Annotated in this window: 76 protein-coding genes and 1 pseudogene; 31 read left to right on the forward strand and 46 right to left on the reverse strand. The window is 36.0% G+C overall.

All coding sequences use genetic code 11. The features are described 5' to 3' along the window. Positions 1-167: 167 nt before the first annotated feature. Both C245_RS23740 and C245_RS0114760 read right to left on the reverse strand, forming a co-directional pair. The gene (locus C245_RS23740) at positions 168-3,515 is read right to left on the reverse strand and encodes a T9SS sorting signal type C domain-containing protein (RefSeq protein ID WP_017497380.1); all 3,348 of its coding nucleotides are present in this window, start codon (positions 3,513-3,515) and stop codon (positions 168-170) included. A 365-nt stretch (positions 3,516-3,880) separates the two neighbouring features. Beyond that, a complete protein-coding gene (locus C245_RS0114760) occupies positions 3,881-4,354 on the reverse strand; it encodes a regulatory protein RecX (protein ID WP_017497381.1) in 474 nt (157 codons plus the stop codon). A gap of 238 nt (positions 4,355-4,592) precedes the next feature. On the opposite strand from C245_RS0114760, the gene C245_RS23745 reads away from it, so the two are divergent. From C245_RS23745 to C245_RS23750, 3 genes are all read left to right on the forward strand, one after another. Further along, a complete protein-coding gene (locus tag C245_RS23745; RefSeq protein ID WP_017497382.1) occupies positions 4,593-8,939 on the forward strand; it encodes a T9SS sorting signal type C domain-containing protein in 4,347 nt (1,448 codons plus the stop codon). A 173-nt stretch (positions 8,940-9,112) separates the two neighbouring features. Next, positions 9,113-12,973, forward strand: coding sequence for a T9SS sorting signal type C domain-containing protein (locus C245_RS0114775; protein WP_232424368.1), 3,861 nt, complete (start codon positions 9,113-9,115; stop codon positions 12,971-12,973). A gap of 472 nt (positions 12,974-13,445) precedes the next feature. Then, positions 13,446-16,943: a T9SS sorting signal type C domain-containing protein gene (locus C245_RS23750; RefSeq protein WP_017497385.1), complete on the forward strand. Its 3,498-nt coding sequence runs from the start codon at positions 13,446-13,448 to the stop codon at positions 16,941-16,943. Positions 16,944-16,960: 17 nt separating this feature from the next. Here the strand turns inward: C245_RS23750 and C245_RS23130 are convergent. The 4 genes and pseudogenes from C245_RS23130 to C245_RS0114800 form a co-directional block, all read right to left on the reverse strand. After that, positions 16,961-17,828, reverse strand: a pseudogene (locus C245_RS23130) (cupin-like domain-containing protein). Positions 17,829-17,909: 81 nt separating this feature from the next. After that, on the reverse strand, positions 17,910-18,998 hold the full coding sequence (gene bioB / locus C245_RS0114790; protein ID WP_017497387.1) for a biotin synthase BioB: 1,089 nt from the start codon (positions 18,996-18,998) through the stop codon (positions 17,910-17,912). A 171-nt stretch (positions 18,999-19,169) separates the two neighbouring features. Further along, the gene (locus tag C245_RS0114795; protein ID WP_017497388.1) at positions 19,170-19,607 is read right to left on the reverse strand and encodes a hypothetical protein; all 438 of its coding nucleotides are present in this window, start codon (positions 19,605-19,607) and stop codon (positions 19,170-19,172) included. 307 nt (positions 19,608-19,914) lie between these two features. Then, complete coding sequence (locus tag C245_RS0114800; RefSeq protein ID WP_017497389.1) at positions 19,915-20,844, reverse strand: bifunctional riboflavin kinase/FAD synthetase; 930 nt, start codon at positions 20,842-20,844, stop codon at positions 19,915-19,917. Positions 20,845-21,112: 268 nt separating this feature from the next. On the opposite strand from C245_RS0114800, the gene C245_RS0114805 reads away from it, so the two are divergent. Further along, the gene (locus C245_RS0114805; protein ID WP_232424369.1) at positions 21,113-23,737 is read left to right on the forward strand and encodes a reprolysin-like metallopeptidase; all 2,625 of its coding nucleotides are present in this window, start codon (positions 21,113-21,115) and stop codon (positions 23,735-23,737) included. A gap of 84 nt (positions 23,738-23,821) precedes the next feature. Here C245_RS0114805 and C245_RS0114810 read toward each other — a convergent pair whose 3' ends face one another. Next, positions 23,822-24,505: a ComF family protein gene (locus tag C245_RS0114810; RefSeq protein ID WP_026110079.1), complete on the reverse strand. Its 684-nt coding sequence runs from the start codon at positions 24,503-24,505 to the stop codon at positions 23,822-23,824. Positions 24,506-24,603: 98 nt separating this feature from the next. On the opposite strand from C245_RS0114810, the gene C245_RS0114815 reads away from it, so the two are divergent. The 5 genes from C245_RS0114815 to C245_RS0114840 all read left to right on the forward strand — a co-directional run bounded on the left by C245_RS0114815 (position 24,604) and on the right by C245_RS0114840 (position 30,477). Further along, positions 24,604-26,145, forward strand: a complete 1,542-nt coding sequence (locus tag C245_RS0114815) for a glycine--tRNA ligase (protein ID WP_017497392.1) — start codon at positions 24,604-24,606, stop codon at positions 26,143-26,145. A gap of 260 nt (positions 26,146-26,405) precedes the next feature. Then, the gene (locus tag C245_RS0114820; RefSeq protein ID WP_017497393.1) at positions 26,406-27,215 is read left to right on the forward strand and encodes a LytTR family DNA-binding domain-containing protein; all 810 of its coding nucleotides are present in this window, start codon (positions 26,406-26,408) and stop codon (positions 27,213-27,215) included. Between the two features lie 175 nt (positions 27,216-27,390). Then, positions 27,391-27,636, forward strand: a complete 246-nt coding sequence (locus C245_RS0114825) for a hypothetical protein (protein ID WP_017497394.1) — start codon at positions 27,391-27,393, stop codon at positions 27,634-27,636. 94 nt (positions 27,637-27,730) lie between these two features. Beyond that, a complete protein-coding gene (locus C245_RS0114835) occupies positions 27,731-29,782 on the forward strand; it encodes an ATP-binding protein (protein WP_017497395.1) in 2,052 nt (683 codons plus the stop codon). Then, positions 29,779-30,477, forward strand: a complete 699-nt coding sequence (locus C245_RS0114840) for a response regulator transcription factor (RefSeq protein WP_017497396.1) — start codon at positions 29,779-29,781, stop codon at positions 30,475-30,477. The genes C245_RS0114835 and C245_RS0114840 overlap by 4 nt, the downstream gene beginning before the upstream one ends. Before the next feature lie 61 nt (positions 30,478-30,538). Here C245_RS0114840 and thiL read toward each other — a convergent pair whose 3' ends face one another. Continuing rightward, positions 30,539-31,585 carry a thiamine-phosphate kinase gene (gene thiL, locus C245_RS0114845; RefSeq protein WP_017497397.1) on the reverse strand — a complete coding sequence of 349 codons (1,047 nt, stop codon included), beginning with the start codon at positions 31,583-31,585 and terminating at the stop codon, positions 30,539-30,541. Between the two features lie 394 nt (positions 31,586-31,979). Between thiL and C245_RS0114860 the strand changes: the two genes are divergently transcribed. Together C245_RS0114860 and C245_RS0114865 are read left to right on the forward strand one after the other, a co-directional pair. Continuing rightward, positions 31,980-32,459, forward strand: a complete 480-nt coding sequence (locus C245_RS0114860; protein ID WP_017497400.1) for a DinB family protein — start codon at positions 31,980-31,982, stop codon at positions 32,457-32,459. 50 nt (positions 32,460-32,509) lie between these two features. Continuing rightward, positions 32,510-33,010, forward strand: a complete 501-nt coding sequence (locus tag C245_RS0114865) for a DinB family protein (RefSeq protein ID WP_017497401.1) — start codon at positions 32,510-32,512, stop codon at positions 33,008-33,010. 44 nt (positions 33,011-33,054) lie between these two features. On the opposite strand, the gene C245_RS0114870 is transcribed toward C245_RS0114865, so the two are convergent. From C245_RS0114870 to C245_RS0114915, 8 genes are all read right to left on the reverse strand, one after another. Next, positions 33,055-34,011, reverse strand: a complete 957-nt coding sequence (locus C245_RS0114870; RefSeq protein WP_017497402.1) for a YafY family protein — start codon at positions 34,009-34,011, stop codon at positions 33,055-33,057. Positions 34,012-34,689: 678 nt separating this feature from the next. Continuing rightward, positions 34,690-35,205 carry a hypothetical protein gene (locus C245_RS0114885; RefSeq protein ID WP_157495877.1) on the reverse strand — a complete coding sequence of 172 codons (516 nt, stop codon included), beginning with the start codon at positions 35,203-35,205 and terminating at the stop codon, positions 34,690-34,692. Between the two features lie 365 nt (positions 35,206-35,570). After that, positions 35,571-36,137, reverse strand: a complete 567-nt coding sequence (locus C245_RS0114890) for a hypothetical protein (RefSeq protein WP_017497406.1) — start codon at positions 36,135-36,137, stop codon at positions 35,571-35,573. 106 nt (positions 36,138-36,243) lie between these two features. Further along, a complete protein-coding gene (lepA, locus tag C245_RS0114895; RefSeq protein WP_017497407.1) occupies positions 36,244-38,040 on the reverse strand; it encodes a translation elongation factor 4 in 1,797 nt (598 codons plus the stop codon). Between the two features lie 262 nt (positions 38,041-38,302). Next, positions 38,303-38,977: a hypothetical protein gene (locus tag C245_RS0114900; RefSeq protein ID WP_198288054.1), complete on the reverse strand. Its 675-nt coding sequence runs from the start codon at positions 38,975-38,977 to the stop codon at positions 38,303-38,305. Positions 38,978-38,981: 4 nt separating this feature from the next. Further along, entirely contained in the window at positions 38,982-39,974 is a 993-nt protein-coding gene (locus C245_RS0114905) for an alpha/beta fold hydrolase (RefSeq protein ID WP_017497409.1), read from the reverse strand. Between the two features lie 133 nt (positions 39,975-40,107). After that, positions 40,108-41,208 carry a helix-turn-helix domain-containing protein gene (locus tag C245_RS0114910; RefSeq protein ID WP_017497410.1) on the reverse strand — a complete coding sequence of 367 codons (1,101 nt, stop codon included), beginning with the start codon at positions 41,206-41,208 and terminating at the stop codon, positions 40,108-40,110. 134 nt (positions 41,209-41,342) lie between these two features. Beyond that, positions 41,343-41,870, reverse strand: a complete 528-nt coding sequence (locus C245_RS0114915) for a CvpA family protein (protein WP_017497411.1) — start codon at positions 41,868-41,870, stop codon at positions 41,343-41,345. A 241-nt stretch (positions 41,871-42,111) separates the two neighbouring features. Here C245_RS0114915 and C245_RS0114920 point away from each other — a divergent pair, with 241 nt between their 5' ends. The 4 genes from C245_RS0114920 to C245_RS0114935 all read left to right on the forward strand — a co-directional run bounded on the left by C245_RS0114920 (position 42,112) and on the right by C245_RS0114935 (position 44,660). After that, positions 42,112-42,468: a hypothetical protein gene (locus tag C245_RS0114920; protein ID WP_017497412.1), complete on the forward strand. Its 357-nt coding sequence runs from the start codon at positions 42,112-42,114 to the stop codon at positions 42,466-42,468. Positions 42,469-42,614: 146 nt separating this feature from the next. Further along, positions 42,615-42,998, forward strand: coding sequence for a hypothetical protein (locus tag C245_RS0114925; protein ID WP_017497413.1), 384 nt, complete (start codon positions 42,615-42,617; stop codon positions 42,996-42,998). Between the two features lie 154 nt (positions 42,999-43,152). Beyond that, positions 43,153-44,172 (forward strand): phenylalanine--tRNA ligase subunit alpha, encoded by a 1,020-nt coding sequence (locus C245_RS0114930; RefSeq protein WP_026110081.1) that lies wholly within the window; start codon positions 43,153-43,155, stop codon positions 44,170-44,172. 80 nt (positions 44,173-44,252) lie between these two features. After that, a complete protein-coding gene (locus C245_RS0114935; protein ID WP_017497415.1) occupies positions 44,253-44,660 on the forward strand; it encodes a hypothetical protein in 408 nt (135 codons plus the stop codon). A 303-nt stretch (positions 44,661-44,963) separates the two neighbouring features. Here the strand turns inward: C245_RS0114935 and C245_RS0114940 are convergent, their stop codons facing one another. From C245_RS0114940 to C245_RS0114950, 3 genes are all read right to left on the reverse strand, one after another. Next, on the reverse strand, positions 44,964-45,959 hold the full coding sequence (locus tag C245_RS0114940) for an NAD(P)H-dependent glycerol-3-phosphate dehydrogenase (protein ID WP_017497416.1): 996 nt from the start codon (positions 45,957-45,959) through the stop codon (positions 44,964-44,966). Positions 45,960-46,286: 327 nt separating this feature from the next. Next, entirely contained in the window at positions 46,287-47,444 is a 1,158-nt protein-coding gene (locus C245_RS0114945; protein ID WP_017497417.1) for an iron-containing alcohol dehydrogenase, read from the reverse strand. 170 nt (positions 47,445-47,614) lie between these two features. Then, complete coding sequence (locus tag C245_RS0114950) at positions 47,615-48,379, reverse strand: type 1 glutamine amidotransferase domain-containing protein (RefSeq protein WP_017497418.1); 765 nt, start codon at positions 48,377-48,379, stop codon at positions 47,615-47,617. A gap of 85 nt (positions 48,380-48,464) precedes the next feature. Here C245_RS0114950 and C245_RS0114955 point away from each other — a divergent pair, with 85 nt between their 5' ends. From C245_RS0114955 to C245_RS0114995, 9 genes are all read left to right on the forward strand, one after another. Continuing rightward, a complete protein-coding gene (locus C245_RS0114955) occupies positions 48,465-49,370 on the forward strand; it encodes a LysR family transcriptional regulator (RefSeq protein WP_017497419.1) in 906 nt (301 codons plus the stop codon). Positions 49,371-49,437: 67 nt separating this feature from the next. Beyond that, entirely contained in the window at positions 49,438-49,794 is a 357-nt protein-coding gene (locus C245_RS0114960; protein WP_026110082.1) for a PKD domain-containing protein, read from the forward strand. A gap of 115 nt (positions 49,795-49,909) precedes the next feature. Next, positions 49,910-50,602 carry an NUDIX domain-containing protein gene (locus C245_RS0114965; RefSeq protein WP_017497421.1) on the forward strand — a complete coding sequence of 231 codons (693 nt, stop codon included), beginning with the start codon at positions 49,910-49,912 and terminating at the stop codon, positions 50,600-50,602. A gap of 75 nt (positions 50,603-50,677) precedes the next feature. After that, complete coding sequence (gene prs / locus C245_RS0114970; protein ID WP_017497422.1) at positions 50,678-51,511, forward strand: ribose-phosphate diphosphokinase; 834 nt, start codon at positions 50,678-50,680, stop codon at positions 51,509-51,511. 102 nt (positions 51,512-51,613) lie between these two features. Then, a complete protein-coding gene (locus C245_RS0114975; RefSeq protein ID WP_017497423.1) occupies positions 51,614-52,141 on the forward strand; it encodes an NADAR family protein in 528 nt (175 codons plus the stop codon). A gap of 7 nt (positions 52,142-52,148) precedes the next feature. Continuing rightward, positions 52,149-52,697: an RNA 2'-phosphotransferase gene (locus C245_RS0114980; protein WP_017497424.1), complete on the forward strand. Its 549-nt coding sequence runs from the start codon at positions 52,149-52,151 to the stop codon at positions 52,695-52,697. Between the two features lie 43 nt (positions 52,698-52,740). After that, positions 52,741-53,580, forward strand: coding sequence for an ADP-ribosylglycohydrolase family protein (locus C245_RS0114985; protein WP_017497425.1), 840 nt, complete (start codon positions 52,741-52,743; stop codon positions 53,578-53,580). Positions 53,581-53,583: 3 nt separating this feature from the next. Continuing rightward, entirely contained in the window at positions 53,584-54,315 is a 732-nt protein-coding gene (locus C245_RS0114990; RefSeq protein ID WP_017497426.1) for a metallophosphoesterase family protein, read from the forward strand. A 24-nt stretch (positions 54,316-54,339) separates the two neighbouring features. Beyond that, a complete protein-coding gene (locus C245_RS0114995) occupies positions 54,340-55,809 on the forward strand; it encodes a nicotinate phosphoribosyltransferase (RefSeq protein WP_017497427.1) in 1,470 nt (489 codons plus the stop codon). 56 nt (positions 55,810-55,865) lie between these two features. Here the strand turns inward: C245_RS0114995 and C245_RS0115000 are convergent, their stop codons facing one another. The 5 genes from C245_RS0115000 to C245_RS0115020 all read right to left on the reverse strand — a co-directional run bounded on the left by C245_RS0115000 (position 55,866) and on the right by C245_RS0115020 (position 59,344). Further along, on the reverse strand, positions 55,866-56,570 hold the full coding sequence (locus C245_RS0115000) for a hypothetical protein (RefSeq protein WP_017497428.1): 705 nt from the start codon (positions 56,568-56,570) through the stop codon (positions 55,866-55,868). After that, positions 56,571-57,152, reverse strand: a complete 582-nt coding sequence (gene nadD, locus C245_RS0115005) for a nicotinate (nicotinamide) nucleotide adenylyltransferase (RefSeq protein ID WP_017497429.1) — start codon at positions 57,150-57,152, stop codon at positions 56,571-56,573. It abuts the gene before it with no gap. A gap of 109 nt (positions 57,153-57,261) precedes the next feature. Then, the gene (gene gmk, locus C245_RS0115010; protein ID WP_017497430.1) at positions 57,262-57,834 is read right to left on the reverse strand and encodes a guanylate kinase; all 573 of its coding nucleotides are present in this window, start codon (positions 57,832-57,834) and stop codon (positions 57,262-57,264) included. A gap of 90 nt (positions 57,835-57,924) precedes the next feature. Further along, positions 57,925-58,785, reverse strand: a complete 861-nt coding sequence (locus C245_RS0115015) for a YicC/YloC family endoribonuclease (protein WP_035746767.1) — start codon at positions 58,783-58,785, stop codon at positions 57,925-57,927. Positions 58,786-58,990: 205 nt separating this feature from the next. Beyond that, a complete protein-coding gene (locus C245_RS0115020; RefSeq protein ID WP_017497432.1) occupies positions 58,991-59,344 on the reverse strand; it encodes an arsenate reductase family protein in 354 nt (117 codons plus the stop codon). A 77-nt stretch (positions 59,345-59,421) separates the two neighbouring features. Here C245_RS0115020 and C245_RS0115025 point away from each other — a divergent pair, with 77 nt between their 5' ends. After that, complete coding sequence (locus tag C245_RS0115025; RefSeq protein WP_017497433.1) at positions 59,422-59,877, forward strand: DinB family protein; 456 nt, start codon at positions 59,422-59,424, stop codon at positions 59,875-59,877. Positions 59,878-59,956: 79 nt separating this feature from the next. On the opposite strand, the gene C245_RS0115030 is transcribed toward C245_RS0115025, so the two are convergent. The 13 genes from C245_RS0115030 to uvrC form a co-directional block, all read right to left on the reverse strand. After that, positions 59,957-60,448: a septal ring lytic transglycosylase RlpA family protein gene (locus C245_RS0115030; RefSeq protein ID WP_017497434.1), complete on the reverse strand. Its 492-nt coding sequence runs from the start codon at positions 60,446-60,448 to the stop codon at positions 59,957-59,959. Positions 60,449-60,538: 90 nt separating this feature from the next. Continuing rightward, entirely contained in the window at positions 60,539-60,961 is a 423-nt protein-coding gene (locus tag C245_RS0115035; protein ID WP_017497435.1) for a hypothetical protein, read from the reverse strand. Positions 60,962-61,066: 105 nt separating this feature from the next. Next, entirely contained in the window at positions 61,067-63,895 is a 2,829-nt protein-coding gene (locus tag C245_RS0115040) for a TonB-dependent receptor domain-containing protein (protein WP_026110083.1), read from the reverse strand. Between the two features lie 321 nt (positions 63,896-64,216). Beyond that, positions 64,217-65,860, reverse strand: a complete 1,644-nt coding sequence (gene pgi / locus C245_RS0115045) for a glucose-6-phosphate isomerase (RefSeq protein ID WP_017497437.1) — start codon at positions 65,858-65,860, stop codon at positions 64,217-64,219. A gap of 112 nt (positions 65,861-65,972) precedes the next feature. Further along, entirely contained in the window at positions 65,973-66,308 is a 336-nt protein-coding gene (locus C245_RS0115050) for a hypothetical protein (RefSeq protein ID WP_017497438.1), read from the reverse strand. 45 nt (positions 66,309-66,353) lie between these two features. After that, the gene (locus C245_RS0115055; protein WP_017497439.1) at positions 66,354-66,974 is read right to left on the reverse strand and encodes a hypothetical protein; all 621 of its coding nucleotides are present in this window, start codon (positions 66,972-66,974) and stop codon (positions 66,354-66,356) included. Between the two features lie 33 nt (positions 66,975-67,007). After that, entirely contained in the window at positions 67,008-68,228 is a 1,221-nt protein-coding gene (locus C245_RS0115060) for a peptidoglycan DD-metalloendopeptidase family protein (protein ID WP_026110084.1), read from the reverse strand. Positions 68,229-68,250: 22 nt separating this feature from the next. Then, on the reverse strand, positions 68,251-69,192 hold the full coding sequence (locus C245_RS0115065; protein WP_017497441.1) for a tryptophan 2,3-dioxygenase family protein: 942 nt from the start codon (positions 69,190-69,192) through the stop codon (positions 68,251-68,253). Then, positions 69,192-69,962, reverse strand: a complete 771-nt coding sequence (locus C245_RS0115070; protein ID WP_017497442.1) for a DUF3108 domain-containing protein — start codon at positions 69,960-69,962, stop codon at positions 69,192-69,194. Before C245_RS0115070 ends, C245_RS0115065 begins: the two co-directional genes overlap by 1 nt. Positions 69,963-70,263: 301 nt before the next feature. Further along, positions 70,264-71,424, reverse strand: a complete 1,161-nt coding sequence (gene hppD, locus C245_RS0115080) for a 4-hydroxyphenylpyruvate dioxygenase (RefSeq protein WP_017497444.1) — start codon at positions 71,422-71,424, stop codon at positions 70,264-70,266. A 172-nt stretch (positions 71,425-71,596) separates the two neighbouring features. Next, positions 71,597-72,754, reverse strand: coding sequence for a homogentisate 1,2-dioxygenase (locus tag C245_RS0115085; RefSeq protein ID WP_017497445.1), 1,158 nt, complete (start codon positions 72,752-72,754; stop codon positions 71,597-71,599). Between the two features lie 317 nt (positions 72,755-73,071). After that, positions 73,072-75,429, reverse strand: a complete 2,358-nt coding sequence (locus C245_RS0115090) for a patatin-like phospholipase family protein (protein WP_017497446.1) — start codon at positions 75,427-75,429, stop codon at positions 73,072-73,074. A gap of 8 nt (positions 75,430-75,437) precedes the next feature. Next, a complete protein-coding gene (gene uvrC, locus C245_RS0115095) occupies positions 75,438-77,234 on the reverse strand; it encodes an excinuclease ABC subunit UvrC (protein ID WP_017497447.1) in 1,797 nt (598 codons plus the stop codon). Between the two features lie 133 nt (positions 77,235-77,367). Here uvrC and C245_RS0115100 point away from each other — a divergent pair, with 133 nt between their 5' ends. After that, positions 77,368-78,348 carry a succinylglutamate desuccinylase/aspartoacylase family protein gene (locus tag C245_RS0115100; RefSeq protein ID WP_017497448.1) on the forward strand — a complete coding sequence of 327 codons (981 nt, stop codon included), beginning with the start codon at positions 77,368-77,370 and terminating at the stop codon, positions 78,346-78,348. Then, a complete protein-coding gene (locus tag C245_RS0115105; protein WP_017497449.1) occupies positions 78,335-78,904 on the forward strand; it encodes a 5-formyltetrahydrofolate cyclo-ligase in 570 nt (189 codons plus the stop codon). Before C245_RS0115100 ends, C245_RS0115105 begins: the two co-directional genes overlap by 14 nt. A 168-nt stretch (positions 78,905-79,072) precedes the next feature. Here the strand turns inward: C245_RS0115105 and C245_RS0115110 are convergent, their stop codons facing one another. The 8 genes from C245_RS0115110 to C245_RS0115145 all read right to left on the reverse strand — a co-directional run bounded on the left by C245_RS0115110 (position 79,073) and on the right by C245_RS0115145 (position 88,442). Then, on the reverse strand, positions 79,073-79,819 hold the full coding sequence (locus C245_RS0115110; RefSeq protein ID WP_017497450.1) for a tetratricopeptide repeat protein: 747 nt from the start codon (positions 79,817-79,819) through the stop codon (positions 79,073-79,075). A 57-nt stretch (positions 79,820-79,876) separates the two neighbouring features. Then, positions 79,877-81,631, reverse strand: coding sequence for a BatD family protein (locus C245_RS0115115; RefSeq protein WP_026110086.1), 1,755 nt, complete (start codon positions 81,629-81,631; stop codon positions 79,877-79,879). Positions 81,632-81,752: 121 nt separating this feature from the next. Beyond that, the gene (locus C245_RS0115120; protein WP_026110087.1) at positions 81,753-82,526 is read right to left on the reverse strand and encodes a tetratricopeptide repeat protein; all 774 of its coding nucleotides are present in this window, start codon (positions 82,524-82,526) and stop codon (positions 81,753-81,755) included. 42 nt (positions 82,527-82,568) lie between these two features. After that, positions 82,569-83,603 carry a VWA domain-containing protein gene (locus C245_RS0115125; protein ID WP_017497453.1) on the reverse strand — a complete coding sequence of 345 codons (1,035 nt, stop codon included), beginning with the start codon at positions 83,601-83,603 and terminating at the stop codon, positions 82,569-82,571. Between the two features lie 89 nt (positions 83,604-83,692). Further along, positions 83,693-84,694 carry a VWA domain-containing protein gene (locus C245_RS0115130; RefSeq protein ID WP_017497454.1) on the reverse strand — a complete coding sequence of 334 codons (1,002 nt, stop codon included), beginning with the start codon at positions 84,692-84,694 and terminating at the stop codon, positions 83,693-83,695. Then, the gene (locus C245_RS0115135) at positions 84,694-86,328 is read right to left on the reverse strand and encodes a cold shock and DUF1294 domain-containing protein (protein WP_017497455.1); all 1,635 of its coding nucleotides are present in this window, start codon (positions 86,326-86,328) and stop codon (positions 84,694-84,696) included. The genes C245_RS0115130 and C245_RS0115135 overlap by 1 nt, the downstream gene beginning before the upstream one ends. A gap of 165 nt (positions 86,329-86,493) precedes the next feature. Continuing rightward, complete coding sequence (locus C245_RS0115140; RefSeq protein WP_017497456.1) at positions 86,494-87,357, reverse strand: DUF58 domain-containing protein; 864 nt, start codon at positions 87,355-87,357, stop codon at positions 86,494-86,496. A gap of 80 nt (positions 87,358-87,437) precedes the next feature. After that, positions 87,438-88,442 (reverse strand): MoxR family ATPase, encoded by a 1,005-nt coding sequence (locus C245_RS0115145; RefSeq protein ID WP_017497457.1) that lies wholly within the window; start codon positions 88,440-88,442, stop codon positions 87,438-87,440. A gap of 212 nt (positions 88,443-88,654) precedes the next feature. Here C245_RS0115145 and C245_RS0115155 point away from each other — a divergent pair, with 212 nt between their 5' ends. The 3 genes from C245_RS0115155 to C245_RS0115165 all read left to right on the forward strand — a co-directional run bounded on the left by C245_RS0115155 (position 88,655) and on the right by C245_RS0115165 (position 91,799). Then, positions 88,655-89,527: an aldo/keto reductase family oxidoreductase gene (locus C245_RS0115155; RefSeq protein WP_017497459.1), complete on the forward strand. Its 873-nt coding sequence runs from the start codon at positions 88,655-88,657 to the stop codon at positions 89,525-89,527. Positions 89,528-89,664: 137 nt separating this feature from the next. Beyond that, positions 89,665-90,420, forward strand: a complete 756-nt coding sequence (locus C245_RS0115160) for an SDR family NAD(P)-dependent oxidoreductase (protein WP_017497460.1) — start codon at positions 89,665-89,667, stop codon at positions 90,418-90,420. Positions 90,421-90,647: 227 nt separating this feature from the next. Continuing rightward, complete coding sequence (locus C245_RS0115165) at positions 90,648-91,799, forward strand: ATP-binding protein (RefSeq protein ID WP_017497461.1); 1,152 nt, start codon at positions 90,648-90,650, stop codon at positions 91,797-91,799. Between the two features lie 66 nt (positions 91,800-91,865). Here C245_RS0115165 and C245_RS0115170 read toward each other — a convergent pair whose 3' ends face one another. Continuing rightward, complete coding sequence (locus tag C245_RS0115170) at positions 91,866-92,609, reverse strand: DUF3298 and DUF4163 domain-containing protein (protein ID WP_017497462.1); 744 nt, start codon at positions 92,607-92,609, stop codon at positions 91,866-91,868. A gap of 105 nt (positions 92,610-92,714) precedes the next feature. Between C245_RS0115170 and C245_RS0115175 the strand changes: the two genes are divergently transcribed. After that, positions 92,715-93,857, forward strand: coding sequence for a cystathionine gamma-synthase (locus tag C245_RS0115175; RefSeq protein WP_017497463.1), 1,143 nt, complete (start codon positions 92,715-92,717; stop codon positions 93,855-93,857). The last annotated feature ends 27 nt before the right edge of the window (positions 93,858-93,884 follow it).

Consider the following 93,884-nt stretch of genomic DNA (forward strand, 5'->3'; position numbering starts at 1 on the left):
AGAACGAATTAACGAATTAACGAATTAACGAATTAACGAATTAACGAATTAACGAATTAACGAATTAACGAATTAACGAATTAACGAATTAACGAATTAACGAATTAACGAATTAACGAATTAACGAATTAACGAATTAACGAATTAACGAATTAACGAATTAACGATTACTGAAGCAATACTTTTCGGGTAACAGTAAAATCATTTGCTAAAGTTACCTTCACCAGTAAAACCTGATTGGCAGACGGTAAATTTTCAATTTGAAAGGCTGCACTGTTTAATTTATTTTTACTGTATAATTGTTTACCGGTAATATCAAAAACAACAACTTGTTCAATGTTTTCTTTTGATGAAGACACTTGAATGGTTTTATTTCTGGTCGAAATAAGAATGCCGTTTTCGATGTTTTCAAAATCGCCTGTACCTAAAGTTTTGCCTGGTTTATAGCGCAGAGTCAAACGTTCGGTAAAGGTACCGGCTTCGGTTTTAAAAGTATAATTGCTTTGCGTTAAATCATGAACAGTTCCTGTAGTTTTGTCTTCAATGTAAATGGTCTGATGGCTCATGTTTCCGTCTACTTCGTCAATTGCAACAGTAAAATCACCTGCAACTGTTGTGCGGTATCCTAATGGAACAAGATCAGCATCTGTAAATGGCAGAGCACGTCCCTGAATTACATATTTGTTTTTTTGATCCGTAGTGTAAAAATCCAAATATTGATTGCCATCAAAAGTTAGCCCATCGTAATTACTTTCAAAGTCATTGGTTGCCCCTTCAATGTAGCTTACTAGCAATTGTTTAAAAGCTCCCGTCGCATTGGTCATGTTTAGCCAAATGCGGTGTTTTTCTAAAGCTGCTACTTTTGACGTGTTTCCGGGTCTGAAAAACTGACCGTTATTCGATCCGCCCAATCGCATTGAATTATTAAACTTAACTTTTCCTGCAGCATTCGTTGTTACAAAGAAGGCTTGTCCGGCTGCTATGTTGCCCGTCGGTTTAGTGCCTTTGTCTTTTGCAGGATCATTATTGTGCTGTTTATCTGATTTTGCAGAAACTCCTCCACTAAGGTTGTATGAAGCATAATCATCAGCACTGTACTGATTACTTGCTACAGGTTTTGCCGGAGTGTTGTGCGTCCAGAAATAGAGCGTTCCGTTTAACATTGGATTCTCTTTTAAAAGCATATCAGCACTTAAAGCAGACGGATACGGATTTCCAATCAGGTGAGCTTTCGTAGCGGTTAGTGATTCTCCTTCCAGATCTCCATTGTTTGGAATTCCTTTGAAAGTTGCGGTAAATTCTTGTTTATTGGTATTGGTGTAATTCGATGGTCCTCGAATAATGTAGCCTTTTCCAACAATCATATTGCTTTCTCTATTGGTTCGTACCCATTGTGTGCCATCATTGCCATAATAAAAATTGGCAGGCGTAGAAGGCGAAACATCTACTAATTTTTGTGGAGTTACCGGAGTAGACCAATACAAGTAATCTTTTTGGAATATAGGTGGACTTGTACGGATGTAGGAAATACTTCCCGTATTCTTAGCATTGCTTTTTTGTATCAAATTGGAACTGTTTTCAAAAACTAAAGATCCGGAGTTTACGTCTATACTATTGGCAATAGTTAAGGTGACTCCTGATTTTATAGTTACCGTTGCTCCATTATCGATTGTACAGGAACATCCGTTAAGATCGGTTTCTGCAGTATAATTTCCTGTAAATTGAATTGGATCGTTTAGTGATGGTGTGCCGCCTGACCATTTAGTGCCATTCCAGACATTTCCGGGTAGGATTACAATGTCTGACGAATATACTCTTGTGCAATTATCATCGATGGCAAATTTATAAGTTCCGGGAGCTAATCCTGAAATTTCGTATGTGGTTCCGGAAGTTGTATAATTGTATACAGTTCCTCGTGACTCCAGTAATCTTCCTGATGCAGGTACATTTTCTAAAACAACACTTCCGCTTGGTGTAGTACAGGTAGGTTGTTTGATAGTCCCTACTGTTGGGGCAATATTTGCCTGTTTGGTGATCATAGCTTCTGAAATTGCAGTGGTTGCTGTTCCGCAGCTTGATGTTACTACCGCATAGTAATATAAGGTTCCTGATGTTGTGGATTGTGGAGTGTAACTACTGGTTCTGGCTCCATTTGAAGCTCCTAATGCTGTTCCGTTTGTGGTACTTGCAGCAGTATTGCTGAACCATTGATAGGTTACAGTTCCTGATGCTGTAGCGGTCACCGTTAAAGGTGTAAAGGCGTCGTTGAGGCATTTGGTTTGAGTAGCGGTCGACTGTGAGGTGATTTTTAATGATGGGTTAACCGTTAGTTTAGCAGTATTTGAGTTTGTGTTAGTATTGGCAGGACATGTGGTGGAGCTTCTTGCGACACAACGAACATAGTAGTCACTATAGGACAAAGGAAGGTTGGTCAAATTTAAGGTTGCCGTATTATGACCTGATACACCCTGAACCCCATTGGTATTAGTCCAGTTCGTTGACCCATTGGCAGAATATTGCCATTGGTAGGTTGCATTTGAGGCTGATGCGGTTACGCTAAAGGTTCCAGACTGACCTTCGCAGGCAACTAAATCCTGTGGTTGATTGCTAAACGTTAATCCTGATTGTACATTTACGGCTATACTGTTTGAGGCATTGCTTGGGCAATTATATCCATCTTTTGTTGTTGTTACCGTGTAGGTACCAGAAGTGGTTACGTTTATGCTTTGACCTGTTTCGCCATTAGACCACAGATACTTATCTTGCTTAGTTGAAGTAAGTGTAACACTGCCTCCCTGACAAAAAGTTGTTGTCCCGCTAGCTGTAATAGTGGGTCTGGGTGTTTTTTGATCGGTAATGTTGACATATTTGTATGCTGCATTATTGGTTTTACAATCATTAGATACGACAACTGTTATATTATCAGCACCGCTGCCTACAGTTACAGTAATGGAATTTGTGTTAGCACCTGATGTAATCGTCCATCCGGATGGTACATTCCAAACGTATTTAGTTGCATTTGCTACTGGTGGAATGGAATAAACTTGTCCAGTGTTTCCGGTACATTGAGGGTTAGCGCCTGAAATTATTCCAGTAGCGCCTAAAGCTTCATAAACAGTAACTTGTTTTTGAGCAGTTTTGATGACGCTGCAATTTGATTGTGTTACAGTATTGATTACGTTGGCAACTCCGGGAGCTTTCGCAGTGACTATTGCACGGCCGTCACTATCAGTTGAAACTTCTAAGATTGCGGAATTTGATGAGGACCAGGTTCCTTTCCATCCTGTAGACCAGAAAGTAGCTGAAACACCGACACATAATTTATCCGTATTACTTTCAATAGGTCCAGCTGTTGCACCAGAGTTACATTGTGCATTTAAATTATTAATGCTGATCAGGAAAATGAAAGTGAAAAATGCTTTAAAGTAAAGTTTTGAAGATCCGAAGACGTTTTTTATTTCTAATAGAAAATTAAAGGGAAAAAATAGGATTTTGGAAAGTAGAGTTCTCTTCATATTGAAATGTTTCTATACAATTTAGTGGTGCTGGTACAGGATAAATTTTGCCCGAGCAAAGATAGATACACATACGTGATTGGAAATATGAAGGTTTTTGGAACGGTCATTTAATCGACAAAATGTCAAAATAGTCGACAAAATGCATCTTTAGAAATGAGATTTTATGTTATTTCTTATAAATAACATTTTCAAAGTATAAGAAAAATCGCAAAACAACGCTCAAAACGATCCGATTTTTAGAACTATAAGTACAAAAAACGTCTTTTAAGTGAAAAATTTGCAAGAAAATTGAATGTGCGAGTGTGGTGATTTTGACGAAAAAAATCAAAAAGTAGTGAGGTTAAACCCGTGTTTTTTTTGGACTAGAATTCTTTTTCAAGTAAAGTAACTTTATCGTAAACAAGAAAACTCTCGTAGCCACGACGAAGCATATAATCGCAGAATTTTTTTCGCTTTTTTAGGGTGTTTTTTTCGTGGATGCTGTTCCAGCATCGTTCAGAAAGCTGCTCAAAAGTGGTCTCATATTCTTCTGCCGTAATTTCTTTTAAAGCCAGCGTAATATTGGTTGAGGAAATTTGTTTTGTCTTCAGTTCATTGCTAATTCGAATTCTGCCCCAGTGTTTCATGCGATGTTTTCCTCTGGCGAAGCTACAGGCAAATCGGGTTTCGTTTAAGAAATTGGTTTCAATCAATTGAACCACAATACTATCGATTTCATCGGCAGTCATTTTTAGGCTGTACAGTTTGGATACCACTTCGGCGTGACAGCGCTCCTGATAAGCACAGTAGTGTTCTAACTTCAGTAAAGCCTCTTTTGGAGTGCAGATTGAATTCATGGCTTTTTTCTTTCTTTTTAACGATTACGGCTAAAAATAGTCATTTAAATGTTAAAAACACAACTATTTTTTTTGTTTTTCTCAGAAAAGTCTTTTGTTAAAATGTTGTATATGTGGGGAATTATAATATTTTTGTACACAAAATTAACAGTTTGTTATAGTTCTGTCAAACAGGATTTTAACTTTAGCTTTTAATTTTATTGCCCAAAACAAATTTAAATAAATACCACATAGCCCCATGAATAGAAAACTACTCTTAAGTTTTGTATTGTTTTTTACGTATCTTATAAATTATGGACAGTGTAATTTTGGAGGGACACAATTCGGAAGTACAACATCTATTTGCTACAACAGAGAAGTATCTACACCAAATGTTGGAGGGGTTACCTTTTCGGCAGTGCCTGTGGGGCGATATGTATCTGTAAATGTTATACAGGGTTTAACTTATACAATTTCTGCTACAACAAATTCAACAGGTTTTATAAAAAGAATAACTTTGTTTAATGGCAGTAATACATCTTCTTATATTGGTTCGGCAGTTGCAGGGGGTAATAATAGTGCAGCAACACTAACCAATTGGCAGGCAACATTCACAGGAATACTTCATGTGCGATATACTAATGATTCCAACTGTTCAACTACTTCAGGTACGGCTTCTGATGTTTCTGTTATATTTACAGGAGGAAGTAATAGTGTAGATTCTCAAACCGCTCAAGGAACAAATTCGTGGATTGGCCACGTTTATGACTTTTCTAATGGGTCGGAAGTACCTGTACCGCCTTCTAATGCTGATGCTTTTGCTAATTATTTGGGTTCTTTTACTCAAGCAAATACTATTACAGGCAGTACAACTGCTTTCTCTCAGGGGTTTGGAGGAAATGATGTATGCTTTGCCTTTACTGCAGGAGGGACTTCGCAGAGTGTAAGAACCGATACATTTGCGATACGTTACCGAATGCGTTCGACATTAGCAGCAGGTTGTTATTTTGTTGGAATTACGGGTGATGACGGAGTAAGGCTTTATATAGATGGAGTACTGGTTTTAAACGAATGGAGCCAACAAAGTTCAGCGGCTTTCCAAAATGTATTGGTACGTTTGACCGGAAACAGTGATTTAGTATTAGAGTATTATGAAAAAAATGGTGGTAACGTATCTAATTTTACCATTACTCCTGCTGATGGTAGTGCAAATACAGTAACTCCTGCCACTTCAGCAGTTTGTGGAGGATCGACTACAACTCTTGATGGTTCGAATTATGCATATAATGGAGGAACAACCAATCCATCTATTAGATTTCAATGGCAATTTTCATCATCTGCTTCAGGACCATGGACAGATGCAACTACAGGAACTGGTTTTAATGCAGAAGATTATACTCCAGCTGCTATAACACCTTCTGTAGCAACAACGGTATACTATAGACGTAAAGTATCCGCAGCTTCAAATGCAGCGTGTAGTTACGACAGTAGTCCTGTTTCTATTACAACAAATCCTAGAGCAACCATTACAAATATGTCAGCTAATGCTTGTTCAGGATCCCCTTTTAGTGTTATTCCGGTTGATGGAACAAACGGGCTTGTACCGGCAGGAACTACATATACGTGGTCAGCCCCAACAGGACCAGCTACTGTAAGTGGTCGTGCAGCCAGTTCAGGTAATCCAACAAGTATAACCGGTACATTGACTACTACAGCAGCAACAACACAAAATGTGATCTACAATATTACGGCAACAACAGGAAGCTGTACAAGCACATTCCAATTAACAGTGACGGTATATCCTACTATAGGAGGTACAGTTACAGGTGATAGTACCGTGTGTGCAGGAACTAACAGTACAATCTTTAACTTAACCGGAAATACCGGAAGCGTTGTGAGATGGGAGTCATCAACGGATAATTTTACTTCTGTTATTACCCCAATAGCAAATACAACAACAAGTTTAACAGCAACAAATGTTAATGTTACAACATCTTATAGAGCTGTAGTACAAAACATGAGCTGTCCGTTGGTAGCTTCTTCAGCAGGAACGGTGACAATTAAAAATCCTGTAGCGACCGGAGTTACCATTTGTCAGGGAGGCACTGGCTCTCTAATGTCTTCAGCGACTTGTGCAGCTGTTGCTCAAACACCTATGACTGCCAGCAATGGAGGAGGAACATCAAATACTACTTCTTACACAGGTAGCGGAAATGTTGGTTTTACTATAAATTTTCCTGCTTTACCGGCCGGAGCAGTAGTCACAGCAACAAACCTTTCAATAAATTTTACCGCAAATAGTCCTTCTTATAGAAATGAGTTGTTGGTTAGAGTAACGCCACCTGTGGCTGTTGGAGCAGCACAAACGGATCTTCAGCCTTCTACTGCTGGTACTGCGGGTTCTGTTACTAATGCTTCATTAGGCACATGGGGAACAGGAAATCCGTCAGGTAACTGGACTTTTGCCTTTAAAGAATCTCTTGATGACAATAGCATTAATCCCGATGCAAATATTACAAACATTACTATTACGGTTAATTATACCTTACCGGCAACAATAGATTGGTATACAGTTGCTTCCGGTGGTACAAAAATTGGCTCTGGAGCTTCGTTCAATCCGGTTGGTATCGATTCTCGTCTCATGAACACCAATACAGTAGGTACAACCCCTTATTATGTGGCTTGTTCAGGTGATCCCGCTTGTAGAACGATGGTTAATTTTGTTATAAATGAGATTCCGGCAGCACCGGTAACAGTTACCGTTACACAGCCAACATGTACTGTTCCTTCTGGTAGTATTGCTTTAAGTGGATTACCTTCAGGTGGAACTTTAACAAGATCACCAGGAGCGGTCGTAGTTCCGTATTCCGGTACAACCGCAACAGATACGAATCTTGCAGAAGGAAATTATACTTATACAGTAGCAAATGCGACCTGTACATCAACGGCAACGACGGGTACTACAATTAATATGCCTCCCGTAGTAGCTACCTACAGCTCAGGAGGCTGGAGCAGCCCGCCAGCCATAGATAAAATACTTGTTTTTGCAAGTGACTATACTTCGGGAGGAGATATAAATGGATGTTCCTGTACAGTAAATTCAGGTGTTAATGTGGTGATATCATCTGGTAATACTTTAAAGGTTACCAATTCTGTAACAACTAATGGTCAGTTGACTTTCAAGAATACAGCGGCTTTAGTACAAACCAATAATGTAACCAATACAGGCGATATTACTTATGAGCGAACCACTCCTCCTATATTGTTAAAAGATTATGTGTATTGGTCAACTCCGGTAAGCCCACAAAGATTGGTCGATCTTTCGTCTTTAACGCCTAGCACTATGTATTATGGTTTCGATGGTACACAATGGGTTCGAACGCCTAGGACTGATAATATGGTGGTAGGTAAAGGGTATATTATTCGTGCTCCGTCCAATTATTCGAATAGCTCTAAGACAGCCTATCCGGCAAGTTTTAAAGGAGTTCCGAATAATGGAAATATAGAAACAGAAATGTTGGCTTCAGGAAAAAGTTATTTGATAGGGAATCCTTACCCGTCTGCTTTAAGCGGAGAGAGATTTGTTTCAGAGGGCATAGAAGGGTTTATAAAAACAAATGAAAATGTAATAAATGGTACCCTTTATTTCTGGACGCACAACACACCTGCAAAACCTGTAGCAAGTAATCAGTACAGTGCAGATGATTATGCTTCATTCAATTTGACAGGAGGAACAGCAGCGAGATCGGATGTAGATTATGGCTCTGGAGGCGGTGTTAAACCAACTGGAGAAATTGCGGCTGGACAGTCATTTTTTCTAACAACTAAGGCTGCAGGAAAAATATTGTTCACCAACGCAATGCGTTTAGGGGCGGTTGATAACGGTCAGTTTTTCAGACCTGCAAATACTTCAAGAAAAACTACTATCGAAAAGAATCGTATTTGGTTAAACATGACCAGTACAACCGGGGCCTTCAAACAATTATTGTTAGGGTATATTGAAGGTGCAACCAACAATTATGAAACCCTGTATGACGGGTTAACTCTTGATGGTAACCAGTATTTGGATTTTTACAGTGTAAGTGATGCAAATAAATTTGTAATTCAGGCACGTGCCTTACCTTTTACAGATGCTGATATTGTTCCGCTAGGTTACCGAACTGCTGTTGCAGGCGATTTTACAATTGCAATAGACGAGGTTGATGGTAAAATGGCCAATCAGAAGATTTATGTTGAAGATAAAGCAACCGGAGTTATTCACGATTTAACACAAAGCAATTATACTTTTAAAACTGAGATTGGTAACTTTACTGAACGTTTGGTATTGCGTTACACCGATAAAACTTTAGGTGTCGGAGATTTTGAAAACCTTAAAGACGGGATCTTAGTTTCTATAAAAGACAAAGTAATTGCGGTACAATCTTCGCAGGAAAATATTAAGGAAGTTACAATATATGATGTGTCAGGTAAAATGCTTTACAATAAAAAGAAAGTAGGTAATACAGAATTGCAGATTCAAAACCTACCATCTTCAAATCAGGTTTTATTGGTTAAGGTTACTTTGGCAAATGATTTTACAACGACAAGAAAAGTTATTTTTCAGTAAATCATAAATAAGAGTTCATTTCAAAAAATCCATTCCGTTTTTCGGAGTGGATTTTTTTTGTATTGGAACTAAGGTTTCCCAAATATCACTAAAAGTAGGTATTGCAGATTTCATATAGAGTGTTTATTTTTGAGTTAATTCTTACAAATAAATAAACACCTGGATTTCTTATTTTGATAAAAAATGTAATTCTTTCCCTGTTTTTGGTGGTCTATCTCTATGGTCCGGCACTTTGCGCTCAACAAGGCAAGGTGGATATTTCTTTTAATACAGATGATGATGGAAAAAAGGGAGATGGTTTTGACAATGTAGTACGAACGGTATCTTTACAGTCCGATCAAAAACTTTTGGTCGGAGGTGATTATTTAAACTTCAATGGAGCTCAATGTCAATATTTAACCCGTTTAAATCTAGATGGTAGTATCGATGAAACCTGGGACACAGGGACAGGTTTCAATGGGAAAATTTATACAACCTGTATTCAACTGGATGGAAAAATAATTGTAGGCGGTAGTTTCACTTCTTTTAATGGAATCAGTTGTGGAAGACTGATCAGATTGAATATTGACGGTTCTTATGATGCAACATTCGATACTACGATCGCTGTTAATACGGGTATTATTTATAACATTTGTTTGTATGATGACGGAAGAATAATTATAACCGGAAGTTTCACTAAATATAATAATATTGTCGTAAACAGAGTTGCCTGTGTCTTACTCGATGGCAGTTTGGATTCTTCTTTTAATACAGGTTTGGGGTCTTCAGCAAATATTACAAATGCAAATATTATGTCCGATGGTAGAGTTTTACTAACGGGTAATTTTTCAGTTTTTAATACGATCGCGGCCAATAGAATGGTTTGTTTAATGCCAAATGGTAAAGTTGATACTGGTTTTAATACAGGTTCCGGTTTTAATGAAGATGTGAATGCAGTTGTTGTCCAACCTGATGGGAAAATTATTGTGGGAGGGAAATTTACAAGTTATAACGGTTTGCTTGCAAATAGAATAGTAAGATTGAATCAGGACGGTACTATAGATAATGGCTTTGTAACCGGAACCGGTTTTAGTGGGGATGCAGTCCAAATTATTAAAAACGATTTGTCCGGTAATATTATGGTCGGAGGTTCATTTACGGGCCTTTATAATGGAGCGGCAGTTAACCGAATTTGTTTGTTGAATTCAAGTGGAAGTCTTCAAACAAATTTTGATGTTGATTCAGGTCCGGGATCGGGATCAATTTTGACATTAGCGAATGATAGTGAAAATTTCTGGTATGTTGGTGGCTCATTTTCAGTTTTTGATAATCAGAATCAGGGAAGATTAGTTAAAATTAGCAATAACGGAGAGCGCGAAGAAGCATATTTATCAACAGGAGTCGGTTTTGATAATTCCGTTTTAAAAGTACTGCCCTTGTCAGATAAAAGTACGGTCGTAATGGGAAATTTCCAAAAGTTTAATGGAAACTTTAGTTCAAGAATAGCTCGGGTTTTAGCAGATGGATCCTATGATACAACTTTTAATTCCGGACAATTAGGGGCTAATAATATAATAAAATCCGGTGTCTTACAATTGGATGGAAGGATTATTCTTGGTGGAAATTTTACAAAGTATAATGGAACTGCTTTCAATAGAATCATTCGAGTCTTGCCGGATGGAGCAATAGATAATACATTTAATGTAGGCTCGGGATTTAATGGTCAGGTTTACAGTATTGCAATTCAACCCGATGAGAAAATAATTGTTGCAGGAAATTTTACAAGTTATAACGGGACACCCGTTGGAAGAATAATTAGGTTGTTACAAAGCGGTTTACGAGATCTTAGTTTTGATACTTACGTTGGTGCTGATGGAATTATCGAAGTAATAATAGTTCAATCTGATGGAAAAATCTTGGTAGGAGGGCGATTTGATAGTTTTAATGGAAATTCATCCCATAGATTAATTCGTCTTAATTCTACAGGAAGTATTGATTCTGATTTTAGTGCAGGGACAGGTTTTGATAAAAATGTTTATGCAATTGGACTCCAGTCTGATCAGAAGATAATAGTGGGAGGCTCATTTTTAAGTTACAATGGAATTCCGCAAAAAAGGATTGCTCGTTTGAACGCAGATGGGAGTCTGGATTCTTTTTTTGATAGTGGAGCAGGCTTTGATAAAGGAGAAGTTCGCAATATTTTAATTCAGCCGGACGATTGTATTTTGGTGGGAGGAACTTTTTCCGGGACTTATAAATCCAATACTGCTCTACGGTTAATACGTTTGCAAAAATCGGGAGAATATGATATTTCATTTAAAAGTGAGCTTAACAACAGTCTCTTTACAATGGGTTTTACTGTAGATCATAAGTTGATTATTGGAGGAAACTTCAACTCCATATCGGGGATTTCAAAACACAGGATTGCCAGAATCAAACTTTGTTTAGACGGGACAGTTTGGGATGGTAAAAGTTGGTCAAATGGTTTTCCGTCAGTGGCAAAAGCAGTAGAGTTTAGAGGAAATTATGAGAATCTAACCTCTTTAAATATATGCAGTTGTTTTATTGATGAAGGAAAACAGGTTACACTTTTGACCGGAAACACTTTAGGAGTAGAATTTTCGTATACGGGTAAAGGGATATTAGTACTGGAAGATTCGGCTAGTTTCTATCAGTCTGATGATGATGTAGTGAATACGGGTATCGTTTATTTAAAAAGAAATTCAACGCCTATACGAAAATCGGATTATACGTATTGGTCTTCGCCGGTAAACCTGCAAAAATTAATAGATGTATCTCCTAAATCACATTTGGAAAAATTCTATTCATACAATTATGATGACAGAAATTGGAAAAAAGAAAACCCTGTAAATTATATGTCTGCCGGAAAAGGATATATCATTCAGGGGCCACAAGATTATTCTGAAACCGAGCCTTTAAAATTCGAAGCAACTTTTAAAGGAATTCCTAACAATGGTAGAATTGAGATTAAGTCAGGTGTAGCCGATACTTTTAATTTAATTGGTAATCCGTATCCCTCTGCCCTTGATGGAGATGCTTTTTTATTGGCAAACAAATCAAAAATCAAAGGCACACTTTATTTTTGGACGCATAATACACCAATTACTAAGTATAAATATACTTCGGATGATTATGCCGTTTATAATTTACTCGGCGGTGTAGGAACAAGAAAATCCGAAACATCCGGAATTAATGAAACAGTTCCCGACGGGACGATCGCCACGGGACAGGCATTCTTTACCAATAGTAAAGGTTCAGAGACAGTAGAGTTTATAAATAGTATGCGGGTTGTAGGTAGAAACGAAAGATTCTTCAAACAACCAGATAGAAATACAATGACAGTATTTAAGAACACAATTGAAAGATATCGTATTTGGCTAAATTTTGATAATAGTGAAGGAAGTTTTAAACAAATCCTGATTGGTTATATTGATGGAGCTACAAATCAATACGATACAGATTATGATGCAGAATCACTGAATGGTAACCCGTTTGTTAATTTTTATAGTAGGATTGAAAGTAAAAAATTGGTAATTCAGGGAAGAGCATTGCCTTTTATTAAAAACGATTCGATAACACTTGGTTATGAAACTGCTATTGCAGGAAAATTTAATCTTAGTATCGATCATGAGGATGAGTATTTTAAAAAAGAGAATGTTTTTTTAGTAGATAAAAAAATAAAAAAGATACACAATTTGAAGCAGGGTGCTTATTTGTTTTCGAGTGATGCAGGAACTTTTAATGAGCGATTTGTACTGCTTTTTACAAATGAAACTTTAACGATCAAAGATTTCTCGGAGAATAATCCGGAGATATTCATTTCTGTTCAGGATAGAGTTGTTAAGTTAATTTCGACTCAGGAACTGATTAATGAAATAACCGTTTTTGATATTTTGGGCAAACAATTGTATCGAAAAGAAAATATTGAAAATCTGGAGTTTCAACTGCCAAAATTCAATTCTTATCATCAGGTTTTAATTGTAAAAATTAAATTTGGAGACAAAAAAATAGTGACAAGGAAAATTTTACTTTAAATGTCTGTTTTAAAGGAGTAATCGTTTTGGATCATTTTAATGTAATATTCAGAGCGTAAACCGCCATGTTTACTGGTAAAATGCTGTTTTTGATTGTGTTAAAAAAAGTTATAAGTGTTAAATTCTCACAATTAAATCGAAAATATTTAGTTTGAATGTAAATAAAATCGTACCTTGTTGCTGCTTTACGATTCAAATACTTAAAAGCCTGTTAAGTTAATTTTTATCATTTCTTATTGAAGCTTATAAAATAGAGTGTCTATACTCTTTACCTGCCTAAAATACTGATTGCTAATTTAAATGCCCCGATTAAATGAAACAAAAAGTACTCTTCACTTCAACATTTCACTTGTACTATCAGGATTAGTCTATCCTGTTTCGGCGTTTTATTTTTTGAGGTATTTAGAAATTACTTCAATCCGATTTTTGTCTGATTGAGAAGTTATGTTTTTAAATATTAAAAAATACCACGATGAGAAAATATTTACTTACACTTCAGTTATTTGCATTGCCTTTATTTTTTTATGCACAGACTAAAACAGTCTCTTTTTCAAGTGTTGGAACAAGTAGTTTTTATGTTCCTGCAGGTGTATCATCAGTAACTATGAGTGCCTGGGGAGGTGGTGGAGCCGGAGGTGGCTCGACGGTTCCAGGTCTAAGTTTACAAAGAGCTGCCAGCGGAGGTGGAGGTGGTGCTTTTGCAGGCGGTACTTATTCTATGAACATCGCTATTCAAACTACCTTATCGATTACTGTTGGTAAAGGTGGTGCAGGAGCTTTGTCAGGTAATGGAGGTGCTGGTGATAATTCATCGATTACAGGTTATTTAATTGCATTGGCAGGAAATGGAGGGATTGTCAATAATGGTACAGTCACCAATCCGGCAGGAGGTGCCGGAGGATTGGCTTCCGGATCTACAGGAGCCACTAAAGTCGACGGAGTAAGCGGTGGAGCCGGTGAGACACTTTTACCTGCTGTAACCGGAGCTGGTGGAGCCGGAGGTACTAGCGGAGCTGATGTTGGAGGTGCCGGAGGTGCGAGTATTACAGGCTTACTAGCCAATAGTAATGGTAATCCCGGAACTCAGCCCGGAGGTGGCGGGAGTGGTGGAAAATCGGCACTTTTAGGTTCCGCTTCAGCAGGGGGAGCCGGAGGCACCGGAAAAGTTGTGATTGTTTATACCTGTCCAACTTATAGCCTGACAAGTATATCAGCCTCGACCGTAAATATTTGTACCGGAACATCATCAACAATAACCCTAAATGGTAGTTTACCAGTAGGAGTATATAGCGTTGCTTATCAGGTAGACGGAGTAACTCAGACACCGGTAAGTATGACTGTAAGTACAAGTGGAACCGGTACTTTTACAGCTCCCGGATTTTCAGCTTTAGGAAGTAAAAGTTTAACAGTTACATCTTTAACTTCCGGAACAAGTGGCAATGCTGCCGATAATTGTGCTTCAACCATCAGTGCAAATAATACTGCTTCAGTAAATGTAACATCATCCGGGACAGCCCCTGTTGCTTTAGCAGGAACCGGAGCAACCTGTACCCAGATTACAGCAAATTGGCAATCTGTTTCGGGATCAACTTATTACACATTGGATCTTTCGACAGATATTAATTTCGGAAGTTTTGTTGGAACCTATAATGGTTTGAATGTTGGAAATGTTTTAACGGTAAATATTACAGGTTTAAGCAATGCGACTACGTATTATTACAGAGTTCGAGCATTTAGCGGTACCTGTTTGAGTGCTTATTCGAATACCATAACTTACAAACCTGCTGTTTCTCCTGGTAATGTTGTATTGCAGGCAGCCACTAATACTTTGTGTACTTCATTTACGGCAAATTGGAGTGCGGAGGTTAATGCCGTGAGTTACTTATTAGATGTGTCACTTGTCAGTAATTTTGCAAGTACTGTCTCAGGTTATAATGCTCTTGATATAGGAAATGTAACGACCTATTCAGTGACCGGACTGACTACAGGTACAACCTATTATTACAGACTCAGATCAAAGAATGGTTGTGGAACCAGTGCTACTGGTACCGCAACAGTACAAAATATAACGACGACTACTCAGCCAGGCACACCACTTAATGATCCGGTGGTTCAGCCCACCTGTGATGTTCTGACCGGAACGGTGGTTTTAAAGAATTTGCCAAACAGAAACGATTATACAATTACTCAAACCGGTACGTTCTCCAATACTTATTCGGGAGGAGTAGGTGCCGATTGGACTAAATATACCATTACAGGTCTGGCTCCCGGTACTTATAATTTTACGGTACAATATCCAGGCACCTGTGCTTCTTTGTCATTGTCGGGTATTGTTGTAAATGCTTTAGCAACGAATACCTATACCATTGCAGGAGGATGGTCGCTTGGAACGCCAACAACAAGCCAGAATGTTGTTTTTGCAGATGATTTTTCTTCGTCCGGAGATGTGAATAGCTGTGGCTGTACGATAAATGCCGGAAAAAAAGTAACCATAAATAGTTCAAATACGTTAACAGTTAGGAATGCACTAATTGTGGATTCGGCAGCGGGAACGGCTTTGACTTTTAAAACCAGTTCAAGTCTGGTTCAGGTGAATAGCGCAGTTAATTCTGGAAATATTTCGTACGAGAGAACAAGTCCGGGAATTCTAAAAAAGGATTATTTATATTGGTCCACTCCGGTAAATCCACAAAGATTAATCGATCTTTCGTCCGGAACAGCAGTGACAAAGTATTTTGGTTTTGATGGGACACAATGGGTCGTTACCGATAGAACAACTAATATGGTAGTGGGCAAAGGTTATATTATTCGTGGCCCGGAGTCCTATTCCAATACGGTTAAAGTAGCTTTTACCGGAATTTTTTCAGGGGTTCCCAACAATGGAAATCTGGAAGGAGAATCGTTGAGTTCAGGAAAAAGTTATTTAGTAGGTAATCCTTATCCATCTGCTTTAAATGCCGATGCCCTTTTAAGTGCTAATAGTCTACTGGGCGGAACAATCTATTTTTGGACGCATAATACACCTGTACAACTAACCTATACAAATCAGTACACCACTGATGATTATGCTTCTTATAATTTAAGTGGAGGGGTTTCAGCAAAATCCGATCCGTTGCACAGTGGCATTCCGGCAAATGATAATGGAATTAAGCCAACAGGTAAAATAGCAGCCGGACAATCCTTTTTTGTGACTACTGTAGCAGCAGGAAAAGTACAGTTTAACAATTCAATGCGATTAGGTGGTACCAATAACAATCAGTTTTTTAAAGCTGAAAGCGCATCAAAGGAAACTACTTTGGTAAAAAAACGTATCTGGTTAAACATGACCAATACGTCAGGAGCTTTTAAACAATTGCTGGTAGGATATATAGAGGGGGCGACTAATGAGTATGATAGTAATTATGACGGAATCAGTTTTAATGCGAATCCTTATCTTGATTTTTACAGTGTAGCAAACGGAAACAATTATGTCATTCAGGGTAGAGCTTTACCTTTTGTTGATACTGATATTGTTTCCTTAGGATATCGTACGACAATCGCAGGTGATTTTACTATTTCAATTGATGAGGTAGATGATAGTATGAGTGAACAGGCTATTTATATCGAAGATAAAACAACTGGAGAAGTTCATAATTTAAAACAGAGCAATTATACTTTTACAACCGCAGTCGGAACCTTCTCAGACCGATTAGTGTTGCGTTATACCGGAAAAACATTAGGGATCGACGATTTTGAAAACACAAATAACGCTGTTGTTGTTTCTGTTAAAAATAGAATAATAAATGTGTCATCAAAAGAACAGCTTAAAGATATTTTTGTTTATGATGTGTCGGGGAAACTGCTTTTCAGCAAAAGTAAAATTGGGAATAAAGAGTTTCAAATACAAAATTTAGTATCAGGTAATCAGATGGTACTGGTAAAAGTGATTTTGGAAAATGATGCTACAGGAACTAAAAAAGTAGTGTTTTAGGAATAAAAAGAATGTTATTAAGAGCTTTTTTGCAGATTTTCATTGGTATTCCGGATTGCTTTTTCATTCTTATAATCGATCCATTTTTGACCTTTGAATTTACGCATCATGATATCAAAATAGCGCATAATAAAAACATTGTAAAAGGCTTTTGAAAGGTTTGTAATGTTTTTAGGAAAAGCTCTCAGGCTCATCGAGAACCCTGGGGTTAAATATTTCATGTAATGCCAGTATCCTTCGGGCATGTACAGCATTTCGCCATGTTTTAAATTGGTGATAAATCCCTGTGTATTTTTTAGTGCAGGAAATTTTTCATAGTCAGGGTTATCAAAATCAATGTCTTCTCTTGAAATTAAGGCATGTGGTACCTTGTACATGTATTTGGATTGATCGGGAGCAAAAAGCATGCACTGTTTTTCTCCGTGAAAATGAAAATGTAAAATATTGGAGTAGTCAATGTCGTAATGCATGAACACCCGCGCATTTTCTCCGCCAAAAAACAGCATTGGCATTTGTTTGACCAAATTTAAGCCAATATCCGGCCATAAAAAGTCCTCTTTTAATAGCGGAACTTCTTTCATCAGATTATAAAGAAAAATGCGGTAGTTAGTTGGTTTTGATTCCAGAAGATGAATGTAATCACTCATTTTCATAGTCGTATGAGCTTCGTTAAAACCATCTTCATGATTTACAGGTCTGTCATCGTATAGAGGAACGATAATGTTTCCGGCAATTTCGTTGATATAGGATAATTTCCATTTGTGATAAGCTGGCCAGTCTTCGGTCAATTCTTCAACAACTACAGGAATTTGATTTTTCACATACTGGGAAATAAAATCAGCCTTTGAGATTTTTTTTTACCCTTTCGATTTGTTTTAACTTCATCTCTATTAAATAAAAAAATTGCTTATAACACATGTTATAAGCAATTTAAAAATATTTATCGAGATTTATGAACTCTTTTTCTTAAATTTTTGATTTGGCCGTAGCTTCAAGATTTCTTTCAATAGTGTGTCCCGGTCTTGACCATTTTGGTTTTTCTCCCAGAGGAACAAACTGAGAATCAGCTGCCTCAACTGTTTTAGGTTGTGAAACTTTTGTAAATGGTTTTTGCGGATTCAATCCTAACATTTCAAACATCTTCATGTCTTCATGAACATCAGGGTTTGGTGTCGTAAGCAGTTTATCACCTGCAAAAATAGAATTGGCACCTGCAAAAAAGCACATTGCCTGTCCTTCACGGCTCATGTTAGTTCTTCCTGCTGATAAACGAACCTGTGTATCGGGCATTACAATTCTTGTTGTAGCAACCATACGGATCATTTCCCAGATCTCAACCGGCTTTTCTTCTTCCATCGGGGTTCCTTCAACAGCTACCAGCGCATTAATTGGCACAGATTCCGGTTGAGGGTTTAAAGTAGAAAGCGCTACAAGCATTCCGGCTCTGTCTTCGATACTTTCTCCCATTCCAATGATTCCTCCACTGCAAACCGTAACATTCGTTTTACGAACATTTTCGATAGTTTGTAAACGGTCTTCGAAACCACGGGTTGAAATAACATCTTTATAATATTCTTCAGAAGTATCTAAATTGTGGTTGTAAGCATATAAACCTGCTTCAGCCAAACGCTGCGCCTGATTTTCGGTAATCATACCTAGGGTACAGCAAACCTCCATGTCAAGTTTGTTAATGGTACGAACCATCTCTAAAACCTGGTCGAATTCTTCACCATCTTTTACATTTCTCCAGGCAGCTCCCATACATACACGTGATGATCCACTGGATTTTGCGCGTAAAGCCTGTGCTTTAACCTGGCTAACACTCATTAAGTCGTTTCCTTCAACACCCGTGTTATAACGTGCAGCTTGTGGGCAATATCCACAGTCTTCCGGACAGCCTCCGGTTTTGATCGAAAGTAAAGTAGATACCTGAACTACGTTAGGATCATGTTTTTGCCTGTGAATTGTTGCTGCTTCATACAGCAAGTCCATCATAGGTTTATTATATATGGCAATTATTTCGTCTTTTGTCCAATTGTGTTTTGTAATGCTCATTGATGCAGTTTTTTGATGCTCCAAAAGTAGTTAAATAGTTCCAATCAACCAATGCCCAATCCTGTAAATGAATATTTGACAGCTATTTTCAAAAAAGAAACACTCTAAAATCATATAATTTTAAATTTTTATGATTTTAGAGTGCTATTTAGTTTGATTTATTTTGAAAAATTAATCGGCTGCATATTTGTTATTCCAGTACAGCATCATCATCAAGGTGACGATTACTGACGAGGCAATTCCTTCAAAGAGTAAGCAGATGCAATAAGTTGGTACCGAAGGATTTCCGCCAAACATAAAAGTTTCCGAAAGTGTTTTTACATAAGCATCTCCGCCTCGCGCATAACTGTAAACTAACAGTCCAAATACACTTAGCGCCACACCTACTACAGAGGTTGCCATTGCCGAGACTGCATTGGATACAAAATTAGTTTCACCTTCATGAAGATTCATTCGCATGGTTTTATTCACACCGTAAAATATAAAAAAGACATTTAGGGTTCGCAGATAGAATAAATGAGCCAAACCTAATACGTTCATCAATAAAAAGTAAATTCCAATTCCAAGGAAAATCAGAAAACCGTTGGTAATTTCTTTAGGTAATTTCATAATGGTTATTTTTAAAGAAGTTAATAGCAAATATTTGATAAACAGAGTTCTATGTCAAATTTACTAAAAAAATAACTACGATGATTTAAAAAGGGTAAAAAGTACGTCCGATCATATCATCGCAAAAAGAAACGATGAATTTTTATGGTAGCACATAGAAACATTAGGTATTAATGCTCAGAAATGGTAGGATGAGAAGAAAAGACTTTCTTTTACATTTAACCAGCGAAACACCTTTTTAAGTTTATAAAAGGCTGTTTTCTATGTCTTAGAATGATTTCAACTCACAGGTTGAGGTAATGCTATCCTAAATTTTGTTTAAAAATGTGAGAGCATTTTTTCTGTCCAGATGCAATTGTTCTTTTAACAAATCGACGGAGCCAAATTTTTGTTCGTCCCTCAGGTATTGTAATAACGAAACCTGAATCTTTTTACCATAAATATCTGCATCAAAATCAAAAAGATTCACTTCGATGGTTTGTTTTTGCCCGTTAACAGTTGGATTAAAACCAATGTTCATCATTCCGGAAACTTCCTTTTGGTCGATCAAAACTTTTACAACATATACGCCGGCTTTTGGAATCAGTTTATATTCATCATTAATTTCGATGTTAGCCGTTGGAAAACCAATAGTTCTTCCCAGCTGTTTTCCCTGAACAACTTCACCGGATAAAAAGTAGTTATAGCCCAGATAATCATTTGCCAAAGACATATTTCCTTCGTTGAGTGCTTTTCTGATTTTGGTTGAGCTTACAGAAACGTCCTGAATTTCCTGAGCGGAGATTTGCTCAACTTCAAAACCGTATTCATGACCGAAAGCGATTAAATCATCAATATTAGCCGTTCTGTTTCTGCCAAAGCGATGATCATGACCAATAATTATTTTCTGAATATGAAACTGATCTACCAGAATGGAATGTACAAACTCTTCTGCAGTTAGTCTGGAGAAACTTTCGTTAAAAGGATGAATGACCAGATTTTCGATTCCGGTTGCCTCCAGGAGTTTTGACTTTTCAGTGATAGTATTTAAAAGTTTTATTTCCGATTTTTCCTGTAGTATCATTCTTGGATGAGGAAAAAAGGTAAGCACTAAACTTTCATACTTTCCATTTTCAGTGTTTTGGGTAATGCGTTCCAGAATTTTTTTATGGCCAATATGTACACCGTCAAAAGTTCCAAGAGTTAAAATTGTTTTCTTGGTTGACTGAAAATCGTTTATAGAATGAAAGAGCTTCAAAACAAATAATTTAAGATGGTGCAAATTTATACTATTCTATTTTAAATTTAATGCTTAGCGTAATTGATTTTTTACCCTTAAACCGTTAGTTTTTGTGAAAATGGAGTAGTCTATAAATTTAAAACTATATAATTGTCTCTAATAAGTGTAAGATTTTGATTTAATTCGCGTAATTTTGATATACTTTTATATTTAGAATATGAGAAAAAACCTATTTTTTTTATTTTTCATTTTTTGTAGCGCAAGTATGTATGCCCAAAATGATGGCTTGTGGCAGAAAGTTGATGCTGTTTCGCTAAGCAAGAGAGGGATTACTTCTGAGCCGGGGCGATTGTATTATAAGCTGAATTCGGATTTTCTGAAAGCAAAACTAATTGCTACTACCGCTAAAACAGCGAAAAATAGTTCGACAGAAATTACATTCCCCAATTCGGGAGGTGTATTGGAACGTTTTTCTGTTTGGGAATCTTCCAATTTTGAGCCTGAGTTACAGGCAAAATATCCGGAAATCAGAGCCTATGAAGGACGCGGTTTAGACGACAAGACAGCGAAGATTTATTTTAGTGTAGCACCAATTGGGGTTCAGACTATGGTACTTCGTACAGATAAACCATCAGAATACATCGAGCAAAATCAGGAAGACAAATCGTCCTATGTTTTGTTTACCAAAAATGATGCAGCTTCAAAATCGCGTTTGACTTGTAAGACAACAGATGTACCAGAAAATAAAAGTACTTCTTCTACGGCAAAATCGGCAGCAAACAATAAAGTTTTCAAAACCTTTAGACTGGCATTGTCTTGTACAGGTGAGTACACCGCTTATTTTGGAGGTACAAAAGCAGGTGCATTGGCAGGGATGAATGCTACTTTAGCACGAGTAAATGCTGTTTTTAATAAAGACCTTGCTGTAAGAGTGGTTTTAATTGCCAATAATGATGCTGTAATTTATACAAATGGATTAACAGATCCTTATTCTAACCCAGACAGAGGAACTTCTAAAGATCCTTCAGATGGTAATGATTATTGGAGTAAAGAAGTTCAAAGCACTTTAACAAGTGTAATTGGAGAAGCTAATTATGATATAGGACATTTGTTTGGGGCGTCCGGAGGAGGAGGAAATGCGGGCTGTATTGGCTGCGTTTGCGATAGTCCGACACCGTCTGATGCAATGGGGAAGGGAAGTGCCTATACATCACCGGCAGACCAGAAACCGGAGGGAGACAACTTTGATATTGATTTTGTTGCTCATGAAATGGGACATCAGTTTGGAGGATATCATACTTTTTCTTTTGATGCATCAGAAAGAACAGGCCTAAATGTTGAACCGGGAAGCGGATCAACTATAATGGGCTATGCAGGAGTGTCTAAGGGGTATGATGTTCAAAATCATTCAGACGATTATTTTGCTTACGCCAGTATTCTTCAAATCCAGAATAGGTTGTCCGGAAAGAATTGTCCTGTTAGTGCATCCATAGCAAATAATCCTCCAGTAGTTGATGCTGGTGCGGATTACACAATTCCTGTTAGTACACCGTTTGTATTAACTGGTATTGGTTCAGCCGTTGCTGGTGTGACCTATACCTGGGAGCAATTTGATAGTGCGTCAGATTCATCAACTGCAAACAGTAATAGTACCGCTTATCCTGAAAAACCCAATGGGCCCCTATTTAGGTCTGTACGTCCGGGGAGTTCACTTGTTCGTTATATGCCCGAGTTGAATACAGTACTTTTGAACAAGTTAACCACAACTTGGGAGTCGGTTTCTTCTGTTGCAAGAACATTGCATTTTACCCTGACTGCAAGAGACAATGGAGCATCGGCAGTTGCACAGACGAACACTGATACAATGATTGCAACGGTCGTAACTAATGCCGGACCATTTACTGTTACTTCGCAAAATACAGATGACGTTAGCTGGCCAATAGGATCGAACCAAACTGTAACATGGGCAGTGAATAATACCAATACATTACAGGGATCTTCGGCAGTTAATATCAAGCTATCAACAGATGGAGGTCTGACATTTCCAGTGATTTTAGCCTCAAACACACCGAATGACGGTTCGCAAACCGTTCAGATTCCGACCAGTGTAACTGCTTCAACAAATTGCAGACTTAAGATTGAGCCAACAGCAAATATTTATTATGCTTTAAATAGTAAGCCGTTTGCAGTGGGGTATACTTCAACGACAACTTGTGACTCTTATAGTTTCGGGAATGCTTTTGCTATTCCTCCCGGAAATTCTTTCACTTCTAAAACGGTAAATGTTCCGGCATCAACCGGAACGATTTCCGATGTAAATGTTTTGGTTAATGTAACGCATGATAAACTTTCAGATTTCGAATTGCAAATAGTAAATCCGCAGGGTACAGTGGTTAATTTATATGATCGTAACAGTTGTGGCGGAATAAATTCTACTTTGGCTCTTCAGTTTGACGATGCCGGAGTTGCTTTAGATTGTTCTAAAACTACAAGTCAGATTGTTGTTCCGATTGATTTATTGAGTGTGTTTAACGGTCAGGATCCTAAAGGAACCTGGAGTTTTAGAGTTCGCGATGCAGTTACGGGTAATTTTGGAACTATAAACTCAGCTTCATTGAATATTTGCAATAAAACGTTTGTTTTAGGAGAGATTGATATTGAAAATGTAGCGTTTACTTTATACCCGAATCCGAACAGAGGAAATTTTACCATTCAGTTTAGTAGTGATTCCATCAATAGAGTTCAGGTTTATGTGCATGATATTCTTGGCAGGCAAGTATATTTTAACTCTTTTGATAAAACGCCTTATTTTAATCAAAATATTCAATTAGCAGGAGCTACAGCAGGGATGTATCTGGTGACTGTAATAGAGGGGGAGCGCAGAACGGTTAAGAAAATAATCCTATACTAGAGAAAAGATAAATTTTAAAATAAAATCCAAATTTCAATAACTGCTGTTGTTGGAATTTGGATTTTTTTTGATTGGAATTTTATCTTATGAATTTGCCATTGCCATACAGACAATGCTGATTTTGGCACCTGGAATTTTTTGTAAAGCTCTGGAGCAAGCCTCAAGTGTAGCGCCCGTAGTCAATACATCGTCAACGATTAAAAAATGTTTGTTGTGATTTTCATTCGAAAATTTGGCGTCAAAGATGTTTTCGATGTTTTCAGACCTTCCTAAAAGATTTTTTTTAGATTGGGTTTTTGAATATTTTTTTCGGTACAATAAGCCCGGATCAAAAGGAATTTCCAGGTTTTTAGATAAAGTGGTGCCAAAAGTAGTAACCTGATTGTAGCCTCGTTTTTTTAGTTTTTTAGGATGCAATGGTACCGGAATGATTACATCAAAAGGAATTTTTAAACTTAATTCTTTTAAATCTTCGGCATACCAATTACCCAGAAAAGTCCCGATTTCTTCATGACCTTTGTATTTGAGATTATGGATCAGTTCCTGAACAATTCCTTTTTTGTTGAAATGTAAAAATGCCGATGCATGCTGGATGTCGATTCTTCCATAAAATTTCTTCACAGCCTCGTTTTTTGGGTTCAAATGATATTGAGTAAGAGGTAATTCGTGGCGACAACGAGTGCACAAAATAGTTTCACCACTAAGTAAAAGGGTGTGACATCCGACACAAACTTTAGGGAAAAAGAGGTTGATGAGATAATTAAACACAAATAGAAAGAATTTAGTTACAAAAATAACCAAATCATTGTTTCAAACTTTATTATTTTTCTTTTTTTTAAAAGTACTTTTTATATTTTTGCATCACTATGGCAAAACAAGAAGATTTATTTAAGAATGTGGTTTCGCACGCAAAAGAGTACGGATTTATTTTTCCGTCAAGCGAAGTATACGATGGATTAAGTGCAGTGTATGATTATGCACAAAATGGCGTCGAGTTAAAAAAGAATATTCGTGAATATTGGTGGAAATCAATGGTTCAGATGAATGAGAATATTGTCGGCTTAGATGCTGCAATATTAATGCACCCGACAACCTGGAAAGCTTCAGGCCACGTTGATGCATTTAATGACCCATTAATTGACAATAAAGATTCAAAGAAAAGATACAGAGCCGATGTTTTGGTAGAAGATTATGCAGAAAAACTTAATCTGAAAGCTAAAAAAGAAATTGAAAAAGCGAGTGCTCGTTTTGGAGATGCTTTTAATGAGCAGGAATTTGTTACGACAAATGCCCGTGTAATTGAATATCTGGCTAAAGAAAAAGAAATTAGAGAGCGTTTAGGACGTTCTTTAGGAAATGGAGATTTAGAAGACGTAAAAGCACTAATCGAAGAATTAGAAATTGCTGATCCTGAAACAGGTTCCAGAAATTGGACGGATGTGAAACAGTTCAATTTAATGTTCGGAACGAAGTTAGGAGCTTCTGCAGAGTCTGCAATGGATTTATATTTGCGTCCCGAAACGGCTCAGGGTATTTTTGTAAATTTCCTTAACGTACAAAAATCGGGTCGTATGAAAGTTCCTTTTGGAATTGCTCAAACGGGTAAAGCGTTTAGAAATGAAATTGTAGCAAGACAGTTTATTTTCCGTATGCGTGAATTTGAACAAATGGAAATGCAGTTTTTTGTACGTCCGGGTGAAGAAATGAAATGGTACGAACACTGGAAAACTACTCGTTTAAATTGGCATCTGTCTTTAGGCTTAGGAGAGCAAAACTATCGTTTTCATGATCATGAAAAGTTAGCACACTATGCTAATGCTGCTGCAGATATCGAGTTTAATTTCCCATTCGGATTTAAAGAATTAGAGGGAATTCACTCTCGTACAGATTTTGATTTAAAAGCGCACGAAGAATATTCAGGTAGAAAATTGCAATATTTTGATCCTGAGTTGAATGAAAACTATGTGCCATATGTAGTTGAAACTTCTGTAGGTTTAGATCGTATGTTCCTGGCTGTTTTTGCAACTTCATTGCAAGAAGAAGTTTTAGAAGACGGATCAACAAGAACCGTATTGAAATTACCGGCTGTTTTAGCTCCAACAAAAGCTGCGGTATTGCCATTAATTAAAAGAGATGGTTTACCAGAGATTTCTAAAAAAATCATCGAAGATTTAAAATGGGATTTCAATGTAGCATATGATGAAAAAGATGCAGTAGGTCGTCGATACAGAAGGCAGGATGCACTTGGAACACCATTTTGTATTACTGTAGATCATCAAACGATCGAAGACGAAACCGTAACTATTCGTCACAGAGATACAATGAAACAAGATCGCGTTAAAATCTCTGAATTAAAAGACATAATCGAGAACGAGGTTTCAATGAAAAACTGGTTGATGAAAATGTAATATTTATGACATTTATATATAAAAGCCCAAATTCCTTTAAGGAGTTTGGGTTTTTTTAATACCAAAAAGTGTATTTTGGCGATTATTTTTGCATTTCATCCTTTTGTGTTAACATTTGTTTGTAATATATCAACAATGAAATAGCAGAATAATTGAAATTTGTATTTTTAATTGCGAATAAATGGCGAAACAGGAGCCTTTCAAAAGGATCGATGAAATAAAGTTTGTCGGGGGTTCATGAAAAATCAATAAAAATAAGATTGAAAAAGTATTCGTATATTATTATTGACGATGATGTGGAAAGTATTTTGAAAACCAGAACAATTGCAGAAGGTTTTTCAGAACTTACTTTTGCGGGTTCGGCTGCGAATTATCAATCGGGATTGAATTTGGTTTTAGAGCATCGACCAAACCTTGTTTTGTTAGAAATAGATCCGAAAGACGGATCGAGTAATTTGTCACTTGCTTTTATAAATGAACTTCATCGGTTCTTGTCGCTTATTCCTAAGATCATCATCACAACAACAAAAAAAGAGCTTGCTTTTGAGGCGATTCAGCACGGTGTTTTTGATTATATCTTAAAACCTGTTCTACGGATCGACTTGATGAAGACTATTCTGAAACTCGAAAAAGCATTTCCTACAGCTGATTCTGATGCTGTTGAGGAAGACAGTACACCATTGAGTGAATTGTTTGCTGAACCGGCAAAAAGTGCTGAGCAGCCCCTTGTATTATGTGTGAAATCCTATGGAGATTATCGCTACATCAATTCCAATGATATTAGTTACTTTCAGGCAGATAATAATTCGACCGATATTTATTTGAATTCAGGTGAGATGATAACTGCTTTTAAAACCTTAAAGCATTTTGAAGGCGTACTGTCGCATCCTTTCATTAGGATTCATAACAGTTACATCATCAATCAAAATTATATTGCAAGAATCCATAACGGGAACTCGACTTGTTATATCAGGAATTCCTCTAAAAAGATTCCCTTTTCAAAAACATATAAATCAAATGTTGACTTAATTATTGCTGATTTCGCTATAGGAAATTATTTAGAAGTGTAAAAATTATACAACTACATTGATTTGCCCCTCATTGACTATCAATTGGGTACGATCTACCATAAACCTTTTTTTTCCTGTTATTTTTTTTAAATGTGTTCTTAGTTTTACACCATGATTCGCGCATAGCGATGATTTTTAAAACTAAAAAAAACAAACATTTAATACCCCTCAGATCATGAAAAAGACAGCTTTAAAAATCGTATTATTTTCTACAGTAATGATAGCAACTTCGTTTGCAACTCCACAAAGAATTTCTCCATCAGATTCAATCGCTAAATTCTCTACGAATACTATTGATGACCAGTTTACAGGTCGTGGAAAAAGAAAACAGGATAACGTAAATACACTACATAATTTAAACCAATCTGAAGGATTTCGTCAGGACAGACAATCTGTAAGTGTTGTTAAGAAAATAGATTAAGTTAGTGCTTAATAAAATTGAAAGGCTGTCAAATTCTGACAGCCTTTTTTTATGTCTTTAGTTTTAGTATTTTTGGTAAAATTCAAAAAAGACATTGAAAAAAACTTTCTCTATATTACTTTTTTTATCTCTTATTCTATTGGGATGCACCGGCAAAACTCATTTAGATGAAGAAGAATCTACTCGAATTGATAGTCTCCCTACGTTTTTATCTCTGGCGAATGATGTTGATTTAGCGTATGATCTGAAACAAAAGTATAATAAGAAAGCATTTGCAATAATCATAAAGCAAAAAGACGATTCTGTCAATAAAGTCAATTTGTTTAAAATAGCCAATCGTTATTATAATATGAGCGATTGGAAATCCTACCTTCAAACGACCGAACTAATTCTGAAGAGATCAAAAGAGACTAAGGATTCTGCCAATATTGCCAAAGCTTATACTTACTTAGGCGACTATTATGTTTCAAAATCGGTTTCTGACAGTGCCTTTATGAATTTTTATCATGCCGAAAAATTATATTTAGCGATTAATGATCACTATAATCTGGCTAAAACTTATTTAAGTAAAGCTAGTCTGCAATACAACGAAGGAGATTTTTTTGAAAGCGAAATTGCCGTTTTTAAAGCATTACGCAGTTTAAAAGGTCAGAAGAATGCTAACGATCAGTTTTATGAATGTTATAACTTATTAGGGATTTTATACAATGATAAAGAAGAATATGGTAAGGCATTAAGTTTTCATAATAAGGCATTACTAAATCTTAATGATAAATCTATTCCCCTGGAGCTTCAGTTAAAAGCTGCATCATTAAATAATATTGGTTTTGTTTACATCAATATGCGTAATTATGAGGATGCCAAAAGATTTTTTGAAAAAGGTCTGAAAGAGGAAAATTTATTTAAAGAAAATACCATTTTATACGCAATGCTACTGGATAATCTGGCATACTCTAAATTTAAATTAGAAGAGTTAGATGGTCTTTCGGATGATTTCTTCAGATCACTGAAAATAAGGGATAGTCTAGGATTAAAATCAGCGATTGTGTCCAGCAAGATTCATTTGTCTGAATATTATGCCTTTAAAAAGGATACTTTTAAAGCAATTCAGTTCTCCAGGCAGGCTTTGCTTTTATCCCGATCTACCAATAAACTCAATAATACGCTCCAGGTATTGAAACAAATTGCAATTGTTGATCCGAAAAATGCCTCAGCTTACTCTAAGGAATATATTAAGTTGAATGATAAAATGTTGAGAGCTGAACGTAATATGGGGGAAAAATTCTCCAGAATCGAATATGAAACCAATGAAATAAAAGATCAGAACTCCAGTTTGCAGGAGAAAAACAAAACCTTAATATACATCTTTAGTATCTGTACGCTGATAGGCTTGTTTTTCTATGTGTATAAAACACAACAGGCAAGAAACAGAGAGCTGCTTTTTAAACAACAGCAGCAGGTTGCTAATGAAGATATCTATAATTTGATGATATCGCAGCAAAATGATATTGAGCAGACTCGTATTAAAGAAAAGAAAAAAGTTGCGCAGGATTTGCATGACGGGGTGTTGGGCAGAATGTTTGGTGTGAGGATCAGTCTTGATAGTTTAGATAAAGTAGATGAGGCTGAAGCAGCTCCCAAAAGAAAAAAATACCTGACAGAACTTAAGCATATTGAAGAAGATATTCGTGAGATTTCGCATGATTTAAACCGCGAGAAATCAGAATTAATTAATAATTTTATTGCGATTTTAAACAAATTGTTCGAGGATCAGAGAAACACCTATGATTCCGCGTTAATCACTTCTTTTGATTCTAATATTAAATGGGAACTGGTTACAAATGCAGTAAAAATTAATTTATACAGAATTGTTCAGGAAGCCCTTCAGAATTGTAATAAGTATGCGAAGGCAAATATAATTTCGATAGATTTTAAAAGTGAGATAAACCATTTGATTTTGTCAATTTCTGATGACGGAATCGGGTTTAATACCAAAACAACAAGAAAAGGTATCGGTTTGCATAATATTCAATACAGAGCGACAGAATGTAAAGGTTTTGTTTTCTTAAAATCGGCCAAAGGAGAAGGAACTCTTCTGATAGTCAAAATCCCAATAGATCAAAAAATAAACCTACAGCATACATGACAATTGACCCCAACCCCCAGGCTTCTCAATTAATTAGAAAAAACATTTTAATTGTTGACGATCATCCCTTTATTATTGAAGGATATAAGAATGCGATAACACGTTATAATCCTAATAAGTATGAGTTTTTTATTTTGCAGGCCCACGACTGTAAATCAGGGTATGATTTAATCGAAGATGCTCAGACTCCTGAATTTGATGTTGCTTTTTTAGATATCAGCATGCCTCCATACGAAGAAAAGAATATTTTTTCGGGTGAAGATCTGGCGAAATTACTTCTGAAGAAAATGCCAAAATGCAAAATAATTCTGTTAACAATGTATACTGAATTACTGAAAATTAAAACAATCATCAGAACCATTAGCCCCAATGGTTTAATTATCAAAAATGATCTCACTTTTGATGAATTGCTTTTTGCATTTGATAAAGTAATGAAAAGTGATAAATATTACAGTCAGTCCGTTCAAAAGATACTCAATCAATCTGCTCATAATTCTATTGAAATTGATGAGTTTGACAAGCAAATTTTATTTCATTTGTCCAAAGGAACTTCTTTAGCCGATATGCCACAATACATTCCAATTTCTGTTAATGAAATCGAAAAACGCAAAGCGGGTCTTAAAGAACTGCTTAAAGTGAGAAGCGGTTTTGATGAGGACCTGGTTAAAGAAGCGAAATGTAAAGGGCTTTTTTGAGTTTTCAGTCGCAGTTTTCAGTTCTTAGTCAGTATTTTACTGAAAACTGCGACTGAAAAAACTACTCCGTCAGAGCATCCCAGCCACGGGCCTTTAAAGCAATTTTTGTATTGGCACGTGTTACCAGATGAACTCCTTCGCTTTCATCAGCCATGTGGCCAATAATCGAGAAGTTAGGGTTGCCTTTTATCTTATCAAAATCATTAATGTCGATGGTAAACAGCAATTCATAATCTTCACCACCATTTATAGCCACTGTTGTACTATCGATATTGAATTCTTCACAGGTCGAGATAAACTGAGGGTCCAGAGGAAGCTTGTCCTCATATAAATTACAACCCACCTTCGATTGTTTGCAGAGGTGCATGATTTCAGAAGATAATCCGTCTGAAATATCAATCATCGCTGTTGGTTTAATTTCAAGTGCATGCAATAAGGTACGAACATCTTTTCGGGCCTCTGGTTTTAACTGGCGCTCGATCAAATAACTGTACATATCCAGATCCGGCTGGCTGTTAGGATTCACCTGAAAAACCTGTTTTTCACGCTCCAATACCTGCAATCCCATATAAGCAGCTCCAATATCTCCGGTAACAACAAGTAAGTCGGTTTTTTGAGCACCATTTCGATAAACAATTTCTTCTTCGTTAGCTTCACCAATTGCGGTGATGCTAATAATTAGTCCTTTTTGCGATGAGGTAGTATCGCCGCCAATAACATCTACTTTGTACTCTTTTGCAGCATGCGTAATACCTTCAAATAATTCTTCTAGGGCTTCTAGTGGGAAACGGTTAGAAACTGCCACAGAAACCGTTATTTGTGTTGGTTTTGCATTCATCGCACAAATGTCGGACAGGTTAACAACAACCGATTTGTAACCTAAATGTTTTAAAGGCATATACGCCAGATCAAAATGCACTCCCTCAATTAATAAATCGGTAGAGACCACTACTTTTTTGTCCTTAAAATCAAGAACAGCAGCATCATCGCCTATACTTTTCAGGGTAGATTCCTGAGTGACATCAAAATTTTTGGTTAAATGGTCAATTAGGCCAAACTCGCCTAATTGTGCTATACTGGTACGTTGCGGATTTTTATCTTCGATCATTTTCTTTTAAGTTCCAAAGTTTGTAAGGGGCAAAGGTACAAAGGTTTTGTTTAATTTTTTGGATTGTCGTCTGCATTACTTTTTCATTATGAAGAGCTTTACCGGAAAAATCGATTCCGTTTATTTTCGATAGGATTCTTTCCTTCTTAAAATTAGATAAATTCAAAAGGGAAGAAACTACTTTATCTGTGTTTTTACTGAGCAAATTTGTTGTTTTGTTATTTAGTATTTGTTTATCAGTGTTTTACGGTGTGAAATCTGGACGAAATGTAATAAATTTGTGTGTTTTGCTATTGGAAAAGAAAAAAATTTAAAATTTTATTTTCCTGCTGACAAACTGTTGTCACCGACCCTCAATACTTTTGAAGTATCAAATAATTAAAACTTTAAAACTATGAAAACATTAGCAGCCCAAGTAATTACCCCTGAAGATTTATTGATTCACTGGCAAGGACACCGTAAACTTACACGTAACCTTATTGAAAAATTTCCGGAGAAAGATTTTTTCGAATTTTCAATCGGAGGAATGCGAACTTTCGCTCAGTTGACTGACGAACTTTTGGCTATCGCGGCTCCTGCATTAAAAGGAATCGTAAATAAAGAAATCAAACCTTACACCGAAGCATCTGAAAAATTGATCTTTAAAGCGCAGTATCTGGAAAAATGGGATGAAGCTACAGCAGAAATTAACGAATATTGGAAACAATTGTCGATCGAAGATTTTAGTGAGACCTTTAATCTGTTTGGGCAATACGAATTTCCTATAATTCAGAATGTATTGTATTTTATTGATAACGAAGTGCATCACCGCGGACAAGGTTATGTGTATTTAAGAGCTTTAAATATCGAGCCTCCTTTTTTCTGGGAAAGATAATTGTAACCGGAAGTATTTAATAAATTTTATTCAAATTTAAATCGAACAGTATGAGTTTTAAAAAAATTATGACCAATTATGCCGCTTATAATTTGTGGGTAAATCAGCAATTTGTGAATTGGCTTTCGGCAAAAACCGATGAATTGCTGCATAAAGAAGTTCTTTCAAGCTATCCAAGCATTATTAAAACGCTAAATCATATTTGGGAAACCGAAGAATATTGGTTTTCAATAATAGCCGAAATTCCACAGCCGGAAAGAAGGGAAGCTGTTGATTTAAATAAGGATGAAATATTTGAAGGTTTATTGGATACCTCCACAAAATTAGCGGCATTTATCACATCATTATCAGACGAACAGTTATTGAAAACAATCAAAATTGAAAATCCATGGTTTCAGTGCGAACAGCCTGTAAGCGATTACTTGCTGCAGGTGGTGAATCACGGAACGTACCACCGAGGACAGATTGTAACCATTGGAAGAAATGTTGGTATTACTGATGCTTCTAATACCGATTATAATTTTTACAATGTGGTAAAAGAGAAACACTAGATTTGAAAAACGCCTAAAGATGAACTTCATCTTTAGGCGTTTTTTTATAATAGTCTTTTACGGTTGACTTCCAGTAATTCCAGTGTTTTGGCCTTGAGTATTTCAGGTTCCAGAATCGTAGCGTAATCTCCATACATCAGAAACCATCGCGGAAATGAGTTTTCGATATCTCGTGACATAAAAGTCATTTCTATTTTTCCGTCTACTTCTTTTTCTGAAATGAATCCGTGGTACTTTTTTTCGGTACCCAGATAACGGGCGATTTTCTTGTCAATTAAAATTCGGACTTTTGTTGTTGGACAAGTTTCTGTTTTCTTGATATAAGTTTCTAAAGCATCGTGTTCGATCGTAAAATCAGCATCTGTTTTTCGAATACCCTGAATTCTGTCTGCTCTAAACTGACGATAATCTTGTCGTAAATGGCAGTATCCTAAAAAATACCAATTGTTATTATCGTGAAAAACCCCCACAGGTTCTATATTTCTTTGCGTAGCCGTATCGGTTTCGTAGGTTTTGTACGAAAGTAAAAGCTGTTTTTTCTCTGCAATACCTTCAAACAGAAGTGCCAAAGTATTTGGTGAGTTATCATTAAACATCGGTTCGGCAGTGTTCATTATAACCCGCGATTCGATATTGGAGAGCCAGTCTTTATCGGTACTTTTTAAAACAGATTTTAGTTTATACATGGCCGATGCATAATGTGCTCCGAGAGAGGGATCGGTAAATTTTTGCATGAGTTTTTCGGCAGCAATAAAACTGCTTACTTCTTCGCGTGTAAACATAACGGGAGGCAATCTGTAACCATCCATCAAAGCATAACCAACTCCGGCCTCACTGTAAATGGGAACCCCGGAAGCTTCCAGCGTTCGAATGTCTCGATAGATTGTTCGTAGACTACAATCAAAACGATCGGCCAATTCCTGAGCTTTTACAATTTTTTTGGATTGTAATTGGATGAGGATGGCAATAATTCGGTCAAATCGTTTTGGAGTTTCGTCCATTTTTTCTAGGTTCAAAGGTTCAGAGGTTCAAAGTTACAAAGGTTTGATGTTTAAAGAAATAAAAAGCTGTTCCAAATTGAGACAGATTGCTTTTGTTTTGGCGTCTGCAATATAATGTTCTCATAAGGTTATAGTTGAAATATAAAATAATAGTTTGGTGGTCTTAAAAAGGTATTTTGCTGCGCTGGAGCAGTTTGAGATAGAAACAGTAATAGTTTTTTTGAGAAAGATTTTAATTGATATAAAACAAAGGGGCTGACTCATTTTTGAGTCAGCCCCTTTGTCTATTCAGATAATTGACATCCGTTTGCTCTGTTGGAGCAAAATATTTATAGATAATAAAAATCAGCAGGGGGAAAAGCTCCAGAGGAGCGGTATATTTTTCCACCTTCTACAGCATAATATCTATTTTTAAAGAGTAATTCAAAAATTATAGATTTTTAGCAACATCATCCCAGTCTAAAAGTCTTTCTGGATTTGCTTTGGCTTTTGTTATTCTGTCTAAAACTATTTTCTGATGCTCAACCGGAATTTCCATACTATCATTTCAAATAGCATCATTGATTTTCAGCCTGTCTTTTGGAGATAGTTGTTTTACTGCCTCAATCAATTGGTTAACACTTAGGTTGATATTTAATTTTATAGTTTCCATAATAGCAAAGTTTGTGAAAAAATGATTTAAGCTTTAAATTTTCTAAAGGATTGAATCATTTCATAGATTCCAAAAGCAATGAAGATTTTTCCAAAGATAAAAATTAACCAACTCCAGCCATTATCTAAATATGTTCTATCATTTTCTAATGGGTTGAAAAAGTCTGTAACAAGAAAAAATCTAAAAGCTCCAACAAAATACTCATTTGTCTTCTCAAAGTTAAACGTTCCTGAATTTTCAATTCGATATAAAATTGAAAACCAAAATAAACCAGATAATAAGGTAAAACCTAACGACCAAAACCAATTTCCAAAATTTGAAGACCATTTTGTCGCCCAAAGAATTGATGTGTCTTTGAAGTTTTTTGAAAATTTTAATTCTTTGTAATGGGCAGCAAGTTCATAATTTCTGTAAGTATTAAAGTCAATTTTATTTTCTGTTTTTTGCAATTCTTGTTTTATTGCTCGTAAGGTTCTTTTCCATTCTAAAATTTTAGATTTATCTTTTAAGTATGATTTGTCAAGAACTTTGTTTATTATCATTTCGTCGAAATATGCACCTCCACCGAATTTCACCTCAAATAATTTTAAAGTATTAAATTCGGCATCTGTAAATGAAGATGATTTTGTAAAGGTACATCTGTCAATTTCTAGTAAATCTATCTCAGAGTTGTTAAACAATGAAAAACCTTTAAACTCACAGGCATTAAATTTTATGTGTGAGTTAGATATATTTTTACAATTTTCAAACCAAATAGTGCTTAAAAAATCACATTGTTTAAAATCACATCTGCCATTAAAAATTGAATTTGAAAAACTTACCTTATGAAAGGTATTATTAGAAAAGCAATTATTTTTATAAGCTGGATGTGATTTTAAGTTAAATTTGAAATTATTGTTTTTAAAAGTTATTGGTTCATTAAAACAATTTGAACCAAAATAAATATTTGAAAGTGTAGAATGCTCAAAAACAAAATACCCATTTTTTTTATTTTGTCTCCAAATATATTTTTGACAAACTTAAATATTCCTTCCACGTGATTAATGTTTTCAAATGAGATGGCTTCCTTAATTTCTGTGTTAGTTATTTGAAAGTCAGTATTTAATTCTGATTTGTTGTTGATGTCATTTGAAAATTCAAAATGATTAAATTGAGATATGCCGTTGTCTAATAATCCTTTTTTTATTTTTAGAGATTTTAGAGTTTTAGTATTGTTAAATAGTAATTGATTAAAACTACAGTTTGAGAAAGTTAGATTACAATTGAAATTACAATTTTTGAACTCTAAAATTAATTGGCTATCCTTTATGTTGTTAAAATTTAATTGGTCACAATTAATAGTGCAATTTTCAAATGTGACCCACCCAGATTTAATTTGCTGAATATTGAGCGATTGTCCTGATAAATCAAATAATTGTCCTTCAAAAATGTCCTCTCTTGCTAATTTGCTATAAAAATCTAAAGTGTTAATCATATTGGAATATTTTCTCTTTCAAATCTAAACAAAAAAACCTGACAATTTTCATCATCAGGTTTTCTCTATATTCTTTGTTCTTTATTCTATTTTCTAAAATAAAAATCTAGTCGTTCAATTTCAAAACAGCCATAAACGCCTCTTGTGGAATCTCAACGTTTCCTACCTGACGCATACGTTTCTTACCTTTTTTCTGTTTTTCAAGAAGTTTACGCTTACGAGAGATATCCCCACCATAACATTTTGCGGTAACGTCTTTACGAAGTGCTTTGATGGTTTCACGAGCGATAATTTTAGCACCAATCGCTGCCTGAATCGGAATGTCGAATTGTTGTCTTGGGATCAATTCACGCAATTTCTCGGTCATTTTTTTACCGATGTTGTAAGCGTTGTCTTCGTGAATCAAAGCAGAAAGTGCGTCAACCGTTTGAGCGTTCAAAAGAACATCCAGTTTTACCAGTTTTGAAGTTCTCATTCCAATAGGAGAGTAGTCAAAAGAAGCATACCCTTTAGAAACTGTTTTTAAACGATCGTAAAAATCGAATACAATTTCGGCCAATGGCATGTCAAAATTCAGCTCAACACGTTCTGTTGTCAAATACGTTTGATTGGTAATCTGACCACGTTTTTCGATACACAAACTCATTACGTTTCCAACGAAATCGGCTTTTGTAATGATGGTTGCTTTTATAAAAGGTTCTTCAACTCTGTCTAGTTTTGAAGGTTCAGGTAAATCTGACGGATTGTTTACAACTAATGGTGTTTCAGGATGTTTTTTGGTATACGCCAAATACGAAACGTTAGGTACAGTAGTGATAACCGTCATATCGAACTCACGCTCTAAACGCTCCTGTATAATTTCCATGTGAAGCATTCCTAAGAATCCGCAACGGAAACCAAAGCCTAAAGCAGCAGAACTTTCGGGAGCAAAAACTAATGAAGCATCGTTCAATTGTAACTTCTCCATAGAAGAACGTAAATCTTCATAATCTTCTGTGTCTACAGGGTAAATTCCGGCGAAAACCATTGGTTTTACATCCTCGAAACCTGTAATCATATTCGTAGTTGGCACTTTTGCGTCGGTAATGGTGTCACCCACTTTTACTTCGCGTGCTTCTTTAATTCCTGAAATCAAATAACCAACATCTCCTGCAGAAACCACAGTTTTAGGAACCTGATTTAATTTTAAAGTTCCAATTTCATCAGCAAAATATTCATTGTCCGTAGCCATGAATTTAATTTTTTGCCCTTTTTTGATTTCTCCGTTTACTACTCTAAAGATAACTTCAATTCCACGGAACGGGTTGTAAACCGAGTCAAAAATCAATGCCTGTAATGGTTCGTCAGGATTTCCTTTTGGAGCTGGAATTTTTTCGATAATGGCTGCTAAAATATTCTCAACACCAAAACCGGTTTTTCCCGAAGCATGAATAATATCTTCTAATTTACATCCTAATAAATCAATAATATCGTCGCTAACCTCTTCAGGATTGGCACTAGGTAAATCTACCTTGTTCAAAACCGGAATAATCTCAAGATCATTCTCTAAAGCCAAATATAAGTTAGAAATAGTTTGTGCCTGGATACTTTGAGCTGCATCAACAATCAAAAGAGCACCTTCGCAGGCTGCAATAGATCGTGAAACTTCATATGAAAAGTCGACGTGACCGGGAGTGTCAATTAAGTTTAAGATATATTCTTCTCCTTTGTAAGTGTATTCCATTTGAATGGCATGACTCTTAATGGTAATTCCACGCTCACGTTCCAGATCCATGTTGTCAAGCAATTGTGCTTTTTCTTCACGAGCTGTAACGGTTTGTGTAGCGCCCAATAAGCGGTCTGCCAGTGTACTTTTACCGTGGTCAATGTGTGCAATAATGCAAAAGTTACGTATCTTCTTCATTTTAATATGTCAATTCTCTAAACGAGTTTAAGTAATTTCCGGGTCTAAATCTGCACTGTAGCGATTGCCTTAGAGCATGTTAATAAACCGCAAAGATAGCGCAAAGTTTTGGATTCTGGAATGTTGATCTTCGATAGTTGAATACGGAATTTTAAAATAGTTTTTAAAACGTTAAAATACGCTGTGATTTTCTTTAAAAAGAGAGGAGAAATAAAACCCGACAGGTTTCAAAAATCTGTCGGGTTTAGTGTAATTAACTAAATCATTCTAACTTTAAATTATAACCCAGTTGAAAGTATAGTGGAATCAGTGGTTCTGTTTTAAAATCTTGCGTAATTACTTTTCCCAGTCGTAAAGTAAGGTCACTTCGGCGAAAGGAATATCCGGCTTGTATGCCATAGTTGAAGTTGCCTCCGGTTGACGGTTCATACCAACCATTTTTTACATCGGGGTAGATTTCTTTATAAATTGCCGAATTTTTAAAATGAGTAGCAATCGCTTTGTCAAAACCAAATTCTCCAGCGGCAAACCATTTTGGTTTGTAATAGCCAATAATCGCAGTTGCATCGGCGCCAAAGTTTTGTAAGGTGACTAACGGATTTTCGTATCGGCGATAAATTCCGTGAATGGCGGCATTAAAACGGAAATGATTTATTTGGTGAAGATTAATTTGTCCGCCAATTTTACTTTTAAAATCATCCAATACTGTTTCGCCTGATGGTAAGGAAAAAGATGCTTCGACTACAATTGGCAGTTTGGTTTTGAGATGGTAACCGTAAGCAAGTCCGTAGACAAAACTATGTTCCCAGCCGGCATTTATATTTAGAATGTGTTTTTGATTCTCTTTAAGATTTTCCCAGTTTAAGGTTTGAGAGTAGGTTTTGCCTATGAAAATAGAGAAGATAAAGATGCTGATTAATAATATTGTTTTCATCATGGGATTATTTTAGATCGTTTAAATAGTTTAGTACAAAAGGATGCACATCTTCCCATTTGAAGTAGATCATCTCGTGTCCGGTACCTTTTACTTTGGCTATGCTGGTATTAGGAAAAAAGGCAGCTTCTTTTTGGGCGAAGGATAAACCATAGGACTGATTTAATTCGCCATACAAAAACAGGACTTTCGTTTTGTACTGACTTAGATTTGTAGTAAAATCAAAACCTTCATTTTCGGCAATGTCGGCTAAACTTTCTAAAACGGTTGTTCCGATTCGCCAAAATGGGGATGGTCCTGAAATACCTTCCTTGTTGCCTTTCGCATAAGAGAAACCCGAAGAAACTCCCAGTTTATAGTCAAGAATTTCGTGCTGGTTTTCTTTTCCTGTTAAAAATTGATCGATATACAATAAATTGCTGGTGGCCTCAGAGAATAATTTTATTTTACGGCTCATTTCTCCGTAATCGTCTAATAATTTTTTGTTTAAACCTCCCGGTTCTGCCAAAATAACCCCATTGATGGCCATTGGGTATTGGTTGACATAAGCCGCGGCGAGCATAGCGCCCCAGGAATGTCCGAAAAGAAATATCTTTTGAGTGGGTGTTTTACGGTAATATTTTATGACTTCAGAGAGATCGTCGATCATCAATTGAATGGAGTACATATTTTTGTCATGTCTTTTGGATAATCCGGAGCCTCTTTGATCGTAGAAGATCACATAATAGCCTTCGTCGGCGAGTTGTTTTACATTCAGACCATTTCTGTAATCGGATCCGGGACCACCATGCAGGAAAACGAGCATTGGGTTGTTGGGATTTCCGAAAGCCTCGGAGTGCAGCTGCGTTCCGTTTACAAAAATAGAAGCGATAGAGGCATCCTGATCGACAGTTTTGGGAACTAAATTTCCAAGCCCCTGAATGTCATTTTCATTTTCGCATCCAATAAAAAAGAAAATTGAAACAGCGATTACGGCTGAGTAAAGTACTTTGGTTTTCATTGCATAAATTGGTTTAAATTTCTGCAAAGATGCGCTGTGGTGCTATGCTGGTCGCCCCAACTTGTAAGGTGGTTCCAGTTTATAATTCAAAAACCCGACAGGTTTTTAAAATCTGTCGGGTTTAAGATGAAAGTTATTTTAAATATTCAGAAGGAGAAAAGCCGGTTGCTTTTTTGAAGTTTCGGTTGAAAGCTGTTTTCGAATTAAAGCCACATTCTAATGCGACAGACAGGAAGGTGAATTTTTGATTTTCAGGTAAAAGAATGGTTCTTTTAAATTCTTCAACACGTTGAAAATTGATGTAATCGTAAAAGTTTTTCTGTTCTGCCGAGTTGATGACCTGCGAAAGTGTATTGGGATGAACGCTTATCCTTTGGGCCAGCTCGGTTAAAGTTAAATCGGCATTTTTGTAGAGTTTTTCATCTTTCATGAGTTGCGTCAGTCTTTGATGGATAACCATAAGTTCTGAAGAAGTAAGTCCTGATTTCTCATATTTAATTTTTTCAGATGTATTTTCGGTGTCAACGCTTTCAAATGTTAAAGTCTTAGAATGATTATTTTCGGAAAGCGGCTGGTTGGTGAAAATTCCAACTTGTTTGACGCCAAAATATCCAATAAAGATCAAATAGAAAACGACAACCGAAAAAATATACTGATCGTCAGAAAAAATGATCACGAGCCAGATGATACCGGATCCAATAATTAGATATCGCAGCCAGGTCAGGTTGATTCGTTCGGTATGCGAAAATTGATTGTTGATGTTCTTGCGATGTTTTATGAGTTTTTGCAAGGAAAGTAAAGGATAAATAATTCCCGAAAATACGATTGCAGCATACAAAATAGATATTAGGGTTTCGTAGCCTTTGCCTTTGTTTTTAAAAACGGCTGCTTTTTCTTCGAAAGACAAATTATAAAACGGAATCAGTACCAGAATGGCAGCTAGAAAAGGAATAAAATGTAAAAGATTAAACTTTTTATAGCGATTTTGGTTCGTTAAAGCTGAAGTGTATAAAAATAAAAAGGGTCCCTGAACTAAAGGCATTGGGAGTTCTAAACCCAGTAAAAAGGGGAAGTCGCTATAGTCATTTTTGTAATGAAGATAGAACAGGAATAAATGAAAGCCGGTAAAAAACAGCCAGAGTGCCAAAATCTTGTCGGCCTCGGTTTTGTTCCTTTTGCTTGCCAGTACAACAACCAGAAAGAAGGTGATTATAATGCCGGTTAAATACAACATACAGGTCTGGGGTATAAATTAAATCGGTTGTTAAAATATCGACCAAGATAATTTATTTTACTCAATTGTCTGCCGTTGAGGTGTTTTGCAAAGATTAATTTTTTTATAACCTGTTAGGCTTAGTAGTGAGGTTGTTATTCCTCTTTAGAAGTTTCAGTATGATGGTCTTTAAATTCCCCGTACCATTTTTCGACAGAAGGATAAACAAAAGCGGCTACCTTTTTAATCGGATTGTAAAAAATAGAATGATCTAAGGTTTCTTTTTTAGCAAAAGTATTATTGAAATTGATTTTCTCAAAAAGAGCGATAAAAATACTGATGATCAAAATGGTTTTTAAGATTCTGAAAAAGCCTCCGCCCAGTTTATTGGGTAATCCCAAAAAGGCAAAATCGGCAATTCCGGTAAGGATTTTAGCTAAGAAGTAAATACCAATTACCACTAAAATAAAAGTGAGAATAAAAGCAGTGATTTGTATTGTATTAGGATTCCAGGAAACATGCTTCATGATCAATTCTTTCATAAAAGAAGAGAATTTAATCGCAATATAAATTCCCAACAATAAAGAAATGAAAGAAGCAACTTCTACAAAAAGTCCGTTTTTAATTCCTTTATATAAACTAAAAGCTAAAAGAGCGGCTACAATTATATCAAAAAAAATCATATTTTGGTGTGTTTAAAAAAGCGCAAAGATATACTTTTTTAGGTTCGGAGGTTCAGAGTGGCAAAGCTTCAGCCGTTTTTTGGAGCTCTCTTTTTCTGTGTGTTTAATTTTTTTAGGTGCAATGTATTGAACTGTGTATCTTTGCAACTCAAAATTTAGAGTTAAGATTGTAATTCTGTCCCCTTCAGAATTGAATTTTTCAACAATCTAAGATCTAAAATCAACAATCTAAAATCATACAATGTCCAGAGATACACAACTAAAAGAGCGATGGGAAAAACTCGTCGATATACTGTCTAATCAATTTTCGCAAGGCGAAGACTTAGATTTAGATGCCATAATTTATTTAATCGGAGTTCAGGAACTCGGGAAAGTACATCGTGAATTCAAAAAAGATGAAAAATTAAACCTGATGCATATCGCCATTTGTCGATTATTGGAACCTTACGGGTTTTATGAATTTGACTTTTTTGATGCCGACGGATGGCCACATTATAAAGTAAAAGAAGAATTACCGCCACTGAAAGCGGGCGAACAATCGGTTTTGATGAAAGAAGCCATTGTGAATTATTTTTTAGAAAGAGAACTTATTAAATAGGTTTTAGTTTTCAGTCGCAGTTTTCAGTTTTAATTAAACTGCGACGTAGTCTCTAAACTGCGAAAGAAATGTGTAGATATGCAATGACAACCTATAAACCTCATTATGCCTGCTTTAATTGTCGAAAGACATTTAAAAGAAGATTGATGAGCGATATAAAAGAAGGAGAAAAATCCGATTTTGAAGCCAAATGTCCTCAATGCGGCGAGCTGATGGCAGACATGGGACTGGATTTTGAATCGCCCAAAAAGGATGATTTAAAGAAATGGGAACATATTAAGAGTTTGTATTCTGTTGGCATTACCTTTCATTCCTGTGGTTGCGGCGGGCCTGGTTATATTCCTAATTCAAAAGAAAAATTAATAGAGTATTTTGAAAAGATGAAAAAAACGTATCTGAAAGAGATGGACTTTTGGCGCAGCAAAATTGGACCTGAAGGCCAAAAGGAAATTGCTATCAATCAGGAACGGTTAGATTATTGGCATGAAAGTGTTAAAGAAGTAGATGAAAAACTAAGCCAGATAAAATAATTTAAAACTCCTTCGAAACAGACAATTTTACAGATTTAACGAGTTGTATTATTGCTTTAAGATTCTGTTTTGTAGTTGTAAAGGAAACTTTGGATATTAAACTTTAAACTTAAAACAAAATACTTAAATTTGTATTCTCAAGAACTGAATGAAAATGATAGACAAGATAAAAGAACATATAGAGGAAGCAAAAGCCTTTAATGATAAAAATAAAGAATCTTTAGAGCAATTCCGTATTAAGTATTTAGGGAGCAAAGGTTTGTTGAAAGAGCTTTTTACAGAGTTCAAAAACATTCCAAACGACCAGAAAAAAGATTTTGGACAGGTAATAAATACTTTAAAATCGGTTGCCGAAGAAAAAGTAAGAGTTATTCAGGAAGAGCTGGAAAGCAAACAAGAAGTAAAAGGAGTTTTTGGCGATTTAACTCGTGCGGCCGAACCGGTAATTATTGGTTCACGTCACCCGATTTCAATTGTTAAAAATCAGATTATTGATATTTTTGCGAACATTGGTTTCAATGTTTCTGAAGGTCCGGAAATCGAAGACGACTGGCATAATTTCACCGCTTTGAACTTACCGGAATACCATCCGGCGCGTGATATGCAGGATACTTTTTTCATTCAGACTAATCCTGATGTGTTGTTGCGTACGCATACATCATCTGTTCAGGTACGTTATATGGAAAATCATAAACCGCCAATTCGTACTATTTCTCCGGGACGTGTGTTTCGTAACGAAGCGATTTCGTCTCGTTCACACTGTATTTTCCATCAGGTAGAAGGTTTGTATATTGACAAAGAGGTATCGTTTGCCGACTTAAAACAGACTTTGCTTTATTTCACTAAAGAAATGTTCGGAAAATCGAAGATTCGTTTGCGTCCGTCGTATTTCCCATTTACAGAACCAAGTGCCGAAATTGATATTTATTGGGGGCTAAAAACCGAAACTGATTATCGTATTACCAAAGGTACTGGGTGGCTGGAAATTGGTGGTTGCGGAATGGTAGATCCAAATGTTTTGAAAAATTGTGACATCAATCCTGATGAATACAACGGTTTTGCTTTCGGAATGGGAGTAGAGCGTATTGCTATGTTACTGTATCAAATTGGTGATATTCGTATGTTTTACGAAAATGATGTTCGTTTCTTAGAACAGTTCAAGGCCAATATTTAAAAATAAAGTTATTAGTAAATAGTGATTAGTGAGAAGCCTTCTTTCTAATCACTATTTACATTTTATAAATTACTAAGATTATGAAAAAAGATATAACAATTCCCGAAGTAGAAAACGTATTTGTTGCAGCAGTACAGGAATGGAGCGACGACTTTATGGAAAAAGTATGGTACGCTTACCTGGTAAACGACAGTGATTTTAACCTGGACAGCGTGATGGTAGTTTCAAAAGCATTTGGAACGATCGATGGCGAGATGAAAAAAACGTCTGTTTTACGTCATGCCTTTGTAGAAGTTCCTGCAGTTTCGGTTGTGAAAATCGAAATGGTTGAAAAGAGCTTACTGGTACTGAACAACGAGTTTATGGTAACGTTCTTCATTGGAAATACATTGTACGACAAGAAATTTACTTTTAAAGCAAACCTGATAAACGAAAACGATACGGAGGAAGTGCCTATTTTATTTGTTGAAGGAGTTATGGTGAAGTAGGTAGAGCGGAGTGCAGATTTGTAGAAGCAAGAAGCTAGAGCAAAGAGGCAAGAAGCTAGAGTCAAGATTATAGAATATAGATTATAGATTATAGAATATAGATTATAGAGTAAAGACTATAGAAGCTAGAAGCGAGAGTTTAGATTTCTTTATATTAAAATAAAAAAGAGTCAAGATGAATTTTAATTTTGTCCTGACTCTTTTTTTATCTGTCAAAAACAAGCTCACAATCTTATAATCTTGCTTCTTTGCTCTTGTCTCTATATTCTATTCTCTATAATCTCACTTCTCTAGAAAAAAAAACTAATCCAAAGATTCCGTTAATTTTTTGAAAACCGATTTTGCATCTTTTCCTTCGTATAAAACAGCGTAAACGGCATCGATAATTGGCGTTTTTGCACCATAGCCCTGATTTAGCTTATAAGCACTTTTAGTGGCATAATAACCTTCGGCGACCATACTCATCTCCATCATCGCACTTTTTACCGTATAGCCTTTACCAATCATGTTTCCGAACATTCTGTTTCTCGAGAACACAGAGTAACCTGTAACCAATAAATCGCCTAAATAAGCGGAGTCATTGATGTTGCGTTTCATCTTATGAACTTTTCGGATGAATTTCTTCATCTCGCGAATTCCGTTACTCATCATAACCGATTGAAAGTTATCTCCATAACCTAATCCGTGAGCAATTCCGGCTGCAATAGCATAAATGTTTTTAAGCATTGCTGCATATTCAGTACCAATAATATCATCTGAGATTTTGGCTTTGATATAATTTCCGGACAAATGTTTTGCTACGATTGAAGCTTTTTCCGGATCCCCGCAGGCAATTGTTAAATAGGAAAGTCTTTCTAATGCTACTTCTTCAGCATGACAAGGACCAGTAATTACACCGATATTGTAGTAGGGAATGTCGTATTGAATGTGAAAATGTTCTCCAACAATCAAACTTGTTTCAGGAACGATTCCTTTAATAGCAGAAAAGATTATTTTATCAGACAATGAAACCGTTAAGTTTTTCAATTCACCGTCTAAAAAAGCAGAAGGAATTGCAAAAATCACATAATCTGCATAGGCAACTGCTTCATTAATATTATTAGTCAGTTTAAGTTTTGCCGTATCAAATTCAACCGAACTTAAGTAATTCGGATTGTGTTTGTATTTCTGAATGTGTTCGATAGCAGCGTCATTACGCATGTACCAGGCAATTTCTGAAAGATTTACACATAACATCTTTGCAATTGCCGTTGCCCAGCTTCCTCCTCCAATTACTGCAAATTTTAAATTTTCACTCATTATTTTAATAATTTAAAGCAAAAGTACTTAATAATGTAGTAATAATACAAAATCTCATTTAAGAAATTTGGAAAGCCTCTTTAAATACAATGGTTTCCAGAGGATTTAAATTGGAATAGAAAATATTTTAACGATTATACAATAAAATGGCAATCCGTACGTTGTAACTATTTATAAATTAGAATTTAATGAGTTTAGCAAGAATTGAGTTAGTTAATTTTGTTTTAGTATTGTAAAAAGGCGTTCCCATAAAATGAGAACGCCTTTTTTGTAAAATTCCAAATGAGCTTAAAACTGGAATTTGTTTTTTTATTTGGAATTTAGCTATTAGTAGCTCATTTCAACAATCGATTTTACTTTGTCTAAAGTAATTAGTTGTTTTTCACCCAAACCTTTCCAGCCTCTTTCATTAAATCGGTTTACAATAAAATCAGCCGTTTTGCTATAATCGTCTGTGTATTGCGAAAGTTTGGTATCCATTCCCATAGTATGGAAAAATGCTACAGTTTGATTGATTGCTTCTTTTGCCACTTCATCGTCAGAACCTGTTAAGTTGAAAATTCTTCTGCCGTATTGGGCAAGTTTTTCTTTTTTGGTCTCAAACATGGTTTGGTATAAACTAGGTCCGATAATAGCCAAAGTTCTGGCATGATCAATTCCATATAAAGCAGTTAATTCATGACCAATCATATGTGTAGCCCAGTCCGAAGGAACTCCTTTTTGAATCAATCCGTTTAAAGCCATGGTACAGCTCCACATAAAATTAGAAGCCAAAGCATAATCGGTAGGATTTTCAACCACTTTAGGACCAACTTCAATTAACGTCTGTAAAATTCCTTCGGCAATACGGTCTTGTAAATAACCTTCGTGCGGATAAGTCAGGTATTGCTCCATCACGTGTGTATAAGCATCTACGACTCCATTTTGTAATTGTCTTTTTGGTAAAGATGCAATTACGGTTGGATCGCAAATTGAAAATTTAGGGAAAAGAGCACTTCCGCCAAAAGCCAGTTTTTCTTGAGTTGCTTCGATGGTAACAACCGCCCCCGAATTCATTTCGCTTCCTGTTGCAGGTAAAGTCAAAACAGTTCCGAAAGGCATAGCGTTTTCTTTAATAAGTAATCGTTTTTGCAAAATGTCAATCGGATTTCCGTCGAAATTTACGGCCGCTGAAATGAATTTCACACCATCAATTACAGAACCACCGCCAACAGCTAAGATAAAGTCAATTTTTTCAGTCTTAATAACAGCAACCGCTTTCATCAACGTTTCGTAATGCGGATTGGGTTCGATTCCGCCAAATTCTACAATATCAAAACCTTTTAAGTTTTGAATCACCTGTTCGTGAATTCCGTTTTTAAAAATACTTCCGCCGCCATAAGCCAGTAAGATTTTGGCATCTTTAGGAATTAAAGTCGAAAGTTTTTCAATTTGTCCTTTTCCGAAAATTAAATTCGTCGGATTGTATAATTCAAAGTTTAGCATTTTTTTTTAGAGTTTCTAAGATGCTGAGGAGCTAAGGTTCTAAGTTTTTTTTAGATTCTTAAAATCTCAATGTCTCAGCATCTTTCATTATAGTAATTGTTTTATTTTAATGTTTCTAAGTCCTGTTGCTTAGAATCTCAGAATCTTAGTGTCTTAGCACCTCAGTACCTTTATTTCTTCAATTGCTGTAATAATTTTCCAGCCACTAATTTAGACGAAGCAGGGTTTTGCCCCGTAATTAAAAGGCCATCTTCTACAGCATACGGTTGCCAGTTGGCTGCTTTTGAAAAGGTAGCGCCATTTTTTGTCAAAGCATCTTCTAATAAGAACGGCACTACTTTAGTTAACCCCACCGCTTCTTCTTCGGCATTTGTGAAACCGGTTACTTTTTTGCCTTTTACTAAAAATTCGCCTTTAACTTTTACGTTTTTTAAAACTGCCGGAGCATGACAAACAAAAGCTACAGGTTTTTTATGAGTATAGAAGGATTCAATTAAAGCAATGGAACTTTTATCTTCTACCAAATCCCAAAGCGGACCATGGCCTCCAGGGTAAAACACAGCATCGTAATCTTTTTGGTTAATAGTCGAAAGTTTATGCGTGTGTTTTAACTTCTCTTGCAAAGTTTTATCAGCGTCAAAACGTTTGGTGTCTTCAGTAGCTGATGCCGGATCGGCACTTTTAGGATCAATTGGAGGCTGACCTCCCAGTGGAGAAGCAATTGTAATCTCGACGCCCTGATCTAACAATTCGTAATAAGGTGCAGCAAATTCTTCTGACCAAAATCCGGTTTTCTCTCCGGTATTTCCCAGTTTATCATTGCTGGTCACAACAAATAGTACTTTTTTGGTACCTTTTTTTGTTGCTTTTTGCGCTATAGCTGAAGTACTAAAAGCACTAAAGGCTATAATCGTAAGTAAGGTTATCTTTTTCATAAGTTTAAATTTTGATCAAATTTACGGCTAAAGTGATATCAGTAAAAATAAAATAAACTATGTTTGTTATAAATATATTTATGTCATGGTGAATCTGGAGTGGTACAGAACCTTTAAGGCTGTATATAAAAACGGGAATTTTTCTATCGCTGCAAAAGAGTTATTTATGAGTCAGCCTGCGGTGAGCCAGCAAATCTCTATGCTGGAAGCACATGTTGGAAATAAATTGTTCAATCGAAAGTCAAAAGGCGTAGAACCAACGGAATACGCTAAGTTACTGAATAATTTAATTATAGATGCGCTGGATCGGCTTGAAAATGTTGAAAGCAGCTTTCGGGCAAAAGCAGAAGATGCCAATCGGCTAATTTCTGTTGGGATCTCCAAAAATCTTTTTAATTGTATTGGAAACCTGTTGATTGCTAAGTTTGATTTAATCGATTTTACTTTTGCAGAAAACGATGTTCTTTTCGAGTTGATAGATGCTAAAAAGCTTGACTTCGCAATTACGACAAAAAGATTTGACACCTTTGATACGGTCTACGAAATTGTGGGGAAAATTAAGCTCATCATGGTGGCACCAGTACGTTTGGATGGTACAGAATTTCGGCAGAAATTAAAATCAGATAATTATACGGAAGTAGAGCAATGGCTCAATGAACAAAAATGGTACAGTCACGATGCCAGAATTCCACATATAAAACTATTTTGGCTACACGCTTTTAATAAAAAAAGGCCATCAATGGTTCCGAACTATATTATTCCGTCTGAATCTGAAATGTTAAGAATGTTAGCGGACAATGAAGGAGTAGCGATAACCTGGAACTGCAATGCACGAAAATATATTAAAGAGAATAAATTACAATTGTTATGGAATAGTTTTCATGTACCGGAAGAGTATGTGTATCTATTAACAGCTAAAAACAATAATTTGAATTCGTTTTTTGAAATTATCTCCAAAGAGTTAAAATTGTTTTTTGGTAACCGATTATGACAGAAATCATTGTTTTCTGTATTTTTTAAGAATAATTTTGGGAGATAAATTCTTTATATTTTTAAAAATGAAAAAGATCGTATCAATTTTAATGCTTGCCCTGGTATTTTATACGGCTAATTCTTGTAGCAAACATGACGACGAGGTGATTATAGATTGTCTGGGAGAAGCAATTTTTGTAAAACTACATAATTCTACCGATGCTACTAATCCGAAATTAATGAACTATTCTGTTGGATATAGCGGAACCGGAACTTTGGTGGGTGTAAAGTGGACATTTGGTGACGGTACAACCGGAACCGGAACTAGTACTACGCATATTTACCCGGCAGCAGGAACTTATGAAGTTAGTGCAGAGGTTACTGTCGCAAAAAATGGTGCAGATTGTACTTCTATTCCAAAAAGAACCGTAACGATAAACTAGGCAGACCGAAAGAAATAGAATATTGATGAGAGTCAATTTTATAATTTATTGCTGATGTGATAGATTATAAAATTGACTCTCATTCGTTATATTTGTGAGATAGGAGTTTTAAAATATGGAAAATTTTCAAAATATTCGAATTGCGGTTGATGCCATTGTGTTTGGATATAAGAACAACAGTTTGTATGTGCTTTTAATTGAGCAAAAGTTTGGTTCTGCCGATAAGTATTGGGCTTTGCCGGGTGGTTTAGTAAAGGAGGACGAATCTTTAAGTGATGCTGTTATTAGAGAGCTGCACGAAGAGACCAATGTTCAGCTTACTTTTATGGAGCAGCTGTATACTTTTGGAGATGATATTAATAGGGATTCCAGAAATCGTGTGATTTCCGTTGCCTATTATGCTTTAGTAGACGCTTCAAGTCTGGAAATTAAAGCAGATACTGATGCTGAACGTGTACAATGGTTCAAAATAGATGAGATTCCCGATCTGGCATTCGATCATAATTTAATCCTAAAAACTGCATTGACAAGATTAAAAGCAAAATTGACCTATGAACCAGTAGGTTTCGATTTACTTCCTCAGGAATTTTTGTTTTCTGACCTGGAAAATCTTTACTGTACTATTTTGGAAAAGGAAATAGACCGTCGAAATTTTAGAAAGAAGATACTGAGCTATGGTTTTCTGGATCAAACCGATCATTTTTCACCAATAAAAAGCGGTCGCCCGGCTAAACTTTTTAAGTTTAATGATTTGAAATACAAAGAATTAATTGGTAGTGGTTTTCACTTCGAAATAAAGTTTGCGTAAATTTTACACAAAATAAATTGTTTAATAAATATATTGACTTATATTTGCGTATAATTAACGCAAACTAAAAAAACTATGATACTTAATTTAGACCCAAAATTCACTCCAATTCTTAATAAGGAAGAAATCAAATTTCAAAGTTTCACATTTTCAGGAGGAGAACCTCATATTAAAATCAGTCCTGATTTTGACAATACCCAAAAAGTAACCATTACCCATCGATTAAATTCATTCAACGATTTAGGTTTGTTGTGCATCACGGTTGATGCTTTACGCAGAATGGACGTGAAAGTAATCGACTTGTTTATTCCGTATTTCCCGGCAGCCAGACAGGATCGTGTCATGATTAAAGGCGAATCGTTATCTGTAAAAGTATATGCTGATATCATCAATGCACTTGAGTTGAATAAAGTGTTTGTTTTTGATGCACACTCTGAAGTGACTCCGGCCTTAGTAAACAATTGTGAAGTGATCCCGAATCATACTTTTATTGCAGCGGTTTTGAAAGTAATTGGCGAAAACGTAAAATTAATTTCTCCGGATGGCGGTGCATTAAAGAAAATCTACAAAGTTTCTGAATTTCTTGGCGGTATTGATGTGGTAGAATGCAGCAAAAGCCGTGATGTAAAAACCGGAAGATTATCTGGTTTTAAAGTTTATGAAGACGATCTAAACGGAATGGACTGTTTAATTGTAGATGATATTTGCGATGGCGGAGGAACTTTCGTAGGATTAGCTGAAGAATTAAAAAAGAAAAATGCCGGAAGATTATACTTAGCCGTAAGCCACGGAATTTTCAATAAAGGTTTCGAAGTTTTAAATTGCTTCGACGCTATTTTTACCACCAATTCAGTAAAAGATTTCGAAGGCGAAAGCGTTCAGGTGATTGGATTGGATCAATTAGTTTAAAAAGTTTCAAGTTTCAGGTTTCAAGTTATATAGGGAACCTGAAACTTGAAACTTGAAACAAAATAACAGAGAACTCGTTTCTTTGTTTCAATAACAAAAAACATGAAATACAATATAGATACCATAGCTCCAGAAAGTAAGTTTTTATTTTTCTGGGGACATCAGCCCAGTAAAGACGGAACGATTACTAAAACCTGCTTTAGTCAGTGGTGGTTAAGTTCTTTTAAAGTAAATGGCGTGACTTATAAAACTGCCGAACACTGGATGATGGCAAAAAAAGCCGAATTGTTTAACGATAATGAAGTTTTAAATAAAATCATTAAAGCTAATTCTCCTGCTGAAGCTAAAAAGTTGGGACGTCAAGTTAAAAATTATGACGATGCAATTTGGTTAGAAAACCGATTTGAGATTGTAAAAGAAGGGAATTATCATAAGTTCAGTCAAAACCCCGATTTGAAAGCTTTTTTGCTAAACACAGATGAAAGAGTAATAGTCGAAGCGAGTCCCGTTGATCCAATCTGGGGAATTGGAATGGCAGGTGACCATAAAGATGTTCTGAATCCTGCTAAATGGAAAGGGCTTAACTTATTAGGTTTTGCTTTGATGGAAGTTAGAGATGAATTGAAATAGTTGAGTTATGAATGAAAAAACAGCAAAAAGCGTCAGCAAATTTCTGAGTCTGGTGCTTAGGCATTCACCCGAAACCATCGGTTTAAAGTTAGACGAAAACGGCTGGGCAGATGTTGAAGAATTGATCGCAAAATGCTCTAAAAACGGAAACTCACTTAATGCAGAACTTCTGGATTATGTGGTAGAAAACAACGATAAAAAACGTTTTGCTTTTAATGAAGACAAAACAAAGATCAGAGCAAGTCAGGGGCATTCAATTTCAGTTGAGCTGAACCTGAAGGAGGCCGAACCTTCAGAGTTTTTGTACCACGGAACCGTTGGAAAGTTTATGGAGAGTATAAAACTTGAAGGCTTACAAAAAATGAGCCGTCAGCACGTACACCTTTCCAAAGACAAAGAAACGGCAATAAAAGTAGGAAGCAGACGAGGAGCTCCCCAGATTCTGACAGTAAGAAGTGGTGCCATGTACAGAGATGGTTTTAAATTTTATCTGTCTGAGAATAATGTTTGGCTGACCGCTGAGGTTCCGGCAACCTACATAGAGTTTAAATCATAAGGAGTAGTAGGCATCATTTTAAAATTATAAAACACAACAAATTATGATACTAGAAGCGGCAATAGGTGATGCATATGGTGCAGGTTTTGAATTTCGGGATTTAGATTTCATTTCTCAGAACAACCATTTAACCCAGTATCACAAACACGGACTTTATACTGAAATTTACAAACGCTATACAGACGATACGCAAATGGCAATTGCCATCTCGGAATTGTTATTAGAAGAGGATAATTGGAACGAAATCAAAGTAGCAGACAAGTTTGTTGAAGTATTTCACCGAGATAAAAGAAGAGGTTATTCCGACAGAGTTTACAATGCCTTGGATGCAAGTAGAAATGGATCTGATTTCATTAAAATAATCAACAACGGAAGTAACGGAAACGGTTCTGCTATGCGAGCCTATAGTATTGGTTATGTAAAAGATATAGATCAGTTGATGAGTTTCTGCGAAATTCAGGCAAGAACTTCTCATTATACTGTTGAAGGGATCAGTTGTGCGAAGCGTATTGCATTGGCCGTTCACTATTTTAAATACAATTTGGGTGACGGATCGAATTTAGTGTCATTTTTAAATGAAACGCTGAAGGAGAATGAAACCTATAAAATTACTTCGCCAATCGATATGCATGGATACCCAACTACACAAGCGGTTATTAAAATCGTTTCCGAAGCGACTTCCATGAAAGATTGCTTAAAAACAAGTATCGATTATGGTGGAGATACCGATACGGTTGCTGCCTTGTGTATGGCGATTTTAAGTAACAAAGAAAACTGCAATAAAACCCTGCCTGCATTTTTGTATGAAGGTTTGGAGAACGATACATTTGGAAAAGACTTTCTAATAAAATTAGATGCAGCCCTCGATAATAAGTTTAATTAAATCATGAAAAGAACCTTTGTTTTTGGGGATATTCACGGCGGGTTAAAAGCATTAATTCAGCTATTAGAGAGAATTGATTACTTAGAAAAGGATCGGTTTATTTTTTTGGGAGACTATGTAGACGGCTGGAGTGAATCAAAACAATTAATTGATTTTCTGATCGATTTATCCCAAAAACAGGAGTGTATTTTTATCAAAGGAAATCATGATGTCTGGTGTCAGGAGTGGTTAGAGAATGATGTTATAAACGATATTTGGTTTTTGCATGGAGGAAAATCGACTATAGAGAGTTATCTCGATATTGAATGTTCGGAAAAAGAAAAACATGGCCATTTTTTCAATACTATGAAAGATTACTTTGTAGACGAAAACAACAATTTATTCATTCATGCCGGTTTTTCGTCCATGCACGGTCCGGAAAAAGAACATTACCAAAGTAATTATTCTTGGGATAGAACGTTGTGGGAAATGGCTTTGACAATGGATAAGAGAATTAAAAAAAATTCGCTTTCCTATCCGAAAAGATTGTTACTTTATAATGAGATTTATATTGGTCACACACCAACCCTTCATTATAATGTAGAGATTCCAATGCAAGGATGCAATGTGTGGAATGTCGATACCGGGGCTGGCTTTTATGGCAGATTAACAGGTCTTGATCTGGAAACAAAAGTATTTTGGCAAAGTGATATAGTACAAGAGCTTTATCCAAATGAAAAAGGAAGAAATAAATAATTGAAAAAATAACTAAGAAATTTTATGAACCCATTATTATTAACCGACGGTTACAAAGTTGACCACAGAAGACAATACCCAGACGGAACAACATTAGTATATTCCAACTGGACGCCAAGAAAATCAAGAATTGAAGGACTAGAGGAAGTGGTATTTTTCGGATTGCAATATTTCATCAAAAAATATATCATTCATGATTTTGAGGCCGATTTCTTTAAAAAGCCAAAAGAAGAAGTCGTTAAAAAATACGCTCGCAGAATCAATAATTATTTAGGTGAAAATCAGGTTGGAACCAAACATATTGAAGATTTACATGATTTAGGATATATTCCGATGGTTTTTAAAGCGTTGCCCGAAGGTGTTAGCGTGCCATTAAGAGTACCCATGTTTACGATGTACAATACGCTTCCGGAGTTTTTCTGGCTAACTAATTATTTCGAAACCTTATTGTCTGCAGTAGTCTGGTTGCCTTGTAATTCTGCTACTATTGCAAAAGAATATCGAAAAGTATTGGATAAATTTGCTGACGAAACATCATCAGTTCCTGAATTTGTAGATTGGCAGGCGCATGATTTCTCTATGAGAGGAATGGGTGGAATCGAGGCAGCAATTACTTCTGCGGCTGGACATTTATTGAGTTTTACGGGTTCTGATACCATTCCGGTAATTGACTTTTTTGAAGAATATTACAAGGCTGATTCTGATGCCGAATTAATTGCAGGTTCAGTTGCGGCAACGGAGCACTCTGTAATGTGTATGGGAACAACCGAAGGAGAGTGTGAAACGTTTAAAAGACTGGTTACGGAAGTGTATCCAAAAGGAATCGTGTCTATCGTTTCGGATACCTGGGATTTATGGAAAGTTCTTACCGACTATTTACCACGATTGAAAGAAGAAATAATTGCCAGAGAAGGTAAAGTTGTCATCCGACCAGATAGTGGTGATCCGGTAGATATTATTTGTGGTAATCCAAACGGAAAAACAGAAGAAGAGAAAAAAGGGGTAATTGAGCTGCTTTGGGATGTTTTTGGAGGTACAGTTAATGCAAAAGGATATAAGGAACTTATTCCGCAGATTGGCGCCATTTACGGTGATAGTATTACGGTAGCAAGGGCGACCCAAATTTGCGAAAGATTAAAAGAAAAAGGATTTGCTTCTACAAACGTTGTTTTGGGGATCGGTTCGTTTACCTATCAATACAATACCAGAGATACTTTTGGTTTTGCTATGAAAGCAACTTATGGAGAAGTTAATGGAGAAGGAAGAGCTATCTTTAAAGATCCAATAACAGATGATGGAACTAAAAAATCAGCCAAAGGATTAATGAAAATTGATTTAATTGATGGTGTATATCATCTAACGGATAATGTTTCCTGGGAAGAAGAAAAACAAGGCGAATTGAAAGAAGTTTTCAGAGACGGGAAACTTTTAACAGAACAGTCGCTAAGTGAGATTCGAACAAGAGTGAAAAGCGCGGTAAACGTTGAAGCATAAAAACAAGAAAGCCTGAATTTGATTTCAGGCTTTTTTATTTCTTGTCGTCATGTTTTTTAGCAACAATATTTTGCTCTTAATTCTTTTGCTTCATTATCAGTATCATATCCAATTAATAACAATCCTTCTGTGCATTCCACTCTCTTTTCTTTAATCAATTTCGCAACGAATAACTCAAATTTTGTGTAGGAGCGGTGTTCCTTATTTATAAAATTTAAATATTTTCTTTGATATGGAATCTTTTCATTGGTAATAATGTCCAATAAAGCTAATTGCAGTTCAGCAATATGTCTTTCAGAATCTAATTTAAAATTTAGGGAGATTTTTCCCCCTTCATAATTAAAAGAAATCAGGTTGCTTATTCCGTTACTGTATACCGGACCAGATCTTGTGTTTTCGTTTCTTTGACCCGAATAAGAGTTTCCGTATAGAATTAAATTTTCTATTTTATTATAGTGATATTGTTTGGCATCAATAGCCAAAAAATCATCTTCAAAGGAAATTGTTCCTATAAAAGATCCATTTAGGTTCTCATATTCGGTGAGCTTGATGGCTCCAGCAATGAAATAAGTTATAACGGGAATGATAAGCAAATAATAGGCATATTTTGAAATCTTAAATCCAAAAGAAGTTTCTATAAATACAAGCAATAATACATACGAAACACTAGCAATTAAAGTATAATAAGTTAGTTTTTCAGATAAAGTAAAATCAAATTGTTTGGGTTTCTTTGGATAAAAAATCGAAGCAGAGAAAGACATTTACTTTTTATAAAAATTATTATGATCAATATATTCCCAAACTTTTGGCGGTAAAAGAGGCTGTATGTTTTTGCCTTCTTTGATACTGTTTCGGATAAAAGTAGAGGAGATTTCTACAATTGGAGCATCAATAATATGCACTTTTGGATGCGATTTTAATTCGATGTTTTCCTCTTCTTCAGATATTCTGGGATAAACATAAATATCGTAATCTGCTAAAAGCACTTCGTAGTTTTTCCATTTATGAAGCGTTTTCAGGTTGTCTTCGCCCATGATTAAAGAAAAGTCATGTGTTGGATACTTTTCATGCAAATGAACCAGTGTATTGACTGTATAACTAGGCTGTGGTAATTTGAATTCGATGTCTGAAGGCTTTATTTTCGGATAATCTTCAGTGGCTAAATACACCATTTGCAAACGTTGGTGATCGTCTAACAAGGTAGATTTCTTTTTAAGCGGATTGTGTGGTGTAACGACCATCCATATCTGATCTAAATCGGCAAACTCAGCCATGTGGTTGGCAATGATTAAATGACCAACATGAATGGGATTATACGTTCCGAAATAAAGGCCTATTTTCATAAATGTTTTGTTTCACAAAGATTCGCAGAGTTTTCGCAGAGATTCACGAAGTAATTTATAAAATTTTAGTGAATCTCTGAGTTCTTCTTTGCGAATCTTAGTGTAATAGCTATTTGTTCACAAAATCTTTTACCAACTGATATGCTTCTTCTTTAGCGGTATCTAAATCGTAATTTTTGATAATCGTATCAAATTGTGGTGCAGTTGCCAGTTCAACCGAAGCCTTTGCAATTCGCATGTTTATTTTGTCATCACTTTCTGTCGAACGTTGTTTTAGTCGACGTTTTAGTTCATCAACACTTGGAGGTTTCACAAACACAGCCAAAGTTTGTTCCGGAAATTTATGCTTGATACGCAGTCCGCCTGCAACATCAATATCAAAAATCACATTTTTTCCTAAAGCCCAGATTCTTTCAATCTCCGATTTTAAAGTGCCGTAAAAGTTGTCACGATACACTTCTTCCCATTCCAGGAATTCCTCAGCCTTGATGTGTTTCTTGAATTGCTCCAGCGAAATAAAATAATAATCCTTTCCGTGTTCTTCCTCTCCACGTGGGTCGCGGGAAGCTGCTGAGATTGAAAATTCTAAATTTAAATCTTCTTTCCCTAATAAATGCTTTACTATAGTTGTTTTTCCTGATCCTGATGGTGCTGAAAAAACAATTAATTTTCCTTTATTCATTAATTTATGCTTTAGGCTTTAGGCGGTACGCTTTAAGCTCACTTACTCTATGTTTTTTGCTTATAGCCTAACGCTTAAAGCTTACAGTTTTTAAAGTACATTTAAAACCTGTTCTTTGATCTTTTCCAATTCATCCTTCATCATCACAACCAGTTTCTGCATTTGCGCATGATTCGATTTTGAACCCATGGTATTGATTTCACGACCCATTTCCTGAGTGATAAATCCAAGTTTTCTACCGTTAGCTTCAGAACCTTTTATAGTTTCAAGGAAATAATCCAAATGATTGGTTAAACGAACTTTTTCCTCAGTAATATCAAGTTTCTCAAGATAGTAAATCAATTCCTGTTCGAAACGATTTTCATCCACATTCACTTTCAATTCTGAAATAGCAGTTTGTAAACGGTCTTTGATGGCTTTAATACGTTCCGGATCAAGTGCCAGAGCGTCGTTCATGTATTGACGGATATTCGATATTCTGAGATTGAATTCTTTTTCAAGAGATTCTCCTTCGTCTTTTCTGAAAGTCAGAATGTTTTCCAAAGCTTCTTCGATGATCAACTGAATTTGTTCCCAGTCATTTTCATCAATTTCTTCGCGCTCGGTTTTTAGGGTATCCGGCATTCGAACGGCCATTTTCATCAGTTCGGTTTCATCCGCATCCGGGTAAACTTCTTTTAGTTGAGCGATGTAGTTTTTTACAACAGGAACATTTACCTTAGTTGAGGTTTGTTCAGAAGTACTTTCAACGTAAATTCCGAAATCAATTTTTCCTCTTTCCAGTTTAGTAGAAATTTGAGTTCTTAAACCTAGTTCCATTTCGCGGTATACCGATGGCATTCTAACATTTAAATCTAAACCTTTACTGTTTAAGGATTTTACTTCAACGGTAATTTTTTTTGTAGGCAATTGCAAAGAAGCTTTGCCAAACCCTGTCATAGATTGTATCATATAATTGAGTATAAAGGCGCAAAGATACTAAAAAACTTTAGAGTGAGGTTTTCTAGTTTCTATTGCCTTATTTTTAAAAGGTTTTGGGCGTTCCCTTCGGTCGGGCTATTCGTTTCAATCTTTTTTTGAGCAGAAAAAACTCAAAAAAAGGATTTCCACTTCTATCCCTAACGCAAACCGGGAATCTTTACGGCTTTTAGGTAAATTATTGTTCTAAGGCTTTCATTACCTGTAAAATATTCTGCTGACTGTTGCCAATGTAGATTTTTCCGTCAATAATAAAAACAGGACGGCTTAAAAAAGTGTAGTGTTCTAAGATGTATTTTTTAAAATCGGCTTCCGTTAAAGATTTGTTCTTTAAATCCATCGATTTATACAGTTGTGCTTTTTTGCTGAACAAAGCTTCGTAACTTCCCGAAAGTTGATACATTTCTTCTAATTCAGTTGCTGTAATCGGGTTTTGTTTAATGTCATGAAAAACCAGGTTGTTGCCTTCCGGTAATGCTTTAATGATTTTTCGGCAAGTATCGCAGGATGCTAAGTAATATATTTTGTTCATAAGTTTAAATTTAAGAGACTACAAAGAAAATCCATTTGAAACTTAAAATTGCCTAATTTTAGAAAAAAAATAAAAATATGAACCCAGTTTTTGAAGTACAAAAGACCATTAGAGAGATTCTTTTGAAAGTTTTAGACAGTCATTCATTAGAACAATTAAACAAAATTCCGCAAGGATTCAATAACAATATCATTTGGAATATCGCACATTGTGTTGCTTCACAGCAGGCTTTGGTTTATAAGTTATCGGGTTTACCGGTTACCATTTCTGAAGATTTTATTGCTAAATACCGAAAAGATACTAAGCCGGAAGGAGACGTTTCGCAAGCAGAAGTTGATGAAATACGTGAACTGCTTTCGACTACTTTAAAGCAGGTTGAAAATGATTTTGCGGCAGGTATTTTTGTGAATTATAATGAATATACCACTAGTTTAGGGTATACTCTGAAGAATATAAACGGAGCTTTGGATTTTAATAATTACCATGAAGGCGTTCATACCGGAGTAGTGATGAGTATTCGAAAGTTTGTTTAGATCTTTTTAAGACAACTTAATTTACGAAAAAACCCGACAGTTTCTAAAAAACTGTCGGGTTTTGTATTTTAAAAGGATGTTATTCTACTATAGTTTCGATCGTAACTTTCATAGCACCGCTTCCTTTACTTTTCGTGATTTCCATAAAGGCTCTTTTGGATAAATCAAGATCTCTTGTTCGAACAAATGGACCGCGATCGGTAACTTTTACAATTACGAATTTTCCGTTTGCTTCATTGGTGACTTTTATTCTCGTTCCGAAAGGAAGTTTTTTGTGTGCGGCAGTGTAAGCGCTGTTGCTGAATCGGCTTCCGTTGGCTGTTTTTTTACCATTAAAACGGTCAGCATAATAAGAGGCATGTGCATTTTTTTTATAAGGTTTTAATTTCAAGCCCTTATCCGTAAAAACAGAATCAGTTGGTATTGCAATTAAATTAGGTCTGGCAGTTTTGACAGTATCCTGAGTAATTTTAGGTTCAGTTGCAGGCTTTGTTTGGCTTATAACATAGGTAAAACAACTTAAAAAAGTTATAGTAAGTGCAGTGAGTAAAATATGTTTTTTATTTCTCATGTTTTATTTTTTTTCAGACTTGGGGAGTTTGTACAAATAATATGCCGAGATAAAAAAAGCCCTATTTTTAGGGCTTTAATTGGTTTTTTCTTAGAACCACAGGTTCCATGGGATTCTGCTTAAAATAAGCAATAATCCTAATCCGTAAAATATAGCAAAAGTTTTAAACTTCGCTTCGCTATTAACTAATTTTTTATGTTTCGACCATCCGATGGTGATCAAAATGATAGCAATAATGTTGATTAGAGGGTGTTCTAATGAAGTAAGTCTAAGTGCTGCATTAGACATTTGGCCAAAAGCAGCTTTCCCTAAAGGTGATACAAAATAAAGGATTAAACCAACTAATAATTGTGTATGAGTTCCAATCAAGGCAAATAATGCAATCTTGCGGTCTTTGCCTGTAAAGTCTTTTTTAGAAGTAAGACCAATGATGGCATTTACAACTGCAATTAATAAAATTAAAAGTGCTAAGTAAGCCCAGCCCTTATGGAATTCTCTTAAAAAATGGTACATAAATTAGATTTTTTGATAAAACAAATATAGCAAAAAAGGGTATAAAAAAAGCGGCATCAGACTAAAAGTCAATGCCGCTTTAGGTATTTATTTAGATTCTAAATATTAGAAATCGTAACGTAGAGAGAAGTTCCATGTTCTTCCGAAACCGAAGAAAACCTGGTTAACGTTTGCTACTCCATTGTAAAGCATTCCGTTAGATGCGTAAGTTCCTTTTGAACCAGCTGGTTGACCAGTAGCTACAGGAAGGTTGTCATCAGCGAAAGTATTTGTTCTTGATTCAGCGATATAAGTTTTATCAAGTACGTTGTTTACGTTTAATCTGAAGTTAACTGATTTGTCTTTGTTTTTTCCAGTTAACATTTTGTATGAGAAACCAGCATCTAGTAAACCATAAGAAGGCAATTGTAATGCTCCTTTGTTGTTTGGATCTGCAAAGTTGATTGGGCTTAATCCAGCGTACAATTTATCGTTGAAATTGTAGTTAGCATCAAGAGTTACTCTTGTTAAAACTTCATAAGCAGCACCTAAAGAAGCTGTCATTTGAGCAGCATCACCTACTTTTACTTTGTCCATGTAAACTGGTGTAGCAACGTATCCTACAACAGGACTATTGTCTGCTTGATTGTAAGCGTTTACAGTAGCATTTCCTTTGTATTCCCAGATTCCGTAAGATACCATTCCAGTTACTTTTAATCTGTCAGTAATGTTAGAACTTGCTTCTACTTCAACTCCTGAGTGTACCTCGTTTAGACCTAAGTATTCAGTGTAAGTATTTGGGTCAGTTGGTAATGCATTACCTTTTAAGTATCTGTCGTTCCAAGTTGTGTTGTAAACGTTTACTGTAGCGTTGAAAAATCTAGAACGGAAACCATATCCAGCCTCAAATCCAATGATTTTCTCATTAGTAAGGTTAGGGTTTACTGTTGATCTGTTGTTTGGATAAACAGAGTTAAAGAATGGTTGTCTTGAATAGTAACCAGCGTTTACGTAAACATTACTTTTTTCGCTTAAGTTGTAGTTAGCACCACCTTTTACGTTTCCTCCTAGGATGTTTTTGTAAGGAGTAGAAGTTAATGGGTCAGTTGGAAGGTAAACAAAGTCATCTTCTCTTTTGAATCCTTGTTGAGAAACTGCTCCCTGAACGAAAGCTGTTAAATTGTCTTTAGAGTACTCTAATTGTGTAAATACTCCATACCATTTTACTTTTCCAGTACTGTTGAATGAGATCTTGTCATAATTTCTTTTGTCAAAAACATTCCATTGTACATTTGTAGAATATGTCTCTGTAAGACGTCTTCCAGTTGGTTTTAGACTTGCAATATTGTTGTCAAAAAATTCTCCTCCGCCTAATCTGTCGTTAACAACAGTAAAGTGGTAACCAGTGTAAGTTCTTGCGTCAAGACCGAAATCTAAAGTAAGTGTATTTGATAATTTTTTGTTCAAATTAACAACAGCACCAAACCAGTCATGAGAGTTGATAGATGACGTTTGTGAAATACCTGATGTAGTATTGTAAACATATGGAGATGCAGTAGTTCCTGCTCCAGTTCTACCAGTTGAAGAACTGTTTTGGTAAACACCACCAATTTGAGTTCTGGTTCTGTTTGCTCCGTTAAAGAAAACTTGTCCTGTACCATTGTTCCAAGCTTGGATTTTGTTGTAATCAACTAAACCATCAGCTGTTAAGAATACTGCACTGTTGTAAGTGTTTCCACCAACACCACCTGTTGCTCCTGCACCAGCTCCACGTCCCATAGACGCGTAAAGTACAGTTGAAAGTTTTGTAGTTTCGTTGATTTTGTAATCCCAGTTAAAAGATGCTACCGGTTTGTGGTAGTAGTTTTTTCTGATGTTATATTCTTCACCATTCAAATATCCTGTATCAGCATTGTATCTGATGTTTGGATCTCCATTGATACCATATTTTTGGTAAGTAGCAATTGTTGGTACAGTAGATCTTTGGTTGTGCCATTGTGGAGCTCCTGTTACTGTAACTTGAAAGTCATGTTTTCCACTTTTGCTACCGTATCCTAAAGCAACATAGTAGTTAGAACCTTCAAATTGAGTTCCGTTCACATATCCGTCTCCCATTGTTTGAGACAATAAAATAGAAGCAGAAAGACCATTATCTAGTTTTCCAGTGCTGTATGAACCTTGAATTTTAAAGTTTCTTCCATTACCAAATCCAGAAGAAAAAGATCCTCCTTCTTTTCTGTCAGAAGCTTTAGTTACAATGTTGATTGTTCCTCCAACAGAAGGAGTTACCAATTTTGAAGCTCCTAAACCTCTTTGAACCTGAATAGCTGAAGCTACCTCAGATAAACCAGACCAGTTACTCCAGTAAACAGAACCATTTTCCATGTCGTTAACCGGCATACCATTGATCATTACAGCGATGTTGTTTTGGTTAAAACCACGAATGTTGATTCTTGAATCTCCAAAACCACCACCAGCTTTAGTAGCATATACAGAAGGCGTGTTTCTTAAGATCTCTGGAAATTCCTGAGTTCCAAGTTTTTCCTGGATTTCAGCAGCTTTAATTGTTGAAACCGCTACAGGAGTTTTTCTGTCTTTTGCGATGTCAACGATTGTGCTTTTTACAACAATTTCGCTTAATTCATTAGAATTAGAAGTCAAAACGATTGTTCCTAAATTAGTAGTTTCACCATTTCTAACTGAAAATCTTAGAGTTAAATTCTCGTAACCTAAAAAAGAAATAACGATTTCTCCTGTACTTGTTGTTGCATTAAGAGTAAATTTACCGTCAAAATCTGTAGAAGTAGCAACTGTAGATCCTTTGATCACAACGTTTGCTCCCGGAAGTGAACCCACTCCGTCGGTAATCATACCGGAAATTTTTCCTTGAGAAAATGCGGTTGAAACTATCATGAACAATAGTCCAGTAAGTAACCAATTTTTCATTGTCTTCATTTGTTAATTAGTTTATTGTTTTTGGCAAAATTATAACAATAAAATCAGATAATGTTATCAAACTGTTAAGAAAAGAAAGATTTGTATAATGTGTTGCGCATTAAAATGATTTTTCTTTTTTTTGTTAGATAAAATGAGGTTTTTTTGAATTTTTTAGTGTGAATTTTGTTAAAATCGTAATTATTTTAATTGTCTTGTAGCGCTAAACTTGCAGGAGATCGCTTTTTTAGCTGCTTATGTGATGCTTGTGTACGAAAAAACGCCTTAATTTTCATTAAATCAAGGCGTTTCAGTATGTTGTGTATGGATCTTTTTTGAGTTTTACTTATTTTTCAAAAAGTGATTTAATAAGAAAGAAGTCGAGCTATCATGATTTTTTACCGTCTTGGTGTTAATTTCATCCAAAATAGAATTCGCTAATTGCTTTCCTAATTCTACTCCCCATTGATCATAACTGAAAATATTCCAGATAATACCCTGAACAAAAATTTTGTGTTCGTACAATGCAATCAGTGACCCCAGGCTTTTTGGAGTTAGTTTTTGAATTAAGATCGTGTTTGTTGGTTTGTTTCCGGTGAAAACTTTAAAAGGTAACAAGTAGGATGATTTCTCTGCCGATAATCCTTGTTTGTCAAATTCAGTCTGAACTTGTGCAGCGGTTTTTCCGTTCATTAAGGCTTCAGTCTGAGCAAAAAAGTTGGACATTAGTTTGTCGTGATGATCTTCGTTACCGTATAGAGGTTGAATGAATCCAATAAAATCTGTCGGGATCAATTTTGTTCCCTGGTGAATCAATTGGAAAAAGGCATGTTGAGAATTGGTTCCCGGTTCTCCCCAGATGATTGTTCCGGTTTGGTAGTTAACCGGTTTTCCGTCACGACCAACACTTTTTCCGTTACTTTCCATAGTAGCCTGTTGCAGGTAGGGAGCTAATTTCTGAAGATATTGAGTGTATGGAATCAATGCTTCGCTTTCAGCGCCAAAGAAATTATTATACCAAATACTTAACAATGCCAGAATTACGGGAATGTTTTCGTCGAATGTGGTTGTCTTGAAATGTTCGTCCATTTCATTAGCTCCTTTTAACAGTTCGTTGTAATTGTCAAAACCAATCGCTAACGAAATGCTTAAACCAACAGCACTCCAAAGTGAAAATCTTCCTCCAACCCAATCCCACATTGGAAAAACATTGTCAGGATTAATTCCAAATTCAGTCACTTTTTGAATATTGGTTGAAACCGCGACAAAATGTTTGGCAATATCTTCCTGGGAAGCCGATTTCAAAAACCATTCTTTTATAGTTTCAGAATTAGATAAGGTTTCCTGAGTGGTAAAAGTTTTGGATACAATAAGGAATAAAGTTGTTTCCGGATTCAATTTTTTAATGACTTCGTTTACATGGTCGCCATCTACATTAGAAACAAAGTGTAAGTTTAAGTGATTTTTGTAATACTGTAAAGCTTCAAAAGCCATAACCGGCCCAAGATCAGAACCTCCAATACCTATATTTACTACGTCAGTGAAAGCTTTTCCGGTGAAACCTTTTCTTTCTCCCGAAATTACTTCGTGACTAAATTGTTTGATTTTGTTTTTTACCTCATAAACTTCCGGAATTACATTTTCGCCTTCTACTTTAATTACGGCAGATTCTGGTGCGCGCAATGCCGTATGCAAAACCGCTCTGTTTTCAGTCTGGTTAATGATTGCCCCTTCAAAATATTGAGAGATGGCTTCTTTTAATCCAATTGAATTGGCTAATTCCAGTAAAAGAGAAACGGTTTCCTGACTAATGTTGTTTTTAGAATAGTCAATTAGAAAGTCATTCCATTGTAAATTGAATTTTTCAACACGGGCATTGTCCTGTTGAAAAAGTTCTTGTATAGTAGTTTTATGAGTTGCGTTATAGTGGTTTTGCAGATTTTTCCACGCTTCAGTCCCGGTTGGGTTTGTAGTGTTTAAAGCCATTTTTTGTTTAATTGAGAATGTGGTTATAAAAAAACAAAAATACTGAAATTAGTTCTAATAGCTTTAAGCTTCACAATTATATAACAAATAGTTACGAAAACGATATATCTGTTTATTTGTTTCGAATTCTTGCTGTAATTATGATAGCACCATCGTTTTCTTTTTCGTTGTAAATGATGCGGCTGCTGTTTTCGTTTAAAAAATCTACACTAATAATGTCGGCTTTTTCAAGGGGTAAAATTATAGTGTCTTGCTTTTTATCATATCGAAACGGAACTCCGTTTATCACAATTAAAGGCGATTTTTTAATGATGTCTTTTTCGAATGCCTGTTGGATGGATTCCGATACAAAATATTGGTTTTGTTTCTTATCGTTTAAAAGAAAAGTATGTGGATTCGAACATCCCACAACTATTGTACAAGAAAGCAGTAATAAGAATCGTTTCATGCGTTGATGTAGGATTTTATAGATACTTGTTTTTAAGTGGAAGTTTTACCAAATTTTCCACCAGGGCTTTTTATTGATTTCGATTCGCTTTTTGATTGTATTGATTTCTATTCTTTGAACTTTCTCTTTTTTGATAGTTGAATCGTCAAAGTGTAATTCACCGGAAAGACTGATTCCAATAGGAGCTTTTGTTTTTTCTCTCCAGATTTCGGTTTGTAATTCCGGAATTAGGGGAGCGTTGATTTTAGCGGTGAATTTTTGTCTTGCTTTTTCAATAATTTCTTCTTCGAGATTTGAAGTCGAATTTTTAAAAAGCGAAAGTGAGTTTCCGGGAATGTTGAGGAGGAAAATCTGGATTTTATCGTTGATTTTATAAATGTCCAATACTTTAAAGAAGGAATTGTCATCCAGAAGAGCATGTCCGTTTTTTGCCGAATCCGGATTGAATTTGGATAAATCTCTTGCTCCGGCACTTGCAATTAAAAATCTACAGTTTCCGGAAAGACCGCCACCAATAAAGGACATGTCTGTGAAATCTTTTTCTTTTAATATTTGTCCCATTTGATAAGCAGTAAGTAAACTGTCATCTAAAGTGGTGTCTCTGTAGAATAATTTTAAATCTGAAAAAGTTTCATCAAGAAGGTCTTTAATGCGTTTGTTTTTCATGTTTGTTTCTATGTTAAGGATAAAAACAGATTTTTATAGATTTCCTATGCTGTCCAGTTCTCTCTTCAAAGGTTCTATTTGCTGGAAGAAACGGGTTTTGTAATTTCCGGTTAAAGATTCTCCGGTTGGTAAATTAAGTCTTAAAGCATCTACCTGTACGCCATTTTTCCAAAAACGGTAACAAACATGAGGTCCTGTCGCAAGACCAGTGCTGCCCACTAATCCAATAGTTTGTCCCTGTGTCACACGCTGACCGCGTCGAACTAAAATTCGGGACATGTGTAAATATTGAGTAGAGTAGGTTCCGTTGTGTTTTACTTTTACAAAGTTTCCGTTTCCTGCCGTGTATCCTGTTGCTTCTACAATTCCCGAGGCAGTTGACGAAATTGGTGTTCCGGTTGGTGCGGCATAATCCGTTCCTTTGTGGGCTTTCCAGGTGTGTTGTACCGGATGAAAGCGGTTTGCGGTAAATCGCGAAGTGATACGGCTGAATTTAATCGGAGTTTTTAAGAAAAAGTTTTTCAGCGTTTTTCCCTGATCGTCATAATATTCTATTTTTCCTGAAGTAGTGTCTTTTTCAAATGGAAAAGCATAAACGATTTTACCTTTATATTCAAAAAATGCGGCTTCAAGATCTTCAACACCGTCGTAAGTTTTGCCATTAATAAAACGTTCTGTGAAAATTAATCCATAACGATCTCCTTTTTTTAGTTTGAAGAAGTCAATCGACCATGAAAAAACTTTGGTGATTCTACTGGCAAGAGCAGCTTCCACGCTTTCGTTGCCCAGAGTTTCGGATAAGGAACTTTTTAAAACTCCTCCGATAATTTTACGTTTTAAAGTGACCGGTTTTATTTTTTTGCTGGCCTTTGCAATGCTGTCTCTTAAATCTATAACATAATACGTCAGCGGATCCGGCTGATAAATAAAAACCTGTAACTTGTTTGTTTTGTTTTTTGAACGAAGTATAGTATAAGGTTTGTTATAGCGAATGGTTCTTACATTGAAAGAATCCTTTATTTGTTCTACAACATCATAGACTTTTTTGTCTCCAATATTCTGACTCTGAAGAATAGATCCAAATGAATCTCCTTTTTTAATAGTATCGTGAATAACATTGAAATCGGCGTAATTAAAACCAAATTCTACTTTTTTAGTTTTTGGTTTAGTGATTTTAGTTTCAACTTTTTCGGCAGTTTTATTGCATGAAAATATTGAGAATAAAACGATTATAATTACGAATGCTTTTTTCAAACTTTTAAATTTTTTTAGGAAATTAATTAGCTGTTTCATTTCCCCAATTGGACAATTCTTCTTCGGTCCACAATTTAGGAAAAAAGATGCGTCTTTGGTATTTTGGGTGCATATATTTTTGCCAATCACTTCCTCCGGTGGCTTCTCCGTTTCCTTTTCCGCTTTCCAGTATGTATTTTCTTGCAGTATTTAAATGCTGCATTACCCAGGTGATGTTTACCGTTTTGTCGTAATGACGCATCGCATCAATTAACTCCTGATTCTGTTGGTCCTCTAAAGGTAGCTGAGTAAATTTCTGCCAGATGTTTTTTGATTTAAAAGTTGACATTTGTCTTAGGAACTGATCCTTATACTTGTTTTCAAATTCCTGAAGTAAATATGATTTTTCTCCGGTTTGATAATCTTTTCCGGCAGCCTGCCAGTATAAATGTTCGAAACTGGTTTCTAGCGGAGTATTTTCGTCAAAGTTTGATTTGTATCGGCGATCGGTTAAATTGATCACATCTGTCGATGCAAATTCGATTAATCGGTATTGTGCACTTTGAAAGCCGCTCGCAGGAGTCAGTGTATTTCGGAATTTCATGTATTGATCCACTTCCATTCCGTTTTCCATTATGCTAAACGAATTCGTCAGCATGTCAAAGTATCTCGTTATTCTGGATAATCTTTCACTGAAAAAGACAACCTGAATATCTTGCGTGTTGGAAATTTGGTCAATTTCCCATAATATCATTTTAAAGATCAATTCGTTTACCTGATGGTACATGATGAAAACCATCTCGTCAGGAAGCGTAGTGCGTTGGGTTTGTAAACTTAACAGGGCATCCGTTTGTATGTAGTCCCAGTAGGTGATAGGTTTTGACCAAAGCAATCCTTCTAATTGTACATCGGTTTTTTGATTTATAGCTTGGAATTTAAGGTCAATTTCTTTTAAAATTGATTCTGAATGATCAGTAGGGTTCATTATTTTTTTGCTTTAAATGGATTTTTTAATCCTTTATATTCGTCAAGGTCGGCTTTAAGTGATCCAACAGCTAAATCTGCTTTTATGCGTATCGGAACTTTGTTTTCGTCGTCTGTAATCCAAAGAGTTACGCTTTCTTTTTCTTTGAAAACTCTCCCGGTTTGTACCAGTGGTTTGAAAACCATTGAAGAAACGGTACCAAATTTAGTTGTAATATCCTGTCGGCCTACATATTTTAACTTAAATTTTGTGATTTCATCATCAAAAAACATATCAATGGTGATGGCCTCACCTGATTTGAGTTTGTCTATGTTTGGATGGTTTCTCAAATAATAAAAAGAAGAGATAATATCCTGAACATTGTCGGTAATTACAATTGTTTTTTCGGTTTTGCGCTTGTAATCTTTTACTAAAACTTTTTTCTCAGACTGATCAAAAAAGCCTTCCTGATTTTTGGTGTAGCCTCCCTCGTTTATTTTTCTTACATAGCGATAAGGGTCTCCGTTTTGTTTGTCGAAATAACTTTCATAAAGGTCTTCCACCTTAAAGAAAAATTTTGACATTCCGGTTGTGTATCCTTTACCTACAGCATGAAAAACTTTTTTATTGTTGATCGTCGCGTCTTTAATTTCGAGAGTGGCGTAGCCGGCGTTTATGATTCCGTAATGAATTCTGAATTTGAAGTATTCTCCGGTGTCAAAAGCATCTTCTTTTTGAGTGTCGAAACCTAGGGTCGTAAGAACTAATATGAGCAGGACTATTTTTTTCATAGTACATTTTTTACATTTCACTATTAAAGATATATAAATGCAAATTTTATTCCAAATGTATCAAAACAAAAAAACTCCGTCAAGGAATGACGGAGTTTTTATGCTATTAACTAACCAAAAAACTATAAATTATGAAATTTATATCAATTCGGAAGGAAACCACCCCTTCCTGATTTGCGAGTGCAAAGATAGATACAAAGTTCAAAAAATAAATGTTAAAAAGTGAGTTTAACATAACATTTGCATAAAAACCATCATTTTGCAGAGGATTTTTTTTGCATAATGTAAAAAAAATGCATTTTTACAGCGTTCCTCTCAATTCCTGCTCTCTCTCGATTGACTCGAAAAGGGCCTTAAAGTTTCCTGCACCGAATCCTTTTGCACCCATTCTTTGTATAATTTCAAAGAATAGTGTTGGTCGGTCCTGAACTGGCTTCGTAAATATTTGTAACAAGTAACCGTCCTCGTCAGCATCGACCATGATGGCCAGCTTTTCAATTTCGTTAATGTCTTCTTTCATCATATCCATATGCACACCTAATCTTTCAGGAATTGCCTGATAGTAAGTGTGAGGAGGAGCAGATAAAAATTCAACACCTCTTGCTCTCAATTGTGATACTGTTTTGATGATGTCATCTGTAGCAATAGCAATGTGCTGGATTCCGGGACCACCATAAAAATCTAAATATTCTTCGATTTGAGATTTTTTCTTCCCTTCTGCCGGTTCGTTAATAGGGAATTTGATTCTTCCGTTTCCGTTGGACATTACTTTACTCATCAATGCTGAGTATTCTGTGGTAATTTGCTTGTCATCAAAGGATAAGAAATTTACAAATCCCATAACATCTTCATAGAATTTTACCCAGGTATTCATTTCATTCCAGCCTACATTTCCAACCATGTGGTCGATGTATTTTAAACCGGTTGGCTCCGGATTGTAATCCGACTTCCATTCCTGATACCCCGGAAGGAAAATACCGTTGTAGTTTTTTCTTTCCACGAAAATGTGAACCGTTTCTCCGTAAGTGTAGATTCCGGAACGGATTACTTCTCCAAATTCGTCCGATTCAACCGTTGGTTCCATAAAAGAACGAGCACCACGTTTCATTGTTTCTTCGTAGGCACTTCTGGCATCTTCAACCCAAAGAGCGGCTACTTTTACACCATCACCGTGTTTTTTAAGGTGTTCGTGAATAGGTGAATCCTGAGTTAAAGGTGTTGTCAGAACAATTCTGATTTTGTCCTGTTTTAAAACATAAGAGGCTTTGTCTTTTACTCCGGTTTCTAGTCCGGCGTATGCTAATGACTGATATCCGAAAGCTGTCTTATAATAATGTGCCGATTGTTTTGCATTCCCGACGTAGAATTCTACATAATCGGTTCCTAATAACGGAAGGAAATCCTGTGCTCCTTCAAAGATTTTTTCTAATCCGTATTCTACTGATTTTACTTCTTTTGACATAATGTTTATTTGTTTGATCGGTTAATCGTTTAATTGATTGAACCGTAGTGTTGTTTTTAAGATTTGTTTTTTACCGCAAAGCACGCGAAGTTATTTCGCAAAGTTCGCGAAGTTGTTATAGCGATCTTCGCGTAAAATCCTTGCGAACTTTGCGGTTAGATCGAAAATGGAATTACTCCGTCCAGGATTTGTAGTACTGACCATCATCAAGACCCATGGCTTCTTCTGTAACCATAAGTGGACGGAAAGTATCAACCATAACGGCTAATTCCTGTGTTTCTGTGTGACCAATGCTGCGTTCCATTGCGCCTGGCGCAGGACCGTGTGGAATTCCTTTTGGGTGTAAAGTGATATGACCCTGCTCAATATTGTTACGGCTCATGAAGTCACCATCTACATAATATAGAACTTCATCAGAATCTATATTGCTATGATTGTAAGGTGCCGGAATTGCTTTCGGATGATAATCGTAAAGTCTTGGGCAGAAAGAACAAACGACAAAAGTAGCCGTTTCGAATGTTTGGTGTACCGGAGGCGGTTGGTGAACACGTCCCGTTATAGGCTCAAAATTATGAATCGAGAATCCGTATGGGAAATTGTAACCGTCCCAACCCACAACATCAAATGGATGTGTGGCGTAAACCACTTCGTGAATCATGCCCTCTTTTTTGATTTTAATTAAAAAATCGCCTTTTTCGTCATGTGTTTCCAGTTCGTTTGGCAAAATAAAGTCGCGTTCGCAAAAAGGGGAATGCTCTAAATGCTGTCCTGATTGGTTTTTATAACGTTTTGGGGTGTAAAAAGGAGAGTAGGATTCGACATAAAAAAGTCGGTTTTCTTCCGTCTCGAATTCTATTTGGTAAATAATGCCTCGTGGAATAATCAGATAATCACCATATTCAAATGGAATGTTACCTAACATGGTTCTTAATTTTCCTTTTCCTTTGTGGATGAAAAGCATTTCATCGGCATCGGCATTTTTGTAGAAATAATTTCGAAGTGATTCTTTAGGAGCTGCCAGTCCAATGATACAGTCTTTATTAACCATCATGGCTTTACGGCTGTCCAAAAAGTCATTTTCAGGTTTTAATTCAAAACCTTTAAAAAGTAACGATTTTATATTTTTTCCGATGGCAATTTTTGGCTCAACGGAATAGGAATTTAAGATTTCTTTTACCTGAGTGGGTCTGTGAACATGATAAGATAATGACGAGTGTCCATGAAAACCTTCAGTTCCGAATAATTGTTCGTAGTAAAAACCTCCGTCAGGTTTTTCGAATTGTGTGTGTCTCTTTTGAGGGAAGTCTCCAAGTTTGTGATATAATGGCATGGCTTTTCTATTAGATAATTTTAAAATTAGATAATTTGAAAATTTGAATTGTGTGAACAGATAACCAGCTCAATTTCTTAAAATTGACCAATTATCTCAATTCGATAGCTTCACTCAGGATTTCTCTTGATGAGGAATTGAAGATACTCTAATAAACCTGTCCATTTTGTTTTCATTATAACAAATGTCGTAATTTTTGCTGAGTAAAATTATAAATTATATCATTTATAAACATGATTTTTTTTAATTTTTTTTGATATAATTTTTAAAGGGCAAAAAAATAGTACAATTTTGTTGAACTATTCTTTGCTTTACTGCTAAAATAAAAACCCAATACTAAACCAGGTGTAGCTTTTAGACATTTCGGGAGACCAGGATTGTTTAATTTCGATTGGGCCAATGATAGTTTCCAGTCCATAACCAACAGCATATCCGGTATATTTTGGCATTGAAATCCAGTCTACCTTCGTAAAAATATCATCTCCCAAGTTGGCAAAGTTAGCAGAAAGATTTACGTGATTCTTTTTGAAAATTTCATAATCGAGAGTAATTCCCGTTTTTATAAAGCTGTTTCCGGCTATACTTAGAAAATCGTATCCATAGAAATAATTGAAGTTGTTGATTTTGCTATAGCCATATCCTCCGAGTATAAAGTCGAAAAACGGAACGCTGTCGCTGCCAATGTTAAACCCCGCGTCGGCATCAATTTTGAAAGTAGCCTTTCTGAAGAACGTTTTTACAAAAGCAATTTCGGCTTTTGCAATCGAGAATGGTTTAAACTGTCGTGTATAGTCAGACGATGCTAAGTAGGTTTGTAAATCGGTAGAGAAGTACCAACCGGAGCGAGGGAAGCTTTTGCTGTCGAACGAATCGTATTTTAAATAACCAAAAAGACTAAGATAGCTGCTCTTTTCAATAGTATTTACTGTATTGTTAAGTGTTGGAGAGTCTATTTTTAAGTATTTGTACTCAAAGCCGCCCCCCATTAAAAATTTTTGTACAAAGATGGTTTGAAAATAGGCCTGATTGGTAATGTCTAAGAAGTCAACATTAATCAGATTTACATTTGGATTCTGTGCCGTTAAGGTATTAATACTTGTGGTGACATTACGATTAAATTGATTCAAACGTGACTGGAATCCAAAACTGATATTAAAACCGTTTTCTATATAATAGTTGAAGTCGTACCTGAAGTTATCTCCCAGGATAACATCAAGTGAGGTAACATCATTTTTTAAAAAGGTCTTTTTGTGGGTAAGATTTAGCAGAATTCCACTTTTGTATAGCCCGTCATAATGCAGGCCAAGTTTTAAAAAAGTCTGAGTGGGATTTTCTTTTAAGACTATATCAAGGTCGTCCTGTTGCTCATCCGGCTGCAGACAGTAGGAAATGGTACTGAAGTTCTGGGTAGCATTCAGGTTATTGATTCCGGTTTTAAGATCGCTGTAGGTTATAGTGCTTCCGGGTTTAAAACGCAGCTTTCCACGAATGTATTCTTTTGTGTAATTCTCAAGATTTTCACTGTTTATTTCTTTGATTTGCAGTGTGTCACTGGCGATTTTTAGTTTGGGTTTTTTATAAAAATGAGCTTCATCGGTTAAAGATTTGATTCTTTCATAGACCGCAAAAGCTGCTTCTTCTCCTTTTCGGATAATTTCTTCTCCTTTGTCAAATGAAATTACACCATAATCCCGAATGTCCGGTTTGATATAAACATCGGTATCCTTGATTTTATTTTTCATCTTATCGATAGACTGCAAATTGGTAATCTGTACGAGTATCTTGGTCGCGTTTTTCAGATTTTTACGATTCATAAGATCGTCCTGAACATCGACACCAATAATAATATCAGCACCCAGATTACGAACTTCTTTTATGGGATAGTTGTTGACTACGCCTCCATCTACTAATAAATTTCCATCAATTTCGACAGGGGTGAACAGGGAAGGGAATGCTGAACTCGCCATCATAGCCTGAACGAGGTTTCCTTTGTTCAGTAAAACTTCTTCTCCGGTTTCAATATTAGTTCCGATACATAAAAAAGGAGTGGGAAGTTGATTGAAATCACGTACATGACGCACATTTCGGGTAAGACCGCTTAATAAATTGTAATTGTACATCCCTTTTGAAAGGGCTTCCGGAATCCCGATTCTGAAGTTGCTAAAAGGCAATGCAATGGCATATAACTCATCATTTTTTTTGCCATAGAAGTTTTTGGACGATCGCGGTATGTAATCGTTGATGAGTTCATCAAAGTTGGTTTTCTTGAAAATGGAATCAATTTGAGAGGCATTGTAACCGGAAGCATAAAGTCCGCCAATTATAGATCCCATACTGGTACCACCTATATAGTCGATTTTAATTCCGGCTTCTTCCAGAACTTTTAAAACTCCAATATGTGCAAAACCTTTCGCGCCTCCACCACTTAAAACCAATCCGATTTTAGGTCTTTTCAGGGTGTCTTTTTTCTGCTCCTGTGAAAATGTTTTTTGCGGATTTAGAAGCAACACCATAAAAAGTAATAGTGTTGTGCTCCAGACCGAAACAGACAACTGCGAACTACAAAGAAACTTTCCTTTTAGAAAGAAGTGAACGACTTTAGAAACATCTTTTTTCGGTGGAGAAAAAAAAGGTTTCGATGTGGTATTTTTGTGGGGCAGTTGATCTGTACGCATGAAGATAACTAGTTGGTTTTGTAAAAGTCGACAATTTTTTTGGCTTTTGAAACCCCTATTACATCAGATATTTCTTTTTCGGTAGCCAGCTTCAATCTTTTAACACTTTTGAAATGTTGTATTAACGTAAGCATTGTTTTTTCGCCAATGCCGGGTATGCTTTCTACTGAGGAGTTAAGTGCGGCTTTGCTTCGTTTGTCTCTGTGAAACGTGATTCCAAATCGGTGCGCCTCATTTCGCAATTGCTGAATCACTTTTAAGGTTTCGGATTTTTTATCGAGATACAACGGAATCGAATCTCCGGGGTAAAATAATTCCTCGAGACGTTTCGCAATCCCGATGATCGCAATTTTTCCACGCAGTTCGAGGGCGTCGATACTTTTTAATGCTGCAGAAAGCTGCCCTTTTCCTCCGTCAATGATGATTAATTGTGGCAATGGTTCGTTTTCATCCAGTAATCTTTTGTAACGTCGGTAGACAATTTCGGTCATCGAGGCAAAATCGTCAGGACCTTCAACGGTTTTAACGTTAAAATGGCGATAGTCCTTTTTACTTGGTTTCCCGTCTTTAAAAACCACACAGGCGGCTACCGGATTTGTTCCCTGAATATTCGAGTTGTCAAAACACTCAATGTGACGGGGTTCAACAGGCAATCGCAGGTCCTTTTGCATTTGTGCCATGATCCGGTTGGTGTGTCGGTCAGGGTCCACAATCTGTAATTGTTTGAGCTGTTCGATTCGGTAAAATTTCGCGTTCCGAATAGACAGTTCTAATATTTGTTTTTTATCTCCTAATTGAGGAACGGTAGTTTTGATGTTTTCACCCAAATCAATTTCAAATGGAACGATGATTTCTTTAGACAATAACTGAAAGCGTTCGCGTAATTCTATAATGGCAAGTTCTAATAATTCTTCATCCGTCTCTTCCAGCTTTTTCTTCATTTCTAAAGTATGCGAACGGATAATCGATCCGTGTGAGATTTGAAGGAAGTTAACATAAGCCGCCGTTTCATCAGAAACAATCGAGAAAACATCAATGTTTGTAATCTTCGGATTGACAATGGTGGATCGCGACTGGTAATTCTCGAGAATTTCGATTTTTTCTTTTATTTTCTGAGCTTCTTCAAAACGCAAATCTTTCGCATATTGGGTCATCAGTCGTTTGAAGTCTTTCATGCTTTCTTTGAAATTCCCTTTTAGAATTTCTCGGATCGCATCAACCTGTCTTTGGTAGTCTTCCAGAGATTCAAGTCCTTCACAAGGACCTTTACAGTTACCGATGTGATATTCCAGACAGACTTTAAATTTTCCGGAATCAATATTGGATGGACTCAAATCAAAGTTACAAGTCCTCAAAGGGTACAATTCTTTGATTAGATCTAAAATAGTATGTACTGTTTTGAAACTGGTGTAAGGACCAAAATATTCAGAACCGTCTTTAACCATTCTTCGGGTAGAAAATATTCTGGGAAAGGGTTCTTTTTTAATACAGAGCCACGGATAGCTTTTGTCGTCGCGCAGCAAAACATTATAACGCGGTTGCAGTGTTTTAATTAAATTGTTCTCTAATAAAAGCGCATCGGTTTCTGTGGGAACTACGATGTGTTTTATGGTGACAATTTTCTTCACCAAAACATTGGTTTTGGCAGTATCGTGTATTTTGTTGAAGTAAGAGGAGACTCTTTTTTTTAGGTTCTTAGCTTTTCCCACATATAAAATCTTCCCGTCTTTGTCATAATACTGATACACACCCGGATTGTCAGGCAAGGTTAGGATTTGAAGATCTAAGGATGATGGTTTGTGCATTCTGTTTTGTTTCTGAAGATAGCTGTTGTACTTTTAAAAAACCTTTTGAGGTATTAAAAAGCTTAACATTGATTTAGTTTCAAATTTACGAAATCAAAAGAATAATTTCTATATTTAGATTTTATAATTCTACATGAAAAACAGTAAACCCCTGATTATTTTTGGAGAAGCAATTCTGCCGGGAGAGAGTAAAACAATAAACGTTGAAATTGCACGTCTGCATACTACTACAAAATTGAATATTCCGGTTATAGTACGCCGTTCAAAAATGGAAGGCCCGGTCGTTTTATTTTCGGCAGGAATCCACGGTGACGAGATCAATGGAGTTGAAATAGTCCGACAGCTTATCAGCAAAAAAATCAACCGTCCCGCTAAAGGAACCATTATTTGTATTCCCATTATCAATATGTACGGTTTTGTCAATAAATCCAGAGAATTTCCGGACGGTCGTGACTTAAACCGCGTTTTCCCGGGAAGCAAAAAAGGATCTTTGGCCAGCCGTTTCGCTTATCATATCGTAGCAGAAATTTTGCCAATTATTGATTATGCAGTTGATTTTCATGCCGGGGGAGCGAGCAGGTTTAATGTTCCGCAAATCAGGATTACGGAGAACAATTCGGAACTGAAAGAACTTGCCGATGTCTTCAATGCGCCTTTTACCTTGTACTCTAAAAATATTAGCGGTTCATTCCGCACTACCTGTGAAAAGGCTAATATAAAAATGCTGCTTTTTGAGGGCGGAAAATCTCTGGATATTAATGATACAGTGGCGAATGAAGGGGTAATGGGGGTGAAGCGTTTACTGAATTATCTGAATATGTTGGATCCTAAACATCTTGTCGAAACCGCAGAAGATCCTTCCATCTACATTAAAAATTCGGTTTGGCTGCGTGCGAAATGCTCGGGTCTGCTGCACGATTATAACAGGATTGGACGTTTTGTAACGAAAGGGACTATCTTAGCCATTATTACCGATCCGTTTGGTAAATTTGAACAAAAAGTAAAAGCACCGCATGACGGATTTGTGATCAATGCCAATCACTCACCCATCGTGTACGAAGGAGATGCGATTTACCACATGTCTAAAAACAGAGACGAGTATGCCGACGAATAAAAAAGAATTACGATTACACTATAAAAATCTTCGAAAAGAACTTTCAGAAAATGATCTCGAAGAGAAAAGTCTGGCTATTGCCAATAATTTAATCCAATTGTCTATTTGGGATAAAACCTATTATCATGTTTTTCTTCCGATTGAAGAACAGCGAGAAGTAAATACAGAATACATATTGCATTTGCTTTCCGGAAAAGATAAAGAAATAGTAGTTTCAAAAAGTGATTTTGAGACTCGTGGTATGACGCATTTTTTGTTGACCGATAATACCAAAATCAGAAAGAATGAATACAATATTCCTGAACCGGTAAATGGTTTGCAAGTTCCTTCTGAAACTATAGAGGTCGTTTTTGTACCGCTTTTAGTTTTTGATGTTTTTGGAAATCGGGTAGGATACGGAAAAGGGTTTTACGATAAGTTCCTGTCAGAATGCAAGCCCGAAACGATTAAGATTGGCCTTTCTTTTTTTGAAGCTGAAAATCAGATTGGGGATGTTTTTGAATCAGATGTGAAATTGGATTACTGTGTGACGCCTTTAAAAACCTACGCTTTTTAATTGCAAATTAAGAATTTGGCATAAGCAAATTTAATGACTTGGCAGTCTTAGATTTAAGTTTGCTTATAGCATTGATGCAATTTCGTAGTGATTGATACCCATACAAAAAATCCCAAACACCATTTTAAGATTGGTATTTGGGATTTTTTTATTTGATTTTTTGAAGATTTATTTTACTTCCCGAATGGTCGAAGCATCAATCCAGCCTTCCGTTCCATCGGTTAATTCTATTTTTTTCCAGCCCCCAACAGTTTCCAAAACATATACTTTGGCTCCTTCGTGAAGTAAAATAATTGCAGAACCTGCTTTTTGAGGTTCGCTGCGAACTTCACTTAATTCGGCAAAAACAATTGCAGGGCGGTCGTTGTCAAAATGATTTTTTTCAGACATTCCCGCTGAAACACTTAAAAGCAAAGCGATCAAAAGAACAAACATTCCAATGAAATAAATTCTTTTCGAAAGAGTAAGCTGTGAGAAATAATATCCGATAAAAGTCAGTAAGAAAGCAAATGCGATTGCGATAGAAATTATTGCCCAGGTGTTGTAATCGAAGATTCCGGTAAAATTCTGAATCAGTTTTGCAAAACCTACTTTTGGGACTTCTTTAATTTCATCGATGGTTAGTTTTTTGGCAAATTTTAAGTTGTTTAAGGTCTCTGAATCATGTGGTTTTAAAACCAGTGCCTTTTCATAATTATAGATCGAAGGAGCTACTTTGTTTAATTTATAATAACTGTTCCCTAAATTAAAATACAATTCTGCCGATTGCTGTTTGTCTTCTTTGATAATACTTTCATAAACATCAACCGCTTGCTGATATTGCCCTTTTTGATATAGCGCATTTCCTTTTTCAAAGCTGCTTTGAGCAAAGAAAATCTGAGTGATTAGTAAAAAAAGATATACTATGTTTTTCATCTTATTGTCGGTAAACTCGACAAGTTTTAAAAACCTGTCGGGTTTGATTTTTTAAGTTTAAACGATTTGTTTCTCTAAGTCCGAAATGATCAGAACAGCTTTGTCAAAATCCTGTTGGATTGATGTGCTTGATGCCGGAGCATATCTCGCAAATTCACAGTTTTCAGTAAGATTAATGAAACTTTGAACCGATTCGGGATTGGCATTTCTGGACAGCAGTAAGTCGCTAATATTATCTTTACTCATTTCTGAAGTTTCGATATGCAGTTTCGCTTTTAGGAAATTGTGCATCGCTTTTTCCAGAGCAATATAAAACGGTTCTTTGTTGTTAAGTTGTTTTTTAGCTTCCGATAGATATTTTTTCGCCAGCTTATTGTTCATTTTAATACGGTTTCCGGTAACGTCACCGTCAATTGCTTCTTTTCTTTTCTTAGCCAGAATAATGATTGGCAGAATTACGAAAGGCAGGAACAATAGCACGTAATATAAATTAGAACCGTAAAAATCATTTTTAGCGATCGAGACTAAAGTTGTTTTAGGTTTGATGTACTTAAACTGTTCTGCTTTTGCAATTGTATTTGTGGCTGCATGTGCAGGGGTATTCGCTGCAGATGGCATTGGACCGTCTAAAACGTCAATCATGATTTCCTGTGAAGTGATCGTTTTGTACGAACCTGTGCTCAAATCAAAATAAGAAAATTGCATTGGTTTGATTGCATATTTTCCTTTGTATTGTGGAATAATGGTGTACTTGTCGCTTATTTTTCCGGACATTCCCGAAAGTGATGTGGTTACTTTTTCATCGTGAACCGGATCGTACATCTCTAAGGCATTAGGAACGACAGGTTTTGGTAAAGTAAACAATTTCATATTTCCGTTTCCGGCTGCGCTCACAAACAAATCAAGACTTTCTCCGCTCTTCAAGGTCGTTTTAGAAGGGGTAACCGTAAAATTAAATTTACCCACAGCACCGCCAAAGCCTTCAGGTTTGGTAGCTTCCGGTAAAGGTCGAACGTTGATTGTTTTGGCTCCGGCCGAAACCACTTTATTGTCGTCGCTTACAATCATCTGGCCAAACATATCACGACGGTTGGTAGGCAATTGCACTCCTATGTCCAGTGAAAGTGGTTCAATAGTAAGTCTGCCTGATTTTTGAGGATACAAAATGGTCTTTTTCAAGACTACATAATAACATCTTTGTCCTTGATAACTTCCCTGTTCAACTGCAAGTTGTTTGATATCGATATTCTGATTCCAGAAGTCGTTGTATTTAGGTTTAGCCAACTCTTTGAACCCGGTTACATTGATATAGTTGAAATACAGTTTATAAACAACAGTTATCGGTTCGTTCAAATACGGATTTGTTTTTGAAATTTCGGCTACAAGGTGCAACATTTCATCACCTGTACTTGATCCTTGAGGTCTGTCATTAGGGTCTCTTTCCTGTGCAACGGCATTGGTTACCACAATTTTTAGAGGTGCCGTTTTGTAGATCTGACCATTGTATTCAATAGCGGCTTGTTTGATTGTTACCGTCCCTTTGTGGTCGGGCTGTAAAATATAAGAATAGATTTTTTGAAAAGAACTTCTTCCATTAATCCAGGACTGGCTTATTTGCTGGCTTGGTCCGGCTACAACTTTAAAACCATCAAAAGAAGGCTGGTCAAAGTTGTCCCCATCAACATTCATGATGAAGTCAATACGAAGCCTTTCGTTTACTCCAAGCGTATTCTTGCTTACTTTGGCTTCAAATTGAACTTGAGCCATAAGCCCCTGAAAAGTGAATAGTAATAGAATTAAATATCTTTTCATTACTTGTTTAATCTTTTTTTATGTTGAATCGTTTAATTGGTAATTTGTTTAATCGTTTTTCTACAGTTTTGCTGTTTGTCCGAATTAACAGTTAAACGAATAAACGGTTAACCTAAGAATTCTACCAGTCTTTTTCTGTTTTTTTCGGGTTACCTTTTACTTTTTGGGCGTTGACTTTGTCCTGAATTTTCTTTTCTTCGTTGTTCACGGCATCTAGCAAATTCTGAACTCTTTCTTTAGATATACCTCCAGGCATTGGTTTTGGCTCCCCTTTGTTGTCTGATTTGTCATCTTTCTTAGGGTCATTTTTACCGTCTTTTTTATCCTTGTCTTTATCGCCTTTGTCGTCCTTTTTCTGATCGTCTTTTCCGTCCTTTTTGTCTTTATTGTCGCCGTCTTTTTTCTGATCGTCTTTTTTGTCGTTCTTTTTATCTTTATCCTTGTCTTTGTTTTTGTCGTTTTTCGGAGGATTTTCTTTTAGTTTCTGTTTGGCCAAAGCATAATTGTAACGAGTCTCATCATCGGTAGGGTCGTTACGCAAAGCTTCTTTGTAAGCTTCAACGGCCTGTGTATAATTTTTCTCTTTCATAAAAACATTCCCTAAATTGTGAAATGCCTTGTGTTTATCAGGTCTTGCTTTAGCATTTTTTATCGCTTTAGCATAAGCAAACTTAGCCTCAGAAACCTGATTCTGTTTGTATATAGTGTTTCCCAGATTATAAGGAGCAGCAGTACGTTTTGGGAATTTTGATTCTGAAATTCTGTAATTGGCTTCTGCGTCCGTAAATTTATTCTGCTTATATTCTTCATTAGCCTCGGGCAATGTCTTGTCTTTCTCCTGAGCAGAAACTGCTAAAGAAAATGTGAGTAAAATATAAAGAAGTAAATTTTTCATTCTAATTTTTTTATGTTTTGTTTCCGGTTTTATGGGAAACAATTATTTCTTTTCGTTAAATAAATTCAACTCTTTAATCCAGTTTGTTTTTCTTTCCAAAAGGAAAATGTCTAAAAACAACAACAGAAAAGCAAATCCGATGAACCACTGAAATTGCGATTGAAAATCGGCCATTTGAGTTGCTTCGAATTCTGTTTTCTGAATGTTATTTAAGGCATTCTTGATGTATTCCAGCACTTCTTTGGTATTTCCGCCGTAAACATAACCACCTTTGGTCGCTTTTGCAATATTTTTTAAATCTTCCTGATTTAATTTTGTGGTAACGGTTTGCCCGTTTTGGTCTTTTTGATAACCTCTGACTACGCCATTTTCTTTTAATGGAATGGTGCCTCCTTTTTCAGTTCCAACACCAATGGTAATAATTTTCATCCCCATTTTATTGGCTTCTTCTGCAGCAGCGGTAGCACCTTCAGAGTGGTCTTCTCCGTCAGAAATCAGAATCAGTAATTTACTGGTTTTGCTTTTTTCGTCAAAATAAGTAGAAGAAAGTCTGATAGCCTCATCCAAAGAAGTTCCTTGTGAAGAAACCATATCAGGAGTCATGCTTTGCAGGAACATTTTGGCAACACTATAATCGGAAGTAATCGGTAAAACCGGAAAGGCGCTTCCGGCATAGGCTACGATCCCGATTCGGTCACTTCCTAAATTGTTGATGATTTGAGAAACCAGCTGTTTACTTTTCTCCAAACGGCTTGGTGCCACATCTTCGGCAAGCATACTTTTTGAAACGTCAACGGCAAAAACAATATCGATTCCTTCCCGTTTTACGGTTTCCATTTTAGTCCCAATCTTCGGATTTACCAATCCGATAATTAAACAGGCAAGTGCCAAAAGCAATACCGATAATTTTAGGACAGGTTTAAAAACAGAGCGTTCGGGGCTAAGTCTTTTTACCATTTCAAGATCACCAAATTCACGTTGTTTTTTCTTTTTCCAATACATATTGAAAAGGAAAATGCACGCCACAATTGGGAGTAAGAATAAAAGGTATAAATATTTTTTTTCGTCTAATTCCATAAATGTCTTTAAATTCCAATTTTAAAAATTCCTAAATTCCAATTTGTTATTTGGAACTTTATTATTGGAATTTTTTAATTTTTTCAAAATTAAATGAAGCTTCTGTAAACTGTATTTCTTAATCCTACTTCCAATACTAACAAAAAGGCGGCAAGTAAAACAAATACTCGGTACTTTTCGTCGTAATCGTAGAATTTTAGTTCCTGTATTTCGGTAGTTTCGAGTTTATTGATGGCACTGTATATTTCGGCTAATCGATCGTTACTGGTAGCTCTGAAGTAAGTTCCGTCTGTTTTACGGGCGATACTTTTCATCAATTGCTCGTCGATTTCTACTTTTTGCATTTTAAACAGGAAACCTCCGTTTGGTGCATATGCGTATGGGGACGGAGCCATTCCGTTGGTACCAATTCCGATCGTGTAGACCTTTATTCCGTATTGTTTCGCAATGTCAGAAGCAGTTTCTGGCTCGATAAAACCGGCATTGTTCACTCCATCAGTCATCAAAATAATCACACGGCTTTTTGCTTTACTGTCTTTTAAACGATTTACAGCGGTTGCCAATCCCATTCCAATTCCCGTTCCGTCTTGCAGAACTGTATCGTATTTGATTCCTTTTATAGCTTCTAAGATAATGGCTTTATCACTTGTAACGGGAGTTTTGGTATAAGCTTCTGAGGCATATAAAACCAATCCGATTCTGTCGTTAGGTCTTTCTCCAACAAAATCTGCCGCGACTCTTTTTAAAGCTTCCATACGATTTGGCTTTAAATCTTTGGCAAGCATACTTCCCGAAACGTCAATTGCCATTACGATATCAATTCCTTTCGTGGTTTTGGTCTGATTGCTGATGTCTACTGTTCTTGGTCTCGCTAAGGCAATAATTAAAGAGCTTAAAGCGATAATCCTGAAAACATATAAACAAGGTTTTAATTTGGTCAATAGCGATTCGCTGTTTTTGAAACCCTGAGTTGAACTCATTTTTAAAGTCGCCGATTGCTGGTTGCGTTTCCAGAAAAACCAAGCGATCGCAATTGGGATTAACAGAAACAACCAAAAAAATTCCGGATTTAAAAAAGTTATCTTATCCATTAGTTACTCGCTTTTCTAAGTTCTACAGAATTTAATATTCTGGTTGTAATATCATTGGCATAGGTGTCTCCTTCTTCGTGTAAGATCAAGATCTGTTGTAATCCCTGATCTTGTTTAAAAAGTAAAAGTTCATAATATGCTTTTGTACTTGTTTTGTCAATAGGATTGAAAACGGTCATGGTTCCGTATCCTTTTAGTCCCTGAACGCCTTCATTGGTTTGAAAATCTTCTTGTTTCACAATAATATTTTGTCCGCCCTGAGCTTCAATAACTTTTAAAGAACCTTCTAATGCTTTGGCTAAGTCAAGCTCTACAGGATTCTTAAACTTGCTGGTAGAAACGGTTACGTAGAAGTTTCCAACCATGCTTCCGTAGGCGAAAAGCTGCATTTCTTTGATTAGGGCCATGGTTTCTTTCGGAAGGACTTTTTGAGTATCCATACGTTTTAAAACTTTTGGGGTTTCAATCAGGATGCCCGGATTTCCGTACTCACTTTTTACCCATTCACCTTCTAATAATTCTTTTGAAGGATGTCCGATTACATTATCTTTTACATACTTAAAACCTTTTGTAATAATAAAGAAGGCGGTAGTAGCAATCAGTAAAAATAAAACAGATCCTACTGAGATCGCAATACGTTTGTTGCGTTTCTTTAACAACTGAAGTTTTATCTGTTTTTGTTTTTGTGCTTCGTTCAGCAATTGATCTTCTTCTTCTGCCGGAACTTCGGTTGGAATAGCATTATCAAGTGTCAGTATTACTTTCTGAATTTTATTTCGGTCTTCTGTGATTTCAAACTCTAAGGGTTTGGATTTTGCAAATTTCACTAAATCCGCCTGGCGTAAAACACGTTCTAAGTTTTCAACGGTTTCCGGTGTTAAAGTCATCTTCTTTTTGGTAGAAGCAGTTCTGATGGCTTGAATCAATTCAGAAGTGGTGCTTTCCATTGCCGGAATATGAATTGCCTCCTCGATGTAGTTTCGGGCAATATCCGTCAATTCACTGTAGTATTCTTTAATCTCTCCTTTTTGTACCAGTTCTTTTTGCTCCAGATTGTTCAATAAACTTGTCGCTTTTTCGATAGGAGTTTTGTAAACTTCCTCTTCTATCTTTTTCTTTTGATGTTTCTTAACGTACCAATAAACAAACGCTCCGATAGCAAGAATTACAATCAGAATCAAAACATAAATCCACCAGTTGCCAATCGAATTGTCAGCAGCTGTAATGTCCTTGATGTCGTACATTTTTTGCTGTAACGTATCGACTTTTACATTGGCCACTTCAACGCGAATAGAATCTGTTGTGTATGGTTTCTTGTCAATTAAAATTTTAATAGACGGAATGGTATATTTTCCGGAATCAAATTGGGTTAATCCGTATTTTTTAATCAGTTCGTAAGTGTCATTTTTCTTGACAGTGTCGATAGGATAGGATTGAATAACCTCTAAAGGACCAATGTTTTTTAGTTTGGGAAAAACAACCTTAGATTTTGAACTTACAACTGTTTTAAGAGTTAGTTTAAATTCGGCACCAATTTTATTTTTTGTAGTATCAATGCTTGTCTCAACTTGTTTTTGTTGCGCAAAAACAGCTGAGGAAAGTAAAAATAAAAATATGTAAAATTTTAATTTCATTTGGTTTTTGATTTCAGATTTTGGTCTAAAATGAATGCTTAAAAATGGAACACGGATGACACAGATTTAAACGGATTTTTTTATCTAAAGACTTTATAATTCGTGTAATCTAACAGTCTGACGATCTAAGAAGTCTAAATATTCTAAGAAGTCTGACAATCTAAATTATCTTGATTTGAAATAACCTAATAATTTGGTCACGTAATTTTCGTCGACTCTTGTATTTACGACACCAGCTCCGGATTTACTAAAAATATCCTTGAAATAATTCACTCTGTCCTGATAGTGTTTTTCGTAATTCAGTCGTACTGTTTTTGAGCCGGTATTCACCAATTGAATTTTCCCTGTTTCGGCATCCAGCATACTTACCATTCCTAAATTTGGAATTTTTTCCTCACGGATATCATACACACGAACACCGGTGATATCATGTTTTTTAGAAGCAATTTTTAAAGTCTGCTCATAATTTTCGGCCATGAAATCGGAAATCATAAAAACGATTGCTTTCTTTTTTTGTGTTCCGGACAGGAATTTCAAAGCTTGCGAAATATCGGTTTTGTGACTCTTTGGTTCAAATTCAATTAACTCACGAATGATTCGGAGTACATGAGAACGTCCTTTTTTTGGGGGAATATACAACTCTACATTGTCAGAGAATAATATTAAACCAATTTTATCATTATTTTGTGTAGCCGAAAAAGCCATCGTTGCCGCAATTTCGGTGACGATGTCTTTTTTAAACTGACTTTTTGATCCAAAACCTTCAGAGCCCGAGATGTCTACCATTAAAACCATGGTTAGCTCACGCTCTTCTTCAAAAACTTTTACGTGAGCTTCATTGTAGCGCGCCGTTACATTCCAATCGATGTTACGAATATCATCGCCATATTGGTATTGACGTACTTCACTAAAAGTCATTCCTCGTCCTTTAAAGGAAGAGTGGTATTCTCCCGAAAAGATATGATTACTCAGTCTTTTGGTTTTGATTTCTATTTTCCGTACTTTTTTTAAAAGCTCTTTTGTATCCATTTTATTTGTTTAAAGTTTAAAGTTTAAAAGTTTCAAGTTAGTCTTGCAACAACCTGAAACCTGAAACTTGAAACAAATTTTTAAGGTACCTCAATCTCGTTTACGATTTTGTTGATAATGTCTACAGAAGTAATGTTTTCGGCTTCAGCCTCATAAGTGATACCAACTCTGTGACGCAGAACATCGTGTACAACTGCACGAACATCTTCAGGAATTACATAACCACGACGTTTGATGAAAGCATAACATTTTGCTGCGTTAGCTAAATTGATACTTCCACGTGGTGATGCTCCAAAGCTGATAAGAGGTTTTAAGTCGGCAAGCTTGTATTTTTCCGGATAACGGGTAGCAAAGATGATATCTAAGATGTATTTTTCTATTTTTTCGTCCATGTAAACTTCACGAACAGCTTCTTGCGCACGCAAGATTTGCTCTACAGAAACTACAGGATTTACTTTTTCGTAACTTCCTTTTAAGTTTTGACGAATTACGAAACGCTCTTCGTCAATTTTTGGATAATCAATTACAGTTTTAAGCATAAAACGATCGACCTGTGCTTCAGGAAGCTGGTAAGTTCCTTCCTGCTCCACCGGGTTTTGGGTAGCAAGTACTAAAAACGGACGATCTAATTTGAAAGTGGTGTCGCCAATGGTAACCTGCTTTTCCTGCATGGCCTCTAAAAGTGCCGATTGTACTTTTGCCGGAGCACGGTTAATCTCATCGGCAAGAACGAAATTAGCGAAGATTGGCCCTTTTTTAATGGAGAATTCGTTGGCTTTGATGTTGTAAATCATTGTTCCAATAACATCGGCAGGTAATAAGTCAGGAGTAAACTGGATACGGCTGAACGATCCCTGAACTGCTTGCGACAAAGTATTAATCGCTAAAGTTTTGGCTAATCCCGGAACACCTTCAAGCAAAATGTGCCCTTGTCCTAAAAGTCCGATTAGTAAACGCTCGACCATATGTTTTTGGCCCACAATAACTTTGTTCATTTCCATTGTAAGAAGGTCTATAAAAGCACTTTCTCTTTCAATTTTCTCATTTATCGCTCTAATGTCTAAAGTCGTTGTATTTTCTTCCATATAAATATTTTTAAAACCTTGATTTTTATGCCTAACTTTTGAGAGTGCAAATTGAATATTTTTTGAGAAGTAAGATGTTAAAAAATGGTTAAAACTTCGACCAAAGACCTAATTTTAAGGACGAATTGGGAATCTATTTTTATATTTTTAAGAACTTTGGTGATTATGCTTCAGAAAAGCATATTTATTACCAAAAATAACGCAATAAAACCATGAGTAAAACAACATTATCGCCTATTATTTCGGGCACTATGAATTGGGGTGTATGGGATAAAAACCTAACGCTTAAAGAAATGGAAAACATGATACAGATCTGTATCGAAAACAAAATTACTACTTTTGATCACGCTGATATTTACGGAGCTTATACTACTGAAGCAGATTTTGGAAAAGCATTTCAGGCCAGTAAAATTTCACGTGAAAAATTACAATTAATCACCAAATGCGGTATTCAGATGATTGCCGAAAGCCGCAAAAATACAATCAAACATTACGACTACTCTAAAGAATATATTGTGTGGTCTGTTGAAGAGTCACTAAAGAAACTAAAGACAGATTACGTGGATGTTTTTTTACTGCACAGACCTAGTCCGTTGATGCAGGCCGATGAAATTGCGGAAGCCGTTGAAAAGTTAAAATCAGAAGGGAAAATTATTGATTTCGGACTTTCGAATTTTACGAGCTCTCAAACCGAATTGATTCGTCAGAAAACCGAAGTGAGCTATAATCAGGTGCAATTTTCGGCAACGAATTTCGAACCGATGGTTGACGGAAGTTTCGATTATATGCAAACTCACGGGATTCGTCCTTTGTCATGGAATCCGCTTGGAACGGTTTTTAGAGAAGACACTAAAAAAACACGTCGTTTGAAAAAGCTTTTTTCGGATTTAGTGAAGAAATACGGATTTGGTTCGGATACCCTTTTACTGGCTTGGATTTTAAAACATCCTGCTAAGGTAATTCCGATTGCGGGAACTGTTAATATTGCCAGAATTCAGTCGTTGATGAAAGCAGTAGAATTGGAAATGGATAAAGAAGACTGGTTTGCGATCTGGACGGAAAGCATGGGCGACGATGTTGCTTAAGTTTTTAAGTGTTCCGTATTCAGATTTGAGTATTCAGGGAAAATGCTAAAAATATTTTGCCACAGATTAACGGATTAGAGATGATTGATTAATCTGTGAAAATCTTTTAATCTGTGGCAAAAAAATAAAAATATACAATGAAAAAAACAGTTTTAATTACTGGAGCCACAAGCGGAATTGGAAAAGCAACCGCACAAATACTGGCCAAAAACAATTTTAAAGTGATCCTTTGCGGAAGACGTATGGATCGCTTAAATGAACTTGAAAAAGAACTTTCTGAGTTTACAGCAGTACATTCTTTAGCATTCGATGTTCGGGATAAAAAGGATGTTCTTGAAAAAATTGCTTCTCTTCCTGCATCCTTTTCAGATATTGATGTTTTGATTAATAATGCCGGAAATGCTCATGGTTTAGACCCGATTCAGACTGGTGATTTAGACGATTGGGATGCTATGATTGACATCAATGTAAAAGGACTTTTATACGTTTCAAAAGCGGTGATTCCGAAAATGACAGCCAAAAAATCAGGTCATATTATAAATATTGGTTCAACAGCCGCAAAGGAAGTGTATCCGAACGGAAATGTGTATTGCGGAAGTAAACATGCCGTTGATGCCATCACTGCCGGAATGCGAATCGACTTAAATCCTTTCGGAATTAGAGTTGGAGGAATTCATCCCGGTATGGTCGCAACCGAATTTAGTGAAGTACGTTTTAAAGGAGATACTGAGAGAGCTTCAAATGTATACAAAGGTTTCGATCCGCTACAAGCAGAAGATATTGCAGATATTATTCATTTTGTAGTTTCAAGACCGTATCATGTTAATATTGCTGATTTAGTGGTCATGAGTACAGCGCAGGCGTCATCGACCATTGTTAAAAGAGATTCTTAGATTGTTGGATTCTTAGATCTTTAGATTAATTTAGACTTCTCAGGTTTTTTAAACACTTAGTCAGTAATCTTAAAATAGAGTTGACGAACTTCTTAAATTTTTAGATTAATTTAGAGGTCTGAGAAGTTTAGCAATTTCGGCTTCTAAGATTGTTGGATTTTTAGATCTTTAGACTAAGCAATTATCCAACAATCTAAAAATCGGATAATCTAATAATCTAAAAAAAAATGATCAACAAACGCCTTTTGATAAAAAACCTGCTCGCTCATAACGACGAGAGCAGTTTTTATGATAAGAAAAGGCAACTGAATCTGCATTCGCGGGAAGGAAAAGGGAAATTCCTGAAACATATCTGTGCCTTATCCAATTCAAACCCGACCAATAATTCTTATATCGTGGTGGGGGTGGAAGATCACGACAACGAGATTGTTGGAGATGATTTTTTTGATGATAGTCGAATTCAGAATCTCGTGAATGCCTTTTTAGAAAATCCGCCTAAAATTCAATACGAGAATGTACCGTTTCCCAATCTTCCAAAAGATAAAGTAATCGGATTGGTGACCATTAAACCCAAAAGTAAAATCTCATATTTTAAAAAAGGAATTCATACCATTCTTGCCAATAGTGTTTTTATGCGGCGCGGAAGTAATTCTGTTCCTGTTGAAGGCGAGGTCGAAAAGAACTATCAAAATACAGAAACGGTCATCGGGATCGAAAACAGCTCAAGAAACAGTATTCAGTACACACTTGACGGGGTAATTGATTTTATGAATTTCAGACACAAAGACATGTCGCCTAAGTACCATGTTTTTAAAGAATTATTTGTGATCTGCTGGGCGGGAGTTCCTAAAAAATCAAGAGATAAAACCTTCTTATCCCGCGTTGATATTGAGTTGATAAACGAACAGATTAAGCTTTTTTACTCTGCTCAGGATGTGGTTACGATTGTTTATGATGAAGATAGTTTTACCATAACAGAATATGTTCCGTTGGGGTTAAATGACAAGACCAGTTATTATCCGTTGGAGAAGCAAACCATTCATTTTTTTGACAACGGTTATTATAAAATTGAAAATGAAATGCTTTTTCAGCCCCCGGAATTCAATCGAAAAATGTTGTATCATATTTACAATTCAAATATCGCACTACTCCAAAAACTCCAGAAAGGCATCGCTTTGTCAGAGCGTGAATTAAAAGATCTGGAAAATCTTCCTTCTACTTTTATGATCTGTCATCTGAATGGTTTTGAGGATGCCAAACAAAAATTGATTGATGCCAAACTGCTTTTAAAACCTTTTGGGAATATTTACCTGTCATTTAAAGAGGCGCTTCGAGTTTTGCGTAAGATGAAATACGATGTTCAGGAAGGGGCTAAATAGAGGTTCTGAGTTGCTAAGGTTCTGAGATTCTAAGGTTATTTTTGAAACGTGTAACTTTGTTTGAAATTATTGGTACTTTAGATACTTGCTGACTTCATCGTATGGAAATAATAGCTCTTTAGGCCCGTCGGCATAAGAAGCGGCTTCGTAGGAGTTGTAATACAAGAGTAATCCTTCTTTCGTATAAAAAATATTCTGTGGCAGATGGAATTTGTCATTTTCAAACATTAGACCAGTTGCATTGATATTTGATTTTTCAGGGATTTTATATTTTTTGCGGAATTCCTTTTCGGCATAAGCCATAAATTCTTTTTCGTTTTTAAAGATCTGATCGATGAAAATTGTTTTTCCGGTTTTGGAATGAAACAGTAAGGAGCGGTATCCCTGATAACCGTGTGCACCTCCGGTAAAAGTATAGTGATCAATTTTGATATTGATAATCTCATCAGATTCAAATTCGACATTCCCTTTTACGGTTGCTTCCCATCCGAAAGTTTCTGTTGGGAATTTTTTGTGCATTTCTTCATAAGAAGCTATAAAAGAGGCTGCCAAAGATTTGTAGTCGTTCGCTTTTTTGGGATCTTCTTCAAAATAGACGATCTCTTTTATCACAGAGAAAACTTTTTTATTAATACTGTCGGCAACAACAGGAATATTTTTTGCAATAGGAACGTCGATCGTTATTTTCGGGCAGTCCTTTTCGCAGGGGATTGTAGATTCTTTTTCAAATGACTCATTTTCAAATGAAAGTTCTTTGCTGCAGCTTACAAACGTTAAAAGCAAAAAGAGTATAAAAGGATAATGTTTCATGTCAAAAAATGTTAATTATATACAAAGGTAAGAAGTTGTGTCAGGATTAAAATAAATTAAACGGTAAATTTGTAGCAGAATTAAGGATTTAAAATTTATAAACATATGAAATTCAATACTAAAGTAATACATGGGGGTCAGCATCATGATCCGGCTACAGGAGCAGTTATGCCTCCGGTGTATCAAACTTCAACTTTTATACAAACCAGTCCGGGTAAGCCTTTGGCGGATTATGAGTATAGTCGTGCTTCAAATCCAACACGTACAGCTTTAGAAAATGCTTTGGCCAGTATTGAAAATGGTACTCGTGGATTGGCTTTTTCATCAGGCTTGGCAGCAACTGATTGTATTTTGAGATCGTTTAAAGCCGGTGATGAGATTATCGCAATGGATGACTTGTATGGAGGAACGTACAGAATGTTCTCCAGAATATATAAAGATTCAGGAATTAAGTTTCACTTTGTGGATATGACAGATATCGAAAAACTGAAATCATTAATCAATGAAAATACGAAATTGATCTGGGTGGAGACGCCAACTAATCCGTTGATGAAATTAGCAGACATTCAGGAAGTAGCCAAAATTACGAAAGCCAATAATATTTTATTTGCTGTCGATAATACATTTGCGACTCCTTATTTGCAAAAACCTCTTGATTTGGGTGCTGATATCGTAATGCATTCTGCAACAAAATATTTAGGAGGACACTCAGATGTAATTGCGGGTGCTTTAATTGTAAAAGATGAAGCTTTAGGAGATCAGCTGCATTTTCAGCAATTTGCGACCGGAGCGACATTAGGGCCAATGGACAGTTTCCTGGTTTTAAGAGGCATCAAAACACTTTCGTTAAGAGTACAGAGACATTGTGAAAACGGAGAAAAAGTGGTTCAATATTTAAGTAAGCACCCTAAGATCGATACGGTTTATTATCCAGGCTTAGAGAGCCATCCTTTTCATGAAATTGCCAAAAAGCAAATGAAAGCTTTTGGAGGAATGGTATCTTTTACTTTTAAATCAGGGAAAAAAGAAGACTCAATTGCCTTTTTAGAGAAGCTGAAAGTTTTTACTTTGGCGGAGTCTTTAGGTGGAGTGGAATCTTTGGCCAATCATCCGGCTTTGATGACACACGCATCGATCCCGGCAGATAAAAGAGCCGAAGTGGGTATTACCGATGACTTAGTTCGATTGAGCGTTGGTATTGAAGATGCCGAAGACTTAATTGCCGACTTAGAGCAGGCTTTAGCATAAAAAAAGGAATAAAAAAAATCCAATACT

It is taken from the genome of Flavobacterium sp. WG21, assembly GCF_000335775.1.
Lineage (GTDB): Bacteria > Bacteroidota > Bacteroidia > Flavobacteriales > Flavobacteriaceae > Flavobacterium > Flavobacterium tructae.

Coding starts and splice junctions, on each gene's coding strand:
- C245_RS0114935 (WP_017497415.1), top strand. CDS start 44,253: ATGAAAAAAGATATAACAATTCCCGAAGTAGAAAACGTATTTGTTGCA.
- C245_RS0115115 (WP_026110086.1), bottom strand. CDS start 81,631: ATGAAAAGATATTTAATTCTATTACTATTCACTTTTCAGGGGCTTATG.
- C245_RS0115070 (WP_017497442.1), bottom strand. CDS start 69,962: ATGAAAAAAATAGTCCTGCTCATATTAGTTCTTACGACCCTAGGTTTC.
- C245_RS23740 (WP_017497380.1), bottom strand. CDS start 3,515: ATGAAGAGAACTCTACTTTCCAAAATCCTATTTTTTCCCTTTAATTTT.
- C245_RS0115040 (WP_026110083.1), bottom strand. CDS start 63,895: ATGAAGACAATGAAAAATTGGTTACTTACTGGACTATTGTTCATGATA.
- bioB (WP_017497387.1), bottom strand. CDS start 18,998: ATGAGCATTACAAAACACAATTGGACAAAAGACGAAATAATTGCCATA.
- C245_RS0115055 (WP_017497439.1), bottom strand. CDS start 66,974: ATGAAAAACAAACGCATTAAAGACCTTCTTGATGAAACTTTTTCAGAT.
- C245_RS0115065 (WP_017497441.1), bottom strand. CDS start 69,192: ATGAACCCTACTGATCATTCAGAATCAATTTTAAAAGAAATTGACCTT.
- C245_RS0115085 (WP_017497445.1), bottom strand. CDS start 72,754: ATGCCATTATATCACAAACTTGGAGACTTCCCTCAAAAGAGACACACA.
- C245_RS0115100 (WP_017497448.1), top strand. CDS start 77,368: ATGAAAAACAGTAAACCCCTGATTATTTTTGGAGAAGCAATTCTGCCG.
- C245_RS0115025 (WP_017497433.1), top strand. CDS start 59,422: ATGAACCCAGTTTTTGAAGTACAAAAGACCATTAGAGAGATTCTTTTG.
- C245_RS0114815 (WP_017497392.1), top strand. CDS start 24,604: ATGGCAAAACAAGAAGATTTATTTAAGAATGTGGTTTCGCACGCAAAA.
- C245_RS0114960 (WP_026110082.1), top strand. CDS start 49,438: ATGAAAAAGATCGTATCAATTTTAATGCTTGCCCTGGTATTTTATACG.
- C245_RS0114955 (WP_017497419.1), top strand. CDS start 48,465: ATGGTGAATCTGGAGTGGTACAGAACCTTTAAGGCTGTATATAAAAAC.
- C245_RS0115130 (WP_017497454.1), bottom strand. CDS start 84,694: ATGGATAAGATAACTTTTTTAAATCCGGAATTTTTTTGGTTGTTTCTG.
- C245_RS0114965 (WP_017497421.1), top strand. CDS start 49,910: ATGGAAAATTTTCAAAATATTCGAATTGCGGTTGATGCCATTGTGTTT.
- C245_RS0115110 (WP_017497450.1), bottom strand. CDS start 79,819: ATGAAAAACATAGTATATCTTTTTTTACTAATCACTCAGATTTTCTTT.
- C245_RS0114950 (WP_017497418.1), bottom strand. CDS start 48,379: ATGAAAAAGATAACCTTACTTACGATTATAGCCTTTAGTGCTTTTAGT.
- C245_RS0115165 (WP_017497461.1), top strand. CDS start 90,648: ATGATCAACAAACGCCTTTTGATAAAAAACCTGCTCGCTCATAACGAC.
- C245_RS0115015 (WP_035746767.1), bottom strand. CDS start 58,785: ATGATACAATCTATGACAGGGTTTGGCAAAGCTTCTTTGCAATTGCCT.
- C245_RS0114870 (WP_017497402.1), bottom strand. CDS start 34,011: ATGGACGAAACTCCAAAACGATTTGACCGAATTATTGCCATCCTCATC.
- C245_RS0114995 (WP_017497427.1), top strand. CDS start 54,340: ATGAACCCATTATTATTAACCGACGGTTACAAAGTTGACCACAGAAGA.
- C245_RS0114885 (WP_157495877.1), bottom strand. CDS start 35,205: ATGATAATAAACAAAGTTCTTGACAAATCATACTTAAAAGATAAATCT.
- C245_RS0115090 (WP_017497446.1), bottom strand. CDS start 75,429: ATGCGTACAGATCAACTGCCCCACAAAAATACCACATCGAAACCTTTT.
- gmk (WP_017497430.1), bottom strand. CDS start 57,834: ATGAATAAAGGAAAATTAATTGTTTTTTCAGCACCATCAGGATCAGGA.
- C245_RS0114985 (WP_017497425.1), top strand. CDS start 52,741: ATGATACTAGAAGCGGCAATAGGTGATGCATATGGTGCAGGTTTTGAA.
- C245_RS0115120 (WP_026110087.1), bottom strand. CDS start 82,526: ATGAAAAATTTACTTCTTTATATTTTACTCACATTTTCTTTAGCAGTT.
- C245_RS0115135 (WP_017497455.1), bottom strand. CDS start 86,328: ATGAAATTAAAATTTTACATATTTTTATTTTTACTTTCCTCAGCTGTT.
- C245_RS0115000 (WP_017497428.1), bottom strand. CDS start 56,570: ATGTCTTTCTCTGCTTCGATTTTTTATCCAAAGAAACCCAAACAATTT.
- C245_RS0114760 (WP_017497381.1), bottom strand. CDS start 4,354: ATGAATTCAATCTGCACTCCAAAAGAGGCTTTACTGAAGTTAGAACAC.
- C245_RS0115160 (WP_017497460.1), top strand. CDS start 89,665: ATGAAAAAAACAGTTTTAATTACTGGAGCCACAAGCGGAATTGGAAAA.
- C245_RS0114900 (WP_198288054.1), bottom strand. CDS start 38,977: ATGATGAAAACAATATTATTAATCAGCATCTTTATCTTCTCTATTTTC.
- C245_RS0115030 (WP_017497434.1), bottom strand. CDS start 60,448: ATGAGAAATAAAAAACATATTTTACTCACTGCACTTACTATAACTTTT.
- C245_RS0114920 (WP_017497412.1), top strand. CDS start 42,112: ATGTCCAGAGATACACAACTAAAAGAGCGATGGGAAAAACTCGTCGAT.
- C245_RS0115035 (WP_017497435.1), bottom strand. CDS start 60,961: ATGTACCATTTTTTAAGAGAATTCCATAAGGGCTGGGCTTACTTAGCA.
- C245_RS0115140 (WP_017497456.1), bottom strand. CDS start 87,357: ATGGATACAAAAGAGCTTTTAAAAAAAGTACGGAAAATAGAAATCAAA.
- C245_RS0115155 (WP_017497459.1), top strand. CDS start 88,655: ATGAGTAAAACAACATTATCGCCTATTATTTCGGGCACTATGAATTGG.
- C245_RS0115050 (WP_017497438.1), bottom strand. CDS start 66,308: ATGAAACGATTCTTATTACTGCTTTCTTGTACAATAGTTGTGGGATGT.
- C245_RS0114980 (WP_017497424.1), top strand. CDS start 52,149: ATGAATGAAAAAACAGCAAAAAGCGTCAGCAAATTTCTGAGTCTGGTG.
- C245_RS0114865 (WP_017497401.1), top strand. CDS start 32,510: ATGAGTTTTAAAAAAATTATGACCAATTATGCCGCTTATAATTTGTGG.
- C245_RS0114945 (WP_017497417.1), bottom strand. CDS start 47,444: ATGCTAAACTTTGAATTATACAATCCGACGAATTTAATTTTCGGAAAA.
- C245_RS0115175 (WP_017497463.1), top strand. CDS start 92,715: ATGAAATTCAATACTAAAGTAATACATGGGGGTCAGCATCATGATCCG.
- hppD (WP_017497444.1), bottom strand. CDS start 71,424: ATGTCAAAAGAAGTAAAATCAGTAGAATACGGATTAGAAAAAATCTTT.
- C245_RS0114890 (WP_017497406.1), bottom strand. CDS start 36,137: ATGATTAACACTTTAGATTTTTATAGCAAATTAGCAAGAGAGGACATT.
- C245_RS0114975 (WP_017497423.1), top strand. CDS start 51,614: ATGAAATACAATATAGATACCATAGCTCCAGAAAGTAAGTTTTTATTT.
- prs (WP_017497422.1), top strand. CDS start 50,678: ATGATACTTAATTTAGACCCAAAATTCACTCCAATTCTTAATAAGGAA.
- C245_RS0115125 (WP_017497453.1), bottom strand. CDS start 83,603: ATGGAATTAGACGAAAAAAAATATTTATACCTTTTATTCTTACTCCCA.
- C245_RS0114940 (WP_017497416.1), bottom strand. CDS start 45,959: ATGAGTGAAAATTTAAAATTTGCAGTAATTGGAGGAGGAAGCTGGGCA.
- C245_RS0114860 (WP_017497400.1), top strand. CDS start 31,980: ATGAAAACATTAGCAGCCCAAGTAATTACCCCTGAAGATTTATTGATT.
- uvrC (WP_017497447.1), bottom strand. CDS start 77,234: ATGCACAAACCATCATCCTTAGATCTTCAAATCCTAACCTTGCCTGAC.
- C245_RS0114915 (WP_017497411.1), bottom strand. CDS start 41,870: ATGATTTTTTTTGATATAATTGTAGCCGCTCTTTTAGCTTTTAGTTTA.
- lepA (WP_017497407.1), bottom strand. CDS start 38,040: ATGAAGAAGATACGTAACTTTTGCATTATTGCACACATTGACCACGGT.
- C245_RS0114925 (WP_017497413.1), top strand. CDS start 42,615: ATGAGCGATATAAAAGAAGGAGAAAAATCCGATTTTGAAGCCAAATGT.
- C245_RS0114990 (WP_017497426.1), top strand. CDS start 53,584: ATGAAAAGAACCTTTGTTTTTGGGGATATTCACGGCGGGTTAAAAGCA.
- C245_RS0114905 (WP_017497409.1), bottom strand. CDS start 39,974: ATGAAAACCAAAGTACTTTACTCAGCCGTAATCGCTGTTTCAATTTTC.
- C245_RS0115170 (WP_017497462.1), bottom strand. CDS start 92,609: ATGAAACATTATCCTTTTATACTCTTTTTGCTTTTAACGTTTGTAAGC.
- nadD (WP_017497429.1), bottom strand. CDS start 57,152: ATGAAAATAGGCCTTTATTTCGGAACGTATAATCCCATTCATGTTGGT.
- C245_RS0114930 (WP_026110081.1), top strand. CDS start 43,153: ATGATAGACAAGATAAAAGAACATATAGAGGAAGCAAAAGCCTTTAAT.
- C245_RS0114795 (WP_017497388.1), bottom strand. CDS start 19,607: ATGAAATTACCTAAAGAAATTACCAACGGTTTTCTGATTTTCCTTGGA.
- thiL (WP_017497397.1), bottom strand. CDS start 31,585: ATGATCGAAGATAAAAATCCGCAACGTACCAGTATAGCACAATTAGGC.
- C245_RS0114825 (WP_017497394.1), top strand. CDS start 27,391: ATGAAAAAGACAGCTTTAAAAATCGTATTATTTTCTACAGTAATGATA.
- C245_RS0115020 (WP_017497432.1), bottom strand. CDS start 59,344: ATGAACAAAATATATTACTTAGCATCCTGCGATACTTGCCGAAAAATC.
- C245_RS0114840 (WP_017497396.1), top strand. CDS start 29,779: ATGACAATTGACCCCAACCCCCAGGCTTCTCAATTAATTAGAAAAAAC.
- C245_RS0115145 (WP_017497457.1), bottom strand. CDS start 88,442: ATGGAAGAAAATACAACGACTTTAGACATTAGAGCGATAAATGAGAAA.
- pgi (WP_017497437.1), bottom strand. CDS start 65,860: ATGGCTTTAAACACTACAAACCCAACCGGGACTGAAGCGTGGAAAAAT.
- C245_RS0115105 (WP_017497449.1), top strand. CDS start 78,335: ATGCCGACGAATAAAAAAGAATTACGATTACACTATAAAAATCTTCGA.
- C245_RS0114910 (WP_017497410.1), bottom strand. CDS start 41,208: ATGTTGTATTTAACCGGCATTATAATCACCTTCTTTCTGGTTGTTGTA.
- C245_RS23745 (WP_017497382.1), top strand. CDS start 4,593: ATGAATAGAAAACTACTCTTAAGTTTTGTATTGTTTTTTACGTATCTT.
- C245_RS23750 (WP_017497385.1), top strand. CDS start 13,446: ATGAGAAAATATTTACTTACACTTCAGTTATTTGCATTGCCTTTATTT.